The 115343-nt window shown below is 57.6% G+C and carries 93 protein-coding genes and 3 tRNA genes (1 of these 96 running past the window's edge); 43 read left to right on the top strand and 53 right to left on the bottom strand.

All coding sequences use genetic code 11. The features are described from left to right. The 4 genes from B0D78_RS00460 to B0D78_RS00450 form a co-directional block, all read left to right on the top strand. On the top strand, positions 1-963 hold the 3' portion of the coding sequence (locus tag B0D78_RS00460; protein WP_078015022.1) for a TRAP transporter large permease. It extends 318 nt beyond the left edge of the window; the window shows 963 of its 1281 coding nt (coding positions 319-1281); its start codon lies off the left edge, out of view; it ends in the stop codon at positions 961-963. Between the two features lie 432 nt (positions 964-1395). Continuing rightward, on the top strand, positions 1396-1542 hold the full coding sequence (locus B0D78_RS12680; protein WP_158606356.1) for a hypothetical protein: 147 nt from the start codon (positions 1396-1398) through the stop codon (positions 1540-1542). A gap of 144 nt (positions 1543-1686) precedes the next feature. After that, positions 1687-2040: a nucleotide pyrophosphohydrolase gene (locus B0D78_RS00455; protein WP_078015021.1), complete on the top strand. Its 354-nt coding sequence runs from the start codon at positions 1687-1689 to the stop codon at positions 2038-2040. 16 nt (positions 2041-2056) lie between these two features. Next, entirely contained in the window at positions 2057-2425 is a 369-nt protein-coding gene (locus B0D78_RS00450; protein WP_078015020.1) for a nuclear transport factor 2 family protein, read from the top strand. A gap of 102 nt (positions 2426-2527) precedes the next feature. On the opposite strand, the gene B0D78_RS00445 is transcribed toward B0D78_RS00450, so the two are convergent. Continuing rightward, the gene (locus tag B0D78_RS00445; RefSeq protein ID WP_120373144.1) at positions 2528-3556 is read right to left on the bottom strand and encodes an aminotransferase class I/II-fold pyridoxal phosphate-dependent enzyme; all 1029 of its coding nucleotides are present in this window, start codon (positions 3554-3556) and stop codon (positions 2528-2530) included. A 399-nt stretch (positions 3557-3955) separates the two neighbouring features. On the opposite strand from B0D78_RS00445, the gene B0D78_RS00440 reads away from it, so the two are divergent. The 3 genes from B0D78_RS00440 to B0D78_RS00430 all read left to right on the top strand — a co-directional run bounded on the left by B0D78_RS00440 (position 3956) and on the right by B0D78_RS00430 (position 7736). Then, complete coding sequence (locus tag B0D78_RS00440; protein ID WP_240496070.1) at positions 3956-5332, top strand: DNA recombination protein RmuC; 1377 nt, start codon at positions 3956-3958, stop codon at positions 5330-5332. Between the two features lie 284 nt (positions 5333-5616). Further along, positions 5617-6831, top strand: a complete 1215-nt coding sequence (locus B0D78_RS00435) for an aromatic amino acid transport family protein (RefSeq protein WP_078015017.1) — start codon at positions 5617-5619, stop codon at positions 6829-6831. Between the two features lie 14 nt (positions 6832-6845). Further along, the gene (locus B0D78_RS00430; protein ID WP_078015016.1) at positions 6846-7736 is read left to right on the top strand and encodes an acetamidase/formamidase family protein; all 891 of its coding nucleotides are present in this window, start codon (positions 6846-6848) and stop codon (positions 7734-7736) included. A gap of 301 nt (positions 7737-8037) precedes the next feature. Here B0D78_RS00430 and B0D78_RS00425 read toward each other — a convergent pair whose 3' ends face one another. Further along, positions 8038-8949 carry a LysR family transcriptional regulator gene (locus B0D78_RS00425; protein ID WP_078015015.1) on the bottom strand — a complete coding sequence of 304 codons (912 nt, stop codon included), beginning with the start codon at positions 8947-8949 and terminating at the stop codon, positions 8038-8040. A 163-nt stretch (positions 8950-9112) separates the two neighbouring features. On the opposite strand from B0D78_RS00425, the gene B0D78_RS00420 reads away from it, so the two are divergent. The 13 genes from B0D78_RS00420 to B0D78_RS00360 all read left to right on the top strand — a co-directional run bounded on the left by B0D78_RS00420 (position 9113) and on the right by B0D78_RS00360 (position 27769). After that, entirely contained in the window at positions 9113-10105 is a 993-nt protein-coding gene (locus tag B0D78_RS00420; protein WP_078015014.1) for a Bug family tripartite tricarboxylate transporter substrate binding protein, read from the top strand. Between the two features lie 118 nt (positions 10106-10223). After that, complete coding sequence (locus B0D78_RS00415) at positions 10224-10769, top strand: tripartite tricarboxylate transporter TctB family protein (protein WP_168169939.1); 546 nt, start codon at positions 10224-10226, stop codon at positions 10767-10769. A gap of 14 nt (positions 10770-10783) precedes the next feature. Beyond that, the gene (locus tag B0D78_RS00410; protein WP_078015012.1) at positions 10784-12295 is read left to right on the top strand and encodes a tripartite tricarboxylate transporter permease; all 1512 of its coding nucleotides are present in this window, start codon (positions 10784-10786) and stop codon (positions 12293-12295) included. Between the two features lie 83 nt (positions 12296-12378). Beyond that, complete coding sequence (gene citD / locus B0D78_RS00405) at positions 12379-12684, top strand: citrate lyase acyl carrier protein (RefSeq protein WP_078015011.1); 306 nt, start codon at positions 12379-12381, stop codon at positions 12682-12684. Beyond that, positions 12681-13592 (top strand): aldolase/citrate lyase family protein, encoded by a 912-nt coding sequence (locus tag B0D78_RS00400; RefSeq protein WP_078015010.1) that lies wholly within the window; start codon positions 12681-12683, stop codon positions 13590-13592. Before citD ends, B0D78_RS00400 begins: the two co-directional genes overlap by 4 nt. A gap of 1 nt (position 13593) precedes the next feature. After that, positions 13594-15150, top strand: a complete 1557-nt coding sequence (gene citF / locus B0D78_RS00395) for a citrate lyase subunit alpha (RefSeq protein WP_078015009.1) — start codon at positions 13594-13596, stop codon at positions 15148-15150. A 436-nt stretch (positions 15151-15586) separates the two neighbouring features. Continuing rightward, entirely contained in the window at positions 15587-20338 is a 4752-nt protein-coding gene (locus B0D78_RS00390; protein ID WP_078015008.1) for a YadA-like family protein, read from the top strand. Between the two features lie 259 nt (positions 20339-20597). Beyond that, on the top strand, positions 20598-21632 hold the full coding sequence (locus B0D78_RS00385) for a dipeptidase (RefSeq protein ID WP_078015007.1): 1035 nt from the start codon (positions 20598-20600) through the stop codon (positions 21630-21632). A 57-nt stretch (positions 21633-21689) separates the two neighbouring features. Beyond that, positions 21690-23624 carry a S9 family peptidase gene (locus tag B0D78_RS00380; RefSeq protein WP_078015006.1) on the top strand — a complete coding sequence of 645 codons (1935 nt, stop codon included), beginning with the start codon at positions 21690-21692 and terminating at the stop codon, positions 23622-23624. A 269-nt stretch (positions 23625-23893) separates the two neighbouring features. Then, positions 23894-24787 carry a DMT family transporter gene (locus B0D78_RS00375; RefSeq protein WP_078015005.1) on the top strand — a complete coding sequence of 298 codons (894 nt, stop codon included), beginning with the start codon at positions 23894-23896 and terminating at the stop codon, positions 24785-24787. 69 nt (positions 24788-24856) lie between these two features. Further along, positions 24857-25999, top strand: coding sequence for a M20 family metallopeptidase (locus B0D78_RS00370; RefSeq protein WP_240496069.1), 1143 nt, complete (start codon positions 24857-24859; stop codon positions 25997-25999). 77 nt (positions 26000-26076) lie between these two features. Beyond that, positions 26077-26622, top strand: coding sequence for a GNAT family N-acetyltransferase (locus tag B0D78_RS00365; RefSeq protein WP_078015003.1), 546 nt, complete (start codon positions 26077-26079; stop codon positions 26620-26622). Positions 26623-26635: 13 nt separating this feature from the next. After that, positions 26636-27769, top strand: a complete 1134-nt coding sequence (locus B0D78_RS00360; RefSeq protein WP_078015002.1) for an MmcQ/YjbR family DNA-binding protein — start codon at positions 26636-26638, stop codon at positions 27767-27769. 53 nt (positions 27770-27822) lie between these two features. Here B0D78_RS00360 and B0D78_RS00355 read toward each other — a convergent pair whose 3' ends face one another. After that, on the bottom strand, positions 27823-28464 hold the full coding sequence (locus tag B0D78_RS00355; RefSeq protein ID WP_168169938.1) for an HAD family hydrolase: 642 nt from the start codon (positions 28462-28464) through the stop codon (positions 27823-27825). Between the two features lie 492 nt (positions 28465-28956). On the opposite strand from B0D78_RS00355, the gene B0D78_RS00350 reads away from it, so the two are divergent. Continuing rightward, on the top strand, positions 28957-29505 hold the full coding sequence (locus tag B0D78_RS00350) for a MarR family winged helix-turn-helix transcriptional regulator (protein ID WP_078015000.1): 549 nt from the start codon (positions 28957-28959) through the stop codon (positions 29503-29505). 300 nt (positions 29506-29805) lie between these two features. Here the strand turns inward: B0D78_RS00350 and B0D78_RS00345 are convergent, their stop codons facing one another. The 6 genes from B0D78_RS00345 to B0D78_RS00320 form a co-directional block, all read right to left on the bottom strand. Continuing rightward, positions 29806-30366 carry a redoxin domain-containing protein gene (locus B0D78_RS00345; protein WP_205948232.1) on the bottom strand — a complete coding sequence of 187 codons (561 nt, stop codon included), beginning with the start codon at positions 30364-30366 and terminating at the stop codon, positions 29806-29808. A gap of 132 nt (positions 30367-30498) precedes the next feature. Next, positions 30499-31875 (bottom strand): AbgT family transporter, encoded by a 1377-nt coding sequence (locus B0D78_RS00340; protein WP_205948231.1) that lies wholly within the window; start codon positions 31873-31875, stop codon positions 30499-30501. Positions 31876-31943: 68 nt separating this feature from the next. After that, positions 31944-33200 (bottom strand): amidohydrolase, encoded by a 1257-nt coding sequence (locus B0D78_RS00335; protein ID WP_168169937.1) that lies wholly within the window; start codon positions 33198-33200, stop codon positions 31944-31946. A 253-nt stretch (positions 33201-33453) separates the two neighbouring features. Continuing rightward, positions 33454-34662: a MalY/PatB family protein gene (locus B0D78_RS00330; RefSeq protein ID WP_240496068.1), complete on the bottom strand. Its 1209-nt coding sequence runs from the start codon at positions 34660-34662 to the stop codon at positions 33454-33456. Positions 34663-34743: 81 nt separating this feature from the next. Further along, positions 34744-35961 carry a DUF401 family protein gene (locus B0D78_RS00325; protein ID WP_078014996.1) on the bottom strand — a complete coding sequence of 406 codons (1218 nt, stop codon included), beginning with the start codon at positions 35959-35961 and terminating at the stop codon, positions 34744-34746. A 158-nt stretch (positions 35962-36119) separates the two neighbouring features. Further along, the gene (locus tag B0D78_RS00320; RefSeq protein WP_078014995.1) at positions 36120-37463 is read right to left on the bottom strand and encodes an APC family permease; all 1344 of its coding nucleotides are present in this window, start codon (positions 37461-37463) and stop codon (positions 36120-36122) included. Positions 37464-38382: 919 nt separating this feature from the next. Between B0D78_RS00320 and B0D78_RS00315 the strand changes: the two genes are divergently transcribed. From B0D78_RS00315 to B0D78_RS00270, 9 genes are all read left to right on the top strand, one after another. Continuing rightward, positions 38383-39567: a MalY/PatB family protein gene (locus B0D78_RS00315; protein ID WP_078014994.1), complete on the top strand. Its 1185-nt coding sequence runs from the start codon at positions 38383-38385 to the stop codon at positions 39565-39567. A gap of 611 nt (positions 39568-40178) precedes the next feature. Beyond that, positions 40179-40670: a hypothetical protein gene (locus B0D78_RS00310; RefSeq protein ID WP_078014993.1), complete on the top strand. Its 492-nt coding sequence runs from the start codon at positions 40179-40181 to the stop codon at positions 40668-40670. A 9-nt stretch (positions 40671-40679) separates the two neighbouring features. After that, positions 40680-41396 carry a sulfite exporter TauE/SafE family protein gene (locus B0D78_RS00305; protein WP_078014992.1) on the top strand — a complete coding sequence of 239 codons (717 nt, stop codon included), beginning with the start codon at positions 40680-40682 and terminating at the stop codon, positions 41394-41396. A gap of 32 nt (positions 41397-41428) precedes the next feature. Continuing rightward, the gene (tal, locus tag B0D78_RS00300; protein WP_078014991.1) at positions 41429-42508 is read left to right on the top strand and encodes a transaldolase; all 1080 of its coding nucleotides are present in this window, start codon (positions 41429-41431) and stop codon (positions 42506-42508) included. A 30-nt stretch (positions 42509-42538) separates the two neighbouring features. Then, on the top strand, positions 42539-43321 hold the full coding sequence (locus tag B0D78_RS00295; protein WP_078014990.1) for a hypothetical protein: 783 nt from the start codon (positions 42539-42541) through the stop codon (positions 43319-43321). A 52-nt stretch (positions 43322-43373) separates the two neighbouring features. Continuing rightward, positions 43374-46226 carry a UPF0182 family membrane protein gene (locus tag B0D78_RS00290; RefSeq protein WP_078014989.1) on the top strand — a complete coding sequence of 951 codons (2853 nt, stop codon included), beginning with the start codon at positions 43374-43376 and terminating at the stop codon, positions 46224-46226. A gap of 532 nt (positions 46227-46758) precedes the next feature. Continuing rightward, positions 46759-48690, top strand: a complete 1932-nt coding sequence (locus B0D78_RS00280) for an AAA family ATPase (protein ID WP_078014988.1) — start codon at positions 46759-46761, stop codon at positions 48688-48690. Between the two features lie 202 nt (positions 48691-48892). Further along, complete coding sequence (locus B0D78_RS00275; RefSeq protein WP_078014987.1) at positions 48893-50116, top strand: amidohydrolase; 1224 nt, start codon at positions 48893-48895, stop codon at positions 50114-50116. 84 nt (positions 50117-50200) lie between these two features. Next, positions 50201-51553, top strand: a complete 1353-nt coding sequence (locus B0D78_RS00270; protein WP_199674778.1) for an APC family permease — start codon at positions 50201-50203, stop codon at positions 51551-51553. Positions 51554-52143: 590 nt separating this feature from the next. Here the strand turns inward: B0D78_RS00270 and B0D78_RS00265 are convergent. Further along, positions 52144-53607 (bottom strand): YjiH family protein, encoded by a 1464-nt coding sequence (locus B0D78_RS00265; protein WP_078014986.1) that lies wholly within the window; start codon positions 53605-53607, stop codon positions 52144-52146. Positions 53608-53625: 18 nt separating this feature from the next. Then, complete coding sequence (speB, locus tag B0D78_RS00260) at positions 53626-54579, bottom strand: agmatinase (RefSeq protein ID WP_078014985.1); 954 nt, start codon at positions 54577-54579, stop codon at positions 53626-53628. A 359-nt stretch (positions 54580-54938) separates the two neighbouring features. Here speB and B0D78_RS00255 point away from each other — a divergent pair, with 359 nt between their 5' ends. The 5 genes from B0D78_RS00255 (at position 54939) to B0D78_RS00235 (ending at position 62575) form a co-directional block, all read left to right on the top strand. Further along, on the top strand, positions 54939-55850 hold the full coding sequence (locus tag B0D78_RS00255; RefSeq protein WP_078014984.1) for a LysR family transcriptional regulator: 912 nt from the start codon (positions 54939-54941) through the stop codon (positions 55848-55850). 306 nt (positions 55851-56156) lie between these two features. Further along, the gene (locus B0D78_RS00250) at positions 56157-56564 is read left to right on the top strand and encodes a MarR family winged helix-turn-helix transcriptional regulator (RefSeq protein ID WP_199674776.1); all 408 of its coding nucleotides are present in this window, start codon (positions 56157-56159) and stop codon (positions 56562-56564) included. A gap of 258 nt (positions 56565-56822) precedes the next feature. After that, complete coding sequence (locus B0D78_RS00245; protein ID WP_168169936.1) at positions 56823-57932, top strand: efflux RND transporter periplasmic adaptor subunit; 1110 nt, start codon at positions 56823-56825, stop codon at positions 57930-57932. Positions 57933-57939: 7 nt separating this feature from the next. Next, positions 57940-61080: an efflux RND transporter permease subunit gene (locus B0D78_RS00240; protein WP_078014981.1), complete on the top strand. Its 3141-nt coding sequence runs from the start codon at positions 57940-57942 to the stop codon at positions 61078-61080. Positions 61081-61090: 10 nt separating this feature from the next. Beyond that, positions 61091-62575, top strand: coding sequence for an efflux transporter outer membrane subunit (locus B0D78_RS00235; protein ID WP_078014980.1), 1485 nt, complete (start codon positions 61091-61093; stop codon positions 62573-62575). A 308-nt stretch (positions 62576-62883) separates the two neighbouring features. Here the strand turns inward: B0D78_RS00235 and B0D78_RS00230 are convergent, their stop codons facing one another. From B0D78_RS00230 to B0D78_RS12505, 8 genes are all read right to left on the bottom strand, one after another. Then, a complete protein-coding gene (locus B0D78_RS00230) occupies positions 62884-63558 on the bottom strand; it encodes an AroM family protein (protein ID WP_078014979.1) in 675 nt (224 codons plus the stop codon). A gap of 11 nt (positions 63559-63569) precedes the next feature. Further along, positions 63570-64532 (bottom strand): DUF1177 domain-containing protein, encoded by a 963-nt coding sequence (locus B0D78_RS00225; RefSeq protein ID WP_009164585.1) that lies wholly within the window; start codon positions 64530-64532, stop codon positions 63570-63572. Between the two features lie 68 nt (positions 64533-64600). After that, on the bottom strand, positions 64601-65680 hold the full coding sequence (locus B0D78_RS00220) for a DUF917 domain-containing protein (RefSeq protein ID WP_078014978.1): 1080 nt from the start codon (positions 65678-65680) through the stop codon (positions 64601-64603). A gap of 13 nt (positions 65681-65693) precedes the next feature. Next, positions 65694-66344, bottom strand: a complete 651-nt coding sequence (locus tag B0D78_RS00215; RefSeq protein ID WP_078014977.1) for an aspartate/glutamate racemase family protein — start codon at positions 66342-66344, stop codon at positions 65694-65696. A 79-nt stretch (positions 66345-66423) separates the two neighbouring features. Continuing rightward, positions 66424-68055 carry an OPT/YSL family transporter gene (locus B0D78_RS00210; protein WP_078014976.1) on the bottom strand — a complete coding sequence of 544 codons (1632 nt, stop codon included), beginning with the start codon at positions 68053-68055 and terminating at the stop codon, positions 66424-66426. 235 nt (positions 68056-68290) lie between these two features. Next, positions 68291-69415, bottom strand: coding sequence for a PucR family transcriptional regulator (locus B0D78_RS00205; RefSeq protein WP_078014975.1), 1125 nt, complete (start codon positions 69413-69415; stop codon positions 68291-68293). 1 nt (position 69416) lies between these two features. Next, positions 69417-70271, bottom strand: coding sequence for a hypothetical protein (locus B0D78_RS00200; RefSeq protein WP_078014974.1), 855 nt, complete (start codon positions 70269-70271; stop codon positions 69417-69419). Between the two features lie 62 nt (positions 70272-70333). Beyond that, the gene (locus B0D78_RS12505; protein ID WP_143521656.1) at positions 70334-70525 is read right to left on the bottom strand and encodes a hypothetical protein; all 192 of its coding nucleotides are present in this window, start codon (positions 70523-70525) and stop codon (positions 70334-70336) included. Between the two features lie 177 nt (positions 70526-70702). Here B0D78_RS12505 and B0D78_RS00195 point away from each other — a divergent pair. From B0D78_RS00195 to B0D78_RS00185, 3 genes are all read left to right on the top strand, one after another. After that, positions 70703-70779: transfer RNA gene (locus B0D78_RS00195), tRNA-Asp, on the top strand. 8 nt (positions 70780-70787) lie between these two features. Further along, positions 70788-70862: transfer RNA gene (locus B0D78_RS00190), tRNA-Gly, on the top strand. A gap of 194 nt (positions 70863-71056) precedes the next feature. Then, complete coding sequence (locus B0D78_RS00185) at positions 71057-71941, top strand: YitT family protein (RefSeq protein ID WP_009165143.1); 885 nt, start codon at positions 71057-71059, stop codon at positions 71939-71941. A gap of 110 nt (positions 71942-72051) precedes the next feature. Here the strand turns inward: B0D78_RS00185 and B0D78_RS00180 are convergent, their stop codons facing one another. The 6 genes from B0D78_RS00180 to B0D78_RS00155 form a co-directional block, all read right to left on the bottom strand. Continuing rightward, positions 72052-72921, bottom strand: a complete 870-nt coding sequence (locus tag B0D78_RS00180) for a nitrilase-related carbon-nitrogen hydrolase (protein ID WP_040550858.1) — start codon at positions 72919-72921, stop codon at positions 72052-72054. A gap of 19 nt (positions 72922-72940) precedes the next feature. Beyond that, positions 72941-74296, bottom strand: a complete 1356-nt coding sequence (locus B0D78_RS00175; protein ID WP_256385741.1) for a sodium:solute symporter family protein — start codon at positions 74294-74296, stop codon at positions 72941-72943. A gap of 142 nt (positions 74297-74438) precedes the next feature. Continuing rightward, the gene (locus B0D78_RS00170) at positions 74439-74789 is read right to left on the bottom strand and encodes a transposase (RefSeq protein WP_168169935.1); all 351 of its coding nucleotides are present in this window, start codon (positions 74787-74789) and stop codon (positions 74439-74441) included. Between the two features lie 415 nt (positions 74790-75204). Then, positions 75205-76296, bottom strand: a complete 1092-nt coding sequence (locus B0D78_RS00165; protein WP_078014970.1) for an NAD/NADP-dependent octopine/nopaline dehydrogenase family protein — start codon at positions 76294-76296, stop codon at positions 75205-75207. 29 nt (positions 76297-76325) lie between these two features. Further along, the gene (locus B0D78_RS00160) at positions 76326-77708 is read right to left on the bottom strand and encodes a sodium/glutamate symporter (RefSeq protein ID WP_078014969.1); all 1383 of its coding nucleotides are present in this window, start codon (positions 77706-77708) and stop codon (positions 76326-76328) included. A 244-nt stretch (positions 77709-77952) separates the two neighbouring features. Next, positions 77953-78981: an ornithine cyclodeaminase family protein gene (locus B0D78_RS00155; RefSeq protein WP_009165136.1), complete on the bottom strand. Its 1029-nt coding sequence runs from the start codon at positions 78979-78981 to the stop codon at positions 77953-77955. Positions 78982-79243: 262 nt separating this feature from the next. Here B0D78_RS00155 and B0D78_RS00150 point away from each other — a divergent pair, with 262 nt between their 5' ends. Beyond that, the gene (locus B0D78_RS00150; protein ID WP_168169934.1) at positions 79244-80086 is read left to right on the top strand and encodes a MurR/RpiR family transcriptional regulator; all 843 of its coding nucleotides are present in this window, start codon (positions 79244-79246) and stop codon (positions 80084-80086) included. A 366-nt stretch (positions 80087-80452) separates the two neighbouring features. Here the strand turns inward: B0D78_RS00150 and B0D78_RS12500 are convergent, their stop codons facing one another. The 6 genes from B0D78_RS12500 to B0D78_RS00125 form a co-directional block, all read right to left on the bottom strand. Beyond that, a complete protein-coding gene (locus B0D78_RS12500; RefSeq protein WP_143521655.1) occupies positions 80453-80767 on the bottom strand; it encodes an IS30 family transposase in 315 nt (104 codons plus the stop codon). Between the two features lie 562 nt (positions 80768-81329). Continuing rightward, on the bottom strand, positions 81330-82934 hold the full coding sequence (sdaAA, locus tag B0D78_RS00145) for an L-serine ammonia-lyase, iron-sulfur-dependent, subunit alpha (protein ID WP_078014967.1): 1605 nt from the start codon (positions 82932-82934) through the stop codon (positions 81330-81332). A 107-nt stretch (positions 82935-83041) separates the two neighbouring features. Beyond that, positions 83042-84502: an L-serine ammonia-lyase, iron-sulfur-dependent, subunit alpha gene (gene sdaAA / locus B0D78_RS00140; protein WP_240496066.1), complete on the bottom strand. Its 1461-nt coding sequence runs from the start codon at positions 84500-84502 to the stop codon at positions 83042-83044. A gap of 371 nt (positions 84503-84873) precedes the next feature. After that, the gene (locus B0D78_RS00135) at positions 84874-85878 is read right to left on the bottom strand and encodes an ornithine cyclodeaminase family protein (RefSeq protein ID WP_078014965.1); all 1005 of its coding nucleotides are present in this window, start codon (positions 85876-85878) and stop codon (positions 84874-84876) included. 144 nt (positions 85879-86022) lie between these two features. Then, positions 86023-87030 (bottom strand): ornithine cyclodeaminase family protein, encoded by a 1008-nt coding sequence (locus B0D78_RS00130; RefSeq protein ID WP_009165129.1) that lies wholly within the window; start codon positions 87028-87030, stop codon positions 86023-86025. Positions 87031-87183: 153 nt separating this feature from the next. Then, positions 87184-88548 carry an L-serine ammonia-lyase, iron-sulfur-dependent, subunit alpha gene (locus tag B0D78_RS00125; RefSeq protein WP_078014964.1) on the bottom strand — a complete coding sequence of 455 codons (1365 nt, stop codon included), beginning with the start codon at positions 88546-88548 and terminating at the stop codon, positions 87184-87186. A gap of 216 nt (positions 88549-88764) precedes the next feature. Between B0D78_RS00125 and B0D78_RS00120 the strand changes: the two genes are divergently transcribed. Continuing rightward, on the top strand, positions 88765-89451 hold the full coding sequence (locus B0D78_RS00120) for a FadR/GntR family transcriptional regulator (RefSeq protein ID WP_158606221.1): 687 nt from the start codon (positions 88765-88767) through the stop codon (positions 89449-89451). A gap of 107 nt (positions 89452-89558) precedes the next feature. Here B0D78_RS00120 and dctP read toward each other — a convergent pair whose 3' ends face one another. The 12 genes from dctP to lysA all read right to left on the bottom strand — a co-directional run bounded on the left by dctP (position 89559) and on the right by lysA (position 103894). Continuing rightward, positions 89559-90545, bottom strand: a complete 987-nt coding sequence (gene dctP / locus B0D78_RS00115; RefSeq protein WP_078014962.1) for a TRAP transporter substrate-binding protein DctP — start codon at positions 90543-90545, stop codon at positions 89559-89561. A gap of 131 nt (positions 90546-90676) precedes the next feature. After that, positions 90677-91981, bottom strand: coding sequence for a TRAP transporter large permease (locus B0D78_RS00110; RefSeq protein ID WP_078014961.1), 1305 nt, complete (start codon positions 91979-91981; stop codon positions 90677-90679). Next, positions 91982-92524, bottom strand: a complete 543-nt coding sequence (locus B0D78_RS00105) for a TRAP transporter small permease (protein WP_120371731.1) — start codon at positions 92522-92524, stop codon at positions 91982-91984. 212 nt (positions 92525-92736) lie between these two features. Continuing rightward, a complete protein-coding gene (locus tag B0D78_RS00100; protein ID WP_078014960.1) occupies positions 92737-93825 on the bottom strand; it encodes an NAD/NADP octopine/nopaline dehydrogenase family protein in 1089 nt (362 codons plus the stop codon). A gap of 710 nt (positions 93826-94535) precedes the next feature. Beyond that, a complete protein-coding gene (locus B0D78_RS00095) occupies positions 94536-97073 on the bottom strand; it encodes a heavy metal translocating P-type ATPase (protein ID WP_078015061.1) in 2538 nt (845 codons plus the stop codon). 35 nt (positions 97074-97108) lie between these two features. After that, positions 97109-97414 (bottom strand): metal-sensing transcriptional repressor, encoded by a 306-nt coding sequence (locus B0D78_RS00090; RefSeq protein ID WP_120371733.1) that lies wholly within the window; start codon positions 97412-97414, stop codon positions 97109-97111. A 104-nt stretch (positions 97415-97518) separates the two neighbouring features. After that, on the bottom strand, positions 97519-98004 hold the full coding sequence (locus tag B0D78_RS00085; RefSeq protein ID WP_078014958.1) for a CreA family protein: 486 nt from the start codon (positions 98002-98004) through the stop codon (positions 97519-97521). 80 nt (positions 98005-98084) lie between these two features. Next, a complete protein-coding gene (locus B0D78_RS00080; RefSeq protein ID WP_078014957.1) occupies positions 98085-98894 on the bottom strand; it encodes a vWA domain-containing protein in 810 nt (269 codons plus the stop codon). Positions 98895-98991: 97 nt separating this feature from the next. Further along, positions 98992-99864, bottom strand: a complete 873-nt coding sequence (locus B0D78_RS00075) for an ROK family protein (RefSeq protein ID WP_078014956.1) — start codon at positions 99862-99864, stop codon at positions 98992-98994. After that, entirely contained in the window at positions 99861-100610 is a 750-nt protein-coding gene (locus tag B0D78_RS00070) for an acyl-[acyl-carrier-protein] thioesterase (RefSeq protein WP_078014955.1), read from the bottom strand. Before B0D78_RS00070 ends, B0D78_RS00075 begins: the two co-directional genes overlap by 4 nt. A gap of 271 nt (positions 100611-100881) precedes the next feature. Beyond that, complete coding sequence (locus tag B0D78_RS00065) at positions 100882-102558, bottom strand: Na+/H+ antiporter NhaC family protein (RefSeq protein ID WP_240496065.1); 1677 nt, start codon at positions 102556-102558, stop codon at positions 100882-100884. Positions 102559-102589: 31 nt separating this feature from the next. After that, positions 102590-103894 (bottom strand): diaminopimelate decarboxylase, encoded by a 1305-nt coding sequence (lysA, locus tag B0D78_RS00060; protein WP_078014953.1) that lies wholly within the window; start codon positions 103892-103894, stop codon positions 102590-102592. Positions 103895-104180: 286 nt separating this feature from the next. On the opposite strand from lysA, the gene B0D78_RS12675 reads away from it, so the two are divergent. Then, positions 104181-104471, top strand: coding sequence for a hypothetical protein (locus B0D78_RS12675; protein ID WP_078014952.1), 291 nt, complete (start codon positions 104181-104183; stop codon positions 104469-104471). 130 nt (positions 104472-104601) lie between these two features. After that, positions 104602-105216 carry a cytidylate kinase-like family protein gene (locus B0D78_RS00050; RefSeq protein ID WP_078014951.1) on the top strand — a complete coding sequence of 205 codons (615 nt, stop codon included), beginning with the start codon at positions 104602-104604 and terminating at the stop codon, positions 105214-105216. A 166-nt stretch (positions 105217-105382) separates the two neighbouring features. On the opposite strand, the gene thiC is transcribed toward B0D78_RS00050, so the two are convergent. From thiC to B0D78_RS00020, 6 genes are all read right to left on the bottom strand, one after another. After that, positions 105383-106696 carry a phosphomethylpyrimidine synthase ThiC gene (gene thiC, locus B0D78_RS00045; protein WP_078014950.1) on the bottom strand — a complete coding sequence of 438 codons (1314 nt, stop codon included), beginning with the start codon at positions 106694-106696 and terminating at the stop codon, positions 105383-105385. 295 nt (positions 106697-106991) lie between these two features. Next, positions 106992-108170 carry a M20 metallopeptidase family protein gene (locus tag B0D78_RS00040; protein ID WP_078014949.1) on the bottom strand — a complete coding sequence of 393 codons (1179 nt, stop codon included), beginning with the start codon at positions 108168-108170 and terminating at the stop codon, positions 106992-106994. A gap of 69 nt (positions 108171-108239) precedes the next feature. Continuing rightward, positions 108240-109406 (bottom strand): hypothetical protein, encoded by a 1167-nt coding sequence (locus B0D78_RS00035; RefSeq protein WP_078014948.1) that lies wholly within the window; start codon positions 109404-109406, stop codon positions 108240-108242. Positions 109407-109840: 434 nt separating this feature from the next. Beyond that, positions 109841-110830, bottom strand: a complete 990-nt coding sequence (locus tag B0D78_RS00030) for an NADH:flavin oxidoreductase (RefSeq protein WP_078014947.1) — start codon at positions 110828-110830, stop codon at positions 109841-109843. A 140-nt stretch (positions 110831-110970) separates the two neighbouring features. Next, positions 110971-111046: transfer RNA gene (locus B0D78_RS00025), tRNA-Ala, on the bottom strand. A 132-nt stretch (positions 111047-111178) separates the two neighbouring features. After that, the gene (locus B0D78_RS00020; RefSeq protein ID WP_078014946.1) at positions 111179-112393 is read right to left on the bottom strand and encodes a DUF3798 domain-containing protein; all 1215 of its coding nucleotides are present in this window, start codon (positions 112391-112393) and stop codon (positions 111179-111181) included. A gap of 47 nt (positions 112394-112440) precedes the next feature. Here B0D78_RS00020 and B0D78_RS12670 point away from each other — a divergent pair, with 47 nt between their 5' ends. Then, entirely contained in the window at positions 112441-112674 is a 234-nt protein-coding gene (locus B0D78_RS12670; RefSeq protein ID WP_168169933.1) for a hypothetical protein, read from the top strand. Here the strand turns inward: B0D78_RS12670 and B0D78_RS00015 are convergent. The 4 genes from B0D78_RS00015 to B0D78_RS13165 form a co-directional block, all read right to left on the bottom strand. Then, positions 112671-113876 (bottom strand): DUF3798 domain-containing protein, encoded by a 1206-nt coding sequence (locus B0D78_RS00015; RefSeq protein ID WP_078014945.1) that lies wholly within the window; start codon positions 113874-113876, stop codon positions 112671-112673. The genes B0D78_RS12670 and B0D78_RS00015 overlap by 4 nt on opposite strands. Before the next feature lie 220 nt (positions 113877-114096). Beyond that, positions 114097-114306 carry a TOBE domain-containing protein gene (locus B0D78_RS00010; RefSeq protein ID WP_078014944.1) on the bottom strand — a complete coding sequence of 70 codons (210 nt, stop codon included), beginning with the start codon at positions 114304-114306 and terminating at the stop codon, positions 114097-114099. Positions 114307-114510: 204 nt separating this feature from the next. Continuing rightward, positions 114511-114825: a DUF4236 domain-containing protein gene (locus B0D78_RS00005; RefSeq protein WP_078014943.1), complete on the bottom strand. Its 315-nt coding sequence runs from the start codon at positions 114823-114825 to the stop codon at positions 114511-114513. A 268-nt stretch (positions 114826-115093) separates the two neighbouring features. Continuing rightward, the coding region (locus tag B0D78_RS13165) for a hypothetical protein (protein WP_205948230.1) at positions 115094-115343 on the bottom strand (250 nt) is incomplete at its 5' end.

Here is a 115343-nt window from a genome sequence, read left to right as displayed (position 1 = left end):
TCCGGCGCGGCCGCCGCTGACTGCGCCGCGCTCGGGCCGATCGAGATCAAGTCCATGACCTACAAGGGATATGACTTGAGATACAGCACCGGCATCACGCTGGCGTCATCCATGGTCGGGCCGATCATCCCGCCCAGCGTGTTCTTTATCATGTTCGGCGTCGTTACCAACACGTCCATCGCCAAACTGTTCATCGCCGGCATTGTTCCCGGCGTCGTCATCAGCCTGGCGCTGATGCTTGTCTGCGCGCGCATCTCCATCAGACGGCCCGACATTTTTCCGCGCGGCAGTTACACCCCTATGAAGGAACGTTGGCGCATCTTCAAAAAATCGGTATGGTCGCTGCTGGCTCCCGTTATTATCGTCATCGGCATGACCTCCGGTTCCGTCAGCCCCACCGAAGCCGGCGTCGTGGCCGTACTTTACTCGCTGCTGCTGGGCGCCATTTACCGCACGCTGAAGTGGAACGCGCTGTGGAACGCCGTCAGAGATTCGATGATCATGGCCGCCTCGAGCCTGATCCTGTTCGGTTTCGCCTCCACCATGTCCTACATTCTCACCATGGAGATGCTGCCCACAAAACTAGCGACGCTGATCCTCAGCCTGACGCAGAACAAGTACCTCGTGCTTTTTCTGATCGATCTGCTGCTTCTGGTTCTGGGCTGTTTCATGTCCGCTTCCAGCGCCATGATCTTGCTCACGCCCATCCTTCTGCCCTTGATGGAAAAACTCGGCGTCAGCACGATCCAGCTGGGAGTGTTGATGTGTTTCGCCCTCACTATCGGCATCGCCACTCCGCCCGTCGGCATGGGGCTGTATATCCTTGCAGACATCACGCACCAGAAGATCGAAGAGGTTTTCGAAGGCTTCATGCCCTTCTTCCCCGCGCTGGTCGTCATGCTCATCGTGCTGACGCTGGTGCCGCAGATTTCCACCTGGTTGCCCAATCTGCTGATGCCCTAGTATATATTGCTCGATCGAAATCCCGTCTTTTTCGTAAAATTCCCGCGTCCTCTCAAAGCATCCTTATAAAAAGTTTGAATTTAAGGGCGCCGTGAATCTTCCTCGGGACGCTCTGCCCATTTAATATTTTAATCGAGAAACTGTATCAGCTTTTGACATGACAATGTCATTCGCTCCTGTTTCATGAACGGTATTATCTCAGCGTGACACTTTCTTTGAACAGTTACGAGTGACATTATCACTGAACAACGACACAGCAACGATATCACCTCTTGCGGAAAAACAAATCTGTGGTAGAATATTAAGATAATGCTATGAGCATTAAAGAACCGCCCTCGGTCGAAAGCGTTCGGCTCACGGGAACGCAATGCTTCCGGGCGGCGCAGCAGTACCGTAACAGGTAACAGAAATATGGAGGTCAGCAACAGAAACATGTCGTACAATGAAAGACTGAGAAAAGCGTCAAAGTATTGCGAGCGCAACGGCAGTTACCGCGTGATCGTCGGCTGCGGCGAGAAGAAGCTTCTGCTCGTCCGCAACGCCACCGGCTACGTCAGGACCGCCCTGCTCGGCGAGTGACCTTTCCCCCGCACGGGGAAAAGGCTCTGCGACCTTTCAGCGCCTCGATCCTTGGGGATCGGGGCGTTTTTTTATGGAGCGAAAGAGCGTCTTGCCAAAACGGCGTCTCTCGTATAAAAATAAAGCGTCACGGAGGTGAAAAACATGACGGACAACGACAGCCTGCGCGCCTTGAGCGACCGGCTGCGCAGTTTCTGCGAAGAACGCGACTGGGATCAGTTCCACAATCCCAAAGACCTGGCCATCGGCATCGCCACCGAGGCCGGCGAGCTGCTGGAGATCTTCCGCTTCATGAGCGTGGAGCAGCAGGCAGAGCTGCTGGCCGGGGTCGAAACGCGCGGGCACATCGAGGACGAGCTGGCCGACGTGTTCTTTTTCGTGCTGCGCTTCGCGCAGATGAACGGCATCGACCTCGGCCGCGCGCTGGAACGCAAAATAGCGAAAAACGCGCGCAAGTACCCGGCGGACCAGTGCCGCGGCGACAACCGCAAACGGTGAAAGCGAGGCAATCCACATGGAAATACGCGATTTCTGGAAGGCGACGCTGGGGCAGGACGCCGCCTCCATGCGGAGGTTCTTCGCGCCCGGCGCCTGCGTGTTCTGGCACAACACGAACGAAGCGTTCAGCGCCGAAGAGTTCATCGAGGTCAACTGCGAATATCCCGGCGCGTGGGACGGCGAAGTGGAACGGGTCGAACGGATCGGCGGGCTGATCGTCACGGCGCTCCGCGTCTTCGCCGCGGGAGGCGGCCCGTCCTTTCACGTCGTCTCTTTCTTCCGCGTGCAAGACGGCAAAATCGTCTCCATCGACGAGTACTGGGGCGACGACGGCGCGCCGCCGCAGTGGCGGCTGGACAAAAAAATCGGCAGAGCCATAAAATAATCCCTGTTCCGCCTTGAACTCGTGCGAGGTCCATGAGGATAAAATACGGCGCGGCCGCCGGTCGGAAAATTCTTCCGGCCGGCGGCCGCGTCTTTTCTCGAATCACGCTTTCGTTTTCGGCATCAGGATCTCGCGCGCGGCCTTGATGAAACGGTCGGTCTCGATGGGGACGCGCAGGCCGAGCGTGAAGTGCCGTTCGTCGATACAGGGCAGAATGAGGATGGAGCGCCGGCGCAGCTGAGCGGCCAGCTCGGGAGCGGTGATGTCGTCGCGTTCGAGGCGGCAGAGCACCCAGTTGGCGTCGCTGGGCAGCGGGCGCAGCCCGGAGATGCGGCGCAGGCGCCCGATCAGGCGCGGCATCAGGCGCGTGACCACGTCGACCGTGCTGGAACGGAAGGGCATGATGCGTTCGAGCGCGGGCGCCAGATAATGGGCGAGCGGGCTGAGCGCGGGCGCGAACTGGCGGGCGCGCAGGGCGGAGATCCAGCCTTCGCCGCCGACGGCGTAACTGAGCGGACAGAGCGAGAGCGCCAGAGAATCGGTGAAGGAGCGGATCAGGGCGGCGCGCGGTTCGCGGCGCACGCCCGACCACAGCGAGTTGGTGATGCTGCCGTAGGTGAAATCGACGGCCCGTTCGTCGAGGATCAGCCAGCCGCCGCCGGCCAGCCAGCGGTCGAGTTCGGACAGCAGCTCGGCGGGCGGCATGAGGGCGGCGGACGGAAAGGAGGGATTGCCGAGGATGAGCAGGTCGCAGCCGTCCAGCGCTTCGGCCAGCGCGCCGCGGGGAATGCGGTAATTGTGCTTGAGCGGCAGCGCGAAACTTTTCACGTCCAGGCCGCAGCGTTTCAGGACGCGCTCGTACGAACGCGGGCACGGCACGGGCAGCAGCGCGCGGCGCGCTCCGCCGGCGCTGGCGGCGAGCAGCGCGATCAGCTCCTCTTCGCGCTGCGAGACGGCGATCTGTCCGCTCTGCACGCCGTGGCGCAGCGCGATGGTCTGGCGCAGCGCGGTGAAGTCGGGGTCGACGGGCGCGTCGCACTGTTCGCGAATGGCGGCCGTCAGCGCCGTTTTGATGGCTTCCGGCGTGCCGAGCGGATTGGCCCGCACGCTGAAATCGAGAATTTTGACCACGACGCCGCCTCCTCTGCCGACAGATTTTATTCAGTATACCTCAAAACCCGGCGGATGAAAATCGACGCTGCGGAACAAAACGCCGGCGGGGCTCTTTCTCGCGGCAGCGATCATCGCCCGCTCAGGATCTTTCCTGCTGTCGAAAATCGTCTTGCGCCGCATGACGCGGCAAGGGAGCTCCACAAAGCGGGACGGGCGGCTTGCGCGGCGGTCGAGACAGTCCCGAGCGACTGAACTCCCCCACAGCGCCCGGGAAATTACGTTAATACTTTCTATCAAGAATTAGTATAAGAAGCCGCTCCGGCCGTTTTTCCGAGGCGGTTTCCTGTTTTTCTCATCCCGTCGCCGATGGCGCCACTGACGGTCGGAACGACAAAATATGTCAACAAACAATAACCTATGGAAACTGATATTTTATTTCTGTGCTACAATGACGGAAAGAACGCCATCTTTACGAAATCGGGAGAACACATGGAAAACTATCTGCCATGGATCACGGCGGTCTGCTCGCTGGGAGCGGCGGCCGCCTGCGTCGTTTTCATCTTTGTCCAGAAGCGCGGCCGCATCGCCACGGAGGACCTGCTCATGGAACTGCTCCAGCAGGAACTGTCCGACCAGAGCGAGGAGGCGCTGCGGCGAAATTCGGAAATGCGCCGCGAGCTGAACGAAACGCTGCGCGCCAGCTCGATGAGCCTCACCGAGTCGGTGCGCGTCATCGGCGACCTGCAGGCCGACCGCATCGAACGGCTGGAAAAACGCAGCGGCGACCTCAACGCCGCCGTGGACAAACGCCTCGAATCGCTGCGGACCGACCTGCTCGGACTGCGTCGGGAAAACCAGTCACAGCTGGAAAAGATCCGCGCCGGCGTGGAAGAGCGCCTGCAGGAGACCATCGACAAGCGTCTGGGCAGTTCCTTCGCGCTCGTGCAGCGGCAGCTCGAAGCCGTGCAGAAGGGGCTGGGCGAGATGCGCAGCCTGGCCGGCAGCGTCGGCGATCTCAAGCGCGTGCTCACCAACGTCAAGGTGCGCGGTTCCTGGGGCGAAATGCAGCTGCGCGCCATCCTCGAACAGATCCTTTCGCCCGAGCAGTACGCCGCCAACGTGGCGATCCGCCCCGATTCGCAGGAGCGCGTCGAGTACGCCGTGCGCCTGCCGGGCGACGGAGAGCAGGCGCGTCCCGTGTGGCTGCCGATCGACAGCAAGTTCCCGCTGGAAGATTATCACCGCCTCTGCGACGCCTCGCAGTGCGGCGACGAACAGGCCGCTGGCGCGGCGCGCGCAAGCCTGCTCAAAGTGCTCGAAAGCGAAGCGAAAGACGTCTGCGAAAAGTATATCGCGCCGCCGCACAGCACCGACTTCGCCCTGATCTTCCTGCCCATCGAAGGATTGTACGCCGAAGTGCTGCGCGACCCCGCCGCGGCCGAACGCCTGCAGCGCAAGTACCGCGTCGTCGTCGCCGGTCCCGCCACGCTGGCGGCCCTGCTCAGCAGCCTGCGCATGGGCTTCCGCACGCTGGCGATCCAGCGGCGCAGCGGCGAAGTGTGGGAACTCCTCGCCTCCGTGCGCGGCGAGTTCGGCAAGTTCGGCGAAGCCCTCGACAAAGCGAGGCGTCAGCTCAACGCCGCCGCCTCCTCCATCGAGGAGACCGGCCGCCGCAGCCGCGTCCTGCGCCGCCGCCTCGACGCCGTGGAGCACCTCACTGACATGACCGCTTTTCAGCCCGGCGGCGAAGAAAATGTTGAAGCCTCCGAACCGGAAGATCGCGCCGATTCTTAAGACCCCCTCCCGGAACCCGGTCCTCTGTCCCGCCAGCGGCGATCGCTCCGGCTCGAATGGGAAGATCCCGTTATCTTGAAAGAAGCAGCGTTCCGAAAGACTGAAACCTCCCGATAAAAAACTCTCTCCGTACGCCTCGGATGACATGCGGTGCTTCCTCCAATCCCTGCTGCGGTTATTTTGACACTTCGACATTCCATGATATACTGACTTATATCATGATATTATCTTTTATAAAAATACTGTCATAAAGATAGATTATGCTTTTCAAGGAGGAAATATGGATGAGCACTCACGAACAGAGTTCCGCGTTGAAAGTTCACAAGCTGACGTTCTGGGAAGCGACGATGATCGTCGTCGGCGCGAATATCGGTTCCGGCATTCTCGGGCTGGCCTATTCGAGCCGTAAGGCCGGCTGGCCGGTTCTGTTGCTGTGGCTGATTGTCGCCGGCATTTTCACGACATTCTCGATGCTGTACGTCGCCGAGACGACATTGCGCACGGAAAAACCTCTGCAGCTCCCCGGACTGGCCGAGCGTTATGTCGGCAAACTGGGAGCCGCGCTCATCTTCATCTCCGTGGCAGCCAACTCGATCGGCTGCATGATTGCCTACATGACCGGCAGCGGCAATATTCTTGCCAAAATGTTCGACATTCCCAATCAAATGGGCAGTCTGCTGTTCGCCGTTCCTGCCGTCATCGTCGTCTGGCTGGGTCTGAAGGCTACCGGCGTCGCCGAAAAAATCATCAGCACCGGCATGATGGTCATGGTCGGCGTGATTATCGCGGCTTCGTTTCTCTCCGACAAGGCGAATGTGAACAGCGCTCTTTACGCCAACTGGACGTACGCCGTGCCCGTGTTTAACGTCGCGATTTTCTGTTACATCGCTCAGTACGCCGTGCCCGAAATGGCCCGCGGCCTGCGCCATGATCCTCGGGAACTGCCCAAGGCCATCACCACGGGCATGTTTCTCACCGCCGTGCTGTTGGCTCTTGTGCCCCTGGCCGTCATCTCTCTGACCGGCCCCGAAAAAGTCACGCAGGTCGCCACGATCGCCTGGGGTGAAGCCCTTGGCCAGTGGGCTTTCTTCGTCGCCAACATCTTCGCCCTGTGCGCTATGATGACTTCTTACTGGGCCGTCGGCGGCAGCTTCCTGACGAACATCGTCGACATGTTCCATTTCAAGTCCGAGACCGATTTCATGACCCGGCTCGTTTCGGTGATCTGCGTCTGCGTGCCTCCATTTCTGCTGGCCTACAGCGGCATGGTCGGCTTCGTCGACGCAATTTATCTGGCCGGAACATTCGGCGGCGTGATCATGTCCATCCTGCCCGTGATGATGCTGAACAGCTCGCGCAAAAGCGGCGACGTCGAGCCACATTGGAAGTGCGGCTGGTACAGCGCGGGCTGGGTTCAGGGCCTGCTGATCGTCCTCTTCTGCGGTGCGGCCGTCTACGCGATTTTCGACCTCGCGGGCATCCTTCCGAGCGCGTGGTAAAGCGGGTGTGCTGAATGCAGTTTTTAGGAAAAGACAAAGTTATTTTCTCTTTTAACCAGGACAACAAGCCGGCGTATTTCGTCGACGACGGCGAAGTTTTCACCGTCGAAACCGACGACTGCTACAGTGGTCAGATCAAAGATTCCAGCGTGCTGCGCCCCGACATCGACATTTCCATCATGGACTGTTCGGTCGGCCCGATTTACGTTAACGGCGCCGAGCCGGACGATGTGCTGTGCGTCGAGATCCTTGGCATTGATTTTGCGCCGCAGGGCGTCATGGTCACGTCGCCGGGACTGGGCGTGCTTGGCGGGAAGACGAAAAAAGCCAATACGAAAATCATTCCGATCGAGGACGGCTATGCCCATTTCAGCAAGGATATCATCCTGCCGCTGACGCCGATGGTGGGCGTGATCGGCGTGGCGCCCCGCAGCGGCGACATTCATTGTGCCGTGCCCGGCGATCATGGTTCCAACATGGACACGAAAGTCATCACCGTCGGTTCCAAAGTCTATCTGCCTGTCGCCGTCAAAGGGGCATTGCTGGCCGTCGGCGACTTGCACGCCTGCATGGGCGACGGAGAACTCAGCGGCACCGGCATCGAAACGGCCGGCACGATCCTGATGAAAACGACCGTGGTCAAAGGAACGCGCCTCGAACGTCCTATGGTGGAGACAAAGGACAGCATGTACACGATCGCTTCCGCAAAGGAATTCAAAGACGGCGTGCGTGCCGCCGTCGAAGACATGGTCAATTATCTGATGAAAAAAACCGGACTGGAATTTCAGGATGCGTACCGCCTTCTCAGCGCCACCTGTGACATTCAGATCAGCCAGGTAGTCAACGATTTGCACACGTTCCGCGTGCGCGCCCCCAAGAAGCTCCTGAAACTGGGCGGAATCTAGTTTTTCCCTGGAACATAAAGGGACTAACGAAGCAGACTTTTTAAGACAACACAGCCCGCGGCGTCTTTGGAGAACATTCCAGAGCTGCCTGCGGGCTGTGTTTTTCGTGAGATTCCGCTACCGATTCCCAGCTTCGCCGCGCTTATGCTATTTCTTGATAAAAAGCGCTGACATAGTTTGCGGGGCCCTTGCCGCCGCGCGCCGGGGAGCAAACGGCGCAGCTGCAAAAAAACCTTTCGGACGGAACGTTCCCGCCCGAAAGGTTTTTTCGCCTTCGACACGCGCTTTCAATCGGCGCGGACTACATCGTATGATACTGACACTTGCTGCGGGCGATGTCGAAGAGGTCGCGCATATAGCTGGAAAGCCGCAGCTTTTTCCGATAACAGAAGTAGAAATGCCGCTCGAAGCCATGGCAGCGCAGCGGATAACATTTAGTCAGTGTTTCCACGCGCGTGTCCCCCTGGATGTAGCCGTAAGGGCAGACCATCACGGCGTTGAGCTGGGCGGTGACCAATTTGGCGGCTTCCATGTTGAACAGTTCGAGCAGCACGCGCGGCTCGAACTGGCACAGCTGAGCGAGGTGGTTCTGGATGGTGCGCACGCTGTGCCCCGAGGTGAGGTTGACGAAGTTTTCCTCCCGCGCTTCGCTCAGTTCGATTTCGGTCCCCTGGCCGATGCGGCGGGAAATGGCCGTCTGCTTGGAGGCCATGAGGACGATCTGTTCGTTTTCCAGCAGGCGGTACTCCAGGTCGTTCTGCTTCGACGCGGTGGTGATGAAGGCCACGTCGCAGCCGCCCTTGCTGAGCAGCTCCTCGAGGCGGACGGAAGGCAGTTCTTTCAGTTCGACGGTGACGAGCGGATAGCGGGCGAGAAAGGCGGGCAGGATCTGCGGCAGCAGGGAGATGCTGCGCTGCGCCGAAATGCCGATGCGCAGCGTGGCGCGGTGATCGTTTTTCATTTCGGCGATCTCGCTGAGGAGATTCCGCTCGGCCGTCATGATCTCGCGCATGCTTTCGACGTAGCGCTGGCCGGCGTAGGTGAGCGTCAACCGCTTGGCGTGGCGGTCGAAGATCGGCAGCCCCAGTTCGTCTTCCACGGCTTTGACGGTCTGCGACAGCGACGGCTGGGAAATGAGGAGTTTTTTCGCGGCCGCCGTGATGCTGCCCGCCTCGAGAATAGCCATGATGTAAGAAGCGTGTTTCAAATTCAATCACGCCGCCTCCTTAAATGTATACTGTATAAATATCTTTGACCATAATTGTGACCTTATGGGCGCATAAAACTTTTAGTATTGGCATTTTCCCTAAAAAAGTTGAATAATAAAATCAGCGTCATTAACTCAATCTCGTTTACGTTTAAAGGAGGAATTGCAAGTGAAAAAGTTCGTGTATGCTCTGTTGGCCGTATCCCTGCTCGGCGCCGCGGCCGTTTCCGCGGGGGCCGAAGAGTGGAAGTTCACCCGCAAGATCGACGTGGTCTGCCCCTGGGGCGTGGGCGGCGGCGCCGACAGCACGATCCGCCCCATGGCCAAGCTGCTCAAGGACATCCTCGGCGTCGAGGTCGAGGTCGTTAACGTTTCCGGCGGCTCGGGCGTCAACGGCGTGGAGTACACCTACAAGCAGCCCGCCGACGGCTACACCTTCATGCTGGGCACGCAGAGCCTGATCATGCAGGACCTGCAGGGGGCCACTTCGATGAACTTCCGCTCCGAGTTCATTCCCGTCGCCAAACTGGTCCACTCCATCAACATCATCGCCGGCTCCAAGAAAGCCATGGACCAGAAGGGCTATCACAGCTTTTCCGAGATGATCAAGTACGCCAAGGAGCATCCGTTCGAGATCAACGTGGGCATGCTCACCGCCACGGGCGCCGACGGCGCTTCGCTGCGCCAGACGCTGGCCGGGCTCGACGTGAACGAAGTGCCCTACTCCGGCGGTTCCGAGATGAACTCCGCGCTGGTGGGCGGTCACATCGACATGATGATCACCGGCACCGACGAGATCGCCGGGCTGATCCAGGCGGGCGACATCGTGCCGCTGTGCGCCATCTGCGAAAAGCGCATGAAGCTCTATCCCAACATGGAGAGCACGGGCGAGCTGGGCATCGATTCCTTCATCGGCACCTGGCGCGGCATTTTCGCCAAGGCCGGCACGCCTCAGCCCGCGATCGACGCGCTGGTCGCCGCCATCGAGAAGGCCGTTCAAACCAAGGAATGGCAGGATTTCCTCGTGGCCGGCGCTTACGACGAGCGCCCCGGCTTCGCCGCGCCCAAGGAGTTCGCCGAGCTGTTCGAGAGCGAGTACAAGACCTTCACCGAGTATCTGAAGTCCGAGGAAGTTTTGAAGAAGGATTACTACGCCAAGTAGTTCCTCCTGCGCGCCGCAACCACGAAAGGGGGGCTTTGCCGCTCCCCTTTTTTTCTTTACTCTGTCAACGTTTATTGTAGCACAAGCTTCCTCAATCCCTGAAAGGTGGTGCGGATCAGTGTTCGAACTGATTCTCAACGTTCTGCTGTGGCTCGGCCTGGCCTACACGTACGCGTTCCACGTGCTGGAGGCGCCCGTTCCCGCCAAGGTCCTGCGCAATCCCTACGCCCTCAAGCCCGACGTGTGGCCCAACGTCATCATCGTTCTGCTTCTGATCTGCGTGGCGATCAACATCGCGCGCATCGTCATGAAAAACAGGGGCAAAGCGGAGTTTTCGCTGGGCGCCTTTTTCGCTTCCATCGGCGGATTTTTCGCCAGCCGTCTGTTCCTCGGCATCGTCATCGTCGTGGCGGCCTGCTTTGTGCTCGAACCGCTCGGCTTCATGGGCACGTGTTTCCTGATGCTGTTCTTCTACGGCATGCTGCTGGGCGAACGGAAGGTCGCGCGCCTGCTCGTCTTCTCGATTCTGGTCACGCTGCTCCTCTATGTGGTCTTCAGCGTCCTGCTGTCGGTCAATCTGCCCCGCGGCACCATCCCGCAGGCGCGCAACTTCGCGCTTTGGCTGGAGTCGCTGGTGTCTCAGGCCCAATCTCTTATCTCGTGAGGCGGTGAATCGGAATGTCGACTTTTGAATTGCTGCAAAGCGGCTTCAGCGTGCTGATGGAGCCGCAAGTGTTTTTCATGGTGGTCATGGCCATCGTGATGGGGACGATCTTCGGCGCTCTGCCCGGCGTCAGCTCCACGATGGCCGTGGCGCTCGGGCTGCCGTTTACGTACAGCATGGAGCCGGTGCCGGCCATCGTCTTCCTCGTGGCCGTTTACTGCTCGGCCATCACCGGCGGCTCGATCACGGCAATCCTGTTCAAGATTCCAGGCGTACCTTCCAGCGCGCCGACGACGTTCGACGGCTACCCGATGGCGCAGCGCGGCGAAGCCGGCAAAGCTCTGGGCGTGGCCCTCGGCGCTTCGGCGATCGGCGGTCTGGTCTCGGCGTTCTGCATGCTGCTGCTTTCGCCGCAGCTCACGCAGGCGGCGCTGTCGTTCGGCCCTTCCGACCTGTTCGCGATCACGTTCATGGGTCTGTCGATCCTCGCCTGCCTCGACTCGTCCAACATCCTGCGCACGATCATTTCCGGCCTGATCGGCCTGCTTCTGGCCTGCGTCGGCCAGGACAGGATGTACGCCGTGCAGCGCATGACCTTCGGCTCCAAAGAACTGCTGGCCGGTCTGGAAATGATCCCCGTGCTGATCGGTATTTTCGCCGTCACCGAGGTGCTCAAGCAGACGCGCAAGAGCGACCGCCTCGACGCCAAGGAAGGCGTCGGCGGCGGTCACGTGGACACGAAGATGCCCTCGCTGGCCGAGTGGCTGAGGATCAAGTGGCTCGTGCTTCGCTGCTCCATTATCGGCACGATCATCGGCATCCTTCCCGGCGCCGGCGCGACGATCGCCTCGTTCCTGTGCTACTCCACGGAAACGAAGCTCTCCAAGCATCCCGAGAAGTTCGGTACCGGCATCATCGACGGCATCGCCGCATCCGAATCGGCCAACAACGCCGCCACCGGCGGCGCCATGGTGCCTTTGCTCTCGCTCGGCATCCCCGGCGGCAACGCCGCGGCCGTGATGATGAGCGCGCTGGTGCTCAAGGGCGTGCAGCTCGGACCGCTGCTGCTCACCAACCAGCCCCAGTACCTGAGCGCCACGTTCGCCTCCATGCTCGTCACCAACATCCTCATGGTCATCGTCGCCATGGGTATCGCCAAGGTCTTCGCGAAGATCCTCGCCATCCCCTACAGCTATCTCGGCCCGATCATCGTCATGCTGGCCATCATCGGTTCCTACGCCACCAACATGAGCATCGCCGACGTGAAGATCATGGCCGTCGCCGGCATCGTCGGGCTGATCTTCGCCGTCTGCCGCTTCAACAGCGCCGCCATGATCCTCGGCCTGGTGCTGGGCGAGATCTGCGAGAGCAACTTCAGCCGCGCCTATACGATCTCGCGCGCCGACCTGGTAAGCATGTTCTCGCGCCCCATCGCCGGCTCCCTGATGGTGCTCAGCGTCACCCTGCTGGTCTACCCCATCGTCGCCTCCTTCTTCGGAAAAAAGAAACCGTCGGCGAACGCCTGATTTTGTCCGATCGAGCGCAGCGCTTTCCCGGCTGCGCTTTCTCCTTGGAATTATCGTAGAAATCCTGTCAGGAGGTCAAAGCCATGGAACTGAAAACCACCGGCGTGGCCGGCACGCTCGAATCGAGCGACGTGATGGTCACGCTCGAGCCGGCGCCGTCGGGCATCAGCCTGAACCTTGAAAGCACCGTCATCAACCAGTACGGCCGCCAGATCAAAGAGACCGTGCTCGCCACGCTGGCGCGCCTCGGCGTGAAAAACGCCGCCGTCACCGTCAGCGACCACGGCGCGCTGGACTGCACCATCACGGCGCGCGTCGAGTGCGCCTATTACCGCGGCTGCCAGCGCGACGCCGACGGACCGTATCCCTGGGGAGGCGAGATCGCATGATCCCCCGCCCGAAACCGGAAAAGTTCCGCCTGCGCCGCACGATGATGTTCATGAACGCGCAGAAGCCCGGACTGATCAAGGACGCGTATATTTACGGAGCCGACTCGATCATGCTCGACCTCGAAGACGCGGTGGCCGAGAACCAGAAGGACGCGGCGCGCTTTTCGCTTTATCACGCGCTGAAAACCGTCGATTACGGCGACACGGAAGTGCTCGTGCGCATCAACGGCCTCGACACGCCGCATTGGCGCGAGGACGTGCGCGTGGCCGTGGCCGGCGGCGCCGACGGCATCCGCATCGCCAAGACCGAGAGCGCCGACGACGTGCAAACCGTGGACGCCGCGGTGACCGAAGCCGAACGCGAGTTCGGCGTCGAGGAAGGGCGCACGCTGCTGATGGCCGCCATCGAAAGCCCCAAGGGCGTGCTCAACGCTTACGAGATCTGCACCGCTTCGCCCCGCCTGTTCGGCATCGCCCTTTCCGGCGGCGACTATCGCAAGTGCATGCAGGTCAAGCCGGTCCCCGGCGGTATCGAGATGCTCGCCGCCCGCGGCCAGATGTTGATCGCCGCCCGCGCCGCCGGCGTGCAGTGCTTCGACACCGTCTTCACCGATCTCGACGACGAGGCGGGCTTCCGCGCCGAAATGCAGCAGAACAAGGACATGGGCTTCGACGGCAAGTCGCTGATCAATCCCCGGCAGATCCGCATCGTCCACGAGATGCTGGCGCCGACGCCGCAGGAGATCGCCGCCGCCGAGACGCTCGTCAAAGCCTACCGCGAAAACGCCGCCAAAGGCGTCGGCGTGTTCACCATCAACGGCAAAATGATCGACATCGCCTTTGTGCCCGGCGCCGAGCGCGTCATCGCGCTCGCCAAGGCCAGCGGCATTTACGAGGGGGAACTGTAAAATGCTGAACGCAGTCGGCCGGGAAATTCCCGAAGAACTGATCGCTCAGGGCTGGAAACCTTACGCGGGCGCTTACGCCCGCGACGGCCGGTACATAAAAAAGCAGGGCCCGCGCACGCGCATCTGCGAAAAGCCGCGGGAAAGCAAAATCGTCGCCTCCATCCGAGAGGCCATCGTGGCGTGCGGACTCAAGGACGGCATGACCGTCTCCTTCCACCACCACTTCCGCGACGGCGACTTTGTCGTCAACATGGTCATGAAGGAGATCGTCGCCCTCGGCCTCAAAGACATCACCATCGCCGCCTCCAGCCTGGGCACGGCGCACGATCCCGTGGCCCGCTACATCGAAGACGGCATCGTCACCGGACTTCAGACCAGCGGCATCCGCGGCCGCATGGGCGAAGTAGTGTCCCGCGGCAAGCTGAAGACGCCCGCGATCCTGCGCAGCCACGGCGGCCGCGTGCGCGCCATCGAGGAGGGCGACGTGCACATCGACGTGGCCTTCATCGGTTCTCCCACGTCCGACGAGTACGGCAACTGCCGCGCCGTCGGCGGCAAAAGCGACTGCGGCGTGCTCTCCTACGCCGTCGTCGATTCGGAATACGCCGACAAGGTCGTCGTCATCACCGACACGCTCGTGCCCTACCCCAACTTTCCCGCTTCGATCCACGGCGTCAACGTGGACTACGTGGTGAAAGTCGACGAGATCGGCGATCCGAAAAAGATCGCCTCCGCCGCCGCGCGCATGACCCAAAATCCCCGCGATCTGATGATGGCCGAGGCCACCGCCCAAGTCATGGCCGCCACGCCGTGGTTCAAGGACGGCTTCAGCTTCCAGACCGGCGCGGGCGGCCCCTCGCTGGCCGTCAACCGCTTCATCGAGCCGCTCATGCGCGAGCGCGGCATCACGATGAGCTTCGCCATCGGCGGCATCGCCGGCCCCATCTGCGAACTGCAGCGCAAGGGCCTGGTGGGCTGCGTCGTCGACACGCAGGATTTCGACACCGGGGCCATCGACGACATCCGCACCAATCCCCGCCATTACGAGATCAGCGCCGGCGAATACGCCAACCCCGCCAACAAGGGCGCCTTCGTCAACAAGCTCGACTTCGTCATCCTCGCCGCGCTGGAAGTCGACGTCGACTTCAACGTCAACGTCATCACCGGCTCCGACGGCGTGCTGCGCGGCGCGCCCGGCGGCCATCCCGACACCGCCGCCGGCGCCAAGTGCACCGTCATCGTCACGCCGCTGACCCGCGGCCGCATGGCCACCGTCTGCGAACGCGTCGTCACCGTCACCACCCCCGGCGAGTGCGTCGACGTCGTCGTCACCGATTACGGCGTCGCCGTCAACCCCAGACGGCAGGACATCGTCGACTGCCTCGACCGCGCCGGCGTCACACACGTGAGTATCAAAGAGCTCCAGGAAAAAGCCTACGCACTCGTCGGCCGCCCCGATCCGCTGCAATGGAACGACAAAGTCGTCGCCATCCTCGAAGCCCGCGACGGCACGATCCTCGACGTCGTGCGCGAGATCAAGCCGTACGAAAGATCGTAACGCGCCGCGCTCCCCGCGAGGGCTTGTTCCCGCTTTCGCGGCATAATCGGAGCGGCATTTCGCCAAGTTTGCGTACTTCACCCCCGAGCCCCGAAAACCGGAACTCCCGAAAAAAATCTGCCGCGCCCCTCGCGAAAGAGCGAAGGACGCGGCAGATTTTTTTTCGCCGGGCGCCGCAAAACCTTTCTTCTTGCATTCCTCCATGCCTTCGCGATACCTTTCGCGCGGGCGTCCATTTTTCATCGAGACGATGAATTTAAATAATCTTATACGAAATAATTATCTTACCCCCCCCGAGCCGAAATTAACTTAATAATCAGGTTTATTATAAAGATAAACATGTTACCATGAATTTGTTTTGTTGTTTCTGCAAAATACGTTTTCACCCCACAATTCCGTGGATATTTTTTGAAGTTCCAGAAGGAGGAAATTATTGATGGAAAAGGGAAACACGCATGGTCCGCACCGCTCCGCTCCCGAGGCGCATGGGACGAAAAGAAATTCGTCGGCCGTCCTGAAAGGCGGCGCGCTGGCGGCCGTGGCGCTCGGCCTGATGCTGCTGCGCCCCGTGCCGGGAACGGCGGCTCCGAACGGCGTGACGACGTTCGTCGAGCCGGGGAACCAGAACATCAGAATCGGCAACGATACGCAGCTTCGCAACAACGCGGCGACCAACGGCGCGGTCGTCATCGGCGACCACGCGCAGATCGACGATTACGTCATGCAGGAAGGCAGCATCGCCATCGGCAAGAACGCTTTCGTCGAGAACATGTACGGCAATCAGGAAAAATTCTTCAAATTCGGGCAGGCAGATGAGAAGAAATGGGCGAGCAGCGTCGCCATCGGTCAGAACGCCTACGCTCGCTCCGGCAGCACGATGATCGGGGACCACAAATACGTCGGGAAACTCGGCGACGTGGAAGTCGACGGCTCCAACGTGTTCAACGTCAAATCGAGAAACGTGAACATCAACGCCACCACCATCGGCGCGAACAGTTACAATCAGGGAGCGTTTTCCTCCGTGCTCGGCACGTACTCCATCATTTCCGGAAAATACGATGGCGGCAACTGGTCATCCCACGTTACGCAGAATATGGGGGCCAATATCGTCGGTTCCCTGAACAGCATCGAATCGAACAGCTCTTCTTCGGCAGTTTCAGGGATCGCCAACAGCGTCGTCGGTACGGCGAACCGCACGAGCAACGCCAACGGCGCCTTGATCTTCGGCGCCGGCAACGAAGTGGAAAATTCCATCGGCACGATATCGGGGATCAGCATGTTTACCGGCGGCGGAGATTCGGCCAAAGAGTTTGCCGACACGCTGCGCGGCGCCGTCAAATCGTCCGAAGGCGGCGGGGCGGTGCTGGCCATCGGCGGCGGCAACAAGGCGAACTACGCCATGACCTCACAGCTGATCGGCGTCAATAACACGCTGACGGGAACAGACAGCGATGCCAGCCGCTACAACATGATCAATGGGTACAAGAATACCGGAGAAAAAGTAAAACACACGTATGTGCTGGGCGAGGAGAACAACGTCAAAGACAGCGAAGACGTACGGGTCATCGGCAAGAAGAATACCGTGACGAACAGCGACCGCCAGAACGTGTTCGGCGACAACAACAGCATCACGGAACGGGATGCCGGCACCGTTTCCGGATATTCCGGCATCACACGCAACGGCGCGTCGGATCTGGTCATCGGCATGGGCAACAAAATTTCCGGCAACGACACCTACATGAAGGGGACGGAAAGCCTCACCATCATCGGGAACAACAACGAAACGACCAATCCCAACTCGGGCATCGTAATCGGCGATTATCAAACATTTGGTGCAATCAAGGAATCGGTAATCATCGGCTCCATGACACCGGAAGAAAAAGCCGATTCCGATATCCAGCAGAAACATGCCAGCGTCGTTGTCGGGTATCACGCCCAGAGCGGAACCAGGGACGGCGGCGGAATGAATGTGGCTCTTGGCCATGGCGCAAAAGCTTATGGCTGGCAGGAGACCGTGACAGGGATCAAATCCATTGTAGAAGCGGGCGATTCCGGCTTTGACGGTTATCTGGCTTCTGTCTATGGCGGTCTTAATACGGTAGCGTCAAATAAGGCGGACCAGAATGATGGGATGGCAAACACTGTCGTCGGTACCCTGAACAAAACAGAAGGCGCCAACGGGGCTCTTGTTTTCGGCGCGGGCAATAGCGTTACACATTCTTTCTGGACGGCACCGACCGATGAAGATGGAAACAGTATGAACGAGTATTGGGGTAATGCTATATTATTTGAGGGACAAGGATATGCTGGCGGAACCGGACGGTTGAGCCATGACGAGATCAGGAAAGCGATGGGACTGGCCATGTCGACCGGCGGCGGTTCCGTGGTCACCATGGGGAACGGAAATACTTCAGATTATGCTGTCCATTCCCAGATCATAGGCTCCGGAAATATCCTTACCGGTACAGGAAATACACCCAGCATCAATAATACGATCAACGGATATGGAAATACAGGTACGAATGTGGAACGTATGTCTATGATGGGTACCGGGAATAATATGTCCGGCAGTACGGCCGATGTAGTGATCGGGGATTATCACCACAAGGACGGCGGCAAAAATAATGTAATCCTTGGATCCATGGCTACGGAAAAGAAGACTGTAACGAAAACGTATACGATGAAAGATGCTTCGGGCAATGTTATTCTTGAAAAGAAATATAAGGTGACGGAAAATGTACCGATTAAATCGCATACGGCGAACATAAGCAATGCGGTGATGCTCGGCTACAATACGGATGTGGAAAAAGACGGCGGTGTAGCGCTCGGCAGCGGCTCCATCGCTTCCGTGGACAAGGGAGCTGCCGGTTATGATCCGTCGACCGATACGGCTTCTACGAATACATCGGCAACATGGAAAGCCACCGCAGCCGCCGTTTCCGTAGGCGACGTTTCAAAAGGCGTCACTCGCCAGATCACAGGCGTGGCGGCCGGCACGGAAGACACCGACGCCGTCAACGTGGCGCAGATGAAAGCTTTGAATGCGGCCATAGCAAACGGCGCCGTCCGCTACTATTCCGTGAAGAGCGACAAACAGGGAGCGGGGACGAACTATGCCAACGACGGAGCGACCGGGACGGACAGCATGGTCATCGGCATTTCCTCCTCGTCTTCCGGCAACAACAGCACCGTCCTCGGCAACAACAACACGCTGGCGGGCGTCAAGAATGGAAGGAACAACAGCATCGTCGTCGGCCAGAGCCTGACCGTGGACGGCGTGCATAACGCAGTCTTCGGTACGGATTATAATAATTACGACCATAAATTGACAAAGGTTTTCGGAGAACAGAATACTGTCCTCGGTGTCGGGAACCTGGTCGGCTATACGGCGGAAAAAGATCCGTCCGACCCGACAAAGTGGATCTACACCAAGAACTCCAGCGGCAGCGACCAGAATGTGGCCGTCGGCCTGACCAACACGGTGAACGGCGGGAGCGTCGTGGTAGGCGCCAGTTCCGTATCCGATAGTCTGGGAACGTCTGTCGGTCATGGAAATACTATTATCGGTATGGACGATGGCGGCGGACAGAAAGGCATCGCCTTGGGGAGCGATCTGACCGTCAAAGGCGAAATGGCAGTGGCTGTCGGCAATGAAAGTACGGCGGAAGGGGACTGGACCGTTGCCATCGGCGCGGGAAGCGCAACGAAAAAGACCATGGATGTCGCCATGGGTTGGCATGCAAACGCTTCCGGCGGCTGGTCGATGGCGCTGGGCGCAGACAGCGCGGCAAACGCGCAGACCGCTACCGCTGTTGGCGGCTATGGAGCGAAAGCTACAACGGATGCTGGCGTGGCGCTGGGCTCCTACAGCGTGGCGGATACGGCTGCGAACGTGCAAGGCTATGATCCTTCCACCGGAGCCGCGTCCACGGAGAGCGGCAGCGCGTGGCAATCCACCTTGGGCGCGCTTTCCATCGGCGACAAGACGACAGGACGCACCCGCCAGATCACCAACGTCGCAGCCGGTTTTGAAGATACCGACGCCGTCAACGTCGCCCAACTTCGGGCGGCCGTCTCCGCCGCAGGCGGGGCCGCGACCTACAAATTCACCCTCAGCGACTCCACAACGTCTCCCGCGCACACGGTCACGCTCGGACAAAGCGCGACGCCGGACATCAAGTTCGTCGGCGCCAACGGCGTCATTACCACCGTCGCGGGCGGCGTCGTCACGATCGGCCTCGATCCCGACGCGGGGCAGGGCGGCAAATGGAACCTTCAGACCAATGGAGGACCATCGATCGTCGTCGCCAAGAACGATACCGTCCAGTTCAAGAACGGCAGCAACATTGAAATCACCCGCGACGAAAGAGACGTGACCGTGCGCGTCGTCGACGCGCCCACCTTCGCCGGCAAAGTCACCGCCAAAGGCTTCGACGCGACCGGCAGCAAGATCGTCAACGTCGCCAAGGGAGACGTCACTCAGACCAGCGCCGACGCGGTCAACGGCTCGCAGCTCTGGGGCGTCTCGTCGAGCGTCTCCAATCACTTCGGCGGCGGCTCCTCCGTCAACAACGACGGTTCCGTCTCCGCCCCCACCTACGTCATCCGCGGCGGCACGTACCATAACGTCGGCGACGCCCTCAGCGCCGTCGACACACAGTTCAACAACATCTACAACAACTTCGGTAACGTCTACAACCAGATGGGCGAACTGAGAAGCGAAATCAAGAGCACCGGAGCGCTCGGATCTGCCCTCGCCGGGTTGAAACCGATGCAGTACGACCCCGTCGAACCCAGCCAGATCATGGCCGGCTTCGGAGCGTACAGAGGCGAGTACGCGCTGGCCCTCGGCTTCGCGCACTATCTGAAAGAAGACTTCATGGTCCACGCCGGAGTGTCCGTCACGCATCACGGCGAGTCGATGGCCAACGCCGGGCTGACCTGGAAGATCGGGCGCAAGGAAGACAAAGACCAGATCCCCGAACGCTACCGCTCCGGCCCGATCAGCAGCGTCTACGTGATGCAGAAGGAGAACGCCGAGCTGCAGGCCGAGGTGTCTTCGCTCAAGCACGAACTCGTCGAGAGCAAAGCCAATCAGGCGCGAGAGATCGCCGCGGTCAAGGCGGAAATGGAGGCACGCGTGGAGCGCCTCGAGCGCCTGCTGCGCGCTTCGGGCAAGATCAGGTAAAAGCGGGGAACAAACTGCCGCGGACGAAGAAAAGCAAAAAAACGCGATACACGCCGCCGTTCCGCGGCGGAAAAACAAGCACCGCACCGAAGCGCCGCGGCGAACGATCGATTCTCATTCGCCGCGGCTCTTTTCGTGAAAGGCGCTTCCGCGAAACGGGGCGGTCGTCCCGGGAGCGCCGTTTTTTTCCTTCACCATGGGGACGCAATAGAGCTTTCGCGTTATAATCATGGCAGTATTTCGCCAAGGAGGGAACTTTATGGACATCACCCCGGAATTGAAGGAGCGGGCGCAGGCGCTGCACCATGATTGCTTTGTGGCCGACGCGCACTACGACCTGCTCAACCTGCTCGCCGCCAAGCGCCTCGAGGGCGGCAGGACGGACGTTTTCAGGACGGATTATCTGGAAAAGATCCGCGCGGGCGGCGTCGACCTGCTGATCTCGTCGATCTTCATCGACGACCGGCACGTGCCGGAAATGGCGCTGCGCCGCGCCCTCGACCAGATCGCCTGCATGCACGAGGAGCTGGCGCAGTGTCCCGACCTGGTCCTGTGCCGCGGCGTCGCGGAGATCCGCGCCGCCCGCGCGGCGGGAAAGATCGCCCTGCTCCTGTCGTTCGAAGGCGCCGAGCCGCTGGGCAACGACCTCAATCTGCTACGCGCCTTTTACGAGCTGGGCGTGCGCGGCATCGGCATCGTCTGGAGCCGCCGCAACTACGCCGCCGACGGCTGCTTCTTCCAGCCGCGGCGCGAAGGGCGCAAGGGCGGCCTGACGGATTTCGGCGCGCGGCTGGCCGACGAGGCGGAACGGCTGGGCATGTATCTGGACGTTTCGCACCTCAACGACGAGGGGTTCTGGGATCTCTGCGCGCTCACCAAACGTCCGTTCATCGCTTCCCACTCCAACTGCCGCGCGCTGACGCCGGTGGCGCGCAATCTGACCGACGAGCAGATCGCCGCGCTCGCGCAGCGCGGCGGCGTCATGGGCATGAACGCCTGCAGCGACTTCGTCCGGCTTGACGCGAACGGCGCGGGGCGCGCGGATCCCGACGAGCTGGCGGCACACGGCGCGCACGTCAAACAGGTCGCCGGCGCGGAACATCTGTGCTTCGGCTTCGACTTCTGCGACGAGTTCCGCGTCGGCAACAATCGCGAGCCGAAGGACGCGGTGCCGTTCTACGACGAGAGCTGGCGGCTGACGGCCGCTCTTTTGGCCCGCGGATTCAGCGAGGACGAGGTTCGCGGCGCGCTCGGCGAGAACCTGCTGAAATTCCTGGAACGCACGATCGGCTAAAGACCGGCGGCGCAGGCTGATTTTTCTCAATACATTCGCTGAAAGGAGATTTTTCGCATGAGACCGGTACAGCACGACGACCTGTTAAAGTTCAAGTTCCTCTCGCGCCCCGCGTTTTCGCCCGACGGCGGCAAGATCGCCTACGTGGTCAGCTCGGCCAACTTCGACAAGAACGGTTATGACAGCGCCCTGTGGCTTTACGACCTGGCCTCGGACAGCGGACGGCAGCTGACGTTCACGAACTCCGAGAAGTTCTTCGCCTGGAGCCGCGACGGGCGCGAGCTGCTCTTCACCTCCGGGCGCGGCGACGTGCCCAAGGAGAGCACGCGCTTTTACGCGCTGCCGCTGGACGGCGGCGAGGCGCGCGAGCTGTTCACGATCGACCGCCCGGCCAGCGCCATCGCCGACCTCGGCGGCGGCCGCTGGCTGGTGACGGCGACGTTCGAGCCCGTCTACGACAATCCCGAGGGCGCCGACTACTACGTGATTGAGCAGCTGCCCTTCACCGCCAACGGCAAGGGCTTCGTCTGCCAGCGCCGCACGGGGCTGGCCGTGTACGACGCCGCCAGCGGCGGCTTCACGCGCGTCACGCCCGAGCATATGGAAGTGGCGCGCTGCCATCTCAGCGACGACGGCCGCAAAGCGCTGCTCGTCGCCGTCGAGTATACGGACGTGAAGCCGACGACCAACCACGTCTACGAGCTCGACCTGGGCACGGGCGAACTGTCCTGCCTCAGCGAAGGGCTGACGTTCGGCTTCAAGGACGCCGGCTGGTACAAGGACGGCACGCTGGTCACGGGCAGCGACCAAAAAACTGTCGGCGTGAATCAGAACATCCAGTTCTTCTTCCTTAAGGGCAAAAAGCTCGACGCCGTCACGCCCGCTCTCGACAGCAGCCTGCGCAACGCCGTGGGCAGCGACTGCCGCTACAACACGGCCGATCAGGAGGAGGGCTTCGCCGTCGAGGGGAGGCGCGTGATCTACTGCGCCACCGAGGGCTTCCGGAGCCGACTCTACGCGCTCGAAGCCGACGGTTCCATCTCCGCTCTCACCAACGGGATCGACACGGTGGACAACTGGGACTGGAAAGACGGCGCGGCGGTCATGACGGGCTTCAAGGGCCTGCAGCTGCAGGAACTCTATCTGCTCGAAAACGGCCGCGAGCGTCAGCTGACGCGCCACAACGAAGCCGTCATGAAGGAGCTTCAGCTTTCCGCGCCCGAACACGTGAGCTACGAAAACGAGGGCTGGACGCTCGACGGCTGGTACATGAAGCCCGTGGGCTATGAGGAAGGCAGGAAGTATCCGACGATCCTGCACATCCACGGCGGCCCCAAGAGCGCCTTCGGCGGCGTCTATTTCCACGAGATGCAGTGCTGGGCTTCTCGCGGCTACGCCGTGATCTACTGCAACCCGCGCGGCGGCGACGGACGGCCCGGCGGTTTCGACGACATCCGCGGCTTTTACGGCGTCAAGGATTACAGCGACATCATGGCGTTCACGAAATGGTGCGTCGCCAACCTGCCCTTCGTCGACGAGAAGAACGTCGGCGTCACGGGCGGCTCCTACGGCGGCTACATGACCAACTGGATCGTCACGCAGACGGACTTTTTCAAAGCGGCCGCGGCGCAGCGACCGATCAGCAACTGGGTGTCGAAATTCGGCAGCTGCGACATCGGCTACTATTACGTGGAAGACCAGCACGGCGGCCGCCCGTGGGACGCGTGCGAACAGGCCTGGCAGGAATCGCCGCTCAAGCACGTCGCCAACGTCAAGACGCCGCTGCTGCTGATCCAGTCGCAGGAGGACTTCCGCTGCGAGCGCGACCAGTCGTTCCAGATGTTTACCGCCCTCAAGGTGCTCGGAGTGGAATGCCGCATGTGCCTGTTCAACGGCGAGAACCACGAGCTGAGCCGCTCCGGCCGACCCAGAAACCGCCTCGCCCGGCTGCGCGAGATCGCCTCGTGGTTCGACGGCCATTTGAAAGGTTAAGCGACGAAGAAACCGCGCTGGACCGCGCCGCGTTTTCCGCCCCCGTTTCTGATGTTCCACGTGGAACATTTCATACAAACAAAGTTGCCGCAAGCCTTGACAGCGCATCTAAAAAAACGGAACGCCCCGCTCGCCGGAGTTCGTTTGAACCAAGACAGGCGGAGCCCTTGCGGTTCGGTCGGACGCGCCGGATTTTACCGCCGCATTCTTTTACAGTCGTCGTCAAAAGCGATCCGCCGATGTGACTGCGAAGGCAAGGAGGAATCGCCGTGAGATCTCGTTCCGTCATTTATCTGGCGCTGGCAGCCGGCGTGTTCATGTTGTCCGCGTCGGGCGTTTTCGCCAAGGTCGCCCGCGCGCCGGCGGGCATCATCGCCTTCTACCGGCTCTTTTTCGCCACGCTGGCGCTGCTGCCGTGGCTGTTGAGCCACAAAAACGATCGGCGCGAGCTGCGCTCGCTTTCTCCGATTCAATATGCGGAAGGCGCGCTGGCCGGGTTTTTCCTCGCCGTCCATTACGTGATGTGGTTCGAGTCGCTGCGCTACACGTCCGTCGCCAGTTCCACCGTGCTGGCGGCGCTGCAGCCGCTGTTTTCGGTGATCTGGGGGCGGCTGTTCCTCGGCGAAACGCTGAGCGCCCACGCGCTGACCGGCGGCGCGATCGCCATCGCCGGCTTGGCGGTCGTGGGCTGGAGCGATTTCAGCGTCAGCAGCCAATCGCTGTGGGGCGATCTGCTGGCGCTCGTTTCCGGCGGCGTCATCAGCCTGTACTTTTTCTGCGGGCAGATCCTGCGCCGCCGCATGGGCGCCGTGCCCTATTCGGTACTCAGCTACGGCAGCAGTGCGGTCGTGCTGGCGCTCTACGCGCTCTTCATGGGCTATCCGTTCGCCGGCTACGCGCCTGGCACGTGGGGGGCGTTCCTCGGTCTGGCGCTGGTCTCGACGATCGGCGGGCAGATGGTGTTCAACGTGCTGCTCAAGTGGATCTCGGCCACGACCGTCACCATGGGGATCCTCGGCGAACCGGTCGGCACCTGCTTCCTCGCCTGGCTGTTTCTCGGCGAAACGCTCTCGGCGCGGCAGGCCATAGGCATCGCCGTCATACTCGCCGGGCTGGCGCTGTTCTTCGCCGCCCAGAGACAATCGCAGTCGGAGCGCAAGTGAACTCCGCCACGGTTCTCGGCCCGTCACCGAAGAAAAAAAAACGAAGCGTTTGTGCAAGGAGGTTCCTTCATGAAAGCTCTGGAAAAGAAAATTTACGATTATCTCGAAGCGCACAGGGAAGACATCGTCGCCGATCTCGTCGCGCTCGCCCGCTCCGAATCGCCGACCGGGGACAAGGCGGCCGCCGACGCGTGCGCGCGGCTGCTTGCCTCGCTCTACAAAGACCGACTCGGCGCCGCGACGCAGTTCGTGCCGCAGACGGAAGTGGGCGATCACCTCGTTACCGAGATCGGCTCGGGGTCCCGCACGCTGCTGATCGTCGGACATTACGATACAGTTCACGCACTGGGAACGGTGCCGGTGCGCCGGGAGGGCAATATCCTCTACGGCCCCGGCGTGGTCGACATGAAAGGCGGCGACGTCTCCGTGATCTGGGCGCTGAAAGCGCTTCGGGAGCTGGGCGTGAAGCTGGACAAGAAAGTTCTGATCGTCAACAACTCCGACGAGGAAACGGGATCGTTCCATTCCCGTCCGCTGCTGCTGGAAAAGGCGAAAGAGGCTTGCGCCTGCATCGTCGCCGAACCGGCCGTGGCGAAAAGCGGCCTGATCAAAGTCAGCCGCAAGGGCGGCGGCCAGATCCTCATCAAATGCTGGGGCAAGGCGGCCCACTCCGGCAATAATCCGCGGGGCGGCGTCAACGCCAACATCGAGCTGGCGCACCAGATCCTCTTCGCCGAGAGCCAGTCGGATTACGGCCCCGGCGGCAGCACGTTCAGCGCCAACGTGATCCGCGGCGGAACCGCGGACAACGTGGTCTGCGATTACGCCGAAGCGGTCGTGGACTGGCGCATGTGCGTGCCCGAGGAAGTCGAACGCGGCCGCGCCGTTTTCGCCGGGCGCGGGGCCGTGCTGCCCGGCGCGCGCGTGGAGTTCGAGATCAAACTGTCTCACCCGCCGCTGGCCGAGTGCGAGCCCAACCGAAAGCTCTTCGCTCTGCTTCAGCAGGTCGGCGCCGACCTCGACATGGGACTCGAGGCGGCGCCCATGGTGGGCGGCTGTTCGGACGGCAACGACATTTCCGCCGCCGGCGTGCCCACCATCGACGGCATGGGCGTGGTCGGCGACTTCATGCACAACCCGCAGGAGCAGGTTTATCTCGACCAGCTCGTGCCTCGCGTGGCCATGATGGCCTCCTTCATCAGCCGCGTATAACAAGGCGTCTCCGGCGAACAGCCCGGAGACGCCAAGAAGGGACCGCGATCGAAATCACGGTAAAGAAAGGTAAAAGGATGAAATATTTTCGTAAAACAACGCTGAGAAACGGAAGCCTCTGCGTCCTGCGCAGCGCGGCCGCCGAAGATGCCGCTGTGTTGCTGGAGCAACGCCGGTGCGCCGCGGTGGAAACAGACTTCATGTTGCGTTACGCCGATGAGATCGCCGTCGACGCCGAAGCGCAGCGGCGTTCTATCGAGGCGTCGGAGGCCAGTCCCACGGAATTGCTGCTGATAGCCGAAGTCGACGGCGTGCTGACTGCCAGCGCCGGTTTCGCGCCGCCCGTTCCCTGCGAAAAATGCCGTCATCGCGCCAGCGCGGGATTGTGCGTGCTTCGCGCCTACTGGGGGTGGGGAATCGGCTCCCTGCTCATGGAATCGTTGCTCGAGTGTGCCCGCGCGGCCCAGTTCGAACAACTGGAACTGGACGTAGTAACGGGTAACGAGCGGGCCGTCGCGATGTACCAGCGCTTCGGCTTCGTTACGTATGGCGTGCGCGAGAAAGCTTTCCGTTTGCGTGGCGGCGGGTACCAGTCTTTGTATCTGATGGCTCTCGGGCTTTAATGGAGGCGCCGGAATGCCCCTCGAGAGCGAGATCTTCCAGCGGCGGCGGCCCGACTTTTCGCGCTTCGAGGCCGCCGGCCTGAAAAAAGACGGGGGGGAGTGGCGCTGTTCGCGCGTCTTCATGGACGGCCAGTTCCGCGCCGACATCCGTGTCGACGCCAGGGGCGAGGTGCGCGGGCGCGTTTACGACCTCGACACCGGCGACGAGTATCTGGCCGTGCACATCCCCAGCCAGTCGGGAGCTTTCGTGGCCTCGGTACGGCAGGCTTACGCGGACGTGCTGCGCGATCTGGCGCAGCGGTGCTTTACCGCCCACGACTTCGTCGCCGACCAGTCGAACCGCGTCGCCGCGCTGATCCGCGAGCGCTTCGGCAACCCACCCGAGTTCCCGTGGCAGGACGATTCGTCCGCCGTGTTCCGCGAACCGCGCACGCGCAAATGGTACGGCGTGATCATGCGCATCGGCCGCGGCAAGCTCGAACCCGGGAAAGACGGCGAAGTCGACGTGCTCAACGTCAAGGCCGACGCCGCGGACGTGCCTGCGCTCCTGAAAGAACGGGGAATTTTCCGCTGCTACCACATGAACAAAAAATACTGGGTCACCGTCGCGCTCGACGATTCGCTCGGCGACGAACGCGTCATGGAATTGCTCGAGGCCAGCCACGCCTTCGCGGCTCGCGGCACAGGCAAAAGCTCCGCCGCGCTCAGCGACGGCGTTTGGATCGTGCCCGCCAACTACAGGTACTACGACGTGGAAAAGGGCTTCGCCGAAAATCCCGTGCACACGTGGAAGCAGACCGCCCGCGTGCGCCCGGGCGACCTCGTCTACCTGTACATCGGTTCTCCCGTGTCGGCCATCTACTGCAAGTGCCGCGTCCTCGAGACCGATATCCCCTGCGACTACGACGACGGCGCCGTGCGCATGAGCAGGGTCATGCGCCTGGCCATGCTGCGCCGCTACGGACGCGAACTGCTGCCCATGGTGCTGATGAAAAAATTCGGCGTCCGCGCCGTGCGCAGCGCCCGCCGCATGCCCGAAACGCTGCGCCGCGAGATCGACCGCCTCGAGGCGGAAAATCCGCAGGAAGCGCCGCCCGCCGCGAAAAAACAGGCGGACAGACCGTCAAAAACGCGCCGGATAAAATGAAAAATCGCCGCCGACGGCTCTCTCAAAGATCCGTCGGCGGCGATTTTCGTTTCTCAAAGCAAGCCCTCGCGCTTGAGCAGCGGGACGAATTCGCGAAGATCGGCGACGATGCACCACGCTCCGGCCCGTTTCAGCGTCTCGGCCGCGTTGCTGGCGAGCACGGCGACGCTGCGCATGCCGGCGCGGCGGGCGGCCTCCACGTCGATGGGCGTGTCGCCCACGTAAAGGGCGTTTTCAGGCGCGCAGCCCAGCAGTTCGGCGCCCTTGAGCAGCACGTCGGGCGCAGGCTTGGGGCGCGCCACCGCGTCGGCGCCGACCACGCAGTCCATCAGGCGTTCGAGGCGCTTGACGCGGATGACGCGGAGCGGCGCGATGCGGTTCGAGGCGCAGCCCACTTTGACGCCCAATGCGCGCAGTTCCGCGACGCATTCGACGGCGCCCGCTGCGGGCGTCATCATCGGCGCTTCGTAAGGCGCGCACTCTTTGACGTAGTACTCGCCGTATTCGGGGCGCTCGTCGCCGAGCAGCGCCCGCCAGAAATCGCGCGAATTGTAGCCGATCACCTCCAGCAGACGTTCGCGCGTGCAGCGGGGACGGCCGAAATGATCGGCGATCTTGTTGACGTTTGCCAGCAGCGCGCCGCTGGTGTCGATCAGGGTCATGTCGAAATCGAAGAGCACCGCTCTGATGGTCATGAAAAAACTCCTTCGAGGCATGAATCTCTTTGCGATAGACTCGTGCATTTTCACAAGCCGCAGGAAAAGCCAAGCACACCCCTTCGGCAAAACGCCGCCCGCCGGCACGAACGTTCTCCAACGGGATTCCTCGCGTCTCTCCCGAAACTGCGGCGCCTCGCATTGCATCCAATCTATATCCGACAAGAGATGATAGCATATACGGAAAAACATGTCCAGAAGAGACGAAGACCATATTTGTCTGAACAGCAAGCTCAAGCGACGCCAGCTTGCAAGCATGAAAGCGTTGTTACGGCACATAGGCTTTCGCTAGGATAGTACCTGAAAAAATCTTTGCCAATTGCGCACCCTTTCGTCTGCGAATACCCCATTTGACAAATCGGAATTCTCTGCCGCTCCTGGCTCCAATCGTGCTATAATACACTTACGCCCGCAATGAGACTCGCTGGCGGCATGCTAAGAGCGCAAGAATAAACGAATGGAGGACTGACGGTGGCACAGTTACACGAGACGGAGAACGTTTTGGCAAGTCTTGATGAAAAAGTGGAGACTCTGTACCGGTATCAGTCAGTCATGAACTGCTATTCGCTCATCTTGCGCGACTACGGTACGGGCATCGCCATAAGCGAAGTGGAAGCTCACACGCTGAACTACATACAAGCCGAGGAAGGGTTGACGGCGACGCGTCTGGCCGAAATTACCAACCGTACCAAGAGTTCCATCTCTCAAATCGTCTCGCGCCTTGAGAAGCAAGGCATGATCTCCCGCAAGGTCAATCTCAATAACAAGCGCGAGTACCGCATCTTTGTCACCGAAATGGGACGCAAAACCTGCGAGGCGCACCAAAGCTATGATCGCGAGGGAATGCTCGCGCAGATCAATTATCTGTTAAAAAATTGTACTCCTAAGGAAATCGATGGATTCTTTAAGGTACTTCGATACCGTATCCTTTGGTTCAAACGCGTAAACAGCACATTTCGCAAAAAACTCAACGCTCAAGAGAAAAAGCGGTATATGTCAGCGCGTTATACGGGTTGCTGAAAAAGGCGCTCGCGCTGTTTCTAATTTCTGACATGTCGCTTCCAAGGCTTCGAGAAACATCTGGACGCCACTTGGTTTCAATACGGCGATACCTTCCTTCATTGCAACGGAGACGTTCCGAAAGAAAAGCAGTTCGTTTTGCGCACCACGCGCAAAACGAACTGCTTTTTGTTATTTGGGACGCGGGCCTCAGACAAAAACGCTTGCAAACAAACGACGCAGCCAGCAGAATCACAGGGCGGCGATAAATAATGCTCGGCTCTCGACGAAAACGAGAGCGGCGTCTCGTAAAAGAAAGAATCAAGTCAAAAGAGCAATCAGCTCGTCCGTACCGGGAATGTCGCCGGCCGTTTTTCCATAATGAACGTAAGAGATCGACAATCTTCCGTCGAAGACAAAAACAGCAGGAAGCTGCAGTTCTTCGCCCTCATATTCGCCATGGGAAAACAATTGACGAGCCTTTTCGATTTTTCTCAGCGTCGCCGAATCCAGCATGCTTTCTTTGGACCGCGCGGGCATAATCTCAAAGCGGTGATACAGTTCCTGCTGCGGGTCGCACACAATGGAAAAAGGGAACGCGTCAGGAGCCAGCTGCCGCGCCAGCTTCTTCGGTTCAGACTGCAAAACGACCAGCAGCTGAGCGCCGCCCCCCAATATATGCTGATAATTGTCCGCTATCTCGTGCATGTCGTACTGACATAACGTACAGCCGTAATATCTCAGGAAGACCAGCGCCGTCCTGTTTGCCTTGCAAGCGGTGCTGCTCATGAGAAGTCCGCGCTCAAACGGAGTCTCATAGCGAAAATCCGGCAGGATGTCTCCAACTTTCAACCTTGCCATGCTTACCCCCTCCTTGAACAAGATCTCCCTCGCGAGAAACGCTCCTTCGTTCGCCCCACGAACTGCGCGACGCTCCAACGAGCTGCGGTCGACTCATATCTTGCAAATAAAATTCCATTTTTCACGCCATAACCCCGGCTGCGGCAGTGCCAACTAGAGTGCAAACGTCCAGCCGGAAATCGTAAAGAGAAACATCAGCAGGGCCGCAACGCCAATAAACGCCAGAACTTTGCCAAACGCCCACTCAAACCAACGCGGGAATGAAACCTTCACCATAGCCAGGCTGCCCACCGTCCAGCCAAGAATCGGGGAAATGATGTTCGTGAATCCGTCGCCGAATTGAAAGGCCTGAACGACCAGTTCCGGAGCCAAGCCCAGGACTTCCCCGATCGGCTTGATGATCGGCACGAGAATCGCGCCCTTCGACGTGGCCGAAGGAATAATCGGATTGATCACCGCGATGATCAGCATCATGCCGATCGAAGCGACCCAACGCGGCAGATCCATCAGCGGTCTGGTCAGCGCATATACAATGGTGTGCAGGACGTTCCCCTCGGACAGTACGATCGATACGCTCCGGGCCAAGCCGATGACAAAGACCACAAAGGCCATCGACGCAAGCCCCTTGGCGAACGAGTCGCCGAGTTCATCCGCGGACATGCCCGAGATTTTCCCCTGCACGAGCGCGACCACCATCATCGTCGCCGCCTGAACGGAGAAGCGCATATTGTAATCGTTGCTCATCAAACCGTACACCGTGATCAGAACAAACTGGCCGATAAACAGGAACATGTTGATCACGATTTTCCAATCCATGACGGCTGCAGGTACCCCGACCCCTTCGGCGCCGACGTCGGCGCCGGAAAACGGCTCTTCCTGATATTTCAGCGAGACCAACGGATCGCGGCGGATCCGCCGCACATACCTCAGCAACATGAGCAGCCCGAGGAGCATGAAAACGTTCAGAATAAGAAAACGCGTCATGAAGCCGCCGTACAGGCGGGTTCCCATCAGCCCCTGGATCACGTACATCTTCGTAGGGCCAGTCCCGAAACCAATCAACGTCGCAAATGTCGTGACGCCGATAGCGCTGATCGCATCAAGGCGCATTTTCCGCGCAAACGCGATACCGATCGGCACGACGGCGATCAGAGCGTCGGAACCACCGAAACCGCCTAAATACACCATCATACAGAACAAGGCGCTGATGAGCAGCGTATCGCTTTTTCCCTCGGTTTTGTAGATAGTCCAGTCGAGCAGCCTGTCAAAAGTCTTCGTGTCCAAGAAGACCTGCATGCACGCGCCGCAAATCATCACGATCATGATAATGGAAGCGGAACCCGTCAGCCCCGGAAAGATAGACAGCAGCGTCCTCAGCAAGTTAACCGGCGTCTGGTGACCGAGATAGCTGAACTTCGTGCCATCGAGGGCGCCGCTGGCCGTTTTGCCAAACTGCCCGGCGGGAATGACGTAGGTAAGCAGGCTGGAAAAAAGCAGCAGGCCGAGCATCAGCCACAGCAAATGGGGCATTCTGAACTTCTTCTTTTGCTCAGATTGTCTCTTCTTCTCCGTCATATTTTTTCCCCCTCGACGAGTCTCTACGCTTTTTCTTTGGAAGTTTGGCCCGGCGTTGCCTCTTCTCCTAGAGCGTTAACGTATTTCAGCGTTGCGATCAGACCGATATCCAAAACGTTCTCGTCCACGTCAAAATATGAGTTGTGATGGGGAGCGCCGCTCCCGTATTCGGGATTGTTGATTCCCAGATGAGCGTATACGCCGGGATAGCGGTTCAGCCAGAGGCTGAACGAATCCGAAGCGTACCAAGGCGCGCACGGCGACACGGTCCCATAAGGCAAAACCGTTTCCAGCGCTTTAGTCGCGAGCTCGGAATAGTGCGGATCGTTGATGGTCGGCCCAACGGAAATCTTATTGTATCTCTCGTTATATTCAACACTACAACGATGCATACGAGCCGTATTTTCCGCGACTTCGTGCAATATCCTGACCGCTTTGTCGCCCTCACTCATGCTGAAAAAGCGGAGCGAACCAAGAACGGTGGCCGTGTCCGGAATGACGTTTGCCACCTGGCCGCCCTGTATGGCCGTGATCCCGCAGGTGACGGTCTCGTTGGCGTCTATTTGATTCACGAACGCGACGGCCAGATTGTTAACGAAATTCGCCGCGCAAAACACGGGATTGATCGACAGATCCGGGCGCGAGCCATGCCCGCCGCGTCCGACGAACGTCAGCTCGACCCGGATGGCCCCGGCCATTCTCGGCCCGGCCTGAACGCAGATTTTACCGGATTCGAGAGCGTTATACACGTGAATTCCCCAGCAGGAGTCGACCTTTTTCGTTGCGAGTGTGTCCAACATGACCTGGATGCCGCCGCCATTTTCCTCGCCTTCTTCGAAACACAGATAAATGACTCCCGTCAGTTCGCCGATATGTTTTCTCAAGACTTTGCTTGCTCCCAGAAGCATTGCCGTGTGTGCGTCATGTCCACACGCGTGACAGGTTTCATCGGGCGTATCCGATATCACGACTCGCGCCCTTTTGAGATTGTCGGGATTCTCGGGCAGCGGCAAGGCATCGATGTCCGCCCTCAGAGCGATGTGAGGTCCCGCTCTGCCGGTGTCGAGAATACCGATTATGCCAGTTTTCACAAGCGATTCATAGGGAATGCCAATCTCGTCGAGCTGCTGTTTGATGAACGCGCTGGTCCTGACCTCGCGACCGCTTGTTTCAGCAAACCGGTGTATCGCTCTTCGGCAACCAATCACATAATCACGCTGTGCCGCCGCTTCGTTTCTGATCTCTATGTCATTCATCATGCCGATCACTCCTCTTGCCACGCTCGAACTCTCCTGCCTAAAAAGCTTTGGAGATATCGACTTCAGCGAATTTCCCATTCACGACAAACCGTGACGTCTTTCCGAAATGAAGAGCCTTCCAAGCCCGTCGTGCAGGGCTCCGAGCTCCCGCAAATATATCGCGCCGGAATGGAACGAACGAAAAAAGAAACAAAATCTTTTCCTGCGGGCAAGGCGAAAGCCCCCGCCGCTCGCCTATGGGAAAAGTTCTAGAGTCGCCCTGTCAAACGGAGGATCAGGCGTTGAACACGTATTTATCCAAGCGGTCAAAAGCCTCCTTGACACGGCTCAGCGGTACGGCAAGATTAATGCGGATCGAATTGGGAGCAAAGAACGGACGCCCATCCTGCCAGATGACGCCCACCGCGACACCCATCTGCTGAAGCTCATCGATTGTCTTGCCATGAGCTTCGCACCACTTGGTACAGTCAAGATAAAGCATGTAAGTTCCCTGCGGTTTGGCAAGCTCGACGCCTTCGAAATTTTTGACAATATAATCGTAAGCGTAATCGACGTTAGCGCTGAGGACTTGCTTAAGCTCGTCTACCCACTCATAGCCTTCCGGCTTATAGGCACCGATGAGAGCATGCATGGAAAGAACGTTCATCGAGTCGTAGTGGGATAACGAACTCTCCTTTTCCATACGCTCCCTCATCCACTTGTTATAGACGATGCGATAGGCGCCGACAAGGCCGGCGAGGTTGAAAGTCTTCGACGGCGCATAAAGGGCGACGACGCGATCGCGGGCATCCTCGGAAACCGACTGCGTAGGGATGTGCTTGTTGCCGGCAAGCGTAAGATCGGACCATATTTCGTCAGAGACGACGAACACGTCATACCTCTTGTAGATATCCATCGCCTTTTCAATTTCCCATCTCTCCCAGACGCGGCCGCAAGGATTGTGAGGGTTACAGAACACGGCGGCATGGATTTTGTTGTCTGCAATCTTCTTTTCCATATCTTCGAAGTCCATGCGCCAGACACCCGCGCCGTCTCTCTTGAGTGCGGAGTGGACAATACAGTAGCCGTTATTGACAAGACTCTTGGTGAAACCGATATAGGTCGGCGAATGGATTAGGATATTGTCACCTTTGGAACAAAATATATTCATGGCGGAAACAACGCCGCCCAGCACGCCGTTTTCGTAACCGATACACTCGGCAGTCAGCCCTTTGACGCCGTTCCGCCTTTCCTGCCACTGAATGATAGCGTCGAAATACTCCTGAGTCGGCCTGAAGTATCCATATGCAGAGTGCTTGGCGCGCGCGATGATGGCTTCGGGAATCGTGGGGACTGTAGGGAAATTCATGTCGGCCACCCACATGGGAATTTTGTCGAAGCCTTCTTTCACTTGCGCTCCCGGAATTGGGATCATATCCACTGCGATTGAATCCTTGCCATGACGCTCCATAATGGATGTAAAATCATATTTCACCTGCAACACGTCCTTTCTCCTATAGGTCTCAATAAAAGTTACAACCATATCCCTGCCCTGCGGAACCAGTCAATTGAGAACAGCCACGCCTTAAAAACCGAGCCATGACAATACGAAGTAATACGCGAACGAGAGGCCCACAAAAACAAGCACGATCGGCAGCGTTTTATAAATCAGAGCTCCTAAAGAACAACCGTAATCTTCAGCGCAGATCGTCAGGCAGACATGTACCGGCGACATCTGCATAGCGGCATAGCTCATGCTCATAACCAAGATAAACATGGCGAGCACGGGCTTCCCGGCGAGGGTAGACATCAGCAGAGGCATGGCCAGGGCAATGATTCCCTGGCTCCCCGCGACAATCGTGCCAAAGAAAAACACCATGGCAAAGATCATGAAGGTCGGGAGAGGCAGCATGCCGAAGAACGCAGGGAGCTTGGAGATCACGCCGGTAGCTGCCAGAATTTCTTTAAAAATCATCACTAGCCACGTGTTCGCCATTAGACGGACTTCAAATGCGGAACGCAAAAAAGGGAGTAGTTCTCCGAGCGAGAATTTCGCCACAAAAACGTTGAGAACGATGCAAAGGAACACAGCAACAACTACACGTATCTTGAACACAAGGATGAGGACAATGGCCAGAACGATGGGCCACACGCTGGTCATAAGCAATCTCCAGTAATAACCTCTCGTCTTGTCGGGGACAGTTCCCGTGTCCTTGGGAATCCGCCGCAGGTAGACGACGTATCCCGAGATGAACAGCGCAACCACCATAGGCAACATCGCCGTCATGAAATCGCTTACCGTCACAGTTCCATTGGTAAGGGTGACAGCGATAAAGATCGTTGTGTAAATGGGCAGAAAGCTTTCGGAAATATGTCGAAAGTAAGACGTACAGGCTGCCTTTTCAGGTATGGAGAGCGCTTCGCCCGCGCTCTTACGCACAATGGGACTGCAGAGCAGCACGGCGCTTACGGCCGGCAAACAGCCGATCAGAAACGGCGCAACGGCAACGTTGACTCGTCGATTATTGAAAAGCCCATTGAGAGCCATCTCGCAGTTGCTCAGATTCTTACGTTTCTCCATCATTCTCTGAATGAACGTGATCGAATAAAAGACCAGCAAAACCTCCAACGTCGGCCAGCTCGCCCCACCCTTGACAACGGCGCTCCATGCGGAGCTCAATGGAAGCTGGTAGAACGCGGCGGCGCCGATAATCGAACAAAACATCGCGACTGACAAAGGCTTCTTCGCCCACATGACGATAATGAGAATCGCAAAAACACCCAGAAGTTTTAATATGTCCATAGCTCGCCCCCGTTCCTTCTCAAATACGGCCCCAAAACAAAGAGCAAAACTGCTGCGGCAACAGCCGTTTTCGATCCTCCTTCATGCCCCCGTCATCGTAAAATCTATCTCCAATACTTAAGACAGCTTCCCAACGCGGAAGTTTCACCTGAATGAATTTAGGCTTTCTCGTGGCTCACAATCATGTGTACCTTCCTGCTGCGCACGACTCCCCAGATCAAAGCGCCGACTACGACGACAAGGTTGATGATCTTGAGAGCATAGCTCAACCTGATGAAATTGAACCAGATATTGAAAGCACATCCTGCGGTGCCAATCAAAGAAACAAGTTTCAACATGCCGTTACTGATCTTGAATTTAGAAGCCGCCCATTCTTCAGGGCAGATCTTTGGCAACCTGAATGTGCAGGCACAGATTACCAACAGAACGACGTTGTTGGCGACAAGACACATACTTCCCAGAGTCGCGACACTCAAACCGGAAACGATACAAACAACAGCGATGATATAAAGGATCCCAAGAATGATCCAAGGCACGCCGAATCTGTTGGTCGACGCCAATCCTGCTGGAAGCCATCCATCGTCGCAGGCCTGCATAGTGGGCTTCGGAGCCCAGGCCATCTGGCTGTTCAGCGTTGAAATCAGGGCAAATCCAGCGCCGCATACCATGAAGAAAACATACAACGGTTTGGAGAAGATCGTTTGCGCAACCAGCGCCAAATTTTTCCCCGCTACCTGCTCCAAGGGAAGGACCCCGCCAGCAACAATGCTAATCACTGCATACAATACGGCGACTCCCAACGTGGACGTCACGATGATGATTGGAATATCCCGCACGGGATTTTTTGCCTCCGCCGAAAGGTCGATGATACAAGTAGCACCGCCCGTAGCAAAAGTCAGCAGCGCACCGGCCTGAAGCATTCCCATCCAGCCCCCCGTAAAGAAAGTGGACTGAGCATAGTAATTCGGGGCAATTTTCGTCACTCCGACAGCAGCGAACATCGCCAATGCCACAATCAGAAAAACAACAATGAGATTTTGCGCCCAAGCAAATTTGTCAATGCCGCAGTAATTCAGTACGTAAAAGATCGTAAGTACGACCAACGCTACGGTTTTTTCGCTTCCGATGCCCAACAGAGAAATGAAGTAACTGGCAAAAGAGAGCGCATACATCGAGATTGACAGGTTTTGAAAGATATAAACTATGCTGTACGCACCTGCAAGCTTCGTGCCACACAACATTGCTGCCATGGTATAGCGTCCGCCGCGCAGACGGACCGTACCTGAGATAAAGAGCATTGGCAAAAACTGCGTAATAGTAATTGCCGCCGCAATCATAAACGCAAACGGAACCGATCGCCCCGTCATGGCTAGCGCCGCCCCGAGCAAGGTCATGATGCCTGCGCCGATAATTTGCCCAATAGCAGCGCTCATCAAATCCCAAAAACCCAAACATCTTTTCAGCTTGGTAGTAGAGCCGCCCTTGTTCCCGTCTTGTTGCATTCTTTCCACCTCCTGTTGTTTTTACAGAGCGAAAGCCCTGCATAAAATAGCGGTTACAAAAGTTTTACCCATACGCAGTAGACTCGGATCTCAATAATCAACATGTAAAAAAACGCCTCAAGCTTACATTTGAACCGCCAAAGATATCGGCCCAGAACATCTCAGAATGTCACATAGCAAGCCCCTAAAAAGATCCAAAGCACTTGCTTCCGCACGCATCTAAACGTGCTGCGAAATCTAGAGACAAAATTCGAGCGCTTCCTTATGATAGAATGAGAATTCAGCACGCACGATGGGAAAAATTTTCGCGGCCAAATAGTTCATATGCTAAACTATTAGAATCCTATCATTGAATTTTCCATACGTCAATATTCGTTTTAAATTTTCCTATAAAATTCCTCTTTCATGCGCTTCAGTAAGACGGTTTCCTTAGTTTTTCCGCCAGTGTCGCAAGGAGCAATATACGCCAAGCAAAAGACGCGATAAAATCCGTATAATCCTGTCATATCAAGGATTTAAGCAAAAAATCCATGAAAGGACAGATGTCCCGCAGATGATAAATACACGAAATCCATTCATCGCATTCGTCATAGAATACAAATTAAAAAAACATTTTGTTGAACTTTCCCCATGAGGGTGTTATTATCAACTCAGACAGTTTATATCATTAACTATTTTCGAGAAAAACCGCTTTTAATTGACGAAATGCAACACGTTATTTCATGCATACAAATAGCTTCATCTAAATTATATAGAACATATCTGTTATCGCGTTCAGCGTAGACCAAAGAAACACAGGAAGAACATGCGAACAAAAATCACAAGAAAACTCTTTTGCTATCAATATGTCTGCTTTCAGCAGTGCTTCACTTCGTGGAGTGAATACCATTTTTACCGGGAAAAGGAGCGATGACAAGAAATGTACAATTTCGACATGATAATCGATCGCCACAACACGTACAGCATCAAATGGGACAGCATTAAAGAAAACGCCTGCCCTCCTGATACGTTGGCCATGGGGACGGCGGACATGGATTTTGAAGTTTGCTCGGCTGTCGCTGAAGCCTTGGCACGTCGCGCGGCCGGTCACCGGATCTACGGTTACAGTACCAAGCTCAAAGGCTGCGACGAAGCCGTCTGTGACTGGATGAAGAAACGACACGGTTGGGAGCCTCGTCCAGAATGGATCTTGAACACGCCGGGAGTGGTCTGCGCACTGAAAATGATCATTCAATGTTTTACTTGCCCGGATGACGGCATATTGATTACGCGACCTGTATATTATCCTTTCATGCGTTCCATTGAGGGAAACGGACGGCGAATCGTGAATTCTCCATTGCTGCGAGACGGCTCTCATTATGATGTGGATTTTGACGACTTCGAGGAGAAGATCCGCCGTAACGGCGTCACCATGTTTCTCCTTTGCAACCCTCATAATCCGGTGGGACGAGTTTGGACAGCCGATGAACTGCGAAGAATGGGGGAAATCTGCGCGCGCCATCACGTGCTTATAGTCACCGATGAAATTCATTGCGACTTCACCTTCGCCCCTCACCGCTTTGTCCCCTTTCTGATCGCCAATCCTCATCTCGAAAACGAGGTTGTCGTTTGCACGGCACCAAGTAAAACTTTTAATTTGCCAGGTTTGAAATATTCCAACATTTTCGTTCCTTCACGAGAGAAAAGAAAAAAACTGCTAGACCATCTTGAACGATGCGGAATCACTACCTGCAATCTGTTCGGTTATATTGCATGTAAAGCCGCCTATACACGAGGAGCTTCATGGTTTGACGGGGTGCTGAAATATCTGAAGAGGAACTCGGACTTTTTCAGGGAGTCGATGGCTCGAGAGCTTCCCATGATGGTCGTGTCTGAATTGCAAGGCACTTATTTGGCGTGGGTCGATTTTAGTGTCTTAGGACTGTCAGACAAGCAGTTATATGAGTTTATGATTTACGATGCGCATGTCCGACTTGACGATGGCATCATGTTTGGGCCAGAAGGCAGTGGCTTCCAGCGTTTCAATCTGGGATGTCCACGGAGCGTGATTGGTGAATCTGTCACCCGAATCAAAAGAGCGGCGGACGCGCGAGGACTTATTTAACTGTCTTCTTAATGAAAAAGATATATCGTGAAATTAAGCGCTCTTGAGATGGGGAATAACGTGGAAACATCGTTAACGCGCGCCTACGGTTCCTTCATATCCTTACCTTTTCGACGTTAAGATATATCGTCTGATTGTGGGTGCCGCCGGAAGGCAAGTTGGAGGCGTCTTCCTCACGTCGATCGGCAACCATCCTTTGCGTTTTCCGGCGACAAAGTCTTTCCCGAATTTATTAAAAAAATTTGCGCTGTGACTTGCTATACAAAGGCTATTTCAAAAGCTGAACACACTCCCCTAAAGCAGACGCACGAGGAAAAGCCGCGTGTCGATTGAGTTAGAGGAGTATTTTTATTGGGACAGCCTCTCATGGGAAAACAACAATGAGCGGAAGTATGGAGAGCCCCAAGTATCCATAGAGAAAACGTGCTCTTTTCACATGCAGCGTTTGCATAACCAACTCTTTGAACACTGCCCATTTTCTATTTCTCTTCTCATATATAAATTCCTTTGCCGTGTTCTTTTTTCCCGATTCTTCGGTGCCAAAAGCGGCGCGACAGGATATAATGGGACCGTTGCATTGCGTTTGCCTTGCGACAGGGGGAGCGATCTTCATGATCTACGATGTGACCAGAGACCTGGCGGCCGGAGAAGATCTGCCTTACGAAAACGACTGCGTGATGATCTTCCGCACGGGGCACGGCGGCGTGACCGTGAAATTCGATTCGGGCGTTTCGCGCGCCGAGGGCGCCCGCATCCTCGCCCGTCTCGCGGCGGCGCTGGCACGAGACGGCGCGGCTGAAAAGCGGGAAACTGCCGAAAACGTGCCGGAACAGCAGGATTTCAATTTCGGCGTCGTCGATCCCGACAGCGTCACCGAAGATTTGGTGCGCTGGCGCGACGGCTACGCGGCCTACAAGCTCGAAGGCGGCGGCTGGTGGTGGGTGAAATGGCGCGGCGACACGGGCGAACGTTGGGGGCTCAGCGGCCCGATGATGGGCTCGGTCGAAGTGCGCAAGGGACCGTTCGACAGCTTTGACGACACGCTGGCCAATCTGACGCTGTTCCGTTCCGAGGGCGCCGCGTCGGAGCTCCTGCAGGGCTGAGCAGCCGCAATGGATGGGGCGCATCTTCTCGCGGCAGCGGGCATCGTCTTTTTCGGCGGCGCCGTGCAGGGCGTGTCCGGATTCGGCATGGGCATGATCAGCGTGCCGGTACTGCTGCGCTTTCTGCCGCCGGCAGCGGTGACGCCGCTGTCGCTGATCGCGGCGACGTTCATGAACTCTTTTTTCCTCTGGAACCTGCGGCGCAGCATCCGCCTGCAGCTGATCCTGCCGATCCTGGCGGGCGCGGCGCTGGGCGTGATGCCGGGGATCTGGGCGCTGAAAACGGTACCGGAAGGGCCGTTCAAGACGACGGCGGGGCTTTTCATCGCGCTGGCGGGCGCGTTGCTGTGGCTGGGCTGGAAATGTCCCGCGGAAAAACGGCCGCTGCAGCTGGGCGTCGGCTTTGCCTGCGGCGTGCTGAACGGCGCTCTGGCGGTCTCGGGGCCGCCGATCGCGATCTTCCTCGCCGCCGGCGACGTCAGGAAAGACGTGTTCCGCGCCTCGATCTCGGCCTTTTTCCTGATGCTGAATCTGTTCACGCTGATCGGGCTGGCGCAACAGCGGCTGCTTGTCCCCTCGCTGCTGAAAGAGGCGCTGCTGCTCGCGCCGGCCGTGCTGGCCGGCGCGTTGGCGGGGTTAAAACTGGCACAGCGCGTGTCGGGAAAGCTCTTTCGCGTTTTCGTGATGACGATGATCGTCGTCTCGGGGCTGTCCCTGTTGCTGTGACGGCGCCGATTTTTCAGAAAGGAGCGTTCTTCATGAACGATATACTGCAGCAAACGTACGCGCTCGGGCAGAGCGTCTGGTACGATTCCATCAGCCGCGGGGCGATCCGCGGCGGCGAATTGAAAAAATTGCTCGATGCGGGCGTGCGCGGCGTCACCACCAATCCCGCCATCTTCCAGAAAGCGCTGGCCGGCTCCGCCGATTACGACGCCGACGTCAAAGCGCTGATTGCCGCCGGCAAAAACGACGCGGAAATCTACGACGCACTGACGCTGAGCGAGGTGCGCGAGGCCTGCGCGCTCTTCCGCCCGCTGTGGGACGAATCGCGCGGCAGCGACGGCTTCGTCAGCCTCGAGGTCAATCCGCTTATCGCCGACGACTGTTCCTCCACGGTGTCGGAGGCGCTGCGCCTGTGGAAGGCGCTGAACTGCCCCAACGCCATGATCAAGATCCCCGCCACGCCCGCGGGCGCCGCCGCGCTGGAAGAATTCGTCGCCGCGGGCGTGAACGTCAACGCGACGCTGATCTTCTCGCTGGAACAGTACGAAGCTGTTGCCGAGGCGTACATCGGTGGTCTGGAGCGGCGCGCCGCCAGGGGGCTGCCGCTGGATCAGGCTTCGGTCGCTTCGGTCTTCGTCAGCCGCATCGACGCGGCGCTCGATCCCGTGCTGGCGGAAAAAGCTCCGGCGCTGGCCGGGCGTATCGCCGTCGCCAACGCCCGCGCCGTTTACGCCAGGTTCGCGAAACTGTTCTCGTCGCCGCGTTGGCAGGCGCTGGCCGCCAAGGGCGCGCGCGTGCAGCGCCCGCTCTGGGCCAGTACGGGCGTGAAGAACAAAGCCTATTCGCCCACGCTCTACGTCGATTCCCTGATCGGCAGGGACACGGTGAACACGCTGCCGCCGTCGGCTCTCGAGGCGTTCATGAAGCAGGGAACGCCCGCCGACACCGCGCGCACTCCCGGCTTCGCCGACCAACTGGCGGCGCTGCCGGCACTCGGCGTCGAGCTGGCCGCCGTCACCGAAAAACTGCTGGCCGACGGGCTGGCTTCGTTCGCTCAGTCCTTCCGCGACATGATGGGCATCATTGCCGCCAAGCGCGCGGCGCTGGTCTGAGCCACGACTTCCCCGAAAGGAGCCGCTTCTTTGAAATATCTGAAATCATGCCTCGCCCTGCTGTTTCTTCTCGGCGCTTCGGCCGCCTGGGGCGCGCCCGACCGCGGCCAGGAACTGTTCGGCGTGTTCCTGCGCAATCTGGCGCCGGAAAAAGCCTATTTCCAGCTCAGCTCGGCGCCGCGCGAAAACGGTTACATCCCCTGGGGCTATCTTGAATGCGTCAACGCCGACGTGCGTGGCATGCGCATCCGTTCGCTGAAAATGGACTGCTTCGACGCGCAGGTGACGCCGCCGGCGCAGTGGGCGGGCATGGAGCACCCGCGCGTGGAATCCATGCTGGCCTGCCATGCCGAGGCGACCTTCACCGAGGACGACGTGAACGATTTTCTGCGTCGCCACGTTTTCGGCCACGAAAAAGAGTGGCAGAGCGTGCGGGTGAAGATGAGCGACGGCCGCATCAACGCCACGGCCTATTACCGCGCCGACTTGCGCCTGATGCGCCTCAAGATCCGCCTCGACCTTTCCTGCCGCATCGTTCCCCGCGGCACGGCGTTGTGGCTCGACGACATCAGGCTCAAGGTCAACAGCCAAGAAGTTTCGGCGGGAGCGGTCGAACGGGCGCTGCAGAAGATCCAGCCCTTCATCGACATGAAAAAGTACAATCTGCCGCTGTACCTGAGCAAGGTCGAGTTCCGCGACGGCCAATGCTCGGTGCACAGCCGTATCCTCCCCAAGCCGCTGCCCGGCGGCCTGCGGTGGGACTATGCCGCTTCGCAGCCCGAAAAGAGCGCGGCGGAAAAGCGGGCTTCTTGAAACGGCGCGGGCGCGCGCCGCTGAAAAACATCGAGCAGGGAGGTTTAAACCCATGAACTGGAACAATCAAGACGGAAACGGCCCTTTCGGCGGGTTCCCCTTCGGCACCGGAGGTTCGCAACGCCGCGAACAGCGCCCCTCTTTCCCCAAAGTATCGCTGCCCTTCAGCAGGCGCACGCTGTTTTTGCTGGCGCTGCTGCTGATCGTCGCCGTCGGGCTGCCGATGATCGCCTCGTTCCTCGCCGATTATTACTGGTACGAGGCCGAACATCTCACGTCGGTCTTCTGGACGCGGCTGCTGCCGCAGTGGGCGCTGCTGGGCGTCTTTTCGGCCGTCGCCTTCGTGATCGTCTATCCCAATCTGCGCGCGGCGCTGCGCGTCGCCCGCGGCATCCCCGGCGCGAACGACGTGCTTTCGCTGATCCTGAACCACAAATGGAGCCGCTGGCTGCCGCTGGCCGTCGGGCTTTTCATGGCCGTCAGCGCCGGTTCCGACTCCATGGGGCAGTGGCAGATGATCCTTCAGTTCGCGCACGGCGGCGCCTTCGGCGTGAAAGACGCCATTTTCGGCAACGACGTGGGATTCTACGTGTTCTCGCTGCCGTTCTGGAATTTTTTGCAGAACTGGCTCATGGATCTGCTGTTCAACGTGTTGGTCGTCTGCGGCGCGCTGTACGCCTTCCGCCTTTTCAGCGGCGCGCGCCTCGGCAGCGTCGAGATCCCCCGCCCCGTGCGCGCCCATGCGCTGACGCTCGGCGCCGTGCTGACCGCGCTCTGGGGGCTGTCGTATGTGCTGCAGCGCTATCTGCTGCTCTATAACCCCAACGGCGTCGTTTTCGGCCCCGGCTATACCGACATCCACGCCACGCTGCTGGCGCTGTCGGCGCTGGCCGCGCTGGCTTTCGCCGCGGCGGGGCTGCTGCTGTTCGCGATCAGGAGCAACCGCAGCTGGAAATTCATCGGCATCGTCGTCGGCGTCTTCGTCGTCTGCAACGTGGCGCTGCGCGGGCTCTATCCCGAGCTGGTGCAGCGTTATATCGTGGTGCCCAACGAATTCGAGAAGGAAAAGGAATACATCAGCAACAACATCGAGGCCACGCTCCACGCCTACGGCATGGACAAGATCGAGACTAGCGAGATCACGCCCGACGCGGGGCTGACCGTCGAGGACGCGGCGGCCGATCCGGAGACGCTGGAGAACATGCGCCTGTGGGACTACCGCGCGTTGCTGCGCAGCTACAAGCAGCTCCAGGAGATCCGCAGCTATTACGATTTCTCGGCCATCGACATCGACCGCTACACCATCGGCGGCAAGATGCGCCAGGTGATGCTGGCGCCGCGCGAACTGGACCTGAGCGGCATGCAGAACCGCACCTGGGTCAACCAGCACCTCGAGTTCACGCACGGCTACGGCATCGTCATGAACGGCGCGCGCGAAGTGGGACAGAACGGGCAGCCCAACCTCTGGATCAAGGACCTACCGCCGGTCAGCGCCGTGGATCTGCCCATCAGCCGGCCGCAGATCTATTTCGGCGAAAACCCGATGAGTTACGCCTTCGTCAAAACGTCGGTGAAAGAATTCGACTATCCCATGGGCGAATCCAACGCGCGCAGCACCTACGAGGGCGACGGCGGCGTGCCCATCGGCTCGCTGTGGCGGCGGCTCGTCTACACGCTGGCGTTCGGCGACTCGAAGATCCTCTTCTCCGACGTGTTCACGCCCGAGAGCCGCGTCATCTACGAGCGCAACGTCCGCGCCCGCCTCAACCGCGCCGCGCCGTTTCTGACCTACGATTCCGACCCCTACATCGCCGTGATCGGCGGCCGCATCGTCTGGATCGTCGACGCGTACACCACGTCGAGCCTCTATCCCTACTCGGAGCCGGTCGGCCAGCGTTACCGCCGCGGACGGCTCACCGGCGGCATCAACTACATCCGCAACAGCGTCAAGTGCACCGTCGACGCCTACGACGGCCACATGAAGTTTTACGTCATCGACGAACAGGATCCCATCATCGCCTGCTGGCGGCGCATCTTCCCCAGCCTCTTCACGCCCGGCGGCGAGATGAGTTCCGAGCTGCGCGCCCACCTGCGCTATCCGCGCGACCTCTTCTCCGTGCAGGCCAACATCTACCGCACCTACCACATGGCCGACCCGAACACCTTCTACAACAAGGAAGACGTGTGGAACACGCTGCAGGGCGAGGCAAACGAGGGCACGCTGTCGTCGTACTACGTGATGAACAAGCTGATCGGCGAGAGCAAGCCCGAGTTCCTGATGATGACTCCGTACACGCCCGTGGGGCGCGACAACATGATCTCCTGGATGGCCGGCCGCTGCGACGGCGCCAATTACGGCAAGCTCGTGCTCTACCGCTTCCCCAAGCAGACGTTGATCTACGGCCCCAACCAGATCAGCGCCCTCATCAACCAGACGCCGGAGATCAGCGCCCAGCTCTCGCTGTGGTCGCAGCGCGGCAGCGACGTGATCCTCGGCCATCTGCTCGTGGTGCCCGTCAACAACTCGCTGCTCTACGTGCGCCCGCTGTACCTCAAGGCCAGCCAGAGCGACCTGCCCGAGCTCAAGCGAGTCATCCTCTCCAGCGGCGGGCACGTCGTCTGGGACGAGACGTTCGAAGGCGCGCTGGAAAAACTGCTCAACTATCGGCCCGGCGAGCAGGACGCCTCACTCTCGCTCCCGTCCGGTCAGACTCCGCAATCGGGCTTCCAGCCAGCGCTCCCCGCTGCCGGAGACAGCGAAATCCAGGCCCTGGGGCGTCAGGCGAAAAACGCCTGGGACCGCTCCCAGCAGGCCCTGAAAAGCGCCGACTGGAACGCCTACGGTCAGGCTATGGGCGACCTGGAAAAAAGCCTGAACGCGATGTTCCCCCAAGGGATCCAGTAGCGCTGTATTGTAGAGAAAACGCAAAGCCTCGGCCCGTTCCGGTTCGCACTGATATGCTCCCCCCATGAGGGGCAGTGGGATAAATCACTGTCAATTATGGAGGGAGCATATCAATAATTGTATATTATGGCTATTCTTATAATATTGTTGTTGTAAATATCGTTTTATTAGAAACTATAAGACTCAGCTTATTCTCTTCTCGTGTTACATTTGGCTCGTACATCTAAAGTTATTTCTGTAACCTGAAGCGCGCATAAACTGCCTGCCATGTGCCATCGCTTTCAGGAAACTCTCTCCACTGCGCCCCGTTTCCAGCGATTCATATCATCACCCTGCCGTGGATCGTGTTTTGCTTGGACGTCCGTGTTGACCTGTTTGGGGCTGGTAACAAGATATCTTTGATCCAATCCCATTCGTTGCCGGTCAGTTCATATCCTCTTATTCCCCTCCTGTAGATAAGCTTAAATACTTCTAGATCTTTAAATAATACAGCATTTTAATAAGATCTAGTATGAGAAAGGAGGAATTTGCCTTGTCAGATTATCAGGTAACGCTTCTGGGTACCCCCAGTGTTTATCGAAACGAAGAGCTGGTTTGTTTCCCCTACCGGAAAGCAGAGGGGATCTTCTACTATCTCTGCGTAGAGAAAAACGCCAGCCGCGACGAATTGGTTTCTTTTTTCTGGGGATCCTGCGGCGAGGACTCCGGCCGGAAAAATCTGCGTCAGGCTCTGTTCCAGATCCGCCGCTGTCTGGGGGGGAATGTTATTATTCTTCAAGGACGGAATGGGCTGAAGCTGAACCAACGGTGCGGCGTCCGGACGGACTGGGACGCGCCGGATCCGGAATTTGCTCTGTGTCAGGAGCGATTTCTGAACTTCTTCTATCTGAAAGGCTGTCCGGAATTTGAGGCTTGGGTAGAACGCAAACGGGAGCTGCAAATTTCCCGTAGTCTGTCCTACATCGGAAATCAACTGAAGAACCCCGCCGTTTGCGAGGACGTTGCCCGGCTGCAGGAGCTGATCGGTATCTGGCAGTTCTGGAAGCCATGGGACGAGGAAATGGTTCTCACCGGCATGAAGCGTTTTGCTCAGGCAGAAAAATACGATCTGGGACTTCAGCTGTATCAGGAGTTTGTCAAGTGTCTTCGGGATGATCTGTCTGAATCCCCCTCCCACGCGGTGGAACTGCTGTACCGGACGCTGCTCCACCGGAAGAAAGTTTCCTTTCTCCGCAGACCTCGCGCCCATGATAATTTTTTTGGCCGTTTGGCAGAACTGCAGTATATCGATGAACGGATCTTCTGGTTTTTGAACGAGGAATCCACCGTCTCCGTGGTTATTGAGGGGGAAGTCGGCGTAGGCAAAACTGCGCTGATGCGGCAGATTTTAGAGATGAACCACGGTTTCGACGTACTGCAACTGTCCTCCCATTGTTATAGCGTGGAGGAGGAAATTTCCCTGAGCGCTTGGAGGAACCTGTTTGTTCAGTTGGAAAGTCTGTGTATCGCCGGGACGCTCCAATTATCCGCGCGCAGTCTTCAGTTGTTGCCGCTTCTGCTCTCCGGACGAATCAGCGAAGAAGACGACAACAGCGCCTGGACTTCCGCTGCACTGATCAACGGCGTATTGGGACTGTTCAAAGAACTGGTAAGTCAGCGAAAGGTCATTCTGTATTTTGACAGTCTCCAATGGATGGATTCTGTCAGTCAACAGCTTCTGCAGCGAATTATGATTGAATTCGGCAACGATCAAGTACTTCTTATTGCCACCTGTCGCACTGACGAGCAGAAGAACATTCTCGGGCTGTTGCTGGCGCTGCGGGAGCGGAATATCATTACCTCTCTGCCTCTTTCCCCTTTTACGGAGGAAGAAACCGCTGCTGTCATCTGTGAAGCTCTACAGAACCCCGGCACATCCAATACCCCTGATACTCACGAACTGTTTCTTCGCTCAGAAGGAAATCCTCTGGTGCTGATGGAGACTCTGAGCGTCATCCGCCAGGAAGGGTGGAAAAAAGGATTGCCCCTGCCCCGGCTTGACATGCTGATCCAACTGCGGCTGAACCGTCTTGATGCCCAGCAGCGCCGGGTTCTGGATGCTCTGTCCATCCACTTTGAGCATGCAAATCTGGAAGACCTGGAACTTCTGACCGGCATTTCCTCTAAAGAGCAGATCGAATTGTTGGACCAGTTGCTGGCCGCCGGGTTCATCGTGGAGCAACCCTGGGGCAGCGGTATTGTTTATAAATTCAAGCACCAGTTTTACAAGGACTATGTTTACCAGAATCTCTCCATGGGAAAACGTCGGCTATGGCACGCTACTGTCGCAGAATTCTATGACAAGCAGAAAACCGGCGACCGTTGGTGGATCTTGCTTCCTTATGCCATTCGGCATTATGAATACGGCGGGAATCCGAAGCGGGCAGAGGCTCTGCAAAAACTCCAGAATGAGCGGAAATCATAAATCCTCTGAATCCATCTGTGAATAATTATTGTCTCTGAACAAACCGTCCACAGGCTTTTTCATTATAAGAGCCTGTGGACTTTTTATTACATTGTCAGAAAACAAACGTAGAAATTAACGTAATTTTAACGCTTCAACGCTACACTGAAAATGCGTTTGGCACCAAACAATATCCTTAAATTCTTGAAAAGGAGGAACTAAAATGACCCCTGAAGAAAAACGAATGCTGGAAATCATTGATGAGAACAGGGACAAAATTCACAAGATTGCCAAAAAGATCTGGGAATTCAAGGAAGTCGGCTGGGAAGAATTCCAGTCATCCACCCTGTTGATGAACGCGCTGGAAAAAGAGGGCTTTGAAGTTCAACGGGGCCTCACTGGAAAGCATCCAAAATTCAATCAGGACGTGGACATGCCTACCGCCTTCAAGGCCGTGTTCAAGGGGAAGGAAGAAGGCCCCGCCATCGGTCTGATGCTGGAGTACGACGCTCTGCCCAACGGGCACGCCTGCGGTCATAATCTGATCGCCGCCGCCGGCTTCTCCGCCGCATTGGGCCTGAAAGAGGCATTCGCCCCCGTCGGATCTGTCATCGTCTACGGCACCCCCGCCGAGGAATTGGAGGGTTCCAAGCATTACATTCTGGAAGGCGGCTACATGGACGAGGTGGATCTAATGCTGGCCAACCACTATGGCGCCGACTGGTGCTCGGAAGTGACCGGCAAGGCCATCGTCTGGCCAACCCATGATAACTGGCTTACCTTCAAAGGCCGTACTGCCCATGCCTCCTCCGCTCCCCAAAAGGGCCGCAGTGCTTTGGATGCAGTGATTCTGACCACTGTGGGCTTGGAATTCCTGCGGGAACACATGTTGGAAACCAATCGCATCCACTATATCATCTCCAAGGGCGGCACGGCAGCCAACTCTGTTCCCGATCTGGCCACGCTGAATGTGGAACTGCGGAGCAACGACTCCGCCGAATTGAACTCCCTGATGCGACGGGTAGACAACATTATCAAGGGTGCCGAACTGATGACGGATACCACTGCCGTTTACAAGTGGGACGCCCCGTGGTACTGCGCCACTCCCGTTCCTTCTCTATACCATTACGCGGCGGAGTACGCTGCCGATTTGGGAATTGATTCCTCGCGCTTTACGTTCGGTAATCTGCCCAAGGCTTCCTCTGACTTGGGGTGTGTGGCCTATAAGATCCCTACGGTGGAAATTACCTTCCCCATTGTGCATGACGGTGAGCCTGTCCCCGTGGGACATGCGGACGAGACGGCTCTTCTGACCTGCAATGAGTATCCTATTGATCAGTGCATGCTGGCCGGTAAACTGATGGCCCTGACGGGCCTGCGGGTGGCTGGCGACCCAAAGAAGCTGGCGCATCTGAAAGCCGAGTTCGCCCAAAACTACCGCGAGTGATCTCCTTTGAGTCAAGCGGTAATCCAGAGTTCTCCGTCTAAAGTAAATGCCAAAATGTCAAATTACGAAAGGAGAGAGTAACATATGTCAGATAATATGAAAAATCTATCGTCCACAAAAGAACTGAAGCGTGTCCTTGGCTTCTGGGACCTGATGGCAGTCGGCATCGGTTCCATCATTGGTTCAGGTATCATGTCTCTGACCGGCTGGGGCATTGATGACACCGGCCGAAGCATCTGCATCGCTTTCGTTGTTGGCGGTCTCATCGCCATTTTGGCCCGCTCCCCTCAGATCTTTTTGAACTCGGTGGCTCGTTACAGAGGCGGCGACTATTCTATGGTCGGCACCTTCCTGGGGCCCCGCTGGACCGGTACCTACTCTATGATTGCCCTGCTGACCAGTGTTACACTGTCCATGTACGCCCTTTCCTTCGCAGACTACGCCATGCCCTTCCTGCCTGCCCTCACCCGAAAAACTATTGCATTGGGCATACTGACACTGCTTTTTATCACCAACACTTTCGGCATCAATGCATTTGCTAAAGTCCAGAATCTGGCCGTGATATTTCTGGTCATTTCCCTGACCATCTTCACGGCTGTCGGGCTCACTAAGCTGGACGGCAACTACTTCGACCCCGCCAGCTTTATGACCCGCGGATTTATGGGGCTGTGGCAGGCTTCTGTCCTCATGAGCTACACCTGTGACGGCGCCCAGTTTGTCACTCAGATGAGCGGCGAAGCCAGGAATCCCACTCGCGACATTCCCCGGGTCATGCTGTTCTCCACTCTGGGTGTTTCCGTGTTCTACGGTTTGATTGGCATTGTGGCCGCCGGAGTGCTGCCTATCAATCAGGTTGCCGGTCAACCTCTGAGCGTCGTGGCTTCTGCGATTCTGTCCAAGCCCCTATACTACTTGTTCTGCATCGGCGGCGGTTGGATGGCCCTGCTGACCACCCTGAACAGTTCCATCGCTACCTGTACCAAGCCCCTGATGCAGGCCTGCAACGACGGCTGGTATCCCCGCTCTCTGGCCCGTTTGCATCCCAAGTACCGAACTCCCTTGATTTTGCTGGCTTTCTATTATGTGGTTGGCTTTGTGCCCATCGCTTTCAATATTAATATCGGCATCATCAGCAATATCACTATTACCGTAGGCGCCATCACCAAATCCATGATCGTGCTGTGCCTATGGAGAATGCCCAAGGTGCTGCCGGAAGTCTGGAAAAAGTCCGACTTCCATATCAGCGACGGCGCATTGAAAACGCTATGCATCGTAGATCTTCTGGTCATTGTTGTCTCCGGCGTCACTTCGTCCTTTAAGCTGCCCTTGTCTCTGTTGTTAGGCAACTTGGGCGTGGTCGCCTTCGCCTTTCTCTTCGGCAGTCTCCGCTACAAGAGCGGCAAGGTCAAAGTGGAGAACAGCTATGAGTTATCCTGACGCATTCTGATTCCGCGCTGCATTTCATACTCCGCAGGCTGCCAGTTGCATTCCGTTCGCAAATTTCATGCGGTTTAGGTACGTGATTTAAGCGTTCCGAAGAAGTTTCCCATCGATGAATTATCGTAGGAACTGTTTCTATTGGGCATTGACGGCTGAAAGTGGCATTCTTGATCCAAGTTCTAATATTGTACCGCGACTCCTGGTCACTCTGGAGAGCGAGTCTATCAGTGACCTTTTCGTTTTTTAAGCTTCGCAGATCGTATCGATCACAGGAGAAGCCGTCATGTTCGTGCTGATTCTGTACCCCCTACTATCTTGCCGCAGAGGTCAATGACGGTGCATATATTCATCCCCTTTTACCAGATATTCTGCATTTGAATATTTTCTTGTTAATACGAAAGACCTTCTGCCGTAGATTTCATTCTACTGCAGGAGGTCTTTTTGTTCTTAGGTATACAATCCAAGTGCAACGGGAAATAAAAGAAACATTGAACCTCGAGTGAGGACGAAGTGTTCACAAGGACAGTGCTGCCGATGGACAGTGCTGCCGATGGGTTGCTTTTCCGTAAAGCGAGATGCGGCTCGGATCAGAACATCAGGTGCATGAACGCCGCCGTGATGGGGATGGCGATGAAGGTGCGCTCGAAGAAGCAGATCACGAGATCGCTCAGCTTGAGAGGCAGTTTGGAAGCCAGCATGACCACGATGGTCTCCGAGAAGAAGATGATCTGGCAGATGGAAACCGTGGTGACCATATAGCGCGCCTTGATGGAAAGCTCGCCCGCCTTGTCTGCGATGAGCATGACGGGCAGAAACATCTCGGCGATGCCTACGGGCAGCGAAGGCGCGATGGCTTCGGCGTCGGGAACGGCGCAGAGCTTGAGGAGAGGAACGAAGATCTTGCCGATCCACTGGAACACCGGCGTGTAGGTGGCGACGATCAGCCCGAGGATGCCCACGCCGGCCAGAAGCGTCAGGACTTTGGGATACACCGTCATGGCATCGAGGACGCTGTCCCTGATTTCCGGCAGAAGTTTTCCGGCCGTATAGGCTTTTTTCTCGGCGCGCTCGAAGCCTTTGGCAATCAGGTTGCCCGTGCCGCGCTGGGCCAGGATCTCCGCCTCGGTCTGGGCGCGCCCGTCGGCGTAAACGCTGCGTTTGTTCCGCAACGGCGGCAGGCGGCAGATGACGGCGCTGATCATCAACGTGATGACCAGCGAGCAGAAATAGACGCGCAGGAAGTAGTCGCCCAGCCCGGCGGTTTTGATGACCATGTAGGCGAACCCCACGCTCACGGCGGAAAATCCGGTGGCGATCAGGGCGGCCTCTTTCTCGGTGTACAGTCCTTTGCGGTACTGCCGATTGGTGATGAGCACGCCCACCGACGAGGAACTGACGAAGGAAGCGATACAGTTCACCGCAGCGTATCCGGGCACTTTGAACACGGGGCGCATCAACGGCTCCATGAGCGTTCCCACCATGTCCACCAGACCGTAGTTCAGCAGGAACGGCAGGAACACGCAGCTCACCGGAATGATCCACGCCACGCCGACGACGATGGCAGGCACGGCGGTGCCGCCGGTGGCGGAGCTGACGATGAACTCGGGCCCCGTGAAAGCGGGGATCGTGGCGTCCATCGTGTAGATCAGCGTAAACACGCCGCCCATCAGATAAAACACGGGATAGACGAAGGATTCGCCGCCGTAATACCTGCGCAGCCGCGAGCCTTCGGGCGCGAAGAACTTGCCGTAAACGCTGAGGATACCGTTGAGCGCGATGATGATCGTGATGCCCCAGAGCCCCGCGTTGCCCAGCGCGCTGATGAAGTAGTTGTAGATATGGCCGAAGGGCACGTCGCTCTTGCCGTTGACGGTGACGTTGACGAAAAACACGAAGATAGCGACGGCCGAAAAGAGAACGGCTTTCAGCGCGCCGACCGCTTTGCTCCGCAAGGAAAGTTCCAGCCGGTCCACCAGCAGAATGTCGTTAAGGTTCAGCGACGCGCGTTCTTCCGCGGAGAGTTTGTCGTAGAGGATCTTGTCAGAGTTCATGAAATCCTCACCCCCGACTTATTTGCCTTCTTTCCGATTTTTCTGAAGCGCGAGGATGGAGAGGAACTCGAACACGATGTTGGCCGCCAGATAGGCCGTGATCTCGCCGTGATCGTAAGCGGGAAGCACCTCGACGATGTCGAATCCCGCGAAGTTGACCGTCGTCAGCGCCCGCATCAGCGTCAGGGCTTCCAGCGACGTGAATCCTCCCACTTCCGGCGTGCCTGTTCCCGGCGCGTAAGCGGGATCGACAAAATCGATGTCGAAAGTGAGGAACACGGGCTTGTCGCCAACGCGTTCCTTGATGGCGTCGACCAGCGCGTCCAGCCCCATCTCGCGGATCTTGTGGGCGGGGATCAGTTTCATGCCAAGATCGGCGGCCATCTTATGCTCGTTGGGATCGTAAAGCGAACCGCGCATGCCGACCTGGATGCAGCGCGAAGGCTCGATGAGCCCCTCTTCGAGAGCGCGGCGGAACGGCGTGCCGTGGTTGTACTTCTCGCCGAAAACTTCGTCGCAAAGGTCCGAATGCGAGTCGAAATGAATCAGTCCTACGGGGCCGTATTTCTTTGCGACGGCACGAAGCTCGGCCAGAGTGATGGAATGATCGCCCCCGAGCACGATCGGCAGGGCTCCGTCGTTCAGGATCCCGGCGACGCCCGCCTCGATCGCGGCGTAGGAAGGATGGATGTAACCGGGCACGATGGGGAAATCCCCCAGATCGCCGCCGGTCAGGGAATCCATGATGTTCACCTGCTGTATCACGTTATTGGGCTTCATCATGCAGGAGATGTTGCGGATCGCCGAAGGCCCGAAACGGGAGCCCGAGCGGAAGGAACTGGCGGTGTCGAACGGAGCGCCGGCGATGGCGAAGTCAAGTCCCTTGGCGTTCTGGACGCGGGCCATGCGCATAAAAGTTCCCATGTTGCAGAAACGAGGCGAAGAGAGCGCGCTTGCAGGCTGATTGGACATAAAATATTCCCCCTATAATTTTTGGATGAATTTCACTGACACTCAGAGTACCGGTCTCTCTGTGTCTTCACGATATCACGGGTCTTTGTTTTTGTACTTATACTGAAAAAATAATGACCTATATCGCTCACCAGTCTTAAAATTATTTATAAAAAGGTCATTTATAGATTTACGTCATATTATCGAAAAAAGATGCGCCTCAATAGACAAAGTGCCGGACAATCTATCCTGAAAACGTTATAATCTATCAGCCAATTCATATGTCCCTTTCTTCTTATTAAAATGATAAACTGTTTTTATGAGAGAAATCGTGTTCACCGGCGGCGTGTTGCGGATCAAACGCAAAAGGAGGCGACAGAATGAACCTGAAGCAACTGGAATACGTGATCGAAATCAGCAAGTGCGGTTCCATCAACAAGGCCGCCCAAAACCTTTACGTGGCGCAGCCGTCGCTAAGCACCGCTATCAAGCAGCTGGAACAGGAGCTGAAATTCAACGTCTTTCGGCGCAAGAACTCCGGCATAGAGCTCACCTCCGAAGGCAAAATGCTGCTGCTGTCGGCCAAGCTTATCATCTCTGAGGCAGAGCGCATCCGACGCATTCCCCTTCTTTTCGACAGCCAGAAGAACCTCTCCATCTGCGGCACGTGGTCGTCGCTGCTCATGTGCAGCTTCATGCAGTTCCGCAACGAATTCCCCGAAGCCTCTCTACAGGACAACATCAAAGAGACCAGCATCCGCCAGGCCATTCGCGACGTGATGGACCAGACCTACCGCCTTTCCATCGTTTCCTGCCTCGACAGCCGCCGCAGCCTCTATCACTTGGAAATGCAGAAGTATCATATCAAGATGACGCCTCTGGCCGTCAATGTGCCTCCCGTAGCCGTCGTTTCCATGAACCATTACCTGAGCCGTTTCCGCGCCGTCACCACCGCTCAGCTCAAAACCTGCCCTATCGTCGCTTACGACACCTTCAACAGCGATGACTGGCTTGGCGCTTTCGGACTCGACAGCAGCTGCGAGATACTCAATATCTTCGACCGCGGCGCCCTGCAGGACGCCATCCGCCATAACTACGTCGCCATCCTGCCCATGGATCCCGATCTGGAACAGAGCATCCCCAACATCGTCATGCGCCGCATCTCCGACGGCCCCATGTCCAGCATTTACATGCTGCACCAGATCTCCTATCCGTTGAACCCGCGCGAGAAAAAATTCATCGCCCGCTTTCAGGCCCGCTTGGACTCCATCTACGGCAGCCGGGCGCGATAGGAACCTTCTCGACGGAGAAAAGCGCCGCCCCTCTTGGTTTCGTGCGAAATCAAGAGGGGCGGATCGTTTACTCTTACCAATAAGCGTTTGAATTGCCTGCGGTAACTTCGTCCGCGCAGATTGTTCCGCATAGGATGAGCTATGTGAAAAGACGCGGCGTTGAGGAGTGTTTTTCGGCCGTAAGGGATACGGGGCCCGGAGTGCGGAAAAAAGGTTGACATGAGTGTATAGCGGCTATATACTTTCGCCATGATGGACATGAAATTTAAAAACAAGTCAAGACTCAGTTATGTTTTTCTGCGGATTGTGAGCAAAACCATGGATATCGACAAGAAAGCCCGATATTTCGGGACCGACCAGCCTCTCTACGAAGCCGAGATCCACATGCTGAAGGCGGTCAAGGAAAACGAGGGGATCCATGTCACGGGGCTGGCCGATATGCTGGGCGTCACCAAGGGCGCTGTTTCTCAGACTCTGATGAAGTTGCAACGCAAGGGGATGATCGTCAAGGAAACAGATCCCGCCAATCTGTCGCGGCTAACACTCAAATTGACGCCGAAAGGAAAGACGGCTTACCTGAGCCACGAAGAGCTCCATCGGAAATATGAGAAAGTGTTCAGCGATATCCTTGCGGATTATCCGGAGGCGAACAAAGCTTTTTTGCGGAGCTTTTTCAGTATGCTCGAGGAAAAGCTTGACAAGTTTATGGAATGAAGAAGCGGAAGTTTTCAAATTCCGAAAAACTTTCCGGGGAGCGGAGAGGGATTGTTTTTTGGGAAAAGAGTATAGTTACTATACTCTTTCATGCCATTTTACAGAGACTTTCTCGGCAGGCAAAACTTTGTTCCGTCTCACGATCGAAGGTGCCCGCGAAACGCCGAAAGGTTCTGAAGGAAGGAGTAAGTTCAGATGAACTGTACAAGGAGATCATATCTGTGCGCGGCGCGATCCTTTTGTCTGCGGGGGCAGAGGATGACGCGGCTTTCCCTTTTCGCCGTCCTGTTCGTCCATATTGTTTCGGCGAACCTGCCTGCGGCGAAAGCGGCTTCGTCTCCCAACCGCCCCGTCCCCGTGGAGCTCTTCGTGGCGAAGGAAAAGGATATGGCGCTGACCCGAGAGTATATCGGGCACGTGGAAGCCGTTCAGGCTGTCGAACTTCGTCCGCAGGTGTCGGCTGTCATTGAGAAGGTCGAATTCCCGGAGGGCGCCGAAGTGAAAGAGGGACAGCTGCTCTTCACTCTGGATCGGCGTTCTTTCTCCGCGGCGGCGGAACTGCGCAGGGCGGAACTCGCTCAGGCCCAGGCCGACAAGGACAGAGCGCGGCGCCTCCTCAAACGCATGGAGGCCGCCGATAAACGCTCGGTCACGGCGTCGGCCCTTGACGACGCTCGTTGCGCCGTGCTCGACGCCCAGGCAAAAGTACGGAGGGCGACGGCGGCTCTGAGGATGGCCGAGATCGACCTGGAACGAACGAAAATCTGTTCGCCGATCGACGGCCGCATCGGGGCGGCGCTGGTTACCCGCGGCAATTACGTGACTTCGGCGACCCCGCTCGCACGGGTGGTGCAGACCGATCCCATACGCGTTTCATTCGCTCTGTCCGATCGCGAGTATCTCGCCGGCCGGGCGTTTTTCGCCGGCGGCGCGAAGGGCGCCGGTACATTCTCAGTTCGCGCCGTTCTGCCTGGCGGAGTGGAACTTCCCGGCCAGGGACGTCCGGATTTTATCGATAACCGCATGAATCCCGGAACAGGGGCTATCCTCGCGCGCTGCCGCTTTGACAATCCGGACGGATTATTGGTGCCGGGAGAACTGGTGACGCTCCGGGTGCTCCGTTCTGCGGGGCCGGTGCTGATTGTGCCGCAGGAAACGGTCATTTCCGATCGGCAGGGCGATTTCGTCTGGTTCGTCGACGACGGCGGGATCGTCTCTCGCCGTTCCGTCGTCGTCGGTCAGACTGTGGACGGGCTTGCCGAGATCGTCGAAGGCCTGGCCCCCGGCGACCGCATCGTGCGCCGAGGGATGCAGCGCGTGCGGCACGGCAGCGCCGTAACGGCAATAGCGCCGCCTGAGGAACGGTGACGGCGTCATGATCTCGAAGTTCTTCATCGATCGTCCGCGTTTCGCTGTCGTTCTTTCTCTTCTCATGTCCGTCGTCGGAGCGCTGGCGCTCTTTCTGCTTCCCGTCGCCCAGTACCCCGAGATCGCGCCGCCGACGATACGCGTCTCGACCGTTTATCCCGGCGCGTCGGCTCAGGTCGTGTCCGACACGGTAGGAGCGCCGCTGGAAAAAGCCGTCAACGGCGTCGAAGGTATGATGTATCTGTCGTCGTCGGCTTCGGATTCCGGGGCGTACGTCATGAGCGTGACTTTCGAGCTCGGCACCGATCCGGATATGGCGCTGGTCCGGGTGCAGAATCGAATGCAGCTCGCCTTGCCTCAGTTGCCCGTCGAAGTGGTCGCCCGCGGACTCTCGGCGTTGCCGGTATTCATGTCGCCCATCGCTCAGCTGAGTTTAGTCTCTCCCGGGGGGACTCACGACCTGCTGGCGCTGAACGATTACATGAAAAACAACGTCAAAGACGCCATCGATCGCGTCGACGGCGTGGGAGACTCGTTCCTCATCGGTTCGGGGCGAAGTCTCAGAGTCTGGCTGAATCCGGAACGCATCGCCAACCTGGGACTTTCCGTCGACGACGTGGTAGCGGCGATACGGAGCCAGAACCGGCAGGCGGCTATCGGAGCCGTGGGGATGGCTCCGGGCAACGAAGGGACTCCGATAGCTTATTCCCTCGAAACGAAAGGACGTCTGAACGACGCGGAGGATTTTAGAAACGTGATCGTGCGTACGGATTCCGACGGCAGTCGCGTCACTCTCGGTCAGATCGCCCGCATCGAGATTGGAGCCGAGAGTTACGGCTTCGAAGGGTTTGTCAACGGGGCTCCCTCGTCCAGCTTGAAGATCAGCCAGTCGCCGGGTTCCAACGCCTTGGAGGTCATGGCGGCGATCAGGACTCAGATAGCCCGTCTGGAACGGGATTTCCCGAACGACATGGAAATGGCGATCGTCTACGATGCGACGGCTTTCGTCAGAGCGTCTTTCGTGGAGATCCTCGCGACGCTGGGGCTCACCTGTCTGCTGGTTGTCGTCGTATGTTACCTGTTCCTGCAGAGCTGGAGAACGACTCTGGTGCCCGTGGCGGCCATCCCCGTATCCTTGCTGTTCGCGCTCGCCGGGCTGTCCGCCCTCGGGTACAGTCTCAATATCCTGACGCTGTTCGGGTTCATCCTGGTGATCGGCACGGTGGTGGACGACGCCATTCTCGTGGTGGAGCGGGTGCAGTTCGTCATGGAACGGGACGGCGCCGATGCCCGCTCGGCAACGGTCCGCGCCATGAAGGATATCACGACGCCTATGGTCGCCACAACGATGGTGTTCCTGGCTATCTTCGTCCCCGTGGCTTTCATGAAGGGGATGACCGGCATCATCTACCGGCAGTTCGCGGTCACCATCGCCCTCGCCGTTTTGTCTTCGCTGGTCGTCGCGCTGACGCTCAGCCCCGTGATGTGCGCATCCCTGCTTTCCGCCGCCGCACCGACGGCGAAAGGCCCGCTCGCATGGTTCAACCGTCTGCTGGAACGAACCCGTTCAAGCTATGTGAGGGGATCGGTATGGATCGCCCGCCGTTCCGCCGTAACGCTGCTGCTGTTCCTTCTGATCGGCTGCGCGGGATGGTTCATGCGGAGGAAGATCCCCACGTCGTTTCTGCCCGACGAGGATCAGGGCTGCGCTTTTCTCGTCGCTCAGCTGCCCGAAGGGGCTACCAGGAGCCGGACGGTCCCTTTGATCGAAAGGCTGTGCCGTAGGGTGGAAGACGTGCCGGGGATCGAGTGGGTCCTGGGTTTCCCGGGCAACAATTTCATCGGCGGATTCGGAGCGGACGAGAGCGTGGGCTCTGTCTGGGCGACTCTCGAGGACTGGTCGGAACGCTACGCGCGCGAGGGGCAGGATCTGAACTCCGTCATGGCGAAACTGCGCGGCATCGCCGCTTCGGTTGCGGAAGCGCGGGTGATGGTGTTCACGTTGCCGCCCATCCTCGGCGTCAGTCTGAGCGGAGGACTTGACTTCCGTCTCCAGTCGCGCCGGGGATTCGATCCCGCCGAACTGTATCAGGTGCTCCTGGATTTTCAGGGACGTCTCGCCCGGTGTCCGGAAGTGCTGTTCAGTTACAGTCCTTACACCGCCAGCGTGCCTCATATGCGTCTCAACGTCGACCGCGCCAAAGCGGAAGACCTGAACGTACCGATCTCGTCGGTTTTTTCGACGCTCCAGTGCTATTTCGGCACTTACTACGTGAACGACGTCAACCTTGGGAACCAGACCAACAAGGTCCTTCTGGGAGCGGACGCGCCGTTTCGGCAGAACGTCGACGGGATGGCGCGGATCCATGTCCGCGGCAGGACCGGACGGCAGGTGCCCCTGAGCGCTTTGGCGGCGACGGAAAAAAGCTTGGGGCCGAGCGAAGTGGATCGCTACAACCTCTATCCCGCAGCCGCCGTTACCGTAAGACTCAAACCCGGCGTCAGCACCGGGCGGGGGATGGCTCTCCTTGAAGAACTGGCAAAAGAACTGCCCGAAGGCTATGGCTACGAATGGTCCGGCATGAGCTTTCAGGAAAAGCGCACCGGCGAATCCGGCGAACTGAGCCGCGTGCTGTTGCTGGCGCTGCTCTTCAGCTATCTTTTCCTGGTGGCTCAATACGAGAGTTGGACGCTGCCCCTGTCGGTGCTCCTGTCGCTGGTAACGGCTTTCGGCGGCGCTCTGGCTGGCGTGTGGATCATGAAGCTGTCGCTGAGCGTCTATGCCCAGCTGGGGATCCTTCTGCTCGTGGGACTGGCCTCGAAGAACGCCATCCTCATCGTCGAATTCGCCAAAGCGCTGCGGGAACGAAACGGACTGTCGATCCTCGACGCGGCCTCGCAGGCCGCCCATGAACGATATCGCGCCGTGCTGATGACGGGTCTGACCTGTGTCTTCGGCATCCTGCCCATGCTTTTTGCCGCAGGCGCGTCGTCGGCCAGCCGAAGGGCCGTCGGCAGCGTCATGGTGTTCGGGATGGCGATCGCTACGGTATTGGGCGTTTTCCTGATCCCCGGGCTGTTTGTCCTGTTCGAAAGACGTGCAAAAAGCGGCGGCGCTCCCGCCGTCACGCCGAAGAAGACGAGGTGAGACCGACGCGATGAACGGGAAAAAATTTGCGCTTGCCGCGCTGGCGACAGCGGCGCTGACGGCACTGGTTTGTCCGCAGGGACGCGCCGCGCGGAGGACGGAAAAGGCAAATGAAGGCGACTGGCTGCGTCTGGCGGAACGATATCCTTTGACGGCTTCTTCGGCAAACGGAGAACGGCTCTCCGCATCGGTTCTGGCCAGATGGTGGGACGCGCTGGACGATGAGCTTCTGCCGGAACTGATCGTTCGCGCCCTGAAACATAATAAAGATATGGACGCCGCGCTGGCGCGGGTATACGAAGCGCGGGCAGCGCTGGGCATTGCCGAGGCCAGTCTCTCGCCGACCGTCAGCTTGGGCGGGAAAACCCACAGAAGCCGGATTTCCGACAACACGGGAGGAACGGGAGAACGCAGCGGACACCGTTTGGGGTTCGACGCTTCATGGGAGATCGATCTGTTCGGCCGGCTGCGCCGGGGCGCTTCGGCGCGACGCGCCGACCTGGAAGCCGAGGTCGCCGGACTGCAGAACGTCTGGGTCTCGATCGCCGCCGAGGTGGCGCTGAACTATGCCGATTACCGTTCGCTCCAAGCCAGGATCGACATAATGGAACGGAATGTCCTGCGTCAGGAGGACATGCTTCGTCTCGTCGCCTCGCGCCGCGCAGCCGGCCTGAGCGACGGACTGGCGGAACAGCAGGCGCGGTACGGCCTGGAGTCGACCCGCGCCGGTATTCCGCCGCTGAGGTCTGCTCTGGAAGCGAAGAGCAACGCCCTCTCCATTTTGATCGGAGAGATCCCCGGTTCTCTGAACGACGCGCTGGCTTCCCCTGCTCCGGTCCCCCGACCGAAGGCCGCTCTTGTGACGGGAATCCCCGCCGAGACGCTGCGCCAACGCCCGGATATCCGCATAGCCGAACGTCGTCTGGCTGCGCAGGCGGCGCGGAAAAAAAAGGCCGCTGCCGAGCTTGCCCCTCAACTGCGCCTGTCGGGTTCCGTCGGTTTCGAATCACTGAATTCAGGAAACCTTTTCTCGCCCGGATCGCAGGGATTTTCGATCGGCCCCCTGATCTTCAGTTGGCCGCTCTTCAACGCGGGAGCCCTGCGCCGCAACGTTCGGGCCCAGGGTGCGCGTGAAAAGGCGCTGCTGGCCGCCTATGAAAAGACCGTGCTGAAGGCTGCCGCCGAAGTGCGCGACGCCCTTGCGGCCTACGGGCAGGAAAATTTGCGCCGGCAGTCCCTGGAAGCCGGGCGTTCAGCAGCCCGGCGCGCGCTTGAACTTGCCGAAGACCGCTATCGTCAAGGGCTGTCCGATTTCAGCGAAGTGCTGGGAGCACAGGGCGCGCTCCTGTCTCTGGAGGACGGACTGGCGGCAAACGCCGGCAACATGACCGGCGCTCTGATCAGACTTTACAAGGCCCTCGGAGGAGGCTGGGCGCCTTTGTCCCCGGAGGGAAGACTTCAGCCGATCTCCGACGCCGTCAAGCACGGACGGTAGCCTTTTCGCACTTGCAAAGCGCAAACTTCATTTCGCGCGTTTCCCATGCGATATTTTGGGACCGCGGCAGGTATCTGACTGTAACCCCAGTCCATGCCGAAAACGTGCTCCCTTGCCGACGAAAGCCGTCAAACGACGTTCCGCCCGTTCCGGTTTCGCGCGAAACTGGAACGGGCGGAACGATTATTTATTTTAGTGCATGTAAATTAACTCATTATAATGACTGCGTTTGCGAGAAATGTTCCACGTGGAACATTTCGTATAGGTGTTTGGAATAGCATCTGCTGACACTACTCCAGCTTCGTCGCCTACACAAGCTCGCTCAACACCCGCGCGGCGATGGAGCGGGCGAGGATCACGGGTTTGCCGGTAATTCGGCGAACCTGTTCCTTCATCGCCAGCGTGTAGCCCATGCAGTCCATGACGAGAGCGTCGGCGCCCCAACGGGCGAGTTCTTCCGCCGCGGCGGGGATCGTTTCTTCGGGACGGACGTAGGGCGATGCGCCAATGGAACGATTTTGCTCGGTGATCTGCGACCAGCGGCGCGACGACTGTTCCAGCTGATCCGGCGACGGCATGAAGACGCCGAGTTTCGCGCCGGCCGGCACGACGGCCTGAACCATGTTGAACAGGATTTTCTGCGGCCTCAGCAGCAGCCCGCCGGTTGGAAAGTCGGGGAACTCGCCCGTGCAGAGCAGCAGGACGGCGGGGATCCCCGCGGCGAAGTGGGCGGCGATCTTTTGGCGCAGCAGCGGCGTCACCGCACGTTCGCAGATTTTCACGGACGTGCCGTCGGCCATTCTCGTGACCAGCACATAATCGCCCGGGCGCGGCGCCATGGCGGCGATCTGTTCGGAACTCAGGCCGTCCAGCGCTCCCGCTTCGATCAGTTCCACTTCCGCCCCGAGGATCTTCATAAGGTCAGGCGTGACGTCTGTTCTTGGCGCCTGCCCAATGGTGACGGTCCCTACGCGCAAAGTCATGGCCGGGCCTCTTACGCCTGAGGATCCGCCGGCGGCAGATCGCCCATGCTTTGAAGTTTGTTCATGGCCCCGTAACGTTTGAGGGTCAGATCGAATTCTTCCTCGCTGTAAAACTTGCACTTGCCCTCGCCGAACGCTTTCGCCGTTTCGATGGCGAAGCGCACGGCCGCCTCGATGTCTATCGGTTGCGAGCTTCCCGTAGCACAGCCGGGGACCGTCGTCTGCGACGTCAGCGCCACGCCGACGACCGGCGCTTTGGTGGCCGTGCAGGGCTGGAGGATGCTGTTCAGGTGATAGAGCCCGTTGCCGTAGGGCGTGATGTCGGTCATGCTGAGGGGAAAAACCTTGGGCAGCTCCCCCGTGACGGAGCTCATGATCTCGAGCAAATCTTCGCTGACGCGCAGGATCCAGCCCTCCTTGACCGTCGGCGAGATGGCAAAGCCGCGGGCGTTGACGATCCGGTTGCCGCGCGTCGTGTCGATGGACAGGACGGCGTCCAGCTCCTCGCCCATTTCTTCGCGGTTGGCGATGGTCATGTTGATGGGAGAACCCATGAACGGCACGGGATCGTGAGGGCGTGTAGGAGAATTGGGGCAGATGTGAGTGGAGACGAACACGTCGCCTTTGAGCGCGTCGCCCTTTTTCGCCATGTCGCCCAGTTTCATGGCGACGGCCACGGCCGACACGGCGCCGTCGCCGTCGGAAACGAGCCCGATCCGTTCGGGGCGCGCGCCGATGCCGCCGAGACGGCCGACGATACCGATGGTGGGAGCTGTGCCGCCGTTATGTTTGCCTTCGGAGCCGTAGAACCACGTTTTGACGAAGTCGGTACTGCCTTTGGGGCCGTGAACAGTTTTGACGGAGATCTGTTCCCCCGGCACGCCGGCGGCCATCAGCGCTTGTTTGACGCTCTCGCCGCTTACGGACGGCGAGTCGAGCAGTTCAAGCGCGTTCATCGTATAAAGAAGAGACATGATCGGTACCTCCTTGATTTTCTACGTCTATTTTTTTCTCTTCGGTTATTGCGAACACGGCGGCTGCACTACTTCAGCGTGACGTAGGGCAGCACGTCCCTGCCGACGACCTTCTCGATAGGTTCCAAAAGTTCCCGGCAGAACATGCCTGCGCCAAGAGGGATCCTGTCCGCAGGGACCAGCGTCACGAAAACGCGCCGCCCCTTTGCGAGCTCCGCCGTGGTGACGGGAAGTCCGGTTTCTGCGTCCGTGGTCATGATCAGATCGGGGAAGGTCCCCAGCCGTTCGCCGCCGCGGTCCAGCGTCATGAATTCGTTCCAGAACGCGAGTTCGCACCCGCCTGCGGAAACGACGCCATGGTCGAACCCGCCTTCGGTAATCAGGTCGATAGCGTCCACCGTGCCCGCCGTAACGACGCGGCCGCCGAGAAAGCCGACCGCCGCCTGGACAACAGCTTCGGCTCCGCGGGAACGGGCTTCAAGCATTTTCGTCCCAGTTTCGATGGCCAGCATCACGGCTCCCGGCGCGGCATGTTCTTTCAAATAATGGGCTTTGACCGGATTACGGGCCACCGCAACCAGTCCTCCGGCCTGAACGGCGCACTGCCGCACAAGCGCCGCTACGGCCTCCATGGGGCCGCTGAAAGCCGCTTCGAGGTAGCGCCCCGTCTCGGGATTTCCTCCCGCCGCCGTCTGCTTCGAAACGTAACGATTGTCGCGGTGCAACGCCATAGATCCCATGACGCCGGTGGGATGCGCGCGTCCGTTGCACGGCGCGTCGATCAGGGGCAGCCCGCTCATGGCGGCCGGCAGCCAGCCGTTGAACGTCGAGCCGCCGCCATTTTCGTTGGTGATCAGTCCGGCCGGAGGCGACACGTCCAGTTTTGCCATCAATTCAATGACGCGCATGGCCGCTTCGGGCTTGGCCATCGCTTCTTTCGAGGCCGGCGCACCCACCGCCGAACAGGTGACGACGACCGCTTCGGGATCGATCTCGTCCAGCGAGACCAGTTCCAACGGACCGGAGGAAAGAGCCGCTTCGCCGAGCGCGCGCCCCTTGGCCATCGAACCGCCGCCGCCACCGCCAAGAAAACAGCCGCCCAGCAGCGCGGCTTCCACGTGTTCCTGAGTCAGTTTCAATCGAGACATGCAAAGACCTCCTTCAACACAAGGCCGTCCACAGGCAGGTGGCCGCGCAGCGCAGCGGATCCAGCACCGGCAAGCCGACGCGGCGACGCAGCTCCGGAGCGGCGTTGATCGTCGCCAAACCGGTGCAGGCCAGAAGGAGCAGCTTGGCGCCCTTGCTTTTCAGCGCACAGCCGGCTTCCGCGAGCGCGTCCATCGCGTCGGGGCGGAACAGATCCAGCGTCGTATGGATCTGCGGCGGGCGCAGAGAACCGACGATACGGCCGCCTAAAATTTTTGCGATCTCTTCCGGTACGTCGTCCGTGATCCCCAACACTCCCACGGAAACCCCGTAGGCGCTGGCCACGTGCGCCGTCGCCGTGCCGGCGCCGACGACCGGGACGGCGAGCTCCCGTTGGAGGATGCCGACGCCGGGATCGCCGGCGCAGCTGATATAGACGGCGTCGACGTTTTCGTCCGCGAAAGCGCGCCCCAGCGCCAGCACCTTGGGCAGCGCCTTCGCATGACTTGCCTCGTCATGGATCCCTTCGTCCTGATCGGCGATGCACCGCGATTCGACGGACAGACCGGGAAAACACGATTCGATCATACGCCCGTGAAGCTGGAGCAACTCCTGATCCGGCGTCGTCAGGACGCGGATTAGACCGATTTTTTTCTTCTCCGACATCGAATTTTCACACCCTTTCACGGCAGCGCCGTTTTTATGGAAGCATGGCGCTGCCGGTCACGTCGAAGATACAATGCGCTTACCACCAACCGAAGGAACGCCCGATGGCGTTGAAGAAACCGAAAAGCCCGTCGCCGGCCACGAAACCCGCGCCGTAGAGCTGCATCGCCTCTTCGTGGTTTTTGATGAAGAGCGCCCGCAGGATCAGGGCGACCACCAGGCCGACGCCGTAAATGGGGTTGCGGATCAGCAGTCCCGTGGCGCAGAGAATGCCCAGCGCCTTTTTCGAACCGCCGGCGACCTGCAGAAGCGCGCCGGGGACGGCCCAGCACAGCATTTCAAGAAGGATCGCATAATCGGAACCCGCCTGGATCGTGGCCGCGAAAACCCGGCTGACGGGTGGAAGCAGATTGAGATTGAAATGCATCTTCATCAAAAGTCCGACCACCACAGCAGCGATCAGGCCGCCGAAGAGTTCGGAAAACATCTGCTGGCGACGTCCGTCCAGTTCGTACTCGCGATTCTTCCCGCTTCCTCTGATGACCCAGCCCGTCTTCAGATCGTATCCCATGTCGGCAAAACATGGGCCCGTGCTGGAAACGAAGCCTGCCAGCACCGCCAGCGCCGCCGGCGGAAAGTTCATGAACAGGCCGAGGCTGACGAAAATCACGGTCACGGCAAAACCGGGGAACCAGCCCGAGAACATGGCGCACAGCCCGACCAGGATTGCGGCGGAGATCGACGAAAACGTGCACCAGACACCCCAGAGAATGAGCTTGGGTGTCTCCATGGAAGTCATGAACCCGGTAATGGCCGCCAAAATGACAGCCGCCACGGCGAAATATCCAATATGGGCGGCGATGGCTTTCTTAGCCGCCGCGTGAGTCACCGTGGGCGCGCTTTCGGACGAGAACTCGCGGACGGATTTTTTGAAGATCATGACGAGCGCCTGGATCAGCGAGATCAACCCGGCGCCGATCATAAAACCGTGCGGGATGTACGTTTTCCCGAGATCGGCCGGGAGATTCGTCAGTCCAAGAGAACTGAGCCAAGGGACAAGGCTCGGATAATAGCCGCGGATCAAAAGCCCCGCAGCCAGAGCCGACATGGCCCATGGGTTGGCGATAAACGCGATGCCGACGCCGGCCATGGGAAGACCGCCGGAAAGAAAAGGCTTGATCCGGCATCCGGCGCCTGCCGCGCCTAAAACGATGCCGCTCAAAAGCGTACGTCCTTTTTTACCGCCTTCGTCTCCAGCGATCAGCGCTTCCGCGGTGGCGATCCCCGGCGCCCACGATTCCCGGGCGGGGAACATCTCGGAATCGAACAGCGAATAAACGAGATGCATGCCGATCAGCGTCGCCATACCGGATCCGATAAGCATCGGCACGATCAGGGAAGGATCGCCGAAAACGTAGAGGATCCCGACGGCAAGCAGGCAGCAATTGGCCGCGCCGAATCCGGCGGCCGAAGCCATCGTCTGCACCAGATTCTGTCGGTCCAGGCTGCGGAATCGGCTCAGCCTGGCGAAGGGGATCCTGGCAAGCGCCATGGCGAACAGCGCGCCGATGACGGATGTGTTCGGCGTCGTTCCGATGCGGGAGATGATCTGCATACAGATGACCGCCGAAAAGACGGAAACCAGCGCGCTGATGACAAACGTTTGCCCCTCGAAAGCCTTGACGTGCGGAACTTTTTTCTCTTCTGACATGTGACTGACCTCCTGACCTTCGTCGAAAATGGTAAGACCTTCTCAAAAGAAATGCCTGCACATAACCCTCCCGTCGATAAAGTTTTTAGAGATCTTATTGAATTTTATCATGCTAAATAATATAATAAATATATTTTTGCATAAAAATACAGTATCAAATTATGCAGGCGCACAATTCTAAAAATAAAGCCCCCTGAAGGAGCGTCCTTTCAAAACGCGTTCCTTCAGGGAGCTTTTACGATTCTCCGCCGGCGTCGTTTTTCGCGTACAGAAAAAACAGCGCCAGACGGAACGGCGTTGAGCCGTATCGGTTCAGGGGGAGAAGTTCCATGATCCGCTTGTGGCGGTAAAGCAGGGTGTTGCGATGGATGTGCAGCCGTTGAGCGGCTTTTTCGGAGGAACCGTCGCAGGCGAACCAGACGCGAAGGGTCTGCGCGAGACTGGAATGCTTTTTCACGTCTTCGTCGAGGAGGGGACGCAGACAGCGCGAGGCGGCCTCCTGAAGCTCGGCCGGCGGCCGGTTCTTTTTGAGGAGATCCAGAAGTTCCAGCTCCGAGTAGACGAAGACGCCTTCGTCGAAGCCGAGCTGTGCGCCGAGCTGCAGGGCCGCTCTCGCTTCCGCGAAGCTCTGGACGATATTTTTCAGCGGCGCGGGGCCGGAGATGCCCAGGCTTTGGCGTTCCATCTGCTGCGGCAGGCAGCATTTCAGAAATTCGACGAAGTGATCCGCCCGCTCGCCGGGCAGCTGAGCGACGAGCATGCGCAGGGAGCTGTTGGCGCTGTACTGGAAAGCGCGCGGCGGCGGCAGGGAAGGCCGCTGCGGCGGCAGATTCTCCCATTGCAGGCTCCATACGCTCCGGGAGCTTTCCCAGCCCTGCCGTTTCAGCGACTCGAGCAGGCCGACGGGATCCTGCTCCAGCTGAAAAAGGCTGAGAGGCTCGCCGGCGTCGTCGCGACAGCTCCGTTCAGTACGGAATATCTCGCGCATGACCGTGCGCGAGACAACGGCATAAGCCAGTCCTTTGGGCAGGATGACCAGGGGAAAGTCCAGCTCGTCGGCGAGGCTGAACGCCTGCGGCGGGATCGCGCTGATGAAACGTCCCAGCTTGACGCCCAGCCCGGCGGCTCTGCCTGCGCTCAAGACGCGGATGATGCGGCAGATCTGCTCGGGATTGTTGCGGAAGGCGTAACCGGTCGTGAAGGAGAACGTGTCGGGGCGGCACCAGCCGGAAGGGTCGGGGATCTCGATGAAATCGATGAAGCGGACGCGGTTTCCCGTCCCTTTTTTGCCCGCAGCGATTTCATGGCCGGCGAAAACGGGCAGCTCGAGCATGTCGGCAACGGTAAACATGACGGCCATCCTAGACCGGAAGTTCTCTGCGGCGGCTTCGGTACCAGCAGCCGCGGTGCTCCGCGCCGGTCGGGCCGCAAGCGGTGTCAAGACAGCTTTTCAGCGACTTTGCGTCGCCCGCGCTTTTTTGAAAAACCGTGCCGGACAACGCCAGAATTTCGTTGAAGAACGCCTCGCCCTGAGGGCGTTCGTCAAAGCTCGCCAGCAGCGTGCAGCCGCCTTCCGCGCCCTGGATGCCGCCCCGCGCGACAATCTGCACTTCCGCGGCGCCGAGGATCTTGCAGGCTTCCGCTTCGTTGATTACGCGGCCGGGGATGGGAATCAGACCTGCCGCCATGCCCATGGACAGATCGGGGGCGAGACGCGACGCGGCGGCCACGGCGTCGTCCAGCGAACAGGGCGCGTATTTTTCGAGTCCGGCCGCAACGATCATCTCCACGCCTTCGGCGGGAAGGCTCGTAAAAAAGTGCAGCGCTCCGCCGAAAGGGCTTCCGGCCAGCATCGCCGCGCGTCCGTGACGATCCACGAGGTTGGCGCCGATCACGCAGGCGTCGCCCGGCGAAAATCTCAATTTTCCGGAGGACCAAAGCTCGGCGTCCAGCGGCGCAGGAACGCCCCGATGCAGCAGAAGGCTGTGAGGGGCCGCGCAGTTTCCGGCGCAGGAACCGGCGCCGCGGCGGTCGATGCGCCCGCAGATCTTCAGCGGAACGCCGCAGACCGCTTCGGAAATCAGCGAAACGGTCGTGCCGCCCTTAAGGAGCAGCCGCCCCTCCGCCAGCGCCCTCCGAACGGCGGGCAGCGTCGATATCGCTTTGGCGATCAAACGCTTGCCCGCTTCGACAGTCAATGAAATCTGCACTTTCACGTGATCCCCTCCGTTCTCGAAAACTGGATTTTTTCCTGAAAACGAGCGACGGTCAGTCCGAATCACACCAGCCGCCGTCTCAAGCGCCCCTTTTCGACCGTTCCGCCGTCGGCGGGGATTAGGTACTCGGTGCGGTCGATGAGGAAGATGCGCTTTCCCACGCGGGGCCGGTAGCTGTCGCCGCCGCTCAGCTCGACGGCGTTGGGACCCGCGGCGACCATCCCCAGTCCATGCCCCTTTGAGAGCTGCGCCATTCTGTGTGGCATTTTTCATTATATATTGTTCTTTCACTGTTTAAAATGGCCCAATCGCAAAATCTACAAGACTCAGGCTTATGGTCACAGGAAGAACGGTTGATAAAAGACAGAGCTTTAAATTGCCCTTTGACAAAGGAATCCAAGTCTGGTATATTACGTGTCGCGTTCGTGGATGGGGTTGTAGCTCAGTCGGTTAGAGCGTCGGCCTGTCACGCCGAAGGTCGAGAGTTCGAGTCTCTTCAGCCCCGCCATTTTCCACGCGGAAGTAGCTCAGGGGTAGAGCACAACCTTGCCAAGGTTGGGGTCGCGGGTTCAAATCCCGTCTTCCGCTCCATTAAGAATGAAAGCCCTGCCGTCTGCACGGCGGGGCTTTTTCGTATTTTTCGTCGGGAGCGGCCGTTTGTTCCGTAAGGAAACTATACGTCTCGCCGGACTTTCCGACGCTGGGAATTCTCTTTTAAGGTTTTATCAGGTATGATAAGCGAGATCGCGGCAAAATGAACATCATGATAAGGAGCGGATCGATCCATGCTTGAAAACATCGCAGCGCGTCTGCGCGTCACCCCCGAAGCGCTGAAAGAGGAACTGCGGACTTTTTTCGTCACCACTGTCGGCACCCTGCTCTACTGCGTCGGCACCGTTTTCTTCATCAAACCGGCAATGCTACCCAACACGGGCGTCATGGGCGTTTGCCTGTTCCTCAACTACCTCAGTGACATTCCGCTGGGGCTCAGCAACGCCGTGTTCAACTTCGCGCTTTTCCTTTTCGCTTACAAGATGCTCCCCAAGCGCTTCTTCTACTGGACGCTCTACTCTACCGTCCTGATGTCGCTGGGCATGGAATTTTTTGCGCGTTTCCCCGCGCCGGTCATCGCCGACCGTATGCTACTGGTCGTCGTCGCGGCCGTGCTGCACGGCATCGCGCTGGCGACGGTGTTTTCAGGCGGCGGCTCCACCGGCGGCATCGACATCGTGTGCGTCGCGGTACGGCGCAAAACGGGCGTGGAGCTAGGCAACATTTCGATGCTGCTGAACTTCGCCGTGATCCTGCTGTTCTTCTGGGTCGTCTCGGTCGAGAACGTCGTCTACGGACTGCTGCTGTCCTACATCACGTCGCTGGTCATGAACGGCGACCTGCGGGCCTTTTCCTCGCGCAAGGAAGCCATGATCATCACCAGCGAAGCGGAACTGGTGCGCAACTACATCGTCTACACGCTGCACCGCGGCGTGACGATCTTCGATGCCCGCGGCGGCTTCAACGCCGCCCCCCGTCACGTGCTGATCACCCTGCTCGCCCCGCGCCAAGAGATCCTGCTGAAGCTGTTCCTCAAAGAACACGACCCCAACGCCTTCCTGCGCCTTTCCGTCGCCTCGGAAGTGCTGGGCAAGGGATTCCAGAAGTGGGAAGAATAACTGAGCCAAATAGCATGTGTCATAAAACTGATGAATGCTTTATGTCGTCCGATAAAAAGAGTTATTCGAGGTCTCCTTGAATAATATTTTGTTAATCAACGATGCTTCCGCTACATATATTTTTCAGGACGATAACCTAGGTCATAACTGTACACGTCAATCCGACGGTTCGCGAGACGGCTGTTTGTCGGATGGAAATATTTGCGCCTACTGTCACACAGATCAACGTCAGCGTAGATAACTCCTTCTTTCATGAGCCCGGGCCCCGCAATTGGATTTCCCCATGGTCCGACAATAATACTCTGTCCGGGGAATTTCATCTTTCCTGTTTGTCCCACGCGGTTCGTGCCAGCAACAATGATGTGGTTGGAGAGAGCATTCGCCATGCACAGTACAGGAGCCATTGTCCAATAAGGATCCGGTAAAGCGCGTGTTTCCTTGACGTCACTCCAGTTGGATGGGACACAGACAATGTCTGCGCCCTGCAATGCAAGTATGCGAAACGTCTCTGGGTAATATGCATCAAGACAAATAATTACACCAATGCGACCTATACGCGTATGAAACACTGGCAGACCGAGATTTCCCGGTTCAACCCAATAGACTTCATCTTCGCAGGGATGAAGCTTGCGATATTTGCCTACAAAACCGTCAGGTCCCACTAATATTGCAGTATTAAAGAGATCGTTTTCTTCCTTCTCCACCAATGAGGCGACAATATAAATGCCATGTTTACGAGCTATATTCTCCAGCATCCGAGAGCTTCTTCCATTCGGCACCGCTTCCGCAAGCGCAAACACGTCGGAACGCCTGTCAAACACGCAACCGGTATTATACATTTCAGGCAGAACAAGCAGATTGGCCCCATTTTGACAGGCTTGCTCGATCATTCGCTGGGCGGTATCAAGATTCTGTCCCACATTTCCCTGTACAACATCCATCTGTACACAAGCTATTCTTGCTGGCGACTGACCGTTCATAATTATCATCCCCCCGCTCTTATTTTTCTTCCAGATAAGCGGGATTCTTCTTGTCCAATTTACTGAAAACAATCATCGCCACGCCAGAAGCAAGGCAACCCCAGATCACATAAGGAATGACCGACTTAAAGTGCATAGAATAGGCACAGACTCCAACACCAAGGATCATGCCGGCGATGAGCCCATTCTTTGTGATAATTCCCTTACGGCGTAGCATATAGCCGAGGAAGATCGGGCAAACAAGCCCGGCAGCCGAATACGAATAGGTCAACACGAGGAGGTTGAGTACCTGGGGAAAATACATAGCAATCAAAGCCGCTGCCGCCAGCACGATCACAGAGAGAACGCGGTTTATCTGTACAGCGGATTTCTCCGAGACTCGAGGATTCAGCACACGGTAAATATCACGATTCAAATTAACAACTACCGATTGGATACCAGAACTGATTGTGGAAAGAATCGTGCATACAACCAATCCAGAAAAGACCGCAACCGCCCATAGAGGTAATTCGTTCATCAACCATCCCGTTGCCATTTCCCGTTCAAGTCCAGGGTTCATGGAACGAACACTCAGTCCAACGACAATAGCCCAAACATAGGCTAACAGTGCACAGAAAGCAGAAATAGCTAGACTTTTAATAACCTTGTTCGTTTCTTTACAAGCAAGGATACGCTGATAATACATCTGATTTGTCAGTCCACCAGGAGTGAGTGAAAAAATCCATAAAATACTCGTAGATAAACCGACACTGAATAATGAGCTCGGGAACTGTACAATATCCTGAGGAACTGTCCTCATCACATGTGACATGCCGCCAGCCATTCTCGCTGTTGCAATTGCTATCGTTGTACCGATGATAAACATCAGACAACCAAAGACAAAATCCGTCCATGCTACTGTTTTAAGTCCGCTAGGCAATACAAAAAATACACACAGGACAGCCATAGCGCAAATCAAGATATTTAAGGGGATACCTGTAATTGTCGTATATAATTTTGCAAATGCTGTTAAATTTGAACAGCACCAGCCAAATGGAACAACGATAGTCATCAAGCCAGCCAGAATCCTCACAGTTTTGCTAGGACCTGAATAGTGCAGTAAAATTTCAGGAACAGTCGCAAACTTATGTTCGCGCAACCATTTAGCGACGAACATAAGAATAACAAAAGACAACTGGCACAGAATGCCGTAAAGCATCACTGAATATCCGTTACTGAATCCATTGCCAACTTGTCCGACTAGAATTCCACCTCCCATTGCTGTAGCAAATTGTGTACCTACAACGACATACAGAGGAAGCTCGCGGCCGCCGACTTCCCAATCATCTACACTAACACTCTTTTTTCTGCCTTTCTTGTCATCAGCATGCTCAATCCATAGGTTAATAGAAGCGTAGCAAGAATCGCAAAAACAATAACCACAGATTTCATATTAACGCCTCCTAAATTATATTATGAACATCCGGTCATGCCAAAGCAGCTGTTCTAGCCCCTAAAATAATAAAGACTATATATTTTTAGTGGCACTTGACCTTCTGATACAGGTTTTTGAAAGCCGGATTTTTGCTGTAGCCCGTCCACAAAAGCCACCTTTTCAGATCTGCTTCTACCTCGTTGGTGTCTTCGATTTTTAGAAGCCGTCGAAGCGTTTCTTTCATACGGTATGCGCGACAGAGATGGCTGCTATTCTCAGCAATTGTGGCGATCCAGATCTGCTGCTTTTCCAGCTGATGTTCTGGTGCCTTGTCAAGAGTGTAGGCTACATTTTCGATTTTCTCCGCCCGTCCTCTTGTCGCCGCAACAAGCCAAGCTTTCGTATCGCCATTCGTCAGGCATTCCTTATCTCTGGGATGAGTCTGTGCAGCCAACAGAGTCTCGGCGTAAGCTGCGCTTCATGTCTCGTGCTTAACCTAATCCAGGGTGCCCATGGCTCATTTGACGGTGTGGAAAGGATCGATGCCGAGATTCATAAAGTGGTTAACACGTCTAGAACGCTCCGGTTCAATGACAAGGGAGGATATCTCCGTGCTGGCCATAATAGGGGCATGTACGATGGAGAAAGGTCAGTTATTCTCATACCAGTAATCAGAGCGAGCATGGATTCTAATACTGATTCTTAATAGAATAGTTTAACGACAGTCCTGAAGCACTCCAAGGGAGTCCAGTCGCTCGGGCCTGTCTCGCCGGCTGCGCAGTCCGTGCAATTCGCTTTGTGGATCTCCCTCGGAGCGCTATTGCTATTCAGCGTTTCAATTAAGAAATAGTTATTAACACCAATTCAGATCAACGGCTGCCAGTCTCAAAATAATGAATGATTTGTTCCCTCTCCATACTGTCAAGGCTAAGATTCTTTAAACAGCGACCGCTCGCTCGGAAATCTCGTTTATAGATTGCGCTTGTCAGCTGGATAACAGCGTCGATATTGGGCGTGGCAACGCCCGCTTTACGCCCCAGCTCGGAGATTGGCACAAGGCTCATTGGTACATCCTCAGTAATATAACGGGCATCAATTGTCTTTGGTGCCTTGATTGTGCTGTAGGCGGCATTATTCTGAATCAAATGATACAAATCCTCTCCATGAGTATCATACGATTCAACCAGCCATTCTTCTGCACTGAGGACGCTCACACCATAAGCAGCGGCAACGGCCATACGTTCATTGTCAATCTCTTTGACAAGAACAGTCACGGAAGGGGAAATCCCATCAAGGTAATAACGAAAACCACCAGTTTCACTCTCAACCCTACCGATATTCAGCAACAGCGGCGTTGGATGGAAAAGCGCACCAATGTTAGAAAGACTTGTCTCCAGACAGTTCTTCGCTGCCACGAACTGTGGATAAAAAGGCCTGAGCATTGCCAATACCTGTTCCGTACGGTTTGCCGGAAGAGCTCCCAGAAGGATCTTTTTCTTTATACCGCTGATTTCCACAGACGAGGGCCCCGTCTTACGACAGGCATAGATCAGTGTCTGTGCCTCCGCAATGGTAACGTCAGCCTTGCAGCCCCGGCTACGGATTACATTGAGAAAATCCAAAGCTCCGCCAGTACGTCCAGGATTCAAGACAACAGTCTGTCCCTCTTCCAACGCATTGAAACAAGCTTCTGCAATCAACCGATGAGTAAAAGAAGGTGTGACAACCATGATCAAATGAATATCCTGAATGGCAAGAGGAATATCAGTCGTCACTAAATTCAACTGACAGTGCGATGTTCGCCCGTTCACGGTTAGATTAACGCCATTTGCTTGTTGAATGCCGGCAATGTACTGTGGAAAAGGGTCACATAGATTTACTTTTACGCCTTGGCTGGAAAGGTATGCGGCGATTGCCGTTCCGCCATTCCCTGCACCAATAACTGCAACACTCGCTTCCATAAAAAAGCTTCCTCTCGCATAAAATAGACTTATCGCTGTTGTTTCTGAATGGCCCTATTCCAGAAGAACAAACGCATCACAACGATCAGGGCAATTGAAGCCGTACAGAGAGTCAACCCTGTCGCCAACGCGCCAAAGTTTTTGATAAAGTACGGATACATTGTCGTCACTAGCCCACCGCCGATAAAAGGGCTCATGAGAGGACACCCAAGAGCATAAATGGTTCCAGCATCCGTCTCCATCTTAGGATCGGACGTACGAAGCAGCATATAGCCAACGGCAGCTACTCCAGTAAATGCACCGAACCGAATGATGCCCTGCTCAAACCAACAATGGGAAAAAACGCGCGGGCTCAGCCAGAACAGCCAGAAATACATGAAGACTGTAATAATGACAGTAGCAATCAGCAGCGGCATCCAATATTCGACCACAACTGGAATCTTGATAGAAGCCATCGCTGCGACGATCAGAATTTCAAGGGCCATGCCTTGGATACGCTGAAAAGTGGCACGATCAAAAAGATCGTGGAGTGACGTATGCTGAATGACAATGTTGATCAACCACCCGCCAATCATGGCAAAAGGGAAAAGCGGCAATCCCTTGTACTTGAATATGGCGCCAAAACTCCACACGATCAGGCGCCCAACAATAACAGCGATACCAATAACGCCTAAATGAAGGGCAAAAGGTTCAACAACATCTTGACTGACCGTCATCTTGGCACTTGCCTCGCGATTACCTTCAGGATAGATCTCCCGCGAGTCTCCGCCGCTTGTTGGCCCAGTCAGAACTTTTGTGTATCTCTTACGAACTCCATAGTTGATAGCCCCCATACCGCCGAAAATACCGATAAGAAGGCCGATCGTAGCTACGGTAGGTGCCAAGGATGCACCATCAATCCAGTTAAGCAACTTAGGATCTTCGAAAAGCGAGGCCATGCCACCCGCCGTTCCATGTCCGCCAGCAAAGCCGATCTCAAACAGGGAGCCAAACAGCGGGTTAACACCAAAAAACGGAGTAAACAAAACGACACACAACAGTGCGGTGACGCCCACCTGCATAAAACTATTCGACCATAGCCAAAGAAGCCCCGTGACGCTGTCATGCAGCGCATATTCTCCCGTCTTCTCTTTTTTCACTCCCAGCAACATACAAGAGAATACAATCGTGATCATTGAGCTTGGTAAAGCACCAATAGATGTCATCATTGCAGCAGGGATAATTTTTAGCGCGTAGGGGCCTAAAGCCAAACCAATAACTCCAGCCAGTAGCGAAGCAGGAATAAAGGCTTTGCGTAAAAAATGTACTTTGAGTCGGATAAGACTGGCAACGACAAGTAACAGACCAACAATACTGATATATAGGAGCAGATTATTAATAGTGCCGCTCGTAATTTTTTCCAAAGGGAACATGTTTTGAGCTCCTTTCCTGAAATACGGCAAAAAATACAATTTTTATGTCACTTTGCACCTATAAAAACCAATATCATCGTATATTTACTTACAAAACGCTCCTAAATAAAAGGCCGCTTAGAGAGAGAACAGAACTATTTCTATGCAAAACCTCATTCTTTCACTTGCAGCGGCCTCATTCTTTTAATATCCTGAGCGATATTAAAGGACCTATTTTATTTGCAAGGGGAAATTGACAAGCAGCCTACACCCAATAAGGAACCTTGGTTCCTATGCCTTTTTCCACTGCTTTATGGTAGGCACGGGAAACTACTGCAATATCTTCAACCCCCATACCGACGGCGTTAAAGTAGATTGTTTCTTCGTCATTCTCACGCCCTTTCTTTTTACCGTTGATGATCTCACCAAGCTCAGCCGTGATCTGTTCATCCTTAAACAGACCATCTCGCCACATCAGCGCTACAGTGCTAATCATACGATGTTTGATAGTTTCCCACGTATCAACGAAAACCTTGTCGGCCAGCCTGACGCAGTCATATGTGTATTCATAATCAGCATTATTGATCATGAGAGCGCCTTTTTTAATCCATTCCGCCTGCACAACGGGCTCTGTCGCAATAGTTACGGTGCTGATAATATCGCTCTTCCTGCAGGCACCGGAAGCGTCTTGAACTGCCGTAACTTTAAGACCGGGATACTTTGCGGTCATTTCCGCGGCGTAGCTTTCGGCACGTTCAAATACAATGTCAGTAATATAAACTTCCTTGATGGACGGACGAACGACCATAGCGGCTTCGAGCTGCGTACGCGACTGTGCTCCCGCACCGAATATCGTCATTGTTTGTGCGTTTTGCACCGCGAGGTACTTCATCGCCAATCCGGCAACGGCGCCAGTACGCTTGGCGCTGACCGTAGTCGCGTCAGAAATACATACCGGCACTTTCGATATTGGATCATTCAGAATCACGGTTACGGTTGCACGTGGCAGTCCTTGTTTGTAGTTGTTGGGATTGCTGCCAATCCATTTAATGCCAGCCATGTTGTATTCGCCACCGACAAAACCTGGCATGGCATTGATGCGCCCGTAAATGTTTTCTTCTTCGATGGTTTTTCCCCAATGAAGAACGATTTTACCGGCATTGATCGCTTCTCCCTTGTCAAGCATCGAGAGAACTCGTTCGATATCGTGAATAACATCCGGCATAGAATTGCCCGCGAGAGAATTGACCTCCTTATTGTTCAAAAATAGAATTTCAAGATGCGAAGTACTCATTGCGTCGCGCTCCTTTTGGAATAAAATTTGCCGAACTGTCCCTGCAGCATCGTACGATGTAATTCAATATTAGCATAAAAATTTTTCTTGCAACAAAAAAATAAAATTATTTTGTATACATAGACAAAGATTTTTCGACTGAATGGAAAAAACTTTGTTGAAAACCTTGAGATCTTCATCTTCTGAGATATTCATGATGTGATTCAAGCGGAAATTTGTTATGATGGACATAAATCGAGGTGGGGCTGTAATGCAAAATTTCTTGGAAAAAATTCAAAAGAGACAATCTGCTTTTTCTCCCGCAGTGAGAAAAGTTGCAACCTACATCATGGAGCATTACAGTGACATTCCTTTTTGTACGATTACTGATGTAGCGACAGCTGCCGGCGTAAGCGTGACATCGGTGATAAAGTTTTGCACTGAAATGCAGTATTCCGCATTTTCGGAGTTCAAACAGGCAATGCGGGATCATATTCAGCAAACTTTGATTAGTCACTACAATATCAACGACGATAATTTCACCGAGGCACACCAACAGAGCGTTTTGGATGAAGTAACAAGACTAGATATCGAGAATATTCACAGGACAATGAATAACCCGATTAATCAAGAAAATATAAAGAAATTTTTTCACCTAGCTGAAAAAGCTCATATTATCTATACGATGGGATTCCGAACCTCGGCAATCTTTGCAACCTACACAAGTTTATTGTTGCGTATGCAAGGACTTACGGTTTTTCCGATTACGCCCGGAATTGGCGATTATATCGACAAAATGCTTACGGTTCATTCTGACGATTTAGTTATGGCCTTTTCATTCAATCGTTATTCAAAAGACGTGGTCAAGATGCTCAAAACGCTGCATGACAGAAAAATTCCTATCGTTTTAGTGACGGATGACAAGCTTTCACCGTCATATGTTTATGCAGATTTAGTTTTTACATGTTCGACACGGACACAGAATTACGTAGCGTCCTATGTAGGCTGCATGTCGCTCCTCAATTCAATTTTTGCTTATGGTATTTCACATTACAAAAGCTACGTGAAATCTTTAAGTCAACTTGAACAGTTTTATTCTGACTACGAAACTTTTTACGAGCCGTAAGCCCGAGAATTCGATATAAACGTCAAGACACATTGAATGGAATCTGAACGTTATAAAGAAGAAAAATCTCCCGTCAAAAGGAAACTCCAACACACGCACATTCTCTGGGGAGTCGCTGATTTAATCAGCGACTCCTTAATTCATAATGATTAATCCATCCAGCGCATCATATGCTTCCATAGTGATAGCTCTTTAAGATGATTGAAAATTAACAAAGCCCGGGTTGGATCGTGGCGAACTAAATGTTCGACATGATCCAACCTGGGCTTTGTCGTATCTCGTATCGATAAAAGCTTTTATTCGATCGCGGTGACGGCGTAGTCCTGATCCTCGACGGCTTTTTTCCAACTTTTAGAAGGCAAATAGTCAAACCAAGCGCAACGAGGCAGAGTAGAAAACTTCGTAAGGAGATTTCCAGTGAAGACATTTACGAGGTCGAGAGTTCAAGCGTCTGACATACATCTGGATAACTTCATTAGGTATATCCGTGACATCCTTCTTCTTTGGAAAACATTCCCGTAACAATCCGTTGGTGTTTTCGTTCGTACCCCGCTGCCATGGCTGGTGTGGTTTCGGATAATAGAGTTTCGTTCCGCCCAGACCGGCGCCAATCTGTTCGAAATTGTAGAACTCGCAGCCACGATCCGGAGTGACGCTTTCATGGGGCAGATCTTTCAGCATATCGATGACGGTCCTGGCGACGCTCTTGAGGTACGTACAGACAAAAGCGCCGCTGGAGATGCAGCGGTAAATCGTCGCATAGCTGATGGAGATAGAGTTTTTTCTCTTCTTTCAAGCGTGTAGCGATCTGTTCGGGAGACCACTGCCTGAAGTCCCGACTTTTACAAGGGAAACGAAGACAACCCCATGCAGCATCAAGAGTGAGCGCGTTTTTTTCAACCGCAAATTTTACGGATAGTTCCTCCTGTCGCTTCCCGCACAGCAAGAGGCCATCTCAAAAGCCAATTAAGGCGGCCCTTTGCTTTTCTGTGATGAAATTTATCCAGTGTTGAAGCACTGCATGTAAGCGGAACGAAATGGTATCCTTCGTCTTTAAAGACAGTTCTGCAGTTTGGAGACAGTCTCTTTATTCTGCGCCCCTGCCGGTCAAGAAGAATTTCAGAGCCGCCCATGCAGCTTCAGCGAGCTTTCAACTTCATCTTGCCGCCATTGTTGTTTTGTTGAAGGAGTACAAATCACGTTGTTTTTTAAACAAGGCCCAGTATTATTGAGACAATTTTTGTTACCCCATCTCTTCCATGCGCTTATACCATACGTCCTTCAGCTGACGCGCAGTCTTCGTCGAGGCAAGTCCGCCAACCAGAGTGCCCCGAAGCTCGCGAGGCAGAAGCTGCTGTGTGTTGATCAGGGCATCCACGACTTCGTCCGGTGGAATGACACTCCTGATGCCAGCAAGTGCCATATCGGCTGCAACGTAGGCATTCCCAACGCCAATCGCGTTGCGCTTGATACAGGGAATTTCGACAGGTCCTGCCACGGGGTCACAGATAAGCCCCAGGATGTTCTTGAGGGCAAGCGCCATTGCCTCACAACACTGCAAAGGGGTTCCTCCGGCAAGTTGGACAAGGCCTGCCGCAGCCATCGCGCTGGCGACGCCGATTTCAGACTGACAACCGCCAAGAGCGCCCGATACCGGCGCGCGCTTGGCGATGAGCACGCCCGTCATGGCCGCGACGAGCAGGGCGTCAATGATTTGGTCCTCGCTGGAGTGGAGCTGCTCGGCAGAGGTCAGGAGGCAGCCGGGAATGACGCCGCACGAACCCGCCGTTGGCGAAGCGCAGACACAGCACATGCTGCCGTTGGCCTCCATGACGCCGATCGCGCGCGCGACAGCCGTGCCGACGATGGGGCCTGAGAGATTTTTGCCTTCGTTCACAAGCTTCATGAGCTTCGCACCGTCGTCGCCGGGCATGAAGCCGGCCACAAGGTTGTTTTTGCCAAGGCCGGCGACGACGGACGCCTTCATGGTTTTCCATGCCTCGAGCGTCTTTTTGCGGATCCACTCGCGCGTAACGCCGCTGCGCTGCGCTTCAAATTCCTCGGCCACCGCGGGGATCGAGGAAGCCTTTGCGCGGGCAAGAAGCTCATCGAAGCTATTCACGATCGGTTCAGCGTTGACAAGCTTGAAGTTCCACAGGCCAGCCAGAGGATAGACCTTTGAAGCAAGGAGCTTCAGCTTCGCCATGGCGTCCTCGCTCAGGGACTTGTCCGAGATCGCCGTGTGGAAATAGACGCCGTCCTTCACGGTCGACACGCAGGACTGGAAGGTTGCGCCGACTGCGGCAGAGAGCTCGGCAGCGGTGTAGGCTTTGGAGGTGGAGAACAAAACGCCGTCCTCGCTGCCATGGAGTTCGACAGGAAAACCGTCGACCTCGCTCATCTGGATTTCGCCGCCGCCGATCGTCAGGCCGACAATCCGATAACGCTCCCCGTTCCGGGTCAGTTCTGTGTCGACAGTTGCCGGGCTGTGGCTTGTGTCGTCTGGGTAACGATGGACGACGACAGGGATCCCTTGCGCCTTGGCTGTCTGGAGCGCCGTTTTGATTCCCGGAGAATCCTCAAGCTGGCCCAGCAGGCCCGCAACAACGCCGGAGTCACTGGCGTGGCCCTTGTACGTCATCGAGAGCGCGCCGTAGAAGTAAAGGTCGATCGTGTCCGGTGCGCCGCCAATCAATTGGCGGCACATGCGCCCGATACGCACCATGCCTGCCGTATGCGAGCTGGATGGCCCCGTCATGATCGGGCCGATGGAGTCAAAAAGGCTCGGAAGACGGTCGGTATTGCCGCCGCTGTTCGTGCACATACCACACTGGGTACAGATGCTCATATGTATTCCTCCATATTTTGTAATAAACCACGCGGGGCGGTCGTATGTTGAAAACGTTTTCTGTTTCACGCTGAATTTCGATCGTAAATTTCAATCGCCTGGCTCCGCTACATCGTCGCGAGCTTTTTGTACCACCAGTCTTTGAGCTCGTGAGCTTTTTTCGTCGCGCACAGCCCGCCGCTCATCATGCCGCGAAGCTCACGGGGCAGATACTGTTGTGTGTTGATCAGGGCGTCAAGGACCTCGTCAGGCGGGATGATGCTCTCAATGCCGGCAAGGGCCATGTCGGCCGCGGCGAACGCATTCGCGACGCCGATAGCGTTGCGCTTGATGCACGGCACTTCGACAGGACCGGCGACCGGATCGCACACGAGCCCAAGGACATTTTTCAGCGCGAGAGCATACGCCTCCTGGACCTGCTTTGCCGATCCGCCGGCCAGCTGAACCAGTGCGGCTGCTGCCATAGCGGACGAAACGCCGATCTCGGACTGGCACCCGCCAAGGGCACCGGAAACGGGAGCGCGTTTTGCGATAAGGACGCCGGTCATTGCGCCGGCCAGGAGAGCGTCGATAATCTGGTCGTCGCTCGAACCAAGCTTTTCTGCCGCGGTCATCAAGCAGCCAGGCATGATGCCGCAGGAGCCTGCCGTCGGACAGGCGACGACCTGACGCATGGAACCGTTACTCTCCATGACAGCAAGCGCACGTGCGATTGCTGTACCCACGACGGGGCCGGAAAGATTCTGATGCGCGTCAACGAGATTCTTGAGCCTCGCGCCGTCGTCGCCAGGAGTCAGGCCGCCCAGCAGACGGTTATGACCAGCGAGGCCGTTCTCGACTGCCACCTTCATGGCATTCCAGGCGGTCAGCGTCTTTTTGCGCACCCACTCGCGGCTCACGCCGCTCCGGCGCTCTTCATACGCCTCCGCGGCAGAGGGGGCTGACGTCTTCTCAGCAAGGGCGAGCCAGCTGGCGAAGGTGTCGAACAGAGGAACCGGGTCTTTCAGTTTAAAATCCCACAGGTTGCGCAGAGGGTAAACGCGGATCGACGCGCCGCGAAGGGCGTTTATCTGCGGCTCTGTCAGGGCCGTCTCGGTCAGAACGGTGTGGAATGCTTTACCGTCGTACTCCGTGGCCGTCACGGACTGGACGGAACGGCCGAGGAACGCTTCGACTTCGCTTTGGCTGAAACGGCGGTCCGCAAGGAACAGCGCGCCGTCTTCAAAACCATGGAGCAGGACGGGCCAGCCGTCCACCTCCTGCATCTCGATCTCGCCGCCGCCTATGGACACGCCGGAGATGCGGTAATGGACGCCGTTCCGCACAAGCGCCATGTCGACGGTCATCGAGTTGCGCGTCGATTCGGGGTCGGCATGATCGTGAACCGGAATGCCGCGTTCGGCGGCAATCCTGAGCATCTTCCCAATCAGGCCGGAGTCTTCGAGCTCACCGAGCAGACCAGCAACAACCGCGCCGTCGCTCGCATGGCCTTTGTACGTTGTCGAGAGCGCGCCGTAGAAATACAGATCGATCGCGTCCGGATTGCCTCCGATCAGCAATCGTCCCATACGCCCGATACGCAGGACGCCCGCTGTGGCGGAGCTGGACGAACCGGTCATGACAGGTCCAATGGAATCGAAGAGGCTTGGCAGTCGGTCTGCACCGCCGCGATCACTGTTGATGCACGCGCCGCAAGTGCTGCAATCAGGCATGGATATTCCTCCAAAATGACTTAAACGAAGTGAAAAGCATAACATAAATTTATCTAATAATATATATAAAACAGCGCTGAAAAAGGGCTGCGGCACGAAATATCGCGCGACAGCCCCAGATCATCGCAAGCCTGGCACCCTGCAGACGACCTTCCAGAGTTCAAATCAACTGCGATTCGCGTTGGAAACCTCGGGGTGAAGCTCCGGAAGAGTAGTGCGCTGCGTTGTTATACGAACTCGTACTCTCCGCCAACGCCCTTTTCCTTGGCACGCTCAAGCACGATGCCGCCGACAGCAACGTCCATCGAACCGGTGCCGATCGGCAGGCAGAGAATGCGCTCATGGCTCTCTTCGACCGGGACGACACTCTTCTTGTTGGCGACGACTTCACCGATCGTAGCATACACGTCGCTCTCCTTGAGCTCGCCCTTCTCATAAAGGCCGCTCAGAGCACCGCGGTGCATGCACTGTTCGATGTGGTCGACAATGATTTTGTCGGCGTTCTTGATAAACTTGTCCTCGCACTCCTGGTAGGAGCCCATCGGGAACAGGATCTGGCCGGGCTTGATCCACTCGTCCTTGACGTACTTGTCCTTGGACTGGGTGACGCAGACAATGATGTCTGCATCTTTGCAGACCTCTTCCGGCGTCTTCGCGATGACGATGTTGCCGTCCTTCACAAGGTGCGCGCAGTCGGCCTTATACTTCTCAGACGCAGCGGGGAACACGTCGTACACGACGACCTTGTTCAGCGTAAAGCGCTCGGCGAACGCCATGGTCTGGGTGTGCCCCTGCATGCCGGCGCCGTAAAGCCCCAGCGTAATATTGCGCTTCTTCGTGAGATAGCACGAAGCGACGGCAGACTGGGCGCCGGTGCGCAAGTTCGTGATGTGAGCGCTGTCCATGACGCCGATAAACTGGAGCGTCGGAGCGTCGACCAGCATAAGCAGGGCAGAGACATAGGGCAGGTCCATGAGCGGACGCATGCCGAGGTTGCCGCCAGCCCACTTCAGGCCCGCAATGTCCTCGAAGCCGATGAACGCGGGCATGGCGTTCATGAAGCCCTTGTACGGCGGGTATTCGGCAGTTTCGCCAAGGTCAAGGTTCACCTTGGCGGGGTTAATAACGGTACCTTCGCCCATGCCGTGGTATGTCTTCTCGACGACGTCCACGACGTCTTTCATCGTGATGAGGCTCTTGATCATATCCTGGCTCAGCAGACGGGTTTTCATGTGAAACGTTCCTCCTTATGGGGAAACCTGCGCGACAGCAGGTTCTAAAGGCTTTTGGCAGGGGCCGAAGCGCCACGCTGATCACGGCGGTTGGACAAGAATCCGGCAGCGGCCCGGGAAATCACTCTTTTCAGTCCAGCGGTTTTACACGAACTGGAAGCTGCCACCGATACCCTTCGCGATGGCGCGCTGGTAGATGACGCCGCCGACAGCTACATCCTGAGCGCCGGTGCCAATCGGGATACAAATCGTGCGCTCAGCAGGGCGGTCTTCGACGTATGCGAGTTTCTTTTTGCCAGCAACAAGTTCGCCGATCGTACAGTAGATGTCCTTCTCGGAAAACTTGCCCTCGGACACCACGTGTTTCAAGGCACCGCGGTGTAGGCACTGGCCGATGTGGTCAACGACGATCTTGTCAGCGTTGAGAATGAACTCGTCCGTACACTCCTGCCAGCTGCCCATCGGGAAGAAGACTTGCTTCGGCCTAATCCAACTGTCTTCGACGATCGGTTTCTGGGCCTGGGTGACAGCGACAATAGCATCACAGTCTTCGACCACGTCACGCGGAACAGAGCAGATCTCAATGTTGCCATTCTTCACGTACTGAGCAACATCTTTCTTGAACTTCTCGGCAGCCGGTGTGTAAACATCATACACCTTGATCTTGTTGAGCGTAAAGATTTCAGCAAATGCCATAACCTGCGTACGAGCCTGCATTCCAGCGCCGTACAGACCGAACGTGATGTTCCGCTTCTTCGTGAGGTACTTCATTGCAACGGCAGATTGAGCGCCAGTACGGTAATTCGTAATCATCGCGCTATCCATGACGGACTTGAACTGGAGCGTCACGGGGTCAACGAGGAACATCATCGAAGAAATGTAGGGCAGTCCGAGGGCTTTTCGTTTACCGAGCGCGCCGCCAGCCCACTTGATGCCGGCAACGTTCTCCCAGCCGATGTAGGCCGGCATGGCGTTCATGTAGCCCGCATAGGGCGGGTATGGGCTGGTCTCGCCAAGGTCAAGGTTGACCTTGGTCGGGTTGATGACGTTTCCTTCGCCCATGCCGCGGAAGTTCTTTTCCACGATTTCGACAACATCTTTCATTGTAATCAAGCTCATGGCTTCCTTCTGGCTCAGCAACAACGTTTTCATGCACAGATTCCTCCTTGCGGAAAAGTAAGACCGTCAAACTGAAAACCATATAGACGCAAAATAGAGTAAAACGTTTGAACGTTACGGCAACGCAACGGGACCGCAGGCCTAGCACAACGCCCAGCCAGCGGAAAGACTTTAGACGCAACGCATCTACGACGGCTTGGCTGAGTCAATCTTGTTGCGCTCGTAGAGCAGGCGACACATCGTCTGATCGGCACCCGCTGTGCCTTCCTTGGCCATGCGCCCCACAAGGTGGACAGTCTCATCCGCTGTGTTGCAGACAAAACCATCGCCGCCCTTGACAAAGTGACCGTTCATCGCCATGTAGGAGCTCTCAATCGCGACGCCGGAGGACATGGACAACTTCAGCGCACAACCATGCTTCGCACCGTCACACAAAATGCCAAACACAGAACCTACGACGTTACGTATCGCGCCATCAACTTCTTTCGTGCCACCGCCTAGCAACATCACCATGCCGCCTGCGATACCGACACTCGACGCCAGCGCGCACGCGCAGAACATTGAGAGACGACCAATCAGACTCTTCATCTGTACACAGAGCAGGAAACTCGCTGCAAGAGCGCGCATGATCTCTTCTTCCGATTTGCCAAGACTCTCCCCCATGGAAATTAACGGCATAGAACATGTGATACCGACATTACCACTCGTTGCGCAACTCATCGTCGGATATTCAAGTCCCTGCATGCGAGCATCAGAAGCCGCCGCCGCATAGCTCTTAGCTTTCGTAATTGGGGAAGGCCACGGGATCTCGAGAATTCCGTTGCCGAAATTTTCGCCAACACCCGGCTTATACCCCTGCTCGGCGATAATCTTGTTCATTCCGATGGCCTCGCGGCAGATGCTGATTTCCTCAATCGGGACCTGTTTCGCGAAGTCAATGATCTCGCTGATTTTATAGTCAAGGATCGTGTCATGCGAACGGTCAACAACAGAATCAAAGTTCTTCTCGTACTGTCCTTCAATGAGCTTGCCGTTCAATTCGCGGAAAATGATATTCGTGTGCGTTTTGCCGACAAGCACGTGTCCTTCGCCCTTGTCTGTCGCAACCCATGCTTCAATATAGAGGCCAACGCTGTCAAAATCCCACTGAATCTTGACGTCAACGTTCGGCAGGAAGGCCTTGGCTTTTGCTGCATCGGACGGCGTCACATCCTTGAGTACTTCAAGCCCCGCCGATGAAACGCCGGCGATAGCGCCCAACGATGCGGCGATCTCAATACCACGCATGTCAATACCTGGGATACCGACGGCAACGTTCTTGATGTACGAGTCTTTGTCCATAACAATGCGAACCTTTTTCGGTTCGCCGCCTACAGTATCCTTTGCGGCAGCCGCAGCAAACGCAACAGCTACAGGTCCCGTACAGCCAAGGGCCGGTCTGACTTCCTTGTTGAGAATGGTAAGTAGAATACTTTGACGATTTACCATCGACAAAAATCCCTTTCCTATAAAATGTACAAAATTATTCAATTTGTGCTGCCACTGACACATGAAAGCTTAGGGAATATGTTCCCAGCCTTTTTGTTAGTTTGATATTAGCTCGATATTATTCTGCACAGTGATTAATAATATATTTCACAACGTTTCGATGCCTTGCGTGAGTTTTTGATGTGTGCTACGATTATAATCTACTTACAGAACGAAACAGTGCAAAAAGAGAATAATCAATAACACATTTTAAATGCAAATCTGATGGAGCGTGTTTTTATGATTCGACCGCTGGAGAAAGGTACCTATTACACTGAAATTATTGCCCAGCTGAAAAAAGAGATTGCAAACGGCACGTGGAAACTTGGCGAACGCTTGCCTGGAGAGCTCGCCCTCGCGAAGCAGTTCAATGTGAGCCGCAGTAGCATCCGCGAGGCACTTAAAGCTCTGGCTTACGCTGGCATCGTCGAATCAAAACCCGGGCGAGGCACATTTCTACTCCACGTACTCGATGCTCCTGAAGCGGACGACTTCGACGACAGTGCTTACGCGAAGCTCATTGAAGTCCGCAAGCTTATTGAGGGACAGGCCGCGTACTGGTGCGTACAGCGCGCCACGCCACAACAGATTCAGAAACTTGAAGCTATCCTCCGCGAAGGAGAGGAGGACGGGGACGCCGCACTTAACGTGGCACATATGAAGTTCCACGCCGCGATTGCCAGGCTAGCCGACAATCCGTACCTGACGCGCATGATCGACTCACTGAACGGTGAAATCAAGCGCCAGAAAGAGGTGAATTTCAAGATGTTGCCACGAGAAGACCGCAAGGAGCACTGGAAAGTTCTTGAGGCGATCAAGTCCGGCGATCCATCTCTGGCCCGCCGCGTCATGGTGAAGCACGTCGAGGTCTTCTGGAAAAAGGGGTACAAGCACGCTCCTGCGACAGAAGAGACACAAGAACAATAAACGCACTAATCAACACGTTGTTTTCTAAGAGCGCGCCCTCAATTTGAGAGCGCGCTTATTCTTATGAATCTCGATTTCATCAACAATTCAATTCAGATAAAAAGATGTTAGTCAACGATCGTTGCAAGGATTTCTTCATAGCCCTTCTTGCCACAGATTTGCTCAAGGACCGGAAATGTCGCCTTGCGTCCGACCTCGGAAAAGTGCTCAAGCTGTTCGGGCGTCGGACGGTAAACCTTAATGCCTTTTTCTTCAAGCTTCTTGAGATAGCTTTCAGTCTCAGGCGGGGCAACGGCCCAACGCTCAGCTTCGAAGTCCGCAGCAGCCTTGTCAAGAGTGGCACGATCAGCATCGGACAGTCCGTCGTACAGCTCCTTGTTAATGATGAGCGGCCAACACTCAAAGTGCGTGTTGATGGGAATCTCAGCCTTCATTATGTCCTTGAAGTTCACGTAGTGGTTTTCAGCACCGGCACCGAAGATGCCCTCAACCATGCCAGTCTGAGCCGCAGTAAAGAACTCGGAGAATGGAAGTGGCGTGGCCTGAAAACCAAAGGCGTCAGCAAGCGCTTCCCACTGCTTCGTGCTCGGCACACGAACCTTCAGGTTCTTCTTCTCGGTATCAAGCGGATTGGCGACATCTTTGGTCAGAGCGATACCGCCAAAGTAAATCGGCCAATAGGCAAGGACCTTAACATTCTGTTTCTCGAGAATCTCTTCGCAGAAAGCTGTGAACTTTGCTCCCTTGCTGTAGTTCTTCTTCGCTGTCTCCCAGTCCTTGACAAGGTAAGGTTGAATGAAGGCGGACAGACGTTTGTCGACCTGCCAGCTCATGGAACCACACTGCATCTCGACCGAGCCGAGAGAGACAAGCTCCTGCACTGTCGTGTAGTCGCCGAGAACGCTGTTCGGATAAATCTGGATATCAATGCGGCCGTCGGTGCCCTTCTTCACGTCGTCAACGAACTTATGAACCGCGATATCAATCGCTGAACCTTCGGGACGAATCGTGGCAAGCTTCCACGGCGCGGCAACTGCGGCTGTACCCATGTAGAAAACAGCGAAAGCAGCAAACAGAACGTTCAACTTTTTCATGTAAAACCCTCCTCAACAAAAATAGAATATGTGCGTTACGCACGGTACATTGAAGCCAGTAAAAATATTGGAACTGAACAGCCCGACGTTACGAGGACAAGAAAAACGTGCCTCGCGACAGTTTTATTTTTTTACACGTAACCAAAAACACGCGGGAGGAAAAGGGACAGTGCCGGCCAGTAGGTCGTAGCAAGCATGACCGGCAGGTAGCCTAGCAGGAACAGACAGACGTACGGCAGGATATCAGAAAACTCAACCTTGCCGACGCGCATGCCGAGATACAACAACGAGGCGTAAGGCGGAGTCAGGCAGCCAATGCCGAGGTTAACGCCAAAGATAGCCGCGTAATGCACGGGGTGGATACCAATTGACATCGCCAGCGGCTGGAGCAACGGCGCCACAAGAATGATGCCTGTCGTGTCATTGACAATCATGCCAACAAAGAGCAACAGGGCATTGATGAGGAGAAGTATTAGAAACTTGTTCTGCGTGATGCCGAAAATTGACCCCATGATGGCCTGAGGAACCTGAAGCCTAACATACGTCTGGCTCAACATCATCGAACACATAATCATGACCATGATTGTGCCCGCCGATACAGCAGAGTCCTTCGTGATTTGGAATGTATTCTTTGGTTTCAAACCCTTGTAAATCAAAAAGCCGACAGGGAAGCAGTAAACTGTAGCGACGGCCGCCGCTTCGGTTGGCGTCGTCGCGCCGGAATAGATACCGCCGAGAATAATAAGGGGCATTAGAATGGCCGGCAGAGCCTTCCAGCCTTTACTGATAATTTGGCGACGTTTCTCCTGTTTAGAAAGCGGAGGAAGAAGCTTCATATCAAGTTTGTGACAGATAAGCATGTTGATTGCACAGAAAATGATGATTGTCAGGATTCCGGGGCCTACAGTGGACAGGAAACAGGCAAGGACGTTCGTGTTAGTAACCCAACCGAAGATGATCATTGGCGTTGAGGGTGGGATCAGCGTGCCGAGAATCGACGAAGCTGTAATCAGCGCCGTAGCGCAAGAACGTGGATAACCTCGCTTCACCATCTCGGGAATCAACATGCTACCCGTCGCGGCAAGACCAGTGAATGCGCTGCCGGAAATGGCGCCCATGATGCCGCAAGTAACAATCGCAACGATGCCGAGACCGCCCTTGACGCGACCAACGAAAACATCAACGAAGTCAAGCAGGTATTTTGCTATGCCTGACCCGCTCATTAGCGAGCCTGCATAGATGAACAGCGGCACACACAGCAACGACGGGCTTAAAATCTGCTGGAGCCCCCACATCATCATACCCTTCATCGAGATATCACCAAATGTAACCATGAACAACAACGCTCCGCTAAAACAAAATGCGATCGGCACGCCCAAAGACAGCAGGATCATCAGGATTAAAAGGGAAATAATCGAAAGAGTCACGCCGTCCATTTAGGCCACCTCCTGATGTTTCGGGACAAGGGCGTCCGTAGGCGTCATCCGGTACTGCTGAACGCACTCCTGCATTTCGACGATTGTGTAGAACAGCATAAGAGCAAACGCAATGAATACCGTCACTTCATAGTAGATCATTGGGATAAATAGGATATCCGTCTTCTTACCGACGCGGAGAGCATACTTGAGGTAATCCCAGCCCCACCACGTGAGCCAGCACAGGATAACTGTCGAAGCAATAGAGGCAATGATACGAATAGCGTAAATACTACGTACCCTCTTGCAAAAGATCTCTAGTACTCTCGCAACAAGCTGCCCCTTTTCGGAAGAGGCTTTCACGGCGGCCATCAAGTACAACCATGTCGTTGGAAAGTTGTTAAGCTCTTCGATGCCCATAAGCGGCGAGCGCAGAACATATCTCATAACAACCTGGACAAACATGAGCGCCGTAACCGCGAGCAGAGCGATGACAATAACCGCATCAATGACATGGTCAAGCCCACGAATCCATTTTGCTCGAACAATTGTCATACTTTTCATGTTTCCCCTCCTTATGTCGTGAACGCTCTTCTATTTTTAAGCCCATGAAAGTCGCAACAGGATAGAATAATGGACACAAAACCACTGAGCTGCAAAAATGACGAAACCCAAAATATATGTTTTCCGACGCCCACATGCTTCCTCAAGTACCATGCGCTTGAATTGAAAAACTATTTCAGACTTGAAACAAGTGCAGAACCTACAGAATTAGCCTATGTCAGCATATTGATGATTTCGTCGATAGACTTGTCGGCAATGCCTATAGACTCGAGCGTTGTGCCTTGATGCCAGTAATCGGTACCATGCAGCTGCGAACAGAAGTTAACAATCAAGTCCGCCCTCGGTGACCTCGTTCCTGCCTTGCGCGCGATGCAGGCGATCGGCATGATGACCCCCGGCACGTCTTCTGTAATATAACGGCTACGAACGCTCTGACCAACGAGATCAGAATACGGCGTCTCAGGGCTGTGCACATACTCGAAAATATTCTTGCTGCTATTGTTGCCGTAGTACATCTTCATCAGCTCAAGAAAACCATCAAGCTTAAAACCGCAGGCCGCACCAATTGCGACACGTTCCTTGTCCAGTTCGTGCATTTGCTCGCTGATGAGTGGCGTGATCCCGTCGATGTAGTGACGCCATGTGTCACCGCGCTGCTCAATCGCACCCCAGTTCAGAATCACGGGATACGGATGCATTGTAAAATTGATGTTGGACATGTCGAGTGCAAGGATGTGATCGGCCTTCTTGTACTTGACGTATCCGGCAAATGCAGAGTTCAGGATGTCAAGTATTTCCGGGGCCGCTGAAGCCGGCGACGTAGCGAGGTAGATAGCCGTCTTGCGCTTGTTGATGTTTACCTTGTCAACAGCACAAATGCGGCAGGCGTAGGGCTGAGTCTCTACCGTAGAAATCGAGATTCGAGCCTTGCAGCCCATTTTGCTCATCATCGTCTTGAGACGGTACGCACCGAAGTTGCCCGGCACGATGACGATATGCTGACCGTCCTTGAGGAACGGAATCATCTTTTCAAAGATAGGCCCGTGAGCGAACGAGGGTACGTTCACAACGACAATCGAAGCGCCATCCATAGCTTCTTTGATATCGCGCGTCACAGCGTGAAGGTGTCCTGTGACCTGAATGTCTCCGACGAGGGAAATCGTTTTTTTCTCGTGTAGTGTCGGGAAATCCGGCACATTATCAAGCGGCTCCCACATGACAATCGGATAACCAGCGGCGCTAATCTGAGCGCACCATGCACGTGCCCCGTTGCCGCTGCCAAGCATTGCAAATCTCAACATATCCAATCCTCCTCGCTAAAAATATAGAACAAACTGCCATGCGACTACAAAACGCCGAGAATCACAGGAACATGGCTGCCGTAAGTCATGTTCTTTGAGAAGTCGCGGCCTATAAAAGTTATTTATGCCGTGATATTGTCTGACAGTCAGACAATATCACGGCATACGTTCTTTGTCAAGAAAAGATTTTCATGCATTGTAATTATCTTCAATAAAAAGGCGCACCTCAAAAGTTCTCTTCAATACTAACGCCTAATATTGTTTCTTGGCAAAACAAGCTAATATTACCGCAGCTTATAACATGTCTAAATTGATCTAAAATGGCTTAAAACATGAAAATTACTGAGAACAAAAAAGCGAAAATTAAACTGGCATACAAGAACAATTGATATAAAAGGACCAAGTTAAGACTGAAAAAAAATCAGCTACCCAGAGATGCATCAGACCAAGAAGGGCGCCCCGTGACATTTCGGCATGAAAGCCCATCGTCCGTTGACGCTGAGACGTCAAGAACAAGAGAGGGCGAAGTCCGTACGGACTTCGCCCTCTCTTGTTCTTGACGTTTTCTTAAGACGCAGAAGCCCGAAGCGGTGACAGGCAGCGTTTTCGTTCCTCAGGCCGCTGGAGAGTACGCCAGACATGGCCAGATCGCAATGCCCCAAGTTCATCGAGATCCGGCCATTTTTTATCCGTTCTTTTTTGTGAAAAGTTCACTTCACCGCGGTAACGGCGTAGTCCTGGTCCTCGACGGCTTTTTTCAACACGGCGTCGGGGACGTCCTTGCTCAGCGTGACGACGGCGGTGCCTTTTTCGTGGCTGACTTCGGCGGAGGCGACGCCTTCCACGGCTTCCAGGGCCTTTTTGACGCGGGCTTCGCAGTGTCCGCACATCATGCCTTCAACGTTCAGTGTCTTGGTCATTGGTCCATTCTCCTTTTCCGATTCGATCTGATCCAGCCCCACGGGCCGGATTTTTTTATCCTTTTTCGCGCTGCGCAGGTCGAAGAAGTTCAGCCGGAGCGCGTTGGATACGACGCAGAAGCTCGACAGGCTCATGGCCGCGGCGCCGAACATGGGGCTCATCTTCCAGCCCAGCAGGGAGATCCAGGCGCCGGCCGCCAGCGGGATGCCGACGACGTTGTAGAAGAAAGCCCAGAACAGGTTCTCGTGGATGTTGCGCAGCGTGGCGCGGCTCAGGCGCACGGCGGCGGGAACGTCGCTGAGGCGGCTGTTCATCAGTACGACGTCGGCGGCGTCGATGGCGACGTCGGTGCCGGCGCCGATGGCGATGCCGGTGTCGGCGCGGGTGAGGGCGGGGGCGTCGTTGATGCCGTCGCCGACCATGGCGGTCTTGCCGCGTTTCTGCAGCTCGCGGATCACGGCTTCCTTACCGTCGGGCAGCACGCCCGCCACGACCTGATCGACGCCGGCCTGCGCGCCGATGGCGCGAGCGGTGCGTTCGTTGTCGCCGGTGAGCATGACGACGCGGATGCCCATGTCCTGAAGTTCCTTCACGGCCTGCGGGCTGTCTTCCTTGATGGTATCGGCCACGGCGATGACGCCCATGAACCTTCCGCCGCGCGTGAAAAGCAGCGGTGTCTTGCCCTGTCCCGCCAGCGCTTCGGCCTTGGCATTCATCTCTTCGGGCACGGCGGCGCGGCCGGCGATAAATGCGAGGCTGCCGCCGAGCAGTTCTTCGCCGTTCAACGTGGCGGTCAGGCCGTTGCCGGGCAGGGCGCGGAAGTCGCCCACCTCCGCCGCGGTCAGGCCTTCGTCGCAGCTTTTCCGCATCACGGCGCGGGCCAGCGGGTGCTCGCTCTTGCTTTCCAGCGCGCAGGCCAGCTCGAGCAGTTCCCGTTCGCTCGCGCCCCCGGCGGGCAGAAGGTCGGTCACTTCCGGCTCGCCGCTGGTGATGGTGCCGGTCTTGTCGAGCGCCACGATCTGCACGCGGCCGGCGGCCTCGAGCGAGGCGGCGGTCTTGAAGAGGATCCCGTGGCGCGCGCCCATGCCGTTGCCGACCATGATCGCCACGGGCGTGGCCAGCCCCAGCGCGCAAGGGCAGGAGATGACCAGCACGGAAATGCCGCGGGCCAGAGCGAAACCGAACTCTTCGCCCAGCAGCCACCACACGGCGACGGTCAACAGGGCAACGGCGATCACGGCGGGGACGAAGACGCCCGACACCTTGTCGGCAACTTTGGCAATCGGCGCTTTGGTGGCCGCGGCGTCGCTGACCATGCGGATGATCTGCGACAGCGTGGTGTCCTCGCCGACGCGGGCGGCGCGGCAGCGGAGGTAGCCGGACTGGTTCACCGTGGCGGCGCTGACTTTGTCGCCGGGAGCCTTGTCGACGGGAACGCTTTCGCCGGTGAGCGCCGCTTCGTTGACGGCGGAATGGCCGTCGAGGATCACGCCGTCGACGGGCACGTTCTCGCCGGGATGGACGGCGAACTCGTCGCCGACCTGCACGCGGTCGATCGGCACGACAGTCTCGGCGCCGTCTCGAAGCAGCGTGGCGGTTTGGGGAGCCAGTTTCATCAGCCCTTTGAGGGCGTCGGTGGTGCGTCCCTTGGAGCGGGCCTCGAGCATTTTGCCGACGGTGATCAGCGTCAGGATCATGGCCGCCGACTCGAAATAGAACTCGTGCAGATAGCGCGCCGCCGCGGCCGCGTCGCCCCGCGCCTGCGCGCCGGTCATCAGGAACAAAGCCGCGACGCTGTAGGCGAACGACGCCGCCGAACCGAGCGCCACCAGCGTGTCCATGTTGGGCGCGCCGTGCATCAGCCCCTTGAAGCCGCTGGTGAAAAACTTCTTGTTGACGAGCATGACGACGGCCGCCAGGATCATCTGCGCCAGTCCCGCGGCGACGGGATTGCCGTCGAAGAACTGCGGCAGCGGCCAGCCCCACATCGAATGTCCCATGGAAAGGTACATCAGCGCCCCCAGGAAGCCCAGCGACGCGAAAAGGCGGCGTTTGAGCGCCGGCGTCTCGCGGTCTTTCAGCGCCTCCTCGTCTTCGGCCAGCTTCGCCGCGGCGGAGGGCTTCGCGGCGCCCTTGAGCGAGGCGCCGTAGCCCGCCTCTTCCACGGCTCTGACGATCGCCGCTTCGGACGCCGTTCCCTCCACGCCCATGGAGTTGGTCAGCAGGCTGACGGAAACGGAGCTGACGCCGGGCACCTTCGACACGGCCTTTTCCACGCGGGCGCTGCAGGCCGCGCAGCTCATGCCCGTGACGTTGTATTGCTCCATCGCGAAAACCTCTTTTCCCGCAAAAAAAATCGCCGTCACTTCATCAGCTTCTGCAGCGTCGCCAGCAGCTCGTCGATCGTTTTCTCCCGCCCTGCCCGGATGTCGTCGAGCACGCAGGAACGGATGTGGTTCGCCAACAGCTCGCGGTTGAAGGCGTTCATCGCCGCCGTGACGGCCGAACACTGGATCAGGATCTCCGGACAATAGGCGCTCTTTTCCACCATGCCCTTGATGCCGCGGATCTGTCCCTCGATGCGGCTGAGGCGGTTGATCAGCTTGCGGTACTCTTCGGGCGAGCGCTCCTTGGTACGGCGGACGTTTTCGCAGTTGTTTTCTTTCATGTCTTCAATTCCCTCCTTGTTTCATTTCAGACACACAATATACCCATATAAGGTATTTGTCAAGCGCCCGACGGCAAAACTGTGCGCAGCACGTCATAAGCCCGTCATTTCGCGCTTACGGACGCCCTCAGAGGGATCACGGCGATGGCGTTGAAAGGGCTGCCGTCGAGCAGCAGCGTGGAGGTGGCGAGATAGACGAAGCAGTCGGTCTCGCCGTCGTAAAAGCGCACGACCTTCATCTTGCGGAAGATGGCCGAGCGGGACTTGAACACCTGCGTCTCCTTTTTCTGGCGTGTGTCGGGAACGATGGGCTCGCGCCCGGTCCGCACGATGGAGAGCGAGAACCGCGCCGGATCCTCGGCCAGCCCCAGGGCGCCCGAGACGCCGCCGGACTTGGCGTAGGAGACGTAGCACACGATCGAGGGAAAATCAGGATCGCGGAACGCTTCGACGACGACTTTGTGATTTGGCCCCACCAGTTTGAAAGCCGTGTCCACTTCGCCGACTTCCCAGCGCTCTCTCGGCGCGCTGCTTCCCGGCAGGGCGAAAGTCAGGCACAAAATGACGGCAACGATCAGTTTCTTTTTCATTTTCGACTTCCTCCGATTTGAATGAAACGTGCCGGAGAACTCTTTGCGAAAGAGTTCTCCGGCACTTATTCTACACGACGTTATTTCTTTTCGGGCGCCGGAGCCTTTTTCCAGCTGCCGTCGAGCTGCCCTTTCTCGCGAAGCATTTTCACCGCTTCGCCGGCGCTCTCATAGACGGCGCCCACGCCCTTGGAATCGGCGGCGTAGTCCATGGCGGCTTCTTTGCGGATGCCCAGCGAACCGGCTTCGGCCACGGAATCGATGTTGGCGCCCATGAAGATGAACTGCCAGCCGTACTTTTCCTGCGCGTCGGAGACAAGCTTCTTGACGGCGGCGCGGCTGAACTCGCGGCTGGCGTTTTCCAGCCCGTCGGTCATGATCATAAAGATCACCAACTCCGACTTGGGACAGGTCCCGTTTTTCTTGAAGTCGCCGTCCACCTGCAAAACCGTCCGCCCCACCGCGTCGAGCAGCGCCGTGCTGCCGCGGGCGAAGTACTCCTTCTCGGTGAGCGCCGCCACGTCCTTGATCGGCTTGTCGCTGTAAAGGATCTCGTACTGGTGGTCGAACAGCACCGTGGTAACCACGGCCGAAGCGACTTCCTGGCGCTGCTTGTCGATGAAGCTGTTGTAGCCGCCGATGGTGTCGCCGGTGAGGTGCTGCATCGAGCCGGAACGGTCGAGGATGCAGACGATGTGCACCTTGTCCTTGTCAAGCGGCGGACATTTGTCGCTGTGATCGTGGGACAGTTCGGGCAGCTTCCCGTCGCGCGGCAGGATCTCGTTCGGCCGCTGCTGGACCTGCTGAGGCGCAGGCGGCACGGCGGCAAAGGCGGCCGCGGCCGTCAGGACGGAGCACAGGGAAAGACACAGAGCGCAAAGCTTTTTCATGAATCAATCTCTCCTTTCGGATCGTTTCCTTGATTTTAGATTTACGACGCGGAACGTGAAACTGAACTGATTGTAAAGCCAATCCCGGCAGATCTCATCACCCGTTCGGGTGAACTTCCGCCCACAGAGCTTCGGCGCCGAGCAGCGGCGCGTCCTCGCCGAGGAGCGCCAGCCGTATCTCCGGCCCCGGGCGGTACACGGGCGAGAGCAGCGGCTGCATGTAGTCGCGCAGGTCGTCGAGCAAACCGTCGAGATGCGACAGGCCGCCGCCGACGACGATCGCCTCGGGGTCGAGCAGATGGGTCAGCGTCGTAAAGGCGCAGGCCAGCGCGCGCAGTCCCTCGGCGAAAGGACGAGCCAGCCAGGCGTTCTCGCGCTGTTCCCAGAGGGTTCTCATGTCGCCCCCATAGCCGTATTTCTCGCCGGCGCGTTCCAGAACGTCGGCGGAAAAAAAGCTTTCCACGTGGCCGCGCCCGCCGCAGCCGCAGCCGCGGTCCTCCAGCAGCGGGAAGTGGCCGATCTCGCCGGTGCGGCCGAGCCGGCCGCGCACGAGCCGTCCGCCGACGATCACGGCGCCGCCCACGCCGGTGCCCAGCGCGCAGAAGACGAAGTCTTTCAGCCCCCGCGCCGCGCCGCCGCGCATCTCGCCTAAGGCCGCGCAGTCGCAGTCGTTGGCGAGGGACGTTTCGCGCCCGGTCAGTTCGCCAAGGGCATAGTCCGTCAGCCCGTCCCAGCCGTTCAGGTTCGGGCAGCAGCCGATGCTCCGGCCGTCGAGCACCATGCCCGGCACGCCCATGACCAGCGGCGCGTCGCCGGCTTCCAGTTCCGCCAGCAGCGCCGCCAGCGCCGCACAGACGGCTGACGGCGTGCGCGGCGGCGACGTCGGCACGGTCTTTTTGCGCAGCACGCGCCCGCTTTCGACCAGCCCGGCCGTCAGCGTGTGCCCGCCAAGATCCGCCGCGGCGATCATGGCCGCGCGCTCCCCACTTCGGCCCAGCGCGTCGAGAACTGGGCGATCAGCTCGCCGCCGTCGCTGCGGATCTCGTGACGGAAGTCCAGGCCGTCCTGCTGCGTCGTCACCGTCAGGTCCATGCCGTAGACGGCTTCATGCTTGTAGAGGATGTCGGCCTCGACGAGGCCGCAGCTCATGTAGACCTCGCGCGGCACGGCTTCGGCGGCCCAGCTCAGATAATAGGCGTTGTTGACGTGGCCGTTTGCGTCCAGCTCGCCGAGACGCACGTGCAGCCGCACGGACCGATCGGCGCGCTCCAGCCTTTTCGGCGCCACGAAGACCGGCTCGAACGGCGTCTCCTCGGCCTTTTCCATGAACACCTCCGGCAGGCGGCGGCTCAACCGCACGGGACGCCGCGAGGCCAGATCGACGAAGATCCACATGCTGTCGGCGAGCCCGGTCTGCTTTCCCCGCCCGTCGAGCAGCCGGAAGCGGCGCACCGAATAGAGATCGCGCAACGGCATGTGCCCTGTGTTGATCGCGCCCGCGTCGCCGCTCATCAGCGGCCGGTCGAGGCGGATCGAATACTGGTGCAGCATCCATGCGCAGCCGCAACGCCAGTAGTCGGGCGGCGGATTCATGGCGTCGACGGCGCCGTCCGCCGCGTCCTGAAGCATGTTCAGCAGGTGAAACGGTTTCAGCGCGCGGCAGGGCGTCACCTCCGACTGGGGGACCGCGAATTTTTTCGTGAACATCAGGGCCATGGGCTATCTTCCTCTCTCCGGGCCGATTCTAAATGAACGGCGGCAAACGGACATTGTCCTTTCCGACAATTTTACCACGCCGCGATCCCGGCGCGTCCGCCGCGCCGGTTCCAAAAAACGGAATGCCGAGCAGATCCCGCCGACAGCGCGTCCCCCGATGGTTCGGCCGTCATCGGGGGACGCGCAAAATGTTCCACGTGGAACATCATCGTTCGTTCGTCAAATTCAGTTTCCTGCGTCCTTACGGTCCGCTTGGGGCGAGCCGCGCGTTTCAATCCCGCGTTTCGGCGCCGGCGGGAGCGTAGTCATCGACGCGGCCGGACACGGCGAAGAAGGCCGCCGCGACCAGCGCCGCCCCGACTGCCAGCGACAGCCAGTGATTCAGGCCGAGGGCAATGCAGAGATAGCTTGCCGCCGCCCCCACGCCCGCCAGAAGCGCGTAAGGAAGCTGCGTCTTGACGTGGTCGATGTGATCGGCGCCGCAGAACATGGACGACATGATCGTCGTATCGCTGATGGGACTGCAGTGATCGCCGAAGACGGCGCCGGCGAACACGGCGCCGACGGTGGGCAGCATGTAGGTCGTCACGTCGATGCCGGCTGCGGCCGAAACTTTGGCCAGCAGCGGCACGACGATAGGCATCAGGATTCCCATCGTGCCGTAGGACGTGCCTGTGCAGAAGGAGATGACCATGCCCGTCAGGAAGGTCAGCAGCGGGATCCAGCCGGGGGCGAGAAAGTCCTTCGTGACCGAGACGAGATACGCCGCCGTGCCGACGGATTTGATCGAAGCGCTGATGCCCCAGGCGTAGATGAGGATCATCGAACCGACGAAGACCGCCTGGCCGCCCTTGAGAAAGCCGCGGAACAGGCGGCTCAGGCTGGCCGCGCGCTGAAGACGGAACAGCGCCAGCGTCATCACCGCCGCGGCGTAAGAACCGTAGATCAGCGCCAGCGAGCTGTCGGAGTTGGCCATGGCTTCGCTCAGCCCCGCTTTTGGAAAACCTCCCGTGACCAGCAGCATGCCGACGATGAAAACCACGAGAAACACGACCGGCAGCACGAAGTTGACGACGCGGTCGGGCGCGTTTTCGGCCGGCTCGAGGTCGGGATCTCCGGCCGCACTCGTCAACGGCATGGCGCCGTCGCGAAGGACTTTGCCGGTGCTGCGGGCGCGGCGCTCGGCGGCCAGCATCGGCCCAAAATCGCGGCGGCTCAGAACCACCAGCGTCACCAGCAGAAGAGCGATCAGATTGTAGAACACGAACGGGATGGACCGAAGATACGTGTTGTAAGCGCTGCCCTGAATGCCGAGCTCGCCGTACTGTTTGCCGATCTGGCCGACCATATAGGCCACCCAGGACGAGACGCCGGCGATGGCCGCCACCGGAGCGGCCGTGCTGTCCACGAGATAGGACAGTTTTTCCTTCGACACCCGGTAGCTGTCGGAAATGGGACGCATCGTCGTGCCGACCACGGCGGCGGTCACGTAGTCCTCAAAAAAAATCACGATCCCGGCCAGCTCGGTGAACAGCATGGCGCTGCGGCTGCTCCTGACCTTGCGCGACAGGGCGTTGACGGCGGCGCGCACCCCGCCGCCCGCCTGCATGACGCCGACCATGCCGCTCATGACGATGCACGTCATGAAGATGCGGGCGCCCCACGGATCACCGAGCGAGTTCCAGATGTTCTCGATGGCCGCGCCAAAACCGTAAATCGGATTCCAGCCGTTGACCATGGTGCCGGCGATCCAGCTGCCGACGAACAGCGAGGGAATGACCTCGTGCGTGGTCAGGCAGAGCACGATGGCGACCACAGGCGGCAGCAGCGACAGAACCCCGAAGTAAGGCGAGGCCGCTTCGTCCGCGGCGGCACACGCCGTTCCGCAAAGCGCCGCCACGAGAGCGGCCGCGACGAAAAGCACCAGAGAAATTCGACGGTGAGACATCACAAAGACCTCCTCGAAAATCGAAATCGGCTCATACCGTTTTACCGGATCCAGCGGCGGCGTTCCGCCGCGAATTCCCCGCCCACTCCAGCTGACCGCTCAGCAGCTCGTCGAGCGTCTGCCGGCGCACCGCCACGCGGGCCTGTCCGTCGCGGGCGAAGATCACGGCGGGGCGCAGGGCGCAGTTGTAGGTGCTGAACATGGAATAATTGTAGGCGCCCGTCAGCGGCACGGCCAGCACGTCGCCGCGGCGCAGCTCCGGCACGGGAGTGTCGAGCGTCAGCACGTCGCCCGTCTCGCAGCACGGCCCGGCGATCGCGGCGCGGCGGTCTGCGGGGCGTTCCGTGTCGTTGACCAAGAGCACCCCGTATTCCGCCTGGTAAAGCTGCGGGCGCGGGTTGTCCGTCATGCCGCCGTCCACCGCCACGTAGGTGCGCACGCCGGGGATCTCCTTGACGCCCTGTACCGTGTAGAGCGTAATTCCCGCCTCGCCCGCTATCCACCGTCCCGGCTCGAAGGCGACTTCGGGACGCTCCAGACCCAGCTCGGCGCAGCGCGCGTCGACGCGGTCGAGGATGGCGGCGACAAAGCGTTCCGCCGGCGCTCCGGCCTCGCCGGGACGCTCGGGAATGGCGAAGCCGCCGCCGAGGTCGAGCTCGCGCGCCGCGAAGCCCGTCGCTTCGCGCAGCTTCAGCATGATCTCCGTCATGCGGTCCGCCGCCCGCAGATAGGTTTCGACGTCGCGGATCTGGCTGCCGACGTGGACGTGCAGCCCCGCCAGGTCGAGCCCCGACGCGCCGAGGGCGAAGCGCACGGCGCGCTCCAGATGCGCCAGAGGCACGCCGAACTTGCAGTCCTTCTGCGCCGTCTGGATGGAACGGTGCGTACGCGCCTCGATGCCGGGGCTGAGGCGCAGCAGGATCTTCTGCCGGGCGCCGCGTTTCGCGCAGAGGCGCGCCAGCAGCGCCAGCTCGTCTTCGCTGTCGACCGCCACCGCGCCGACGCCGCGTTCCAGCCCGGCGGCGAGGAACTCTTCCGTCTTGGCGTTGCCGTGCAGCGTCACGCGCTCCGTCGGGAAGCCCGCCGCGCAGGCGATATGGAACTCGCCCGGCGACACGGTGTCGAGGCACAGCCCTTCTTCGTCGATCAGGCGGGCCATGGCGGCGTTCAGAAAAGCCTTGCCGGCGTAGCAGACGCGCGCGTTCCGCCCCGCTGCCGCGGCGCGCAGCCGCCGGCAGCGGTCGCGCAGCATCGTTTCGTCCATCACGTACAGCGGCGTGCCGTATCGTTCGGCCAGCGTCACCGTATCGCAGCCGCCCCAGATCAAATGATTCATCGTCATCCCATCCCTTCGGAAAAGTTCATAAAAAAGCGCGTCCCTGTGTATTTTTCGCAAATACACAGGGACGCGCTTCTCATTTTCGGCACGCGGTACCACCCTGCTTGAACGCAGCCGTCCTGCCGGGAGGACCGTGACAGCGCGGGAAGCAAAAAGGCTCGTCCCCGCGCTGTAGGGACGAGCCTGAAATCAGTCTCGCGGTACCACCCTTCTTGGACGCATCGCTGCATCCCGCTCGGACCCGATCACGAGGGTCAATCCGGGAAATCTACTCCGGCGTCGAATGCGCTTTTTCAATCCCAGCTCCCCGGGCCTTGCCCGCCGGATTCTTTCACGCGGAAACCCTTTCAGCCTGTGGGATCTCCTCTCTGGCACCGTGAAAATGACGAATCGACGGGATCCGGTTCATCGCCTTTATCCCTATTCATCTGTTGCTGAAAATTATAACCGCAGTTTCCCGTCTGTCAAGGGCGAAATCGAAATAATTTTTCACTGTTCCGTCAATTCCGACAGCCATTTTTCGCAAGCGTTTTTTCCCGGCCGCCGCGGCGAAACCGCCGTCGCTTCAGCCTGATACTGGAAAAAAGGCGGTGTTTGTGGTATTTTATTATAAAGAAGAGGGTCTTTATTCCGTGGCTGCACTCATTTTTCCCGGACGATCTGCGTAAAAATCCATTCTCAAGAGGCAGGAGGGACTGATTCACATGACAGCACGCATCATCACCATCGGTCGCGAATACGGCAGCGGCGGACGCAGCATCGGCGAACGGACTGCCCAAATGCTGGGGTACGGATTCTACGACAAGGTCCTGATCGACCTCGCCGCCAAGAAGAGTGGTTTTGCCATCGATTACATCAGAAACACCGAAGAGCAGGTCACGCCCAACTATTTGTTCAACCTGGCCGCCAACGGCTATTACGCCAACTCGATGTTCATCAACGACGGACTGCCCGCCTCGGACAACCTCTTCATCCTGCAGAGCAAGATCATCCGCGAACTGGCCGAGAAAGCTCCCTGCGTCATCGTCGGGCGCTGCGCCGATTACATCCTGCGCGACCGCACCGACTGCCTGAACGTGTTCATCCACGCGCCGCTGGCCGACCGCGTCGCCCGCGCCGTCGGCGAATACGGTCTGCCCGCGGAGGGCGCCGAAAAAACCGTGCAGCGCAACGACAAGATCCGCTCCAAGCACTACCAGTATTACGCCGGCAGCAAATGGGGCCATATCCATCGCTACCACCTCACACTCAACAGCAGCGCCTTCGGCTGCGAGGCCGCCGCGGCCCTGATCGTCGAGACCGCGCGGCGGTTCGGGTAAAACTGGCCGCAGACAAAGACGAATCAAAATGTTCCACGTGGAACACTCGGTTTGGAATGACGGATGACGCTTCTTTGCAAACTATTGACTGAAAATAAGGTGTCGCTTTTCGACAACGAACGAGCCGCCGCGGGGGATCTTTTTGCGTCCCCGCGGCGGCTCGTTTTTACAGAATGTCGATGTACTCGCCGGCCAGCGCCTTGTTCATGCTGCGCACGGCGCAGAATTTGCCGCACATGCTGCAGGTTTCGCTGTGGTCGTCTTCGGGGGCCCGGCTTGCGCGGATGGCTTTGGCGGTCTCCGGATCGACGGCTTCCAGCCACTGCGCGTCCCAATCGAGCTTGCGCCGCGCCGCGGCCATGCGGTCGTCCTGCTCGCGCGCGCCGGGAATGCCCTTGGCGATGTCGGCGGCGTGGGCGGCGATGCGGCTGGCGATGATGCCCTGTTTGACGTCGTCCACGTTGGGCAGGGCCAGATGTTCGGCGGGCGTGACGTAGCACAGGAAGGCCGCGCCGTTGGCCGCCGCCACCGCGCCGCCGATGGCGGCGGTGATGTGGTCGTAACCGGGGGCGATGTCGGTGACGAGGGGGCCGAGCACGTAGAACGGCGCGCCCCGGCAGATGGTCTGTTGCACTTTCATGTTGGCGGCGATCTGATCCAGCGGCACGTGCCCCGGGCCTTCGACCATGACCTGAACGTCCTTCGCCCAAGCGCGGCGGGTCAATTCACCGAGGCGGACGAGCTCCTCGATCTGGCAGACGTCGGTGGCGTCGGCAAGACAGCCGGGGCGGCAGGCGTCGCCGAGGCTGATGGTGACGTCGTGCTCGCGGCAGATGTCGAGGATCTCGTCGAAATGTGAGTAGAACGGATTTTCCTCGCCGGTCATGCTCATCCAGACGAAAACGAGGCTGCCGCCGCGGCTGACGATGTTCATCGCCCGTCCGCAGTTTCTGATCTGCTCGATGGTCTTGCGCGTGATGCCGCAGTGGAGCGTGACGAAATCGACGCCGTCCTCCGCGTGCAGGCGCACCACGTCGACGAAGTCCTGAGCGCTGAGCGTGGCGAGGTCGCGCCGGTAATGGATGACCGCGTCGTACACGGGCACGGTGCCGATCATGGCGGGACACTCGCCGCACAGTTTGCGGCGGAAAGGCTGCGTGTCGCCGTGGCTGGACAGGTCCATGATGGCTTCGGCGCCCATATTCACGGCGCTCATGACTTTCTGCATTTCCACGTCGTAGTCCTTGCAGTCGCGGCTGACGCCGAGATTGACGTTGATCTTGGTTTTGAGCATGCTGCCGACGCCGTTAGGGTCGAGGCCCCGATGCCCGCGGTTGGCGGGGATCACGGCTGTGCCTTCGGCCATCCAGCCCATCAGTTCCCGAACGCTGCGGCGTTCTTTTTTCGCGACGATCTCCATCTCCGGCGTGGCGATGCCGCGGCGCGCCGCTTCCATTTGCGTGTGGTAATTTCGCTCCATATGACGGACTCCTTTCCTGCTTCCGCTGCGGACAGCGGATTTTCCGCGGAACCGGCGCTTTTGCCCGAACGAAAAACAAGGGAGCGGACTCCTCGTGCGGAGCCCGCTCCCTCCATTTTTTTCTGCGTCTTCCTCCGCGGGCATTATCCCAACAGGTTCACGGGTCGGAACGCCAGTTCCCTCTCAGCCTGCGTGACGCAAGCTCCCCGGTTCGCTCTTCGTTTGATGCAGGACCAGTCTAGCAGGCCGCGGCCGATTTGACAAGCGCCCCGCGGCGGCAAAAGGCGAAAAATTTCTATTTCCCGCGGCTTTTGCCGTAATCGAGCGCCAGCGCCGACAGCAGCTTCACGCCCAACGGCACGACGGCGTCGTCGACGCGGAACTCGGCGCTGTGATGCGGCGTGTCGGTGCCCATGCCGAGGTTGAAGTACGCGGCGGGGATTTTTTCGCCGTAGTAGCTGAAATCCTCGGATCCCATGGCGAACTCGCGTTCCACAAGACGATCCTCAAGCCCTTCGGCTTTCGCCACGTCCAGGATCCAGTCGGTGACGTCGGGATCGTTGACGGTGACCGGATAGACTTTTTCGTACTTCAGATCGGCCGTGCAGTTCCACGCCGCGGCGATGCCGTCGACGATGCGGTGGAAGCGTTCGGGCATGGCTTCGCGCGTTTCCATGTCGGAGCAGCGCACGGTGCCGCACATCGTGCAGGTATCGGGAATGACGTTGCGGGCTTCGCCGGCTTTGATGGCGCCGATGCCGACGACAACGGGTTCGAGCGCGCTCACTTCCTGCGGCGCGATGGCCGTCAGCGCCGGCACCAGGGCCGCCGCGCAGAGCATCGGATTGACGGCGCGGTGGGGGCTGGCGCCGTGGCCGCCCTTGCCACGGATGACGATGTCCCAGATGTCGGCGGAGGCCATCATCGGCCCTTTCTTCCAGCCGATTTTACCGGCCGGCATCTGGCTCTGCACGTGCTCGCCGATGATCGCGTCGACGCCTTCGAGCGCGCCGTCGGCGATCACCGCGGGCGCGCCGGAGCCGGGGCCCGCTTCCTCGGCGGGCTGGAACAGGAACCTCACCGCGCCGCAAAGTTCGTCCCGGTGCTCCTGCACCACCTGAACGACGCCGGCGAGGATAGCCGCGTGGGCGTCGTGCCCGCAGGCGTGCATGACGCCCGCGCATTCGGACGCGACGTCGTGGGACGGATCCTCGGCGACGGGCAGCGCGTCGATGTCGGCGCGGATCATCAGCGTCGGTCCGGGCTTGGCCCCCTTGATCTCGGCGACGAGGCCGCACTGAGTGCCCTTGAATCCTTTTTTGATCACGGAAACGCCGAGTTCCGCCATCCGGGCGGTGATTTTTTTCGTCGTCTCCACCTCGCGCCAGGAAAGTTCCGGGTGACGGTGAAGCTCGCGGCGCAAGGCCACGGCCGCTTCGGAAGCGCGTGTGACGCTGTCCTGCCTGTCTGCCATCATAAAAGACTCCTTTCGAATCGTTTGAATTGTCGGCCCCGCGCCGCGGAGCCGCTTTCAGCCGCAAAACTAGAAAAACTTGACGAGGAACGCCGCCAGGAACACGGAGGCGATGGTGACCGTGGTGAATCCGGCGATGAGCATCTTGGGAAGCACGTGCGAGAGGACGAACTCCCGCTCTTCGTCGCTGCCGCCCAGCTGAGCGGCGACTTCCTCGGAGATGATCAGCGTGCCGGGGAAACCGATCATGCACGTGGCGCTCAGCGCCGCGGAAAGGCCCCAGCTGTACTTGAATATTTTACTCAAAAGGATGGAAGCGATAAAGATGCCGGCGACCGTGGCACCGAAAACGATGAACAGCGGCCCGAGCAGATCGAGGATCATGCGCGGCGTCGCCTTGGCCAGCCTGATGTAAATGGGGATCATGATCGCGAACATGACCATGCCGTTCGCGTTGCCCAGCGTCATGATGTTCGTCTCGATGAAGCCCAGCTCGTGAAAGACGATGCCGAAAAGCAGCGCCATCACAAAAGGATGCACGGCGTCGCCCAGCAAGGACGCGGCCTTGAAGCTGAGCCAGGCGACGGCGAACGCTTTGGCGATGTAAACGTAGCTGGTCTGCCAGCGCTGGGGCATCGGCGGGATCAGTTTCTCCCACTTGGACGTGCCGGGCTGCCCCGCCGCCAGCGCGCGCTCGCCGGCGGCGAAACGGGCCTTGAGCTTTTTGCCCTCGTGCAGCAGGCAGTTGGAAGCGATGGGAATGCCGAAGAACCCCTGCACCGTCAGCAGCATCGTCACGAACACGCCGATCGCCGTCAGCCCCTTGGCGTCGGCCGCCTCGGTCATGATCAGCCCGGCCACGACGCCGCCCGACACCGGGCCGGTCGCCGCCACGGCATAGTCCCAGCCGATGAAAGGCGACGCGGCCAGTAGGATCGCGCCGGCGCCGGCGCACATGCCGAGGAACGACACCGCCACCGTCCTCCACTCCTCCCGCAGCTTGCGGGCATCCATCATGCTGCCCATCTGCACCATCAGCAGGGCGATGAACGACGTGGCCAGCGGCACCATCTTGCTGTCCTCGAAAAGAGTCGTCGGCACCCCGCTCCAGAACAAAGCCAGGAAAATCACCGAGCAGATGAACATCATGCTCACGCGGGCACGGGTCTTCATCGCCAGAAGGTTCGCCGCAGCGTACACGAGAGCGATGACCGTCAATGCGCTTAACTGATCCATAAATACCCCACCTTTCGGGAATTGGCAACGAAAATTTTTTCAAGCGCTTATTTTACGCAAAACGCCTCTCCGGAAAAGGCGTTTCGGTAAAAACGGGAGAATAAAAAAAGACCGGCTCCCGCATGGGGACCGGTCCTTGATCTTTGCGCCACGACGCGTTAAACGTCGGACCTCAAGGGGATTCCCACGCCATGGACGCCGTAATAAAAGCTAAAGTAGAACTGCTGCGAGCTCATTCTTCTCATGACGCGGGAACGCTCCTTTCTTTCTCAGTTAACGCCGCGCACCGCGACGAAAATATTTTTACACCCGGACACTAAAAAGTCAATACCTGAACAAGGCAAAGCTCCGGCATTTTTACTTTCTTCTTCCACGAGGCGGCCCTGTCCCGCCAGCAGGGCGCGCTTCGGCCGGCTCTTACGGACCGTTCCCTCTTATGCGCCGCTCATGACGCGGGCCGCCCAGCCGGAGTCCTGCAGGATCGCGCGCCCTACGCCGATCAGGTCGGCCTTCCCTTCCCACAGCAGTTTTTCCGCGCCGGCGCCGGTGACGACGCCGCCGGTCAGCAGCACGGGGACGGAAACCTTTTCCTTCACCGCCGCGGAAAGCCGGCTGAAATAGCCCTCGCCGTCCAGCCCCGGCACGATGTAACCGCACATGCCGCCGGACAGGCTGATCATGTCGACGCCGCAGCGCTCGAAGAATGCCGCCGCCCGCGCGCCGTCCTCCGCTGTCGCTCCGCCGGGCATGTAATCGCCGGCGCCCAGGCGCAACGCCACGAGGTAATCGTCGCCGACGGCCTCGCGTACCGCGGCGATCACACGGCCGTGCAGGCGCACGCGGTTTTCCGGCGAAATGCCGTATTCGTCGCCGCGCCGGTTCGTCAACGGCGAATAAAATTGGTCGAGCAGATAGCCGTGAGCCGAATGGAGCTCCACGCCGTCAAAGCCCGCCTCTTTCGCGCGGCGGGCGGCCGCGGCGAAATCGCGGACGATTTTGTCCAGCCCGGCCGCGTCCAGCGCCACGGGGACGCGCGTGCCGCGGCGCGGGTTCGTCACCGCCGAAGCGCCGTACGCCGGCAGCCCCGTCACCTCTTCTTTCGCCAAGCTGCCGGCGTGGTTCAGCTGAGCCACGAGCGGCGAGCCGTTGGCGTGCACCGTCCGTACCAGCCGGCTCAGCCCTTCAACGTCGCTGTCGCGCGAGATCGAAAGCTGGCACGGACTCGCCTGCCCTTCCGGACTGACGTAGCAGTGCTCCGTTTCGACCAGGCCGATGAATCCGCCGCGGGACTTCTCGTCGTACCAGGCCAGCGTCGCCGCCGTCACCGCGCCGCGATCGGCCTTTTCCGTCGCCATGGGCGGCATCACCAGACGGTTTTTCAGCGTCACGTTTTTGATCGTCACAGGTTCCCGCAAAAGTCGCATCTACATCGCCTCTTTCAGCACCGATTTTGTGAAGAAAAACAGCTCGGCTTTCATTATGGGGCAGCCGGCCTCCGATTTCAAGACCGGAACGAAGCGACAAAAAACGGCGCCCGAATCGCTTCGGACGCCGTACATTCGTCTGGTGGAGGTAAGGGGATTCGAACCCCTGACCTTTTGAATGCCATTCAAACGCTCTCCCAGCTGAGCTATACCCCCAGATGCGTCACCCGTGTCCCGGATGACTCGTGCATATTAGCACGACTTCATCAAAATTGCAAGAGGGCACAATATTCCCCCGCGCCCAACGGATCGCGGTTCAACGAACGGAACGGGGCGCTGCGTCTTTCCCTAATGGATCTTCAGGTACTTTTCGGGCACTTCGATGTCGGTCATGTGCTGCGGGCCGGCGCCGAGCATGTAGGTGTCCTGAAGGATGAGGATATGGTTTTTCGACTCCACGTCGGTCTGCGCGTCGGCGTAGTAGCGTCCCTTCCACGAGGAGTTCGGCGACTCGGCGTCGAAGAATTTGATGACTTTGGGGATCTCGAAGTAACGGCGGAACTTCTGGTGCGTGACGCCCTGCTCGATGCAGTCGATCGCGAATTCGCCCAGCGCCTTGGAGGTGGTGAAGCCCAGAGAGTAGGCCCAGACGCCCATGCGTCCGCCGGCGCCGCGCGCGATCACGGTGTCTTCGACGCGCTTGAGGATCGCTTCGAAGTTACCGCTCACGTCGGCGAGATCGAGCCCCAGCGCGCCGGGATAGCCCATCAACGGCGAGGGCAGGTCGGCCTCGATGAAATAGCCGCCGTGCTCGACGATGCTCTTCAGCATCGGTTCGGTCTGCGCGTCGTTGGTGCAGAAGAAGGCCGTGTCCTTGCCGTACTTGTCGATCCAAGTGGGCATCTTTTCGAGGATGAACTGCTGCGCGCCGGCAACGCCCACGTCGCTGGTGGGATCGGGAGCGGTCTCGAAGTGGAAGCCGAGGCCGATGTCCTTGCAGGTCTGCTCCATGATCATGCGGCGGCGGGAAAGAAGCTCGTAGCTCATGTGGCGGGGGAAGGAGATGTGCACGAAGTGCTTGCACCCCAGGCGCTTGGCCAGGACGATGTTCAGATAGCCGCGCGACAGGTTGTCGTTGCCCACGGTGAGATCGGAGATGCTGTCGATGACGCTGGGATCCTCATGGGCTTCGCCGACGAAGAGCAGCATCTCGGGACGCTTCTCGCGGATACGGCGGAACGCCTCGGTGGTGCCGGGGATGCCCTGGTTGACGATGACCGCCTTCATCAACGGGTCGTCGGCAAAAGCCGCGATCTGGGAAATGGTCGTCTCCTGCTCGGTCATGAAGCTGTCGGGATAGGTTACGTGCTTGATCATGCCGCCGTCGGTGACGTCGCCGTATTTCTGGATCAGCGCTTCGGCGCCGCGAAGGTCGTCCTCCGATTGCGAGACCGTGCCCGTGCAGATGCCGATGTGGAACTTCGCCGGCTCGGCCGCGCAGGCCGCCCCCGCGAACACCGCCGCGCCCAAAAGCAACGCCGCTGCCAGATGGTATTTTTTCATATTTTTTGCCCCCTCTTTCAACTGTTAAAAGATAAATTACGAGCCACGTGGCAATTTTAATCTATTTTAAATTAACGGTCAAGAAGGGCGACATAAACATTTTTACGATAAAATATTTCCGCCGCAAGCGACGCCGCAAAGCACATGCAAAGCCACATCCGCAGCGAGCCGATTTTTCTCGAACCATACGGCAAGACCAAAACGAAACAAATCCCGTGGAACAAAAAAACGGGGAGCGCTCTTTATTCGAAAAAGAGCGCTCCCCGCTGCCGCGCGCCTAGTGGATCTGCAGATATTTTTCGGGAATCTCGACTTCGGTCATGCGCTGCGGCCCGACGCCAAGCGTGTAGGTGTCCTGAAGGAGCAGCACGTGATTTTTCGCCTCCACGCCCGTCTGGGCGTCGGCATAGCAGCGCCCTTTCCATGACGAGCTCCCCGATTCCTCGTTGAAGAAACCGATCACTTTCGAAACGGTGAAGTAACGCCGGAACTTCTGATGCGTGACGCCCCGATCGGCGCAGTCGATCGCGAATTCGCCCAGCGCCTTCGTCGTGGAAAAGCCGAGTGGATAGCGCCACAATCCCATGCGGCCCTTTCCGCCGCGCGCCACCACAGTATCCTCGAGGCGCTTCAGGATCGCGTCGAAATCCCCCGCCGCGTCGGACAGGTCGAGCCCCAGCGCGCCGGGAAAACCGATCAGGGGCGAATCGCCCTCGATGAAATAGCCGCCGAGCTCGAGAACGCACTTGAGCAACGGCTCCGACTGCGCGTCGTTTGTGCAGAAAAACGCCGTATCCTTGCCGTATTTGTCGAGCCAGCTGGGCATCTTTTCGAGAATGAACTGCTGCGCGCCCGCCACGCCCACGTCGCTGGTAGGATCGGGAGCGGTTTCGAAATGGAACTCGACGCCGATGTCCCTGCAGGTCTGCTCGATGATCTTACGACGGCGCGAAAGCAGCTCGTAACTCATATGACGCGGGAAGGAGATATGCACGTAATGCTTGCACCCCAGCCGCTTGGCGAGAACCACGTTCAGATAGCCGCGCGAAATCATGTCGTTGCCCGTAGACAGATCGGCGACGCTGTCGATCACCTGAGGATCCTCCTGCGGGTCGCCGCTGAACAGCAGAATATCCGGCCGCTTTTCGCGGATGCGCCGGAACGCTTCCGTCGTGCCCGGAATGGCCTGATTGACGACGACGGCCCTCATCAGCGGATCGTCGGCGAAAGAAGCGATCTGTGAGATCGTCGTCTCCTGCTCCGTCATGAAATTGTCGGGATAGGTCACGTGATTGACGATGCCGCCGTGCATCACGTCGCCGTATTTTCTGATCAGCGCTTCGGCGCCGCGCAATTCGTCTTCCGACTGCGAAACGGTTCCCGTGCAGACGCCGATGTGGAACTTCGCCGGCTCCGCCGCAAAAGCCGTTCCCGAGCACCAAGCCGCTCCCAGAACCAACGCCGCTGCAAAATATTTTCTCATACCTTCCGCCACCTCTTTCCATAAATTTTGCTCCGCGCCACAGAGTAATTTTAATATATTGAACATAAAGAGGCAATCTTCGGCAAAAAACTACGGCCCCACCCGGCAGATGCCGCAGCGCGCCTGATTCCGACAAAAACAAAAAAGAGCCCGGCGCAATGTCGGACTCCCTTGCGAATTCAGCCGCGCCACCGCAGCTGCGGGGAAGATCAACCAAAGATCAATCCTTGGCGGGAATCACGTGAATCGCCTTGATCAACAAATGCACCCTGTCGCCGGGATTCAGATCCAGCTCGGCCACTGAATCACTTGTCAGCACGGAACTGAGTTTGCCTGCGGCATCAAGGGTGCATTCGATCTGCGACATAATCTCGCCCTTCTTCACCGCCTGGACCGTCGCCATCAGGTCGTTGCGAACGCCGTATTTCATAAAAAAGCCTCCTTCGATTTTATTTTGACCATAAATCAATATTAAACTATCATCGCCTCACCCGATTGTCAATGAATCTCTTATAAATATTATTCTTTTAAGAATAGATATCCAAACGCCGCCCAACATTTTTGCAGTTCAATCGCCGGCTCCGGACAAAAAAGTTCCGGCTCTTTCGAACCGGAACCCGTCTCTCCGAAAAAATCATTTCGCGCCGCCCAAAAATCCACCGAGGAACGGCCCCGCATACTGCCAGATCAGATAAACCGCGATCACGATCAGCATGACGATCTTGAGAACCCGCTTGAAACCGGCGGTTCCCGCGTTCTTGGGCATCACGTCGCCCAACTTCTTGCGATAAGAAACGCCCTTGCCCAGGCCGAGATTTCCGAAGATGCCGTTCGTGCCGACGTTGATGCTCTTCCCCTTCGGCCCGATCGTGGCGCTGACGCCGGTTTTGCTGATGTTGATGCTGATGCCGGGCAGAATTTTGATGCTCTTTTTAAAGCGCAACCCCATGTTGTCCAGCCTCCTTCGAATATATCCGCGCCCCGCAAAAACGCGCGTCCGCAAAACAGCCCTCCATATACGACTCAATTTGTACATAAATTATAACTTACGGCAAGACGCTGTCAAATAAGTTTTCCGTGGAAGAACGCCATGAAGGAAGCCCCCGTCAGACCTTCAGTGCCAGCTGTTTCTCGCCGTTATGGATACCCCGGCGGCAGCCCGTTGTAACGGCACGTGGTGTCGAAGATAAGTCGAGGACAAAGAGACAATTACCGTTTCAGGCCCATCTTCTCATCCAAGAAAAACTTGGCGATGCTGAACGCGCAGCCTCTTTTGATAGTGCAACGAACTGTAGAAAAGGAGATGAAAAAGATATGGCTTTTTCATTCGGCTGACCGATGAAAAAAAACATCTTGCCGCCAGCTACGTGAAGCTGCATTCGATGTTCATCGGAGAAGTCTTTAAAACCTAGATTCCCGTAACCCCACACTAGAAAAAGACAACCAGCCCAGCTGAATCCCGCTAAG

The sequence above is a fragment of the Pyramidobacter sp. C12-8 genome (assembly GCF_002007215.1).
Lineage (GTDB): Bacteria > Synergistota > Synergistia > Synergistales > Dethiosulfovibrionaceae > Pyramidobacter.
The sequence above is the reverse complement of the archived record's forward strand: the minus strand, read 5'-3'. Positions and strand labels throughout refer to the sequence as shown.

Bases quoted from the DNA above. Each gene is read 5' to 3' on its own strand.
- B0D78_RS12680 (WP_158606356.1), top strand. From the start codon at position 1,396: ATGTCGTACAATGAAAGACTGAGAAAAGCGTCAAAGTATTGCGAGCGC.
- B0D78_RS00455 (WP_078015021.1), top strand. From the start codon at position 1,687: ATGACGGACAACGACAGCCTGCGCGCCTTGAGCGACCGGCTGCGCAGT.
- B0D78_RS00450 (WP_078015020.1), top strand. From the start codon at position 2,057: ATGGAAATACGCGATTTCTGGAAGGCGACGCTGGGGCAGGACGCCGCC.
- B0D78_RS00440 (WP_240496070.1), top strand. From the start codon at position 3,956: ATGGAAACTGATATTTTATTTCTGTGCTACAATGACGGAAAGAACGCC.
- B0D78_RS00435 (WP_078015017.1), top strand. From the start codon at position 5,617: ATGAGCACTCACGAACAGAGTTCCGCGTTGAAAGTTCACAAGCTGACG.
- B0D78_RS00430 (WP_078015016.1), top strand. From the start codon at position 6,846: ATGCAGTTTTTAGGAAAAGACAAAGTTATTTTCTCTTTTAACCAGGAC.
- B0D78_RS00410 (WP_078015012.1), top strand. From the start codon at position 10,784: ATGTCGACTTTTGAATTGCTGCAAAGCGGCTTCAGCGTGCTGATGGAG.
- citD (WP_078015011.1), top strand. From the start codon at position 12,379: ATGGAACTGAAAACCACCGGCGTGGCCGGCACGCTCGAATCGAGCGAC.
- B0D78_RS00400 (WP_078015010.1), top strand. From the start codon at position 12,681: ATGATCCCCCGCCCGAAACCGGAAAAGTTCCGCCTGCGCCGCACGATG.
- citF (WP_078015009.1), top strand. From the start codon at position 13,594: ATGCTGAACGCAGTCGGCCGGGAAATTCCCGAAGAACTGATCGCTCAG.
- B0D78_RS00390 (WP_078015008.1), top strand. From the start codon at position 15,587: ATGGAAAAGGGAAACACGCATGGTCCGCACCGCTCCGCTCCCGAGGCG.
- B0D78_RS00385 (WP_078015007.1), top strand. From the start codon at position 20,598: ATGGACATCACCCCGGAATTGAAGGAGCGGGCGCAGGCGCTGCACCAT.
- B0D78_RS00380 (WP_078015006.1), top strand. From the start codon at position 21,690: ATGAGACCGGTACAGCACGACGACCTGTTAAAGTTCAAGTTCCTCTCG.
- B0D78_RS00370 (WP_240496069.1), top strand. From the start codon at position 24,857: ATGAAAGCTCTGGAAAAGAAAATTTACGATTATCTCGAAGCGCACAGG.
- B0D78_RS00365 (WP_078015003.1), top strand. From the start codon at position 26,077: ATGAAATATTTTCGTAAAACAACGCTGAGAAACGGAAGCCTCTGCGTC.
- B0D78_RS00360 (WP_078015002.1), top strand. From the start codon at position 26,636: ATGCCCCTCGAGAGCGAGATCTTCCAGCGGCGGCGGCCCGACTTTTCG.
- B0D78_RS00355 (WP_168169938.1), bottom strand. From the start codon at position 28,464: ATGACCATCAGAGCGGTGCTCTTCGATTTCGACATGACCCTGATCGAC.
- B0D78_RS00340 (WP_205948231.1), bottom strand. From the start codon at position 31,875: ATGCCCCATTTGCTGTGGCTGATGCTCGGCCTGCTGCTTTTTTCCAGC.
- B0D78_RS00325 (WP_078014996.1), bottom strand. From the start codon at position 35,961: ATGGACATATTAAAACTTCTGGGTGTTTTTGCGATTCTCATTATCGTC.
- B0D78_RS00320 (WP_078014995.1), bottom strand. From the start codon at position 37,463: ATGCAACAAGACGGGAACAAGGGCGGCTCTACTACCAAGCTGAAAAGA.
- B0D78_RS00315 (WP_078014994.1), top strand. From the start codon at position 38,383: ATGTACAATTTCGACATGATAATCGATCGCCACAACACGTACAGCATC.
- B0D78_RS00310 (WP_078014993.1), top strand. From the start codon at position 40,179: ATGATCTACGATGTGACCAGAGACCTGGCGGCCGGAGAAGATCTGCCT.
- B0D78_RS00305 (WP_078014992.1), top strand. From the start codon at position 40,680: ATGGATGGGGCGCATCTTCTCGCGGCAGCGGGCATCGTCTTTTTCGGC.
- tal (WP_078014991.1), top strand. From the start codon at position 41,429: ATGAACGATATACTGCAGCAAACGTACGCGCTCGGGCAGAGCGTCTGG.
- B0D78_RS00290 (WP_078014989.1), top strand. From the start codon at position 43,374: ATGAACTGGAACAATCAAGACGGAAACGGCCCTTTCGGCGGGTTCCCC.
- B0D78_RS00275 (WP_078014987.1), top strand. From the start codon at position 48,893: ATGACCCCTGAAGAAAAACGAATGCTGGAAATCATTGATGAGAACAGG.
- B0D78_RS00270 (WP_199674778.1), top strand. From the start codon at position 50,201: ATGTCAGATAATATGAAAAATCTATCGTCCACAAAAGAACTGAAGCGT.
- B0D78_RS00265 (WP_078014986.1), bottom strand. From the start codon at position 53,607: ATGAACTCTGACAAGATCCTCTACGACAAACTCTCCGCGGAAGAACGC.
- speB (WP_078014985.1), bottom strand. From the start codon at position 54,579: ATGTCCAATCAGCCTGCAAGCGCGCTCTCTTCGCCTCGTTTCTGCAAC.
- B0D78_RS00255 (WP_078014984.1), top strand. From the start codon at position 54,939: ATGAACCTGAAGCAACTGGAATACGTGATCGAAATCAGCAAGTGCGGT.
- B0D78_RS00245 (WP_168169936.1), top strand. From the start codon at position 56,823: ATGACGCGGCTTTCCCTTTTCGCCGTCCTGTTCGTCCATATTGTTTCG.
- B0D78_RS00240 (WP_078014981.1), top strand. From the start codon at position 57,940: ATGATCTCGAAGTTCTTCATCGATCGTCCGCGTTTCGCTGTCGTTCTT.
- B0D78_RS00235 (WP_078014980.1), top strand. From the start codon at position 61,091: ATGAACGGGAAAAAATTTGCGCTTGCCGCGCTGGCGACAGCGGCGCTG.
- B0D78_RS00230 (WP_078014979.1), bottom strand. From the start codon at position 63,558: ATGACTTTGCGCGTAGGGACCGTCACCATTGGGCAGGCGCCAAGAACA.
- B0D78_RS00225 (WP_009164585.1), bottom strand. From the start codon at position 64,532: ATGTCTCTTCTTTATACGATGAACGCGCTTGAACTGCTCGACTCGCCG.
- B0D78_RS00220 (WP_078014978.1), bottom strand. From the start codon at position 65,680: ATGTCTCGATTGAAACTGACTCAGGAACACGTGGAAGCCGCGCTGCTG.
- B0D78_RS00215 (WP_078014977.1), bottom strand. From the start codon at position 66,344: ATGTCGGAGAAGAAAAAAATCGGTCTAATCCGCGTCCTGACGACGCCG.
- B0D78_RS00210 (WP_078014976.1), bottom strand. From the start codon at position 68,055: ATGTCAGAAGAGAAAAAAGTTCCGCACGTCAAGGCTTTCGAGGGGCAA.
- B0D78_RS00205 (WP_078014975.1), bottom strand. From the start codon at position 69,415: ATGGCCGTCATGTTTACCGTTGCCGACATGCTCGAGCTGCCCGTTTTC.
- B0D78_RS12505 (WP_143521656.1), bottom strand. From the start codon at position 70,525: ATGGCGCAGCTCTCAAAGGGGCATGGACTGGGGATGGTCGCCGCGGGT.
- B0D78_RS00185 (WP_009165143.1), top strand. From the start codon at position 71,057: ATGCTTGAAAACATCGCAGCGCGTCTGCGCGTCACCCCCGAAGCGCTG.
- B0D78_RS00180 (WP_040550858.1), bottom strand. From the start codon at position 72,921: ATGAACGGTCAGTCGCCAGCAAGAATAGCTTGTGTACAGATGGATGTT.
- B0D78_RS00165 (WP_078014970.1), bottom strand. From the start codon at position 76,296: ATGGAAGCGAGTGTTGCAGTTATTGGTGCAGGGAATGGCGGAACGGCA.
- B0D78_RS00160 (WP_078014969.1), bottom strand. From the start codon at position 77,708: ATGTTCCCTTTGGAAAAAATTACGAGCGGCACTATTAATAATCTGCTC.
- B0D78_RS00155 (WP_009165136.1), bottom strand. From the start codon at position 78,981: ATGAGTACTTCGCATCTTGAAATTCTATTTTTGAACAATAAGGAGGTC.
- B0D78_RS12500 (WP_143521655.1), bottom strand. From the start codon at position 80,767: ATGCTGAAAGATCTGCCCCATGAAAGCGTCACTCCGGATCGTGGCTGC.
- sdaAA (WP_078014967.1), bottom strand. From the start codon at position 82,934: ATGAGCATCTGTACCCAGTGTGGTATGTGCACGAACAGCGGCGGCAAT.
- sdaAA (WP_240496066.1), bottom strand. From the start codon at position 84,502: ATGGGACGATTGCTGATCGGAGGCAATCCGGACGCGATCGATCTGTAT.
- B0D78_RS00135 (WP_078014965.1), bottom strand. From the start codon at position 85,878: ATGAAAACCCGTCTGCTGAGCCAGGATATGATCAAGAGCCTCATCACG.
- B0D78_RS00130 (WP_009165129.1), bottom strand. From the start codon at position 87,030: ATGAAAACGTTGTTGCTGAGCCAGAAGGAAGCCATGAGCTTGATTACA.
- B0D78_RS00125 (WP_078014964.1), bottom strand. From the start codon at position 88,548: ATGTGTCAGTGGCAGCACAAATTGAATAATTTTGTACATTTTATAGGA.
- B0D78_RS00120 (WP_158606221.1), top strand. From the start codon at position 88,765: ATGATTCGACCGCTGGAGAAAGGTACCTATTACACTGAAATTATTGCC.
- dctP (WP_078014962.1), bottom strand. From the start codon at position 90,545: ATGAAAAAGTTGAACGTTCTGTTTGCTGCTTTCGCTGTTTTCTACATG.
- B0D78_RS00110 (WP_078014961.1), bottom strand. From the start codon at position 91,981: ATGGACGGCGTGACTCTTTCGATTATTTCCCTTTTAATCCTGATGATC.
- B0D78_RS00105 (WP_120371731.1), bottom strand. From the start codon at position 92,524: ATGAAAAGTATGACAATTGTTCGAGCAAAATGGATTCGTGGGCTTGAC.
- B0D78_RS00100 (WP_078014960.1), bottom strand. From the start codon at position 93,825: ATGTTGAGATTTGCAATGCTTGGCAGCGGCAACGGGGCACGTGCATGG.
- B0D78_RS00095 (WP_078015061.1), bottom strand. From the start codon at position 97,073: ATGGAGCAATACAACGTCACGGGCATGAGCTGCGCGGCCTGCAGCGCC.
- B0D78_RS00090 (WP_120371733.1), bottom strand. From the start codon at position 97,414: ATGAAAGAAAACAACTGCGAAAACGTCCGCCGTACCAAGGAGCGCTCG.
- B0D78_RS00085 (WP_078014958.1), bottom strand. From the start codon at position 98,004: ATGAAAAAGAAACTGATCGTTGCCGTCATTTTGTGCCTGACTTTCGCC.
- B0D78_RS00080 (WP_078014957.1), bottom strand. From the start codon at position 98,894: ATGAAAAAGCTTTGCGCTCTGTGTCTTTCCCTGTGCTCCGTCCTGACG.
- B0D78_RS00075 (WP_078014956.1), bottom strand. From the start codon at position 99,864: ATGATCGCCGCGGCGGATCTTGGCGGGCACACGCTGACGGCCGGGCTG.
- B0D78_RS00070 (WP_078014955.1), bottom strand. From the start codon at position 100,610: ATGGCCCTGATGTTCACGAAAAAATTCGCGGTCCCCCAGTCGGAGGTG.
- B0D78_RS00065 (WP_240496065.1), bottom strand. From the start codon at position 102,558: ATGTCTCACCGTCGAATTTCTCTGGTGCTTTTCGTCGCGGCCGCTCTC.
- lysA (WP_078014953.1), bottom strand. From the start codon at position 103,894: ATGAATCATTTGATCTGGGGCGGCTGCGATACGGTGACGCTGGCCGAA.
- B0D78_RS12675 (WP_078014952.1), top strand. From the start codon at position 104,181: ATGCGCTTTTTCAATCCCAGCTCCCCGGGCCTTGCCCGCCGGATTCTT.
- B0D78_RS00050 (WP_078014951.1), top strand. From the start codon at position 104,602: ATGACAGCACGCATCATCACCATCGGTCGCGAATACGGCAGCGGCGGA.
- thiC (WP_078014950.1), bottom strand. From the start codon at position 106,696: ATGGAGCGAAATTACCACACGCAAATGGAAGCGGCGCGCCGCGGCATC.
- B0D78_RS00040 (WP_078014949.1), bottom strand. From the start codon at position 108,170: ATGGCAGACAGGCAGGACAGCGTCACACGCGCTTCCGAAGCGGCCGTG.
- B0D78_RS00035 (WP_078014948.1), bottom strand. From the start codon at position 109,406: ATGGATCAGTTAAGCGCATTGACGGTCATCGCTCTCGTGTACGCTGCG.
- B0D78_RS00030 (WP_078014947.1), bottom strand. From the start codon at position 110,830: ATGCGACTTTTGCGGGAACCTGTGACGATCAAAAACGTGACGCTGAAA.
- B0D78_RS00020 (WP_078014946.1), bottom strand. From the start codon at position 112,393: ATGAAAAAATACCATCTGGCAGCGGCGTTGCTTTTGGGCGCGGCGGTG.
- B0D78_RS00015 (WP_078014945.1), bottom strand. From the start codon at position 113,876: ATGAGAAAATATTTTGCAGCGGCGTTGGTTCTGGGAGCGGCTTGGTGC.
- B0D78_RS00010 (WP_078014944.1), bottom strand. From the start codon at position 114,306: ATGAAATACGGCGTTCGCAACGACCTGATGGCGACGGTCCAGGCGGTG.
- B0D78_RS00005 (WP_078014943.1), bottom strand. From the start codon at position 114,825: ATGGGGTTGCGCTTTAAAAAGAGCATCAAAATTCTGCCCGGCATCAGC.